The 82,090-nt window shown below is 46.5% G+C and carries 78 protein-coding genes, 2 tRNA genes and 5 pseudogenes; 36 read left to right on the top strand and 49 right to left on the bottom strand.

Annotated features, from left to right (window positions below):
* Positions 1-448 precede the first annotated feature (448 nt).
* Positions 449-2,956: a primosomal protein N' gene (gene priA, locus RIE73_RS03100; RefSeq protein ID WP_446399787.1), complete on the top strand. Its 2,508-nt coding sequence runs from the start codon at positions 449-451 to the stop codon at positions 2,954-2,956.
* 54 nt (positions 2,957-3,010) lie between these two features.
* Here priA and RIE73_RS03095 read toward each other — a convergent pair.
* The 4 genes from RIE73_RS03095 to RIE73_RS03080 all read right to left on the bottom strand — a co-directional run bounded on the left by RIE73_RS03095 (position 3,011) and on the right by RIE73_RS03080 (position 6,512).
* Positions 3,011-3,081 (bottom strand) — tRNA-Gly (locus RIE73_RS03095).
* 71 nt (positions 3,082-3,152) lie between these two features.
* Positions 3,153-4,106 (bottom strand): hypothetical protein, encoded by a 954-nt coding sequence (locus RIE73_RS03090; RefSeq protein WP_446399784.1) that lies wholly within the window; start codon positions 4,104-4,106, stop codon positions 3,153-3,155.
* Positions 4,107-4,284: 178 nt separating this feature from the next.
* The gene (locus RIE73_RS03085; protein ID WP_446399786.1) at positions 4,285-5,697 is read right to left on the bottom strand and encodes an IS200/IS605 family accessory protein TnpB-related protein; all 1,413 of its coding nucleotides are present in this window, start codon (positions 5,695-5,697) and stop codon (positions 4,285-4,287) included.
* Positions 5,698-5,879: 182 nt separating this feature from the next.
* Positions 5,880-6,512 (bottom strand): hypothetical protein, encoded by a 633-nt coding sequence (locus RIE73_RS03080; RefSeq protein ID WP_446399783.1) that lies wholly within the window; start codon positions 6,510-6,512, stop codon positions 5,880-5,882.
* 164 nt (positions 6,513-6,676) lie between these two features.
* On the opposite strand from RIE73_RS03080, the gene RIE73_RS03075 reads away from it, so the two are divergent.
* The gene (locus RIE73_RS03075; RefSeq protein ID WP_446399782.1) at positions 6,677-7,111 is read left to right on the top strand and encodes a hypothetical protein; all 435 of its coding nucleotides are present in this window, start codon (positions 6,677-6,679) and stop codon (positions 7,109-7,111) included.
* A 36-nt stretch (positions 7,112-7,147) separates the two neighbouring features.
* On the opposite strand, the gene RIE73_RS03070 is transcribed toward RIE73_RS03075, so the two are convergent.
* The 4 genes from RIE73_RS03070 to upp all read right to left on the bottom strand — a co-directional run bounded on the left by RIE73_RS03070 (position 7,148) and on the right by upp (position 8,702).
* Positions 7,148-7,405 (bottom strand): YggT family protein, encoded by a 258-nt coding sequence (locus tag RIE73_RS03070; RefSeq protein WP_446399781.1) that lies wholly within the window; start codon positions 7,403-7,405, stop codon positions 7,148-7,150.
* A gap of 86 nt (positions 7,406-7,491) precedes the next feature.
* Positions 7,492-7,827 carry a hypothetical protein gene (locus RIE73_RS03065; protein WP_446399780.1) on the bottom strand — a complete coding sequence of 112 codons (336 nt, stop codon included), beginning with the start codon at positions 7,825-7,827 and terminating at the stop codon, positions 7,492-7,494.
* Positions 7,828-7,920: 93 nt separating this feature from the next.
* Entirely contained in the window at positions 7,921-8,055 is a 135-nt protein-coding gene (locus RIE73_RS03060; RefSeq protein WP_446399779.1) for a hypothetical protein, read from the bottom strand.
* Positions 8,052-8,702 carry a uracil phosphoribosyltransferase gene (gene upp, locus RIE73_RS03055; RefSeq protein ID WP_446399778.1) on the bottom strand — a complete coding sequence of 217 codons (651 nt, stop codon included), beginning with the start codon at positions 8,700-8,702 and terminating at the stop codon, positions 8,052-8,054. The genes RIE73_RS03060 and upp overlap by 4 nt, the downstream gene beginning before the upstream one ends.
* Positions 8,703-9,092: 390 nt before the next feature.
* Here upp and crtH point away from each other — a divergent pair, with 390 nt between their 5' ends.
* A complete protein-coding gene (crtH, locus tag RIE73_RS03050) occupies positions 9,093-10,637 on the top strand; it encodes a carotenoid isomerase (protein ID WP_446399777.1) in 1,545 nt (514 codons plus the stop codon).
* Positions 10,638-10,886: 249 nt separating this feature from the next.
* Here the strand turns inward: crtH and RIE73_RS03045 are convergent.
* The 12 genes and pseudogenes from RIE73_RS03045 to RIE73_RS02990 all read right to left on the bottom strand — a co-directional run.
* Positions 10,887-11,069, bottom strand: a pseudogene (locus RIE73_RS03045) (hypothetical protein); the annotation flags it as partial.
* Complete coding sequence (locus RIE73_RS03040; protein ID WP_446399776.1) at positions 11,042-11,233, bottom strand: hypothetical protein; 192 nt, start codon at positions 11,231-11,233, stop codon at positions 11,042-11,044. The gene RIE73_RS03040 and the pseudogene RIE73_RS03045, both read right to left, overlap by 28 nt.
* 92 nt (positions 11,234-11,325) lie before the next feature.
* Complete coding sequence (locus RIE73_RS03035; RefSeq protein WP_446399775.1) at positions 11,326-12,249, bottom strand: DUF4435 domain-containing protein; 924 nt, start codon at positions 12,247-12,249, stop codon at positions 11,326-11,328.
* A gap of 2 nt (positions 12,250-12,251) precedes the next feature.
* Positions 12,252-13,658, bottom strand: coding sequence for an AAA family ATPase (locus tag RIE73_RS03030; RefSeq protein ID WP_446399774.1), 1,407 nt, complete (start codon positions 13,656-13,658; stop codon positions 12,252-12,254).
* A gap of 37 nt (positions 13,659-13,695) precedes the next feature.
* Complete coding sequence (locus tag RIE73_RS03025) at positions 13,696-13,968, bottom strand: hypothetical protein (RefSeq protein ID WP_446399773.1); 273 nt, start codon at positions 13,966-13,968, stop codon at positions 13,696-13,698.
* A gap of 239 nt (positions 13,969-14,207) precedes the next feature.
* Positions 14,208-14,705 carry a DUF3368 domain-containing protein gene (locus RIE73_RS03020; protein WP_446399772.1) on the bottom strand — a complete coding sequence of 166 codons (498 nt, stop codon included), beginning with the start codon at positions 14,703-14,705 and terminating at the stop codon, positions 14,208-14,210.
* On the bottom strand, positions 14,698-14,946 hold the full coding sequence (locus tag RIE73_RS03015; RefSeq protein WP_446399771.1) for a UPF0175 family protein: 249 nt from the start codon (positions 14,944-14,946) through the stop codon (positions 14,698-14,700). Before RIE73_RS03015 ends, RIE73_RS03020 begins: the two co-directional genes overlap by 8 nt.
* 33 nt (positions 14,947-14,979) lie before the next feature.
* Positions 14,980-15,102, bottom strand: a complete 123-nt coding sequence (locus RIE73_RS03010) for a hypothetical protein (protein WP_446399770.1) — start codon at positions 15,100-15,102, stop codon at positions 14,980-14,982.
* Between the two features lie 29 nt (positions 15,103-15,131).
* Positions 15,132-15,623, bottom strand: a complete 492-nt coding sequence (locus RIE73_RS03005; RefSeq protein ID WP_446399785.1) for a DUF3368 domain-containing protein — start codon at positions 15,621-15,623, stop codon at positions 15,132-15,134.
* Complete coding sequence (locus tag RIE73_RS03000) at positions 15,620-15,865, bottom strand: UPF0175 family protein (RefSeq protein WP_446393448.1); 246 nt, start codon at positions 15,863-15,865, stop codon at positions 15,620-15,622. Before RIE73_RS03000 ends, RIE73_RS03005 begins: the two co-directional genes overlap by 4 nt.
* A 168-nt stretch (positions 15,866-16,033) precedes the next feature.
* Positions 16,034-16,216: pseudogene (locus RIE73_RS02995) on the bottom strand (hypothetical protein); the annotation flags it as partial.
* An 8-nt stretch (positions 16,217-16,224) separates the two neighbouring features.
* Positions 16,225-16,356 carry a hypothetical protein gene (locus RIE73_RS02990; RefSeq protein ID WP_446399769.1) on the bottom strand — a complete coding sequence of 44 codons (132 nt, stop codon included), beginning with the start codon at positions 16,354-16,356 and terminating at the stop codon, positions 16,225-16,227.
* Positions 16,357-16,809: 453 nt separating this feature from the next.
* On the opposite strand from RIE73_RS02990, the gene RIE73_RS02985 reads away from it, so the two are divergent.
* Both RIE73_RS02985 and RIE73_RS02980 read left to right on the top strand, forming a co-directional pair.
* Positions 16,810-17,190, top strand: a complete 381-nt coding sequence (locus tag RIE73_RS02985; RefSeq protein WP_446399768.1) for a nucleotidyltransferase family protein — start codon at positions 16,810-16,812, stop codon at positions 17,188-17,190.
* Positions 17,191-17,369: 179 nt separating this feature from the next.
* A complete protein-coding gene (locus tag RIE73_RS02980; RefSeq protein WP_446399767.1) occupies positions 17,370-17,495 on the top strand; it encodes a HepT-like ribonuclease domain-containing protein in 126 nt (41 codons plus the stop codon).
* Between the two features lie 165 nt (positions 17,496-17,660).
* Here the strand turns inward: RIE73_RS02980 and RIE73_RS02975 are convergent, their stop codons facing one another.
* Complete coding sequence (locus RIE73_RS02975; RefSeq protein ID WP_446399766.1) at positions 17,661-18,401, bottom strand: SDR family NAD(P)-dependent oxidoreductase; 741 nt, start codon at positions 18,399-18,401, stop codon at positions 17,661-17,663.
* Positions 18,402-18,787: 386 nt separating this feature from the next.
* Between RIE73_RS02975 and lepB the strand changes: the two genes are divergently transcribed.
* Positions 18,788-19,717, top strand: coding sequence for a signal peptidase I (gene lepB, locus RIE73_RS02970; RefSeq protein WP_446399765.1), 930 nt, complete (start codon positions 18,788-18,790; stop codon positions 19,715-19,717).
* A 228-nt stretch (positions 19,718-19,945) separates the two neighbouring features.
* Here the strand turns inward: lepB and RIE73_RS02965 are convergent, their stop codons facing one another.
* Both RIE73_RS02965 and RIE73_RS02960 read right to left on the bottom strand, forming a co-directional pair.
* Positions 19,946-23,104 (bottom strand): DEAD/DEAH box helicase, encoded by a 3,159-nt coding sequence (locus RIE73_RS02965; protein WP_446399764.1) that lies wholly within the window; start codon positions 23,102-23,104, stop codon positions 19,946-19,948.
* A gap of 94 nt (positions 23,105-23,198) precedes the next feature.
* Positions 23,199-23,711: a hypothetical protein gene (locus RIE73_RS02960; RefSeq protein WP_446399763.1), complete on the bottom strand. Its 513-nt coding sequence runs from the start codon at positions 23,709-23,711 to the stop codon at positions 23,199-23,201.
* A gap of 669 nt (positions 23,712-24,380) precedes the next feature.
* Between RIE73_RS02960 and RIE73_RS02955 the strand changes: the two genes are divergently transcribed.
* On the top strand, positions 24,381-25,145 hold the full coding sequence (locus RIE73_RS02955; protein WP_446399762.1) for a hypothetical protein: 765 nt from the start codon (positions 24,381-24,383) through the stop codon (positions 25,143-25,145).
* A 310-nt stretch (positions 25,146-25,455) separates the two neighbouring features.
* On the opposite strand, the gene RIE73_RS02950 is transcribed toward RIE73_RS02955, so the two are convergent.
* Positions 25,456-25,815, bottom strand: a complete 360-nt coding sequence (locus tag RIE73_RS02950; RefSeq protein WP_446399761.1) for a DUF4342 domain-containing protein — start codon at positions 25,813-25,815, stop codon at positions 25,456-25,458.
* 162 nt (positions 25,816-25,977) lie between these two features.
* On the opposite strand from RIE73_RS02950, the gene RIE73_RS02945 reads away from it, so the two are divergent.
* A complete protein-coding gene (locus RIE73_RS02945; protein ID WP_446399760.1) occupies positions 25,978-26,151 on the top strand; it encodes a hypothetical protein in 174 nt (57 codons plus the stop codon).
* A gap of 21 nt (positions 26,152-26,172) precedes the next feature.
* On the opposite strand, the gene RIE73_RS02940 is transcribed toward RIE73_RS02945, so the two are convergent.
* Positions 26,173-26,246: transfer RNA gene (locus tag RIE73_RS02940), tRNA-Arg, on the bottom strand.
* A gap of 52 nt (positions 26,247-26,298) precedes the next feature.
* Here RIE73_RS02940 and moaC point away from each other — a divergent pair.
* Both moaC and RIE73_RS02930 read left to right on the top strand, forming a co-directional pair.
* Positions 26,299-26,799 (top strand): cyclic pyranopterin monophosphate synthase MoaC, encoded by a 501-nt coding sequence (gene moaC, locus RIE73_RS02935; protein WP_446399759.1) that lies wholly within the window; start codon positions 26,299-26,301, stop codon positions 26,797-26,799.
* A gap of 160 nt (positions 26,800-26,959) precedes the next feature.
* Positions 26,960-28,042 carry an ATP-dependent 6-phosphofructokinase gene (locus RIE73_RS02930; protein ID WP_446399758.1) on the top strand — a complete coding sequence of 361 codons (1,083 nt, stop codon included), beginning with the start codon at positions 26,960-26,962 and terminating at the stop codon, positions 28,040-28,042.
* 132 nt (positions 28,043-28,174) lie between these two features.
* On the opposite strand, the gene RIE73_RS02925 is transcribed toward RIE73_RS02930, so the two are convergent.
* The 3 genes from RIE73_RS02925 to RIE73_RS02915 all read right to left on the bottom strand — a co-directional run bounded on the left by RIE73_RS02925 (position 28,175) and on the right by RIE73_RS02915 (position 29,503).
* The gene (locus RIE73_RS02925) at positions 28,175-28,465 is read right to left on the bottom strand and encodes an RNA recognition motif domain-containing protein (RefSeq protein WP_446399757.1); all 291 of its coding nucleotides are present in this window, start codon (positions 28,463-28,465) and stop codon (positions 28,175-28,177) included.
* 546 nt (positions 28,466-29,011) lie between these two features.
* Positions 29,012-29,230 (bottom strand): hypothetical protein, encoded by a 219-nt coding sequence (locus RIE73_RS02920; protein WP_446399756.1) that lies wholly within the window; start codon positions 29,228-29,230, stop codon positions 29,012-29,014.
* A gap of 120 nt (positions 29,231-29,350) precedes the next feature.
* Positions 29,351-29,503, bottom strand: coding sequence for a hypothetical protein (locus RIE73_RS02915; RefSeq protein ID WP_446399755.1), 153 nt, complete (start codon positions 29,501-29,503; stop codon positions 29,351-29,353).
* Between the two features lie 209 nt (positions 29,504-29,712).
* Between RIE73_RS02915 and RIE73_RS02910 the strand changes: the two genes are divergently transcribed.
* Together RIE73_RS02910 and cysE are read left to right on the top strand one after the other, a co-directional pair.
* Entirely contained in the window at positions 29,713-30,147 is a 435-nt protein-coding gene (locus RIE73_RS02910; protein WP_446399754.1) for a hypothetical protein, read from the top strand.
* Between the two features lie 56 nt (positions 30,148-30,203).
* Positions 30,204-30,962, top strand: coding sequence for a serine O-acetyltransferase (gene cysE / locus RIE73_RS02905; RefSeq protein WP_446399753.1), 759 nt, complete (start codon positions 30,204-30,206; stop codon positions 30,960-30,962).
* Between the two features lie 161 nt (positions 30,963-31,123).
* On the opposite strand, the gene sds is transcribed toward cysE, so the two are convergent.
* Positions 31,124-32,095, bottom strand: a complete 972-nt coding sequence (gene sds / locus RIE73_RS02900) for a solanesyl diphosphate synthase (protein WP_446399752.1) — start codon at positions 32,093-32,095, stop codon at positions 31,124-31,126.
* A 583-nt stretch (positions 32,096-32,678) separates the two neighbouring features.
* On the opposite strand from sds, the gene RIE73_RS02895 reads away from it, so the two are divergent.
* The 5 genes from RIE73_RS02895 to minE all read left to right on the top strand — a co-directional run bounded on the left by RIE73_RS02895 (position 32,679) and on the right by minE (position 35,723).
* On the top strand, positions 32,679-32,912 hold the full coding sequence (locus tag RIE73_RS02895; protein ID WP_446399751.1) for a hypothetical protein: 234 nt from the start codon (positions 32,679-32,681) through the stop codon (positions 32,910-32,912).
* Positions 32,913-33,091: 179 nt separating this feature from the next.
* The gene (locus RIE73_RS02890) at positions 33,092-33,358 is read left to right on the top strand and encodes a hypothetical protein (protein WP_446399750.1); all 267 of its coding nucleotides are present in this window, start codon (positions 33,092-33,094) and stop codon (positions 33,356-33,358) included.
* Positions 33,359-33,766: 408 nt separating this feature from the next.
* Complete coding sequence (minC, locus tag RIE73_RS02885; protein WP_446399749.1) at positions 33,767-34,552, top strand: septum site-determining protein MinC; 786 nt, start codon at positions 33,767-33,769, stop codon at positions 34,550-34,552.
* On the top strand, positions 34,549-35,346 hold the full coding sequence (minD, locus tag RIE73_RS02880; RefSeq protein WP_446399748.1) for a septum site-determining protein MinD: 798 nt from the start codon (positions 34,549-34,551) through the stop codon (positions 35,344-35,346). The genes minC and minD overlap by 4 nt, the downstream gene beginning before the upstream one ends.
* 83 nt (positions 35,347-35,429) lie before the next feature.
* Positions 35,430-35,723, top strand: coding sequence for a cell division topological specificity factor MinE (gene minE / locus RIE73_RS02875; RefSeq protein ID WP_446399747.1), 294 nt, complete (start codon positions 35,430-35,432; stop codon positions 35,721-35,723).
* 413 nt (positions 35,724-36,136) lie between these two features.
* Here minE and RIE73_RS02870 read toward each other — a convergent pair whose 3' ends face one another.
* The gene (locus RIE73_RS02870; RefSeq protein WP_446399746.1) at positions 36,137-36,952 is read right to left on the bottom strand and encodes a phosphatase PAP2 family protein; all 816 of its coding nucleotides are present in this window, start codon (positions 36,950-36,952) and stop codon (positions 36,137-36,139) included.
* 37 nt (positions 36,953-36,989) lie between these two features.
* The gene (locus RIE73_RS02865) at positions 36,990-37,841 is read right to left on the bottom strand and encodes a class I SAM-dependent methyltransferase (RefSeq protein ID WP_446399745.1); all 852 of its coding nucleotides are present in this window, start codon (positions 37,839-37,841) and stop codon (positions 36,990-36,992) included.
* 1,070 nt (positions 37,842-38,911) lie between these two features.
* On the opposite strand from RIE73_RS02865, the gene RIE73_RS02860 reads away from it, so the two are divergent.
* Complete coding sequence (locus tag RIE73_RS02860; protein WP_446399744.1) at positions 38,912-41,374, top strand: VIT domain-containing protein; 2,463 nt, start codon at positions 38,912-38,914, stop codon at positions 41,372-41,374.
* Positions 41,375-41,508: 134 nt separating this feature from the next.
* On the opposite strand, the gene rpsU is transcribed toward RIE73_RS02860, so the two are convergent.
* Both rpsU and RIE73_RS02850 read right to left on the bottom strand, forming a co-directional pair.
* On the bottom strand, positions 41,509-41,700 hold the full coding sequence (rpsU, locus tag RIE73_RS02855) for a 30S ribosomal protein S21 (protein ID WP_006103066.1): 192 nt from the start codon (positions 41,698-41,700) through the stop codon (positions 41,509-41,511).
* Between the two features lie 285 nt (positions 41,701-41,985).
* The gene (locus RIE73_RS02850) at positions 41,986-42,273 is read right to left on the bottom strand and encodes an RNA recognition motif domain-containing protein (protein ID WP_446399743.1); all 288 of its coding nucleotides are present in this window, start codon (positions 42,271-42,273) and stop codon (positions 41,986-41,988) included.
* 273 nt (positions 42,274-42,546) lie between these two features.
* Between RIE73_RS02850 and RIE73_RS02845 the strand changes: the two genes are divergently transcribed.
* The gene (locus RIE73_RS02845) at positions 42,547-44,973 is read left to right on the top strand and encodes a 3'-5' exonuclease (RefSeq protein ID WP_446399742.1); all 2,427 of its coding nucleotides are present in this window, start codon (positions 42,547-42,549) and stop codon (positions 44,971-44,973) included.
* Positions 44,974-44,992: 19 nt separating this feature from the next.
* On the opposite strand, the gene ppsA is transcribed toward RIE73_RS02845, so the two are convergent.
* Both ppsA and gap read right to left on the bottom strand, forming a co-directional pair.
* Positions 44,993-47,380 carry a phosphoenolpyruvate synthase gene (ppsA, locus tag RIE73_RS02840; protein ID WP_446399741.1) on the bottom strand — a complete coding sequence of 796 codons (2,388 nt, stop codon included), beginning with the start codon at positions 47,378-47,380 and terminating at the stop codon, positions 44,993-44,995.
* A 159-nt stretch (positions 47,381-47,539) separates the two neighbouring features.
* The gene (gene gap, locus RIE73_RS02835) at positions 47,540-48,553 is read right to left on the bottom strand and encodes a type I glyceraldehyde-3-phosphate dehydrogenase (RefSeq protein WP_446399740.1); all 1,014 of its coding nucleotides are present in this window, start codon (positions 48,551-48,553) and stop codon (positions 47,540-47,542) included.
* A 256-nt stretch (positions 48,554-48,809) separates the two neighbouring features.
* On the opposite strand from gap, the gene RIE73_RS02830 reads away from it, so the two are divergent.
* Both RIE73_RS02830 and RIE73_RS02825 read left to right on the top strand, forming a co-directional pair.
* Positions 48,810-49,001 (top strand): hypothetical protein, encoded by a 192-nt coding sequence (locus RIE73_RS02830; RefSeq protein WP_446399739.1) that lies wholly within the window; start codon positions 48,810-48,812, stop codon positions 48,999-49,001.
* 593 nt (positions 49,002-49,594) lie between these two features.
* Positions 49,595-49,858: a hypothetical protein gene (locus RIE73_RS02825; protein ID WP_446399738.1), complete on the top strand. Its 264-nt coding sequence runs from the start codon at positions 49,595-49,597 to the stop codon at positions 49,856-49,858.
* Between the two features lie 180 nt (positions 49,859-50,038).
* On the opposite strand, the gene RIE73_RS02820 is transcribed toward RIE73_RS02825, so the two are convergent.
* The 3 genes from RIE73_RS02820 to RIE73_RS02810 all read right to left on the bottom strand — a co-directional run bounded on the left by RIE73_RS02820 (position 50,039) and on the right by RIE73_RS02810 (position 51,276).
* Entirely contained in the window at positions 50,039-50,245 is a 207-nt protein-coding gene (locus RIE73_RS02820; protein WP_446399737.1) for an RNA-binding S4 domain-containing protein, read from the bottom strand.
* 34 nt (positions 50,246-50,279) lie between these two features.
* A complete protein-coding gene (gene msrB / locus RIE73_RS02815) occupies positions 50,280-50,726 on the bottom strand; it encodes a peptide-methionine (R)-S-oxide reductase MsrB (protein WP_446399736.1) in 447 nt (148 codons plus the stop codon).
* Between the two features lie 322 nt (positions 50,727-51,048).
* The gene (locus RIE73_RS02810) at positions 51,049-51,276 is read right to left on the bottom strand and encodes a photosystem II protein, Psb35-related (protein WP_446399735.1); all 228 of its coding nucleotides are present in this window, start codon (positions 51,274-51,276) and stop codon (positions 51,049-51,051) included.
* 149 nt (positions 51,277-51,425) lie between these two features.
* Between RIE73_RS02810 and RIE73_RS02805 the strand changes: the two genes are divergently transcribed.
* From RIE73_RS02805 to hetR, 3 genes are all read left to right on the top strand, one after another.
* Positions 51,426-53,249: an FAD-dependent oxidoreductase gene (locus RIE73_RS02805; RefSeq protein ID WP_446399734.1), complete on the top strand. Its 1,824-nt coding sequence runs from the start codon at positions 51,426-51,428 to the stop codon at positions 53,247-53,249.
* Between the two features lie 342 nt (positions 53,250-53,591).
* Entirely contained in the window at positions 53,592-53,858 is a 267-nt protein-coding gene (gene patX, locus RIE73_RS02800; RefSeq protein WP_446399733.1) for a heterocyst-inhibiting protein PatX, read from the top strand.
* A gap of 273 nt (positions 53,859-54,131) precedes the next feature.
* Positions 54,132-55,031: a heterocyst differentiation master regulator HetR gene (hetR, locus tag RIE73_RS02795; protein ID WP_446399732.1), complete on the top strand. Its 900-nt coding sequence runs from the start codon at positions 54,132-54,134 to the stop codon at positions 55,029-55,031.
* Between the two features lie 95 nt (positions 55,032-55,126).
* Here hetR and RIE73_RS02790 read toward each other — a convergent pair whose 3' ends face one another.
* Positions 55,127-55,891 carry a TIGR00297 family protein gene (locus RIE73_RS02790; RefSeq protein WP_446399731.1) on the bottom strand — a complete coding sequence of 255 codons (765 nt, stop codon included), beginning with the start codon at positions 55,889-55,891 and terminating at the stop codon, positions 55,127-55,129.
* A gap of 241 nt (positions 55,892-56,132) precedes the next feature.
* On the opposite strand from RIE73_RS02790, the gene RIE73_RS02785 reads away from it, so the two are divergent.
* A complete protein-coding gene (locus RIE73_RS02785) occupies positions 56,133-56,561 on the top strand; it encodes a VOC family protein (RefSeq protein ID WP_446399730.1) in 429 nt (142 codons plus the stop codon).
* 162 nt (positions 56,562-56,723) lie between these two features.
* On the opposite strand, the gene RIE73_RS02780 is transcribed toward RIE73_RS02785, so the two are convergent.
* Entirely contained in the window at positions 56,724-57,317 is a 594-nt protein-coding gene (locus tag RIE73_RS02780) for an esterase/lipase family protein (protein ID WP_446399729.1), read from the bottom strand.
* Positions 57,318-57,490: 173 nt separating this feature from the next.
* Between RIE73_RS02780 and RIE73_RS02775 the strand changes: the two genes are divergently transcribed.
* Entirely contained in the window at positions 57,491-57,652 is a 162-nt protein-coding gene (locus tag RIE73_RS02775; protein WP_446399728.1) for a hypothetical protein, read from the top strand.
* A 1-nt stretch (position 57,653) separates the two neighbouring features.
* Here RIE73_RS02775 and RIE73_RS02770 read toward each other — a convergent pair whose 3' ends face one another.
* Positions 57,654-57,803 (bottom strand): hypothetical protein, encoded by a 150-nt coding sequence (locus tag RIE73_RS02770; RefSeq protein WP_446399727.1) that lies wholly within the window; start codon positions 57,801-57,803, stop codon positions 57,654-57,656.
* A 103-nt stretch (positions 57,804-57,906) separates the two neighbouring features.
* On the opposite strand from RIE73_RS02770, the pseudogene RIE73_RS02765 reads away from it, so the two are divergent.
* Positions 57,907-59,332: pseudogene (locus RIE73_RS02765) on the top strand (IS4 family transposase).
* 197 nt (positions 59,333-59,529) lie between these two features.
* Positions 59,530-60,501 (top strand): annotated as a pseudogene (locus RIE73_RS02760) (formylglycine-generating enzyme family protein); the annotation flags it as partial.
* Between the two features lie 1,080 nt (positions 60,502-61,581).
* On the opposite strand, the gene RIE73_RS02755 reads toward RIE73_RS02760, so the two are convergent.
* Together RIE73_RS02755 and RIE73_RS02750 are read right to left on the bottom strand one after the other, a co-directional pair.
* Positions 61,582-62,178, bottom strand: coding sequence for a hypothetical protein (locus RIE73_RS02755; protein ID WP_446399726.1), 597 nt, complete (start codon positions 62,176-62,178; stop codon positions 61,582-61,584).
* Between the two features lie 708 nt (positions 62,179-62,886).
* The gene (locus RIE73_RS02750; protein WP_446399725.1) at positions 62,887-65,019 is read right to left on the bottom strand and encodes a cellulase family glycosylhydrolase; all 2,133 of its coding nucleotides are present in this window, start codon (positions 65,017-65,019) and stop codon (positions 62,887-62,889) included.
* A 536-nt stretch (positions 65,020-65,555) separates the two neighbouring features.
* Here RIE73_RS02750 and RIE73_RS02745 point away from each other — a divergent pair.
* Positions 65,556-66,449, top strand: a complete 894-nt coding sequence (locus tag RIE73_RS02745; RefSeq protein WP_446399724.1) for a hypothetical protein — start codon at positions 65,556-65,558, stop codon at positions 66,447-66,449.
* Positions 66,450-66,641: 192 nt separating this feature from the next.
* Here RIE73_RS02745 and RIE73_RS02740 read toward each other — a convergent pair whose 3' ends face one another.
* From RIE73_RS02740 to RIE73_RS02730, 3 genes are all read right to left on the bottom strand, one after another.
* Positions 66,642-67,034 (bottom strand): hypothetical protein, encoded by a 393-nt coding sequence (locus RIE73_RS02740; protein WP_446399723.1) that lies wholly within the window; start codon positions 67,032-67,034, stop codon positions 66,642-66,644.
* A 231-nt stretch (positions 67,035-67,265) separates the two neighbouring features.
* Complete coding sequence (locus tag RIE73_RS02735; protein ID WP_446399722.1) at positions 67,266-67,679, bottom strand: hypothetical protein; 414 nt, start codon at positions 67,677-67,679, stop codon at positions 67,266-67,268.
* 158 nt (positions 67,680-67,837) lie between these two features.
* On the bottom strand, positions 67,838-69,076 hold the full coding sequence (locus RIE73_RS02730; RefSeq protein WP_446399721.1) for a pentapeptide repeat-containing protein: 1,239 nt from the start codon (positions 69,074-69,076) through the stop codon (positions 67,838-67,840).
* 520 nt (positions 69,077-69,596) lie between these two features.
* Between RIE73_RS02730 and RIE73_RS02725 the strand changes: the two genes are divergently transcribed.
* Positions 69,597-71,615 carry a M48 family metalloprotease gene (locus RIE73_RS02725; RefSeq protein WP_446399720.1) on the top strand — a complete coding sequence of 673 codons (2,019 nt, stop codon included), beginning with the start codon at positions 69,597-69,599 and terminating at the stop codon, positions 71,613-71,615.
* Positions 71,616-71,693: 78 nt separating this feature from the next.
* Positions 71,694-71,777 (top strand): annotated as a pseudogene (locus tag RIE73_RS02720) (DUF3368 domain-containing protein); the annotation flags it as partial.
* 84 nt (positions 71,778-71,861) lie between these two features.
* Here RIE73_RS02720 and RIE73_RS02715 read toward each other — a convergent pair.
* Positions 71,862-72,392 carry a YHS domain-containing (seleno)protein gene (locus RIE73_RS02715; protein ID WP_446399719.1) on the bottom strand — a complete coding sequence of 177 codons (531 nt, stop codon included), beginning with the start codon at positions 72,390-72,392 and terminating at the stop codon, positions 71,862-71,864.
* A 296-nt stretch (positions 72,393-72,688) separates the two neighbouring features.
* On the opposite strand from RIE73_RS02715, the gene RIE73_RS02710 reads away from it, so the two are divergent.
* The gene (locus RIE73_RS02710; protein ID WP_446399718.1) at positions 72,689-73,903 is read left to right on the top strand and encodes an FtsW/RodA/SpoVE family cell cycle protein; all 1,215 of its coding nucleotides are present in this window, start codon (positions 72,689-72,691) and stop codon (positions 73,901-73,903) included.
* 39 nt (positions 73,904-73,942) lie between these two features.
* Here RIE73_RS02710 and RIE73_RS02705 read toward each other — a convergent pair whose 3' ends face one another.
* Together RIE73_RS02705 and RIE73_RS02700 are read right to left on the bottom strand one after the other, a co-directional pair.
* Complete coding sequence (locus RIE73_RS02705) at positions 73,943-74,710, bottom strand: DUF3747 domain-containing protein (protein ID WP_446399717.1); 768 nt, start codon at positions 74,708-74,710, stop codon at positions 73,943-73,945.
* 112 nt (positions 74,711-74,822) lie between these two features.
* Positions 74,823-78,509 (bottom strand): response regulator, encoded by a 3,687-nt coding sequence (locus tag RIE73_RS02700; protein ID WP_446399716.1) that lies wholly within the window; start codon positions 78,507-78,509, stop codon positions 74,823-74,825.
* A 591-nt stretch (positions 78,510-79,100) separates the two neighbouring features.
* Between RIE73_RS02700 and RIE73_RS02695 the strand changes: the two genes are divergently transcribed.
* From RIE73_RS02695 to RIE73_RS02680, 4 genes are all read left to right on the top strand, one after another.
* Positions 79,101-79,712, top strand: a complete 612-nt coding sequence (locus RIE73_RS02695; RefSeq protein ID WP_446399715.1) for an N-acetyltransferase family protein — start codon at positions 79,101-79,103, stop codon at positions 79,710-79,712.
* A gap of 429 nt (positions 79,713-80,141) precedes the next feature.
* On the top strand, positions 80,142-80,696 hold the full coding sequence (locus RIE73_RS02690; protein WP_446399714.1) for a hypothetical protein: 555 nt from the start codon (positions 80,142-80,144) through the stop codon (positions 80,694-80,696).
* A gap of 90 nt (positions 80,697-80,786) precedes the next feature.
* Positions 80,787-81,047: a MoaD/ThiS family protein gene (locus RIE73_RS02685; RefSeq protein ID WP_446399713.1), complete on the top strand. Its 261-nt coding sequence runs from the start codon at positions 80,787-80,789 to the stop codon at positions 81,045-81,047.
* Between the two features lie 103 nt (positions 81,048-81,150).
* A complete protein-coding gene (locus RIE73_RS02680; RefSeq protein ID WP_446399712.1) occupies positions 81,151-81,606 on the top strand; it encodes a DUF2996 domain-containing protein in 456 nt (151 codons plus the stop codon).
* Positions 81,607-82,090: the final 484 nt, after the last annotated feature.

The raw sequence follows: 82,090 nt of genomic DNA, 5'->3' as shown, positions 1-82,090 counted from the left end.
TTTTCGTTCTCACTCTTCCTTGTCTACTGGTCTACCTGTCTTCTAAGTCTTACCTCAACCCCAATCTTAAAAAACCTACCCTTATGAGGATCTAATCGGGGGGCTAGGGGGGATCTCTTATTAAGTAAGGGTTCCAGCCTTAAGTTGATACGGATGGGCAATGCCGTACCTCTACAGATAACTGGGGTATATTCTGCCTTTTGCTATACAATGTACGTTCTCTAAAATTTGGCTAGGTGATTACCGATGAAACCGCCAAGTTCTACTGATGTCGCGTTTAGGGAGGATTTCGGGATTTGCTGTATCCATACGAGAACAGGAGTTCAAGCCAATGCATAAGCTTTACAAATAGCTTTTGCTTTAATTTATATCTTTGCTTAATAGCAATCAAGGTTCCCCCAGTCAAGGTTCCCCCAGTTGCCGTGAACAGAATTTAGAGGTGATCGCTGTGTCTGATTCCCCGACAAGTTTAATTGTGGCAGAACCAAAAGCAACTTATGAATCCGGTGGTGATCCGAATCGCTGGGTGGAGGCGCTGGTGGATTGTCCAGGACTCGAGGGACTGTTGACGTACCGCATCCCGGAGGATTTGTCGGTTAAACCGGGGGATATTTTAACGGTGCCATTGAATAACCGCCAGGTGGGGGCGATCGCAATTCGGTTACTGGCTTCACCGCCTGCTGATGTGTCATTGGCGAAAATTCGGGAGGTAGAGGATGTTGTCTGTACTGGGTTTTTTGAGAACTCCTATTGGCGAGTATTGGAACGAGTGGCGCAGTATTATTGCACGCCCCTAATATCCGTAGTGCGAGGGGCGTTACCGCCGGGATTATTGATGCGATCGCAACGGCGAGTTCGTCTGCATCGAGAGGCGGTTCCTGATGGCGCAGATACATTTGTCGGTCGAACGGCGCGTCAAATTTTAGCACTCTTGGACGCCCAACCAGAGGGGGATTACAGCGTCGCCTATCTGCAACGTCAAGTAAAAGGGGCGCGTCGCGGGGTAAAAGATTTACTCAAACGCGGCTGGGTGGAAAGTTATTTGAAACCGCCCCAACCTTCACGTCCGAAGCAAAAGAAAGCCGTAACCTTAGTGGCGGATCGCTTTGACGCCGATGTAACTGAACGACAACGGGAAGTGTTAGATGTACTGCGGCGTCGGGGTGGGGATTTGTGGCTGAATGAATTGTTGCAAGTCTGTCATGCTACGTCTTCGATTGTTAACAAGTTGGCAGAAAAAGGGTATGTGGTGGTTGAATACCGGGAAATTCTCAGAACCCTGGATCAACCGAATGTGGCAGATGATCGCTCCAAGGTATTGACAGAAAAGCAAACTCATGCATTGCAAACGATTCAGAGTCTGGATGGGTTTAGCCAAGTGCTATTGCATGGGGTAACGGGTTCGGGGAAAACCGAGGTTTATCTACAAGCGATCGCGCCGTTGTTAAGGGCGGGACAATCTGCCCTAGTGTTAGTTCCAGAGATTGGGCTGACCCCGCAACTCACCGACCGATTCCGCGCCCGGTTTGGTAAAAAGGTGAATGTGTATCACAGTGGGTTATCCCCTGGCGAACGGTATGATACCTGGCGACAAGTCTTAAGTGGAGAACCCCAGGTCGTCATTGGGACGCGATCGGCTATTTTTGTGCCGTTACCCAAATTGGGTCTAATTATATTAGATGAAGAACACGACTCCAGTTTCAAGCAAGACAGTCTTCCTCCCACCTATCATGCCCGTACCGTTGCCCAGTGGCGGGCGGAACTGGAAAATTGTCCTCTAGTTTTGGGTTCAGCTACCCCATCTTTAGAAACCTGGGTGTCTGTCAACGGTCAACCCGCAAACCGCAACACAGACGCGCCATGTAAAACCTATTACCTTTCATTACCCGAACGCATCCAATCCCGTCCCTTACCTCCTGTGGAAATCGTGGATATGAGACAGGAGTTCAAGCAGGGGAATCGTTCTATTTTTAGCCGTTCTCTCCAAGACGGGTTACAGCAGTTGAAACAAAAGCAGCGACAAGGGATTTTATTTATTCCCCGTCGTGGGCATAGTACGTTTGTCTCCTGTCGCAGTTGTGGATATGTAATTGAATGCCCGGACTGTGATGTGTCCTTGTCCTATCACTATGCCCATGAGGGGGCGCACCAACTCTTACGTTGTCACTATTGCAACTACACCACCGCCCATCCTAATAATTGTCCCGAATGTGGTTCACCTTACCTTAAGTTTTTTGGTAGTGGCACACAGCGGGTGACTCAGGAGTTGGCTAAGGCGTTTCCTGATTTACGGGTGATTCGCTTTGATAGTGATACCACCCGTACCAAGGGGGCGCATCGAACCCTGTTAACTCAGTTTGCCAATGGGGAAGCGGACTTATTAATCGGGACGCAAATGTTAACTAAGGGATTAGACTTAGCGGGAGTCACCTTAGTCGGGGTTGTCGCTGCCGATGGATTATTACACTTATCCGATTATCGCGCCGCCGAACGCGCCTTTCAAACCTTAACCCAAGTCGCAGGTCGGGCGGGTCGGGGGGATGAACCCGGTCAGGTGATTGTCCAGACCTATTCGCCCCAACATCCTGTGATTCAGGCAGTAAAAACTCATGGGTATGAGGTCTTTACCGAGGCGGAATTAGCACAACGGGAATTATTGAATTATCCCCCTTACGGGCATTTGATTTTGTTGCGGTTGAGTGGATTGGAGGAAATGGAGGTTGAGAAGGCGGCGGAGATGTTAGCGGATTGGTTGAGTCAGGCGGGTTCCGGGTATGAGATATTAGGACCGGCGCCAGCAGGAATTATGCGAATTGCCCGTCGTTATCGGTGGCAGATTTTACTGAAGTTTCCGCCGGATGTGGCGGTAGGATTACCGGATGTGGCGGCGTTGCAGCGGATTTGTCCGCCGGATGTGAGTTTGACGATTGATGTTGATCCGTTAAATATGTTTTGACATCTCCTCTCCTTAGAAGAGAGGGATGGGATATTAGTGTACAACAATTTAAGAAGCGGGCAGCGAGAATCGAACTCGCATCATCAGCTTGGAAGGCTGAGGTTTTACCACTAAACTATGCCCGCAGGCGCTCATAACTTTTCTAGTATAAACCACGATCGCCCAAGTTTGGCAAGTTTCCACCAAAATTATCGGCTCAATTCCCCTGGGGATTAATTTCCAGGGTCAGGGAGTACGACCCGTACACAGGGCTATATGCCATGTAGGTTGGTGAAAACTTCCAATCAGCAATAATCTGGTTGGCGAGTTTCGTGGCTTGCTCTGGACTCAGGGTTCCTTGTTGCACTAGGGTCTGACCAGGTATAACTTCGGCTTTGCCTTTATGATCAATTAAGATTTCCACATAAACAACCACAGGTTCTTCCAGAGTAATGTTTAAGGACGTGAGTTCATCCACTGAGATACGTTGACTCCGGTTCTGGATTTCGGCTTCTTTATCGCCCGGATTACTGTTCTCTCTGATAATAGAACCGCGATTACTACTCACGATTTTCGGTCCATCAATAATGGTAATAAAACCCCCGCCGGACTGATTTTCCGATGAAGTGGGTTCTATTGGTTCATCTGATGATGGGATAGGAGACGGACTAGGCGTAGTCGTGTCTGGGAGTTCCTCTGATGGCTGAGGAGACGGCGTTTCTCCCATCCCTTCAAAGGTGGTGAAGCTTGGCGACGGGGTTGGGGTTGGGTTCGGTGAGTTGGGCGAGGAAACCGTTGTGGGTGAAGGGTTAGGGGTTTCCTGAGTGGTGTTTGCGATCGCCTGCGCCTGAGTCGGTCGATTTGTCTGTGATGCTGATTCGGCTTGACTCTCAGGACTCTGCGCTGGTGTTTTTTGGGATACCTCAGAAGGTTGAGATTGAGTCGCTGGAGTTGGCATGGTAGCATCTGAGGCGATCGCAATCATCTCAATGGGAATCAGTCGTTGACTCAACCGCCAATCCTGAAAGCGCCCCAATAGCGCCAGACGCAGCAACCCCAAGCCAACTAAATGAATCGCCACAGAACTGAGAATAACCGTTCTCCATAGCGCCGGGGGGTCAGTGTGACGGCGTTGGGGTATCTGAGGTTGGTTTAGCGTGGGTTGTGTCATTACAATCAGGTTGGGATGCTTTAATTCCATACTGCCAAAGAGCCACTGAGCATCTGGATTAATTCTTAGCGTTCTTTTAGCGATCGCCCAATGACAGTCGTGACCGATGAATACTTATCGCTTGTCTAGGTTGAACGCACCCCAGCTCAATTAAAAATTCTAGCTGGGGATTCTTATGCTAGGCTTTACTCAGCTCCCAAAGGGTACTGAGCGTCACTGGCGTTCGCAGCGTCTGAGAGGAGCTTCTGCCTACCCAGACCCTAGTAAATTTACTATTGGATAATACCGCGTACCAATATCTGGCACCGATGTTATAGGAAGCGGATAAGTCAGCGTTGTAACGCTTCCCATTCTGGAATATGGCTTGGGAATATTTCTTGTTACTCCGCTTAATTTTCCCGCTACCGTCAAAGGCGTAAGCACTGGTGTACTTAGCATTGACTTTGCGTACCTTTCCGCCCAACTCGGAGAATTTCTGAATGGTTAACTCAACCAGATTGTCCTTGCACCATTGATGAAAGCGCTGTTTTTGTAAAGACCCATGCTTCCCTCCTTTAGCTTTCCAATTCGATAAGTCCTCAAACACAATCACGCTGACCTGATGTTTTTGGGCAAACTCAACAATTTGCCGAGAAACCGTTTGAGCAATGTGTTTGTTGATATTTTTAGACTTTCGGTACAAGCCTTGGCAGAAGCCTTTAGGCAAATCCTGGTCGATGATTTTCCGAGTCAGCTTGGACTTGGTTGCAATACGCTGCTTACGTTGGTCGCGACGGTCTATGTCTCTAGCCGGATTGATAAATTTCCTAGCTTTTACAGTACCGTCTAATCCTACTATTGAGCAGGTGGCTGTTGTGTTTATACCAATGTCGATAGCACAAACATAATCTGAATCAGGTAGAGGTTGAGGATGAACCTCAACGGGCATGGAAAGATGAATACTTCGCTTGTTAGCAATCAGAGCAGGAGACAACAGTTTTGCCCCTCTGGAGGTGTGCCGACTTTTTCCATGCTTTTTGATGGAAACACCTTGCATCCAAACCCAATCAGCACCATTCCAGATTTTCAAATCAACAGAGGTGAAATTGGAATGATATTTAATTTGCTGACCTTTGTACATGGCTGGATAGCTGTTGCACATCGAGGTCAACTTGGGAGACTTGTCGTACCGATTTCTCCGTTCCCCTCTCTTCCAGGTATCCCACCGAGTAACGAAGCTACTAACAATACCTATAGCGTCTTGAATTGCAGCACGTCTCAGATAACTGGGAAACTTGCGAAATGAAGGATGATTGCTGATTGCTTTGTGGAAGTACCAATAGTATTTAGGACTGGGGTTGTCTACTGTCTTGTGAATCAGCTTTTCTAAAGTGTTGACTTTTTCGGAACTGTTTAACCCAGAGAGATTCCCCCAATTCCAATAGCTGATCAGCACTAATGGCTTCAGAAAATGTCGGTATTCCGCTACGGTCAAGACGGCTAATCGGCGCTGCTCTTGCGTCATAACCAATTGCCAAACATCGGTTCTGATGTTTGGCTCTTTTTGAGGCTTTTTTCGCTTAGATTGCTTTTTCGCTTTTTTCTTAACCACAGCTTCGACCTTGGCTTGGATAAATATCAGGTTACCTGGGTAATGCTTGGTTGTCAATTTGGATGTAGAATTAGTTGCATGACAACAACAAGACTTAAAACTCATGTTTTGGGCGAGTAGCTACGCTTTAATTATTGTTCTATTTTGGGCAAATAGCTAAATACCGATCCTGTTCGTACTTATCAGTTAATCCAACGCCAGTTATAGCCATTCCATTCGTAAATCCCTTGAATCTCATATTCCATGCCATTATCGAAGCGCACGACACAGTTGCATCCCAAACCATTACCCTCTATGCTCTGAGAAATCTGCACTACTGTACAAGGAAACCACTCTCGACTACAGGGTCCATTATCTTGTACCCATTCCCAAAGTCCGTTAGACACTTCGATGCGATCGCCGATTTTTAATTTTAACCCTTCCCCTGGGTTCTGTGCGTCTAAATACTGCGCCAGATGCACCCGCTTGACCCGATTTAGCCATTGGGGTCCATAGCGATCGCGAATAAACTGAACCGATGAAGATTCGCGATTATGCAGCCAGTCGTTGAGGAGTTGGATTTTCCAGGAATAGCCAGTCCGTTCCTGTTCCGTGACAAATTGCAAAAAGCGCGATCGCTCATCTGGCGTCAGGTCATCCAGAGGATTAGCTGTTGTCTGATCTCCTATTGCCGAAGACTGTAAGGATTGACCCATAATCGCATCCATCAACACCCGCCGTAAAATTTGTTTCTGCGGGTCTGTCAGGGGACATAAAACCGCTTCACATTGGATAAAGGCGAGTTGCAAGACGGCTTCAATCTCGGCGGGGTTCATAACAGGCTCAATCAGCAGACTGGCTTATGGCTGGTGCAGCATAATAATTGCATGATAATCTCTCAGGAGACAATTCAGCCGCCTAATTAAGGACAATTTGCGGCTGGATTCGCGCTATGCTGAGGAATGGAATGATTCAGTTAAGATAATTATTACTATCGGCTATGCGAATTCAAGGTTGGTTTACTACCGTTGCCGTTGCTGGTCTGTTTTGGCTCATCAGTGGGGTCATTGCCCCTGCTGCGTTTGCCTTCGTTCAGGTAGAACTGTCTGACCTGTCTTACCACGAATGTCCCTCCAAATTTTCCGAAGGGTTGGTCACACCTGGTTCTACCCAAGCCGCCGATTGCTACATCATTACAGGTAAAGCCATTAACAGGTCAGGGAAACCGGTGATCAATGCTGACATTTTTGGTCGGATTTACGATGCCAATCATAATCCCGTCTTTCAAAATCGTACCCGGCTGGGTGCTATTGATGAAGTCCCACCGGGCGTTAGTGATTTTGAAGTGCGAATTACGGTGTCGGCTAATCAACCAACCCCCTTGCAGCTTGAACAATTCAAAGCCTCTGGTTTTACGGGCAAAGTCCGCCGTTAGCATTGGGTTGACTCCCAATTCGTCTTTGGCTGAGTTTTATATGCTCACAATCAACCGGGCGACAACTTGCAGGACGATAATCGCCAGCAGAGGGGATAAGTCCAGACCGCCAAGGGGCGGAATGAAAGAGCGGAAAATATTCAGGTAAGGGTCAGTAATTGGGCTGAGGAACCCAGCAATCTGGTTCATCCATTCAACCGTGGGGAACCAGGTTAACAGAATGCGGACAAATATCAGCAGTAAATAGATATTGAGGAAATTGTAGAGACTTTCGGTTACCAGTGCTGTAGGCATAAATTGAAATGTTTCCTTACTAATTTTTGCGGGCGGATATGATAGTGCCTTTCTAGTCAGTTTAACGGATATCACTCCATTCCGACTCAGGAATCAAGGGAACCTTCCCTATCGGTGAGTTCCGTACTCCCATTCACCGGACCCAATTGCTGGCGCACATCATCGATCGCTGTATTAAGCTGGGCAATTTTGTCTTCTAAACTGCGACGCGCCGCTTCAATGCTCTCCTCGGAGTTGAGTTGAGACTTTTTGCCTTTCATGGCTTTCTTCTCCGAGAGGCGGGATTTGAGTAAAGACGGATCGGCTTCTTCATCACTACTATTGCGTTGTCCGGCTAGTATGGCTCCGATAACGCCACCGACTACGCCCCCGATGGCGATTCCCGCCAGAAGTCCGCCTGTAAAACCATCGCGCTGACTCATTTTTCCTTTCGTACCCTTGAAAAAAACGCAACTGCTTTTCCAGATTAACGGTTGGCTGATGCAGATGCCTACATCTTTGTCATTGGTTATTGGTCATTTGTCAGGGAATAGGCAATAAGGCAATAGGCAATAGGCAATAGTAGAGACGTAGCATGCTACATCTACCCCATCTCCCCCATCTCCCCCATCTCCCCCAGCTTCCCTATCTCCCTTATCCCTTGCCATCATGTACCAAAGGCGCGATCGCCTGCATCTCCTAATCCGGGTACGATAAATCCTTGCTGGCTTAATTCTTCGTCAATTGTGGCGGTGTATATGGTTAAGGTGGGATAATTTCCCCCTAACTTTTGCAAGGCGGGTGGAGCCGCAACCACGCTGATAATCCGGATCAAGGCTGGATCAGCACCTCGCTGAGTTAGTTGTGCGATCGCGGACATCATTGTCCCCCCTGTGGCAAGCATGGGTTCGGTAATTAAGATACGTGTACCTGGATCAAATTGTTGGGGCAATTTATTTAAATAACACTTTGCTTCTAACGTTCCTTCATCGCGCACCATGCCCAGATGGTAAATGGATGCCAAGGGCAATAAGGTTTGCGCCCCTTCTAATAAGGCTAATCCCGCCCGTAAAATCGGCACGACGACTAAAGGAGTCTCTGGATTCACCATTGTGGCTGGACAAGGGGCTAAGGGCGTCTGAACCATTAACTCTTCCGTCGGTAGCCAGTCTCGAATCGCTTCGTAGGTGAGCCAGCGCCCTAACTCCGTCATCGCACTTTTGAATAGGGGGGAGGGTGTCGCTGCATCACGGGCAACACCAAGCCAGTGCTTGATTAGGGGATGAGGGGGAACATAAACACGTAATTGGGGAGCCATAGTGAATTAATCGATAACGACGAAGCAATACCTAAACTGAATCATGATAATGCTTTTTTTTCCCGACTGCCGAGATGGTATCCGGGCTAAACGCTGTATTTGCCCGTTTATTGCCAATTGTTTTCATTAGTGTTGACATTAATTTTCAACAAGGATATAGTAGTCCTCAGTGTTCTCCTCTCATTAAGGATTGGTAGGTGGGACGGGCAAGCGGTAGCAGCCTGAACCACCCTCTTTTTTTTGGGGGCGCGGAGGGGTGGGGAAGATGAGGGAGATGAGGGAGATGGGAGTTGTAGGGGTTTGGTCTCCAAACCCCATTTCTTATCTGGAAGGGAGAATAGAGAAAAGTTAAACTCGAATTTGTAAAAGACCTCTCTCGTCTGATCATTCATGGCTATTGCTTCTCAATCTCCCTCATCCACGGATCACGCTCCAAACGAAACCTCTGTATTTGATGTCATCGTCATTGGTTCTGGTATTGGTGGACTCGTGACAGCGACTCAGCTAGCCGCTAAAGGTGCTAAGGTGCTGGTACTGGAACGCTATCTGATTCCCGGTGGTAGTGCTGGCTACTTTGAACGCGAAGGCTATCGCTTTGATGTTGGCGCGTCGATGATTTTTGGTTTTGGTACTGAAGGAACCACGAATCTATTGACCAAAGCCTTAGATGCGGTAAATGTTGGTGTGGAAACAATTCCCGATGACGTTCAGATTCACTATCATCTACCGGAAGGATTAGACCTGAAAGTTCATCGAGACTATGAGAAATTCTTACACGAATTGACGGAACGTTTTCCCCACGAACGCCGGGGAATTCGGCAATTTTACGATGAATGCTGGAAGGTATTTAATTGCCTCAACGCCATGGAATTGCTGTCTCTAGAAGAACCTCGCTATTTGATGCGGGTGTTTTTCCAGCATCCTTTAGCCTGTTTAGGATTAGTGAAATATTTGCCCCAGAATGCTGGAGATATTGCCCGTCGTTATATTAATGACCCTCAGTTACTCCAGTTTATTGATATGGAATGTTACTGTTGGTCAGTCGTACCTGCGGATAAAACACCGATGATTAATGCGGGAATGGTGTTTTCTGACCGCCATTATGGGGGAATTAATTATCCGAAAGGAGGTGTAGGTGAAATTGCCCAGAAATTAGTTGAAGGATTGGAGAAAGCTGGGGGACAGATTCGCTATTCCGCCAGAGTCAGCGAAATTTTAACCGAACAGGGTAAAGCTGTGGGTGTGCGGTTAGCTACGGGGGAAGAGTATCGGGCAAAGCGAGTGGTGTCTAATGCAACGCGCTGGGATACGTTTGAGAAATTACTGCCCTCAGAACAGATGCCTACAAGTGAGGAGAAGTGGCAACAACGATATCAGAAATCACCCAGTTTTTTGAGTTTGCATTTAGGAGTTGAGGCAAAGGTTTTCCCGCCCGGAACAGAATGTCACCATATTTTATTGGAAGAATGGGACAAGATGGAAGCGGATGAGGGAACAATTTTTGTTTCGATTCCGACGTTACTTGACCCGGACTTAGCCCCGGAAGGCTATCATATTATGCATACCTTTACGCCCAGTTGGATGGAGAATTGGCAGGGATTATCAGCTAAAGAGTATGAGGATAAAAAGGAAGAAGCGGCTGGGCGAATTATTGAACGATTAGAGGCAATTTTTCCGGGTTTAGATGCGGGATTGGATTATATGGAAGTAGGAACTGCCCGCAGTCATCGACGGTTTTTGGGGCGTGAGGATGGCACCTATGGACCGATTCCGCGCCGCAAGTTAAGGGGGTTATTGGGAATGCCATTTAATCGGACAGCGATTCCGGGATTATATTGTGTGGGGGATAGTACATTTCCGGGACAAGGGTTGAATGCGGTGGCGTTTTCTGGGTTTGCTTGCGCCCATCGGGTGGCGGTGGATTTGGGGTTATAAGCTCAGATTTTGCCCCATTTTCAACCATCAAATTGCAGGCGAATTGTCGAAAATTGTAGGGTGCGTTAGCGAAGCGTAACGCACCATTACTGAACTTTGGTAACTTAAGCTGTCATGCATTTAAATTGGGAATGGGTAGCGAGCTTTCCGGCTCGCACTACAAGGATGAGAGCAACTTATCTACGGTAAAAAACAGCTAAGTATTCCTCATCAAACCCTAATGTTGGGTTACATTTCATTTCACCCAACCTACGAATTAGAATCTGATCGCCCCTTTTTAATCAATTTATCTGCCACCCACCACGCACCCCATGAACAAAAGAAACTCCCCACCAAGGCTATAATAAACGGGTGGGGGGGAAGCAAAAAGCGATCGCGATTAGGAAGCTGCCAAGGTTCAGTAATTAACCCGGAAGTTGAAGCAACGATCGCGCTATAGTTTTAATATCATCATTGGCTGGCTTGAGGGTGGCTTGCAGTTCCGCTAAAGTTTCCCAAGCTGTGGGGGGAATAATCTTGCTCTCTGGTTTTTTGCTTTCTCGATGCAGAAGCAGTAAAAAAGCCCGCACAATTCGTTCATTTTCAGCAGTGGGCATCGTCTGACCTCATCATGGCTCAACTCTGCCCCATTATAAACCGATCGCCGTCAAGTCTGACCCGTAACAGACTGCTGCGAAGGGGGGGTCATCTATAAACTACCCAGTCTATTGGCTAGGTAATCTCTTAAGTCTGAAGGACAGGGCAGACGGGGGGCTAGCAATTCAACGATATTGTTGATATCGATCGGCGATCTAATTTTTAGCTTGACTTTTCCAGTTTTGACCTCTTCTTCCAGTCGGTTTAGAAACTTAATTAAACACCAGAGTTCTTGTTTTCCCCGCAACCAAACTTTTGTCGGTAAGGCTTCCAGTTCTCTGATGGTGGAGTCAATTGTCGTCGGATCTGGCTGGATATTGACATTACAGACTCTTCCTAAGTGAGTCAAGATGTCAGGTTTCCAGTTAAACATAATTTGATAGTTTATATCTACCTTCAGTATCGAAACCTTTATATTATTGGTGTTTGGTTTTTGTCCCAATCGACGAGTCGCTAAAAGCCACGCCATCCACGGTAAAAAAACTTGACGATAATCCCGTTGGAATTGATGAAACTTTTGGCAGGCGATCGCAATTGCCTCACTGGATGAATCCAAACCCCAGAAATCGGTTAATATCGCCGCAATGGCTGGTTCTGAAACCAGATAATTCTCAATAGAGTAGTGTTCGGTTACGAATAAGCTTTGCTGAGTTTTTGTTCCCCGAGTTTCCCCGATGAGGTCATCATGATCTTTATCCACAAAAAACATGATTCTGGGGTTGTTTGGAAATCGTTTGCCTAGATAATCATAAGCATTCAACACTGCCTTTTTATTCCCTAATATAGTCATTTCGACCGATAAAGCCTTCGGTTCAGCGAAGCGTTGAACGTTGACTCGGATCAAGGAAGGATCGTCGCGTCCCTCCAGAAAAATTGCGATCGCCTGACCTTGGGGTTGAAAACTTAGGAGAAATATATTTAATTTAGCTTGGGATGATGTCGGTGCAGCCTTCAAAGCATCCAAGAAAGATGACATCTTCAAATCTCCTCGATAAACTCACTGATAGAATGTGCATATTCCGCCAGTGAATTTTCAAACACAAAAGGAGAATGAGTCACGGCAATTAAACCAGAGCATTTTTCGGTATCTTTTAAGTCCTGAAGAAACCGGCGTTGCCAAGGGACAGATATGGATAATTCTGGTTCATCAATGACCAAAAAATACTGACTATAATCACTTAAAAATATATGAGAAAATAATGAAATAATTTGCTTTTCCCCAGATGATAAACCTGGTATTGGTACTTCCATATCTTTGCTTTTGCGTTTAATAGCTAACTTAAATTTACTGGGGTTGAATTCTAGCTCTTTGTTGCTGAGATACTGATTGACCAAATCAACTAGGTTTCTAATTGGGCGTTCCTTTTCCTGTTGAATTTTATGAATTTCGACCAAACGAGTCAAAAAATAAGCGGGAACCCGTTGTTCTTCTGATAAATCTTTGTTGATTTTTACATCTTCAAGGAGTTCTCCCAGTTTTTTGCGATCGCCTTCTGAAAGAATATCCCCAATCCGAGGAAGCATCACCTTGATTGTTTCCGTAAATTCTTCAGTAGACAGTTGAGATGCCTCAACATTTTTATAGTTATTACGAATAATATCCCCTAAGTAACTCCCAGTCAATCGATTCAGTTCAGTGCGAAAATTTTGATCCAAGTCTGATAAGGTTGAGTCAAATGCCCGAATTACATCTTCCATACCAAACTCAACCAGTTCGACATATCCAGATCGTGGCTTCTTCCGATAACGATTAGTTTTAGAAAAAGGGAAGACATCATCCAAGTCTATATCAGGAAAAACATCGCTTAATTCTTTTTCAATCCTGCGATAAGTGGGCAAAAATAAGACTTGTTCTTTAGAGTTAGATTGGACAGCTTCAGCCAGTCTATCTGTAACCTTGATTTCTTCATTTTCATCTAAAGATGCAAAATTTGGATTGATTTTAGCTATATCTCGCAATGCTCCAGGGGAAATTTCAGGGAATTTATGTCTTAATCCCATAAATCTGTTTTTTGACAACCAGTATTTTGAGCCATGCTCGGCTAATTCATTGAGCAGACTTTCAAGTTCTTGTGCAGATAACCTATTTTCAAAATACTTAAGAACGAATCTTTGACGGCTACGGCTCATATTTTGAGCAGCGGGTAAATCTTCTCTTTTGAGGATATATTCTTCATTGCCAATTGTAACAATGCAGGAATGAAAGGGAAGCTGGGCTAGACGTTCCCACTGAGCCGTTAAGGTGTAATATAATAAATTAATCAGTGTACTTTTACCCGATCCATTTTCACCAACTATGATTAAAGTATTGTCTTGAATGGGGACATCCAAATTATAAGCGTCAAAGAGACACTCTATCCGAATTCGCTTGAGGTCAATATACATTTAATTTATCAAATCACTTTAGGAATCATCTTGACGGTCATCCCCAATTATAAACCGATAGCCGTAAACGCTGACCAATAACAGGCTTCTGCGAAGGGGGGTCATCCTCAAATAAATACAAACGGTCTTTCACTGCTTCCACTTCTTCCTCCGTCGCCTTCAGGTCATGTTGCAGCCAGTGGAGAACATCATCAGAAGATAAACCCCGTAACCAGGTTTGAGCCGCTTGCAGGGCAGCCGTGACCGAGGGATAGTCCGGTAAAATTTGATAGAGGTGCAGAGTCACCAAAGTCGCCGCCAGTTCATCCACTTCCCAGAGACTAGCGACTACCCCTCATCCACCAACTCCGGATGACGGTTGAGGATTTGCAGTTCCTGCCCACTGGGACAGGTGATAAGTTCTTGAATCATAGAGAAATAAGCCTGCACTCTTTGTTCATCCATAGCCGCACACCAGGTCAGGACAGTGTCCCAATTTTACTCCATCCCCGCGACCGAGAAACCCAGTTTCTTTTCCCCCACCGAGAGTAATTGGTAGAGTGGGTCACCCTACTCGATTTCATCCTCAGAAACAGCTTGCAAAACATTGTCATACAGAGATTCATTAACCCAGTATTGGGCTTCTGTCATCATTGCATCCAATAGCGGTTTCACCTTGGGGATAATCTGGTTTTGTTTGGCTAAAATCAAAATTCCTAAAGTGCCAATCACATTCAATTTTAAAGATTGAGCCACTTTTCTGGCTCTTTTTTCATCCAATACAACCCTAGTTGTTTGTTTGCTCAGTGCTAAAGCAATCACCTCCCTTTCCCCAGCATCTAATTCTAAAGGGATGGATTCTGGCATCTCCTGCACCGACTTAACTTTAAGCCAAGCCGCTTCAATTCCATTAACAATGGTTTCAGAGTTAGGAAATCCTGATTCAACGGTTTCCGAGTAAACCGCTTGGGGAATGACTATCTCAGTAAACAGGGATTTTAATATATCTAAGCGATTAATACTTGCAAAGTTAATCAAAGGCGTAGCATTGCAAATGACTTTAACCATCCCACAATCCTGCTTGAATCGCTTCGATATCCTCTGCTAAATCATCTTGGTCGTATTGCCGAACAACATGATTTTCTCCCAACAGTTTTTGAAAGTCCCACACGGAATAATTCAACAACCGACGGGCTTGACTAAAGGTAAATATCTTATTTTCATAAAGTTGCATGGCAATTTGTTCCAAAACTGCCGTCTCACCTTGCTCAATTAATTCGATGGGAATTTGTATATTAATTGCTTGCATCTACCATCACCTCATCATTTCAAAAGACATTCATTAATCACTCTCGCGATCTCCACCGGATACCTCACCTGGACAGGCGAGGAGTTCTTGAATCAGGGAAAGATAAGCCTGCGATCTCTGTTCATCCATAGCCACACAAGGGGTAGAGGATACCATTCCGATTTTACCCCAGACCCAGCTTTTTATCATTCCCCAGCAGCCGCTAAAACCTCTCTATATAAATTTGCCCCAATCCGAAAATTAGCCTCCGATATTAAACTATCCATAATCGGTCTAATCTGAGTAATCAAACCCCGACGCTTTGCTACTAACAAAATTCCCAATAATCCCGTAATCGACAATCCCAAATCAATCGCTTCCCTTCGTCCTAACCGTTCATCAATCAATAATTCTTCTGCATTCACTTCCAATGCCAAAGCGATCGCCTCTGATTCTCCTCGATCTAGATGACGTTCAGTTTGTAGAACATTTACCAATTGTTGATTAGTGGGATCGCGAACCTCAATCCAATCGAGACCTAACACATCTGTGATGCGCGGGTCATCTTCTCCTCCTCGCTGTAATTCATGCCAAACCCCCGAAGGAATCAATACCCGTCCGTAGAGTTGTTCTAATAACCCAAGATAACCGACGATCGCCAACCCACTTAAAGGAGAAGTATCACTCACAACGATCATAGCCATCCCTTAGCCGTTAAATGCTGTATATCCTCCTGCAACTCCTCCACATCATAATGAATATTGATACCCCGATCTGATAGAATTTTTTGAAATCTAACCTGAGAGATATTCAGTAACTCTGCTGCCTTACCCAAACTAATTTTTTCCTGCTGAAACAGCAGTAATACCAACTCGATAATCAACTCTTGTTCAGAGAGTCCACTAGCTTTAACAATCTCTTCGGAAATTACTAAGCTCATCATATTACCTTGAAAAATATAAATCTATCCAAAACTTTCTTCAGTCTTTTAGGAAAAATAGAGATGATGTCAGAAACCCCGTTTCTTGTCACCTCATTTTCTAAAGATCTCTGATTTTCTGTAAATCCGGCAAAAACTTCTCCCGCGTCACCAACATTAACACATCATCTCCAGATTTCGCACTTTTTCCAGTTCCACTGCGATCGCTTCACTCGAAATGAGTTGCCATTCTCCGGTGCGAACTCGTTCCAGAATAGTTAAAACTGAGTCTCCTTCTAGCCGAACCCGTTCCTGCGCCCAGTCATCAAAAGGGCGATTGAGACAACATACATCTAAATATACCGCAACCATCAAACCCTCTACAAATTAGCTGCCACCAACTCGCACAACTGCACAAACCCCTCATCCACCAACTCCAGATGACCAACCGTTGAGGATTTGCGGTTCCTCCCCTTCTCCTCTAACAATGCGGAAAATAATACTATAGTCACAAAATGATTCACCTGTTATAAACAGGACTTACGCAGCTACACCACAGTGGCAAAGGTGCGTTACGCTACCCTTCGGGAACGCTTCGCGAACGCTAACGCACCCTACTGGGCTGACCCACCTAAAATGGTGAATTAGAATTGTAGGGGCGCAAGGCTTGCGCCCGGTTTAACCGTCAAATCTATTGCACAATTTTAGCTGGGTCAAGCCACTACTGGCGTGACCCACCTAAGTGAAATAGATTTGGTTCGTAGTGAGGGCTTGAGCCAACTCCAGCTAGGCGTTAAAGCACTCTTCGTGCTTACTACAAACAAAGTCCTATTTTAACCCGGTCACGCCACTACACATAGAGGCTTTGCGTAAGTCCTAATAAAGACTCAGAGTAATGGATTTGGCGGTAAAATATAATTTTTGCTACAGTCCTTTTTAAGACGGTGTAGTACGGAATATTCATTATGAATGATTCAAGGTTATCAACAGTAGCTCATCAAATCCCTATTCCTCCTAGTATAACCATTTCCGATAAATCCCTAAAAAAACTATGTCAACATTGGCAAATCGTAGAGCTTTCCCTCTTTGGCTCAATCTTGAGAGAAGACTTTAATGCTGATAGCGATATTGATGTATTAGTGGAATTTTCCGAAAAAGCCAGAATTACATTTTTCGATCTCGATCTTATTGAGCAACAACTGAGCCAACTGTTTCACCGCCCCGTTGATGTCGTCACCAAATCAGCAATTCAACAAAGCCATAACCCTATACGTCGCCAGAATATTTTAGACAACTCGAAAGTGATTTATGAACAGAGACAAAGAGGTTTTACTGGATTTGATTAGAGCCAGTCGCTTAATTTTGGAATTCTGCGAAACCTTGGACTATCAAACCTTTGCCCGAAGACTTAAAAACTCAATCCTCTGTTCTCTATCAAATCGTCATAATTGGCGAAGCTGTGAACCGCCTATCGCCAGCATTCACCCAGGCTCATCCAGAAATTCCTATCAACGCAATTTGAGGAATGCGTAACCGAGTGGTTCATGAGTACAAAGAAGTTGATATTAAAATTCTGTGGGAAGTCATTCAAATCAACATTCCCCAACTCCTCCAGCAAATGCAAACCAGCCTCGCAGAAATGAAAGAGTAGGCTATAAACCTCAGTCAGGGCGGGTTTAGTTCCATCTGGGTGCAGCCGAAAAGATAGTAGTAAAACCCGCCCCTACACAATTTTCCAATCTCCCAATCTACCCCTAAAAATTTACCTCCCTTCCTTACGCCCCATACTGTGAAAACTAAGGGCGTTACTTAGGCTTCAAGCTGTCATGCCACCATCTACATTCAGCGTTGCCCCAGTAATGTTTCCCGCCTTGGGACTAGCGAGAAATGTAACCAATTCTGCCACCTCCTGCGGTTTGCCATAGCGCCCTACAGCCGTCATAGCACTCAGGGTTTCCCCAAATGCCCCGTCTTCTGGATTCATATCTGTATCAATCGGACCCGGTTGAACTGTATTAACCGTGATTCCTTTAGATCCTAAATCCCGTGTCCAGCCACGACTCATAGCCGCTACGGCTCCCTTACTCATGGCATAGAGTGACCCTCCGGCAAAGGGCATCACATCCGCATTAACACTGCCAATGGTAATAATCCGACCGCCCTCACCCATGACCTGTACCGCCTCACGCACAGCCGCGAATACAGCACGGACATTGACTTGCATCATTCGGTCAAAATCCTCAAGTGTGGTCTCAGTAATCGGTTTCAACTCAAAAATCCCAGCATTGTTGACGAGAATATCCAACCCGCCAAATTGACCAATGGCTTCCTTGACCGCAGCCGCAACATTCTCCGCCTGCATCGCATCAGCTTGGATGGCAACTCCATTAACTCCGTACTGCTTAATTTTGGTCACAACCTGGTCTGCTGTCTCTGTGGATTTACGGTAAGTAATCGCGACATCAGCCCCCTCCGATGCCAATTGTTTCGCGATCGCAGCACCTATACCTCGGCTACCACCTGTTACCAATGCTTTTTTTCCCTTAAGATCAGCCATTTAAATTCTCCTTTTCTCCTTCAACTAGAACAGGCTTGGAATCGAAAAGTCATCCTCCCTGAGAACCACCAAGTCTGCCAACTGATCTGGTGCGATCGCGCTGTGCATGGTGCTATTATGTGATCGCTCCCTTCGGAGTGATTGTGTCTAGCGTAGATGAGCTACTGTGATGCGATCGCGTTTCTCCTACACTACAAAAATTTCTGCCTATTATTCACAAGTATCAGGTTCGTTTGTGTGTATAGATAGCGATATGTGAAATTATGTCGAAATCAAAGCAAATTAAATCTCACTGGCCCCCTGGAAAAGAACCTTGGTTAGCTGTTAACTTATCTAGGTTTTTTCCAGGTTTAGGGCAATTTTATGCAGGTCAAGTAACTCGCGGATTGATTATTAGCGTCAGTTACATAGTGTTAATCGGTTTAGCGATAAACTTAGCCTTCAGCACTCTGGATACTATAACCGTTTTGACTGTATTAGTACTGGTAGTACTGGGACTATTATACCTGTCAGTTTGGAACTTATTTGATGCTTATCGCTGTGTTAAACGTTCAAACTCGCCTCGTTTTGAAAAGTTTAGAATCAGAAACAAAGATCCATGGTTAGCCGTTTTTTTGTCTCAAATTATACCAGGATTGGGACATCTATACCTAAAAAAATGGACAGGGATTTTGTGGTTTATCCTGTTTATCATTTCTGGCTTGATTCCCGGATTGCTCTTTTTTTTCATGGGGTTCGTTGTTTATCGCGCTTATGCGGCTTCACCTATTCGACGCGAGAGAACATGGAAGCCTATACTAATTGTTTCTCTTCTTGTTTCTCTTTTTGTGATTATTAGCAATTTTTTGCCAAGTGGGATAAGAAGCTTTGTCGCTGAATCCCGTTATATCCCATCAGGTGCAATGGAGCCGACACTACAAGTTAATGATCGTTTACTCATTAATAAGTGGAGTTACCACTTCCAAAAGCCACAACGAGGAGATATTGTGGTGTTTTCTCCCACAGAATCTCTCAAGCAGCAAAATTTTAAAGATGCATTCATTAAGCGTATCATCGGTCTACCCGGAGAGAAAGTAGAAGTTAAAGCGGGTCAGGTTTATATCAATGATCAACCTTTAGAGGAAAACTATATTGAAGAGCCTCCAGAGTATACTTATGATCCTGTCACTGTACCGCCTAATTCTTACTTTGTCCTAGGCGATAACCGCAATAACAGTTATGATAGTCACTATTGGGGGTTTGTTCCTAGAGAAAATGTTATTGGTAAAGCAACTAAACGATATTGGCCCCCTGACCGAAGAGGAACTGTAGAGTAATTATACTCAATCCACTTTTACAGCGCTTTTCATGTTTATGGAATACAAAATTGTGTCGGCTTAGTTTTCAGCGCAATCATCGTCTGTAGTCTACTAACTTGAAAACTGCTGTAAAGTGGGTTTTCGCAATTGGATTGGGTATAAAATGGTGGGATAAATCTTACCATTAGATTGGGCGCACGTCGGTGCGCCCCTACATTTCTGGGCGTAGAATTGAACAAATTTATCCTAACTTCCCGAAGCCAAAGGTAACGTCTCCACCTGGGTAATCATGTCCAATAAGGAAAGTCCCAAACTCTTATTCAACGCCACGTTACTCTCAGGACAACTGTGCTGCATCAAACAGCGAGGACAACCCTCATCGCAGTCACACCCTTCGGCTAACACCTTTGCTTTAAACGCAAAATCCCCGAAACGATGAAAAATCGCCTCAGATACTCCATTTCCTCCGGGAGTTGTATCAAACCAATACCCAATCGTGGGTAAGGTATGTTGACGATGGGGTTTGTTTACAATCAGACTATTTACCTCCTGAGCTTCACTCAAAATTAATAACGGTACAGCCAAATTAACTTGGTGGGTGAGAGAATGTAAGGCAATCCGTTCTGGTGGACAAGACCAAAGACAGGTATAGTCACTAGGAATATTCTTCCCATACTGCTGAATCAATCTTTGTTTGATTCCTTTAACCTGTTGAGTCAAAGAGTCCTTAATCGGTTGATTCACTTCGATTTGCAGTACAGGTGCTTCCAGTCGGGTTAAATACGGCTGCTCAAACGTCTCTGTTTTGAGCCGTTTCTGGATTTCCGCAAACCGCGTCTTGCGCCGACAGTCTGGACATTGCGCTTCTTTAACAGGCGTATGGTAGCGCTTACATTGAAAGTTTTGACAGGTTTTATCGTATTCTAAACTATAGAGTGTATATCCAGTCACGTAATCCGTAATTTCTCCCCAACCCAAAATTAAGCGGATTCGTCCATCCGGAATGCTTGTCTCCAGAATCTTCGGTTCAGCTAAGTGAGATTTGAGTTCAATCTCGGTTTCTTGCTCCGCACGAGTTAACTGTTGGGGATCTTCAGGTAGGGGAGTTAAAATTGCCTGTTTATTCTGCAAATCCAGGCTTTGACAAGAATACCAAACTCGCTCTCCTCCGGGCGACTGATGCTGATAAATTGCCTCAGGAAATACTTCTCGCTGGGCGTGTTTTTCATCTAATTCTTCAAATTCTTCCCCCGTTTTCTGATCCACCAATGTCACCGTCCAATGGTTTGTTCCTCGCATTTGCACCTGTTTATGGGGATAAGGTTTCGTCCACAAGTACTGGTGGCGAGAGAGGGATAACTGGTTTTGATTTAGCAACTGAATGGCAATGTCTGCGGCGGGCTGACCAAAATAGTGATTGAATTTCTCCAAGGGAATACCAGTCTCACAAGCGCCACAGAGTAAATGCTGTTTGAGGAAGAGTTGATAGTCAGGATTACATACGACACTTTCAACATCACCGTTTAACAATAAGTCTGGATTATTTCCATAAAAATAATCCAAGGCATTTTGGGCAATGGGCAGAAAAATAACTAAACCGGGGCTTTTTCGCCCCGCCCTTCCCTGACGTTGACGTAACTGCATGAGTGAACCGGGATAACCGCGCAGTAAGCAACAATCGAGTTCTGGAATATCAATCCCCGCTTCTAAGGCTGAGGTTGCCAAAATAATGCTAATTTCTCCCGTACTCAATTGCTGGATAATTTGGCGACGATGATGAGATTTCAGCGAACCATAGAATATCCTCACCTGGGATTTAAGATAACCTTGTCCCCGTTGCTGTAGATGTTCTTGGATTTGATTTAAGAGAGATTTGAGGGAAATGCGACTATTACAAAAAACGATTCCCTTTAATCCTTGCTCTAACCACGATAGGACAATCGCACAAGAGTCCATATTGGCATACTTAGACGGGGCTAAACAGAGGGTTGTCCGCGCCGCCGTTGCTGCACCACTGTTCTCGATTAGGGATAAATTTCCCCGTCTGCCACTAAAGGTTGCGGCTAATTCCCCTGGATTACCAATCGTCGCCGTGGCAAAGATATGTTGTAATCGAGTCGAATCTCCACCACTTTGATCCATGGCTAATCGCAACCGTCGCATTAAATTGGCAAAGTGAGCACCAAAACTACCGCGATAGGTGTGGGCTTCATCAATGACTAAATAGCGAAGATTAGCCAGAAACCATTGCCATGAGTACCATTGCGGTTTAAACACTTTAAACAGTTGATGGTGGAGTAAATCCGGGGTAATACAAACAATTTGCGGCGATTGTTCCAATAATTGAATCCGTTCAGCCATGGGAACATCTCCCGTCAGCATCACTACATTAATCCGCTGAAACCTTGGCACATTGTCAAGAATGTCGTGAATTTGCCGCAACTGATCTACCGCCAACGCTTTTAAGGGAAAAATAAATAGGGCGGTGGCTTGAGGATTAAGTAGACAGGTTTCCAAAATTGGCAGCAGAAACGCCAAGGTTTTACCACTGGCTGTTGGGGTGGAGAGGATAATATCTCCCCCTTGACGCAACGCCTGTAATGAGGCGTACTGATGAGACCATAGAGCGTTGATGCCAATGGTCATTAAAGCATAGCGGAGAACTTGGGGTAAATCCAGAGGTAAGGGTTCAGCCTCTTCCTGGGAAGCGGGAGTAATTTCTACAGCGGTTAACTTTTCCCCATCGAGGAGGCTTTGCGCGATCGCCCGAAATGCAGGGGATTGAATCGCGGCGATGTCAGCTTCACTGACTTGGGGGGTGGCTGACACAGACGATGAAGGGGTTGAGGCGATAGGATGGTTGGGTTCAATCAACTCATGCTGGCGAATTTCTAGATAAGCCTGTTCCAGATGCGCTTCTATGTCGGCTCGTTGTTCAGGAAACGCGGCGGTGTAGACAGTTAAAGCGGCTTCCAATCGTTGAATCCCTTGGCGTAGGTTCTGAATGCGATCGCCTTTATTCCGCTCTAAATAAATTAACCCCAAATCATAGTGAGTTTCCGCCCAATCCTGGGGATCATCAGCCTGAGTGAAAACTTGAGCGGCTATTTCGTAGCCAGTGCGAACAATTTCCCGATTATCCGTGCGATCGCCCCCAGGAAACTGGTTGACTAACTGGCTCATCCCCCGCAGACGTCTCGCCAGATCCGGCTTGTGATCATCATCGAGTTCAGCCAACCGTGCGATCGCCCAGTCTTGCAGCACTAGGGCAAATGTCTCATTCAGCTTATCAGAGTTCTCCGCCAGGAAGGGATGCACCCCAGATACATCCTCGTTGCTGGGTAAAGTAATCAACAACAATTGGTGGAGAAACGTCTTCAGGGTTTCCCAAGTTGGATCAGCCATGATTGAAGCTAGCGTTCTGCCAGGGCGTTATTCTTATCGGGTCTGCTCGTGTCATTATTGTACAGTAGGGGGCAAGGAACGCTGCGGTTAACCTTCAATCCCACCAATAGGAAATCACCACCGCGTCGCGATCGCGTTGCATTTCCTGATCAGAAAGTCCTGCGTCTAATCGAGCCATCAGTCGCCGTTTAAGCCGCCAACTGTAGTCTTCATTTGTACCATCCGTTATATCTACTGAATCCGCTCGCCACTTTTTGCCGAAGTCTAAAAGCTGAGACACAATTGTGTCTTGATTTTCTGCCAGAATATAGAGTGTATCGGCTGGATAAGCGACAAAATGAAGAATACTGGTTTCGGGCATGGGACGATAGTTTGCCATTGCCAGAAGCGTATCAATCACACCACTAAAGCTCAAACCATTTTCGTCGGGGGCAAAAATCGGTTTCGTGAACAGAAAACTTGCCCATAACGATGAGTTGTTGGCAAGATCCGTAATCACTTCCTCCCCATCAAACTCATTAAAGCGGCGTTGCCAAACTAGGGCAGCGAATAATTCTTGAGGAGAATAGGATTGAGCGATATGTTTTATTTTTGCTAAGTCAAACATTACTCTTTTCCTCTTTCTGATAAACAAAGCAAGCAATAATAGTTTGTCGATTTAATTGTTGAATAAGGAGTCGGACAAAAAAGCAGCACGCTGATTAAATTTTGTGGATCGCACTCAAACCATTACTTTCTCCTATTAATTCGTTAATCTCAACCGTTAACTTTAATAAGAGTCTACCTACTTAATTGAGTTGGAATTATAAAAAAGGATACAATATATCAGGTATTTTTTATTTAGGTAACCTTATTAGCAAAAATTGCCAAATCATTGTCGTGTAACCAACTCGCTACTTATACCCCATCTAAATGTGCAGCAGCTTCAGATGATATACCTTGTTTCATCCCGACTCCAAGAGTTTACTGCACACACCTACACAGTAGACCAATAAAATTGCTATCATAGTCAGTCAATAGGACTACTATAACATTGGTTCAGCAATCAAAGCAGACGCTGTTCCAGAGGTAGTTGGTTAGGGAAGCATCTCAATTCAGCAATATTATTGGTCGTGGAAGCATTTTACTCCCTAGAAATTATGACTTATGTACGCCCTTACATAACCCCGACAATTGAATCAGGGTGGGTTTTGTTGTTCCGTTATCGGTGAGGAAGCCCCTACAAGGGAATACTTGGCTCCGAAAACAAATGACAAATGACGAATGACAAATGACTATGCTCAATCAATCTTACCCACCGTCTGCCGCTAAAATGCGCCCCCTATCTTTTTTCCGAAATTGGACAATTTTAGTCTTACTATTGCTTTGGTGTACAAGCTGTTCATTTCCAGACTCAGACGATATCAAGTTAACTCTCAACGCCCAAGCCGCAGGTCGTCCTGGACTCTACACCTTGAGTGGCACAACTAATCTCCCGGATCAAAGTCAAATTACCGTAGCCGCCATTCGCGATTTACGGTTTCCGGATCAGGCGGTTTATCGCGATGAATCGTATTCTCCTTATTCGATTCTGGATCGCCAAGTAGTCAGGGTTGAGGACGGAAAATGGCAAGCTACGCTAAATTTATGGCAGGTAGCACCCGATGGACATTTTCGGGAAGCATGGCAACTGGATGAATCCCCCATTGGTGACTCCTTGCAACCCTCTGGTGAGGTATCGTTTGTGGCATTATTTGATCCTCAGGGTCAGCTGCCAACCGCAGAGAATCAAACCATCCAAACACCCGAACTTGAAGGTCAACTGGTTCGCTTTACGAACGAAGGTCAGCCTTATGTCAAGGTCACTCAAAGCGAACAGATTCCTCTACCAACGGGTCGCAAAACTCCCCCGGTGGTTAAACCGGAAGATCGGAATTGGGGTTGGGGAACGCAGCGCTATGAACTTCCACCAAAACCCCCAACGCCTGGGAATGTGCGTCCGCCGACGTTGAAAACTGAACAAACAAATCAACCGCTGTTGCCTTCAGAATTTTTGCGCTGATGGGTGAGAGGGGAAAGTTATAGTGAACGGATGCATGTCAACGTTGTAGGTTGGGTTGAGGAACGTAGGCGAAGCCTTCTCGGAGAGTAACCCAACTTATCGGGTTAGCGTGAACATTATATCAACCCTGACATGCTCCCGAAGCCCCTACCTTGGGAAAGGGCGGGTTTTGAACAAACCTGATCATCAATAGCGAGAAGAAAGTCCTTAAACCCGCCCCTACAGACGCTTTAAAAGCACGTCTGGAACATTCACGCACCATGTCCGCGCAGGTGGTGAAGGTTCCCCTCTTCCCCAATCATCTGATTGCCTACTCTCGTCGCTCAATCACGAGTTTCAAACGAGCAACCAGTGCCCCGATCGCACCGACAGCCGCGATGACGGGAAACAATGTCACCCCAACGACTCCACCCACGACGCCAACGGTTAGGGGAATTTCGATTAAGATTTGATCCTCTTCATTCTTGACGATAATCCGGCGAATGTTACCCTGATGGATCAGTTCCCTTACCTTACCCACTAAATCATCGCCACTAATGGTGAATTCTTCGACATTGACTTGGGTAGTGGTATCAATCTCGGGTTCAATAGACTGTAACTCATTTTCTAGAGGAACGGTGTTAGCGTTAATCTCTTCGACGCTTTCTTGTGTGCGAATTGGTTCGTTCATGGTTAAGCTGTTGTATGTCACTACCCTTCAGGGTAGCGAACCCAGTTGCTAGAGAGTTCACCAGTTGGATTGAATTGATCGGTTGATTCGGGAAACATAAAGAAATCTCTACCCTATAGTTTGGCACAATACATCTAGAAGCACTTGACAAGGAAAGGCAAAATGTATCCAAAACTATTGGTCGTGGTTTTTTTCCTGACTGGATTAGGATTAGCGACTCCCATCCGGGCAGAAAATGCGGATCAGGTTCGCCAATTATTGGACACTGGAGCCTGTCGCCGATGTGCTTTGGAAGGGGCAAACAAATTTGAGAGAGAAAGACTTGAGACTGGCTGATCTGAGAGATACTGATTTAAACGGGCTAGGAGGGATTCGAACCCCCGACACCGTGGTCCGTAGCCACGTGCTCTAGTCCACTGAGCTACAAGCCCTAGCTGTGAGTGATTGACTCACCGATTACTTACAATATCACATCTTTATCCAATGACGCAAGACTTTGCCCAAAAATCATCCCTCAGTCATCTAAACTCTCAGGGTCAAGCCCAAATGGTCGATGTTTCCAGTAAACCCGCTACCCGTCGCCAAGCCGTCGCCGCGGCTCAAGTGCGGATGCAAACAGCGACATTCCAGGCGATTGAGACAGGTAATGCGCCGAAAGGAGATGTTTTAGCCACCGCCCGACTGGCTGGCATTATGGCAGCTAAACAGACAGCAAACCTGATCCCGTTGTGTCATCCCTTACCCCTACACCAAGTCGATATACAAATCCAACCGGACTCTCAACTACCGGGGTATCAGATTCAGGCATCAGTGACAACTAAAGCCGAAACCGGGGTAGAAATGGAAGCTTTAACTGCTGTTTCTGTTACCGCCCTCACCCTGTACGATATGGCAAAAGCCTTGGAGAAATCGATTCAAATTGAATCCATCCGCCTGTTGAGTAAGACGGGTGGCAAATCCGGCGAGTATCAATCCCCTAGTTGAGCGATCGCACTGTCTGTCGTATCCCCTGTACGCTAATTGACGCGTTCAAACATCTAAAAGACTAATTTGAATGCACAGTTGCTCAAGGCAAAAACCCTAGCGCCATGGCGCATCTCTACAATGAGGATGAACCGATTCAGATCACCAAACTATAAACAGTATGGCAGAACACAAACGGATTGGCATTCTCACCAGTGGTGGAGATTGTGCGGGGTTAAATGCGGTGATTCGAGCCGTGGTTCACCGGGCGGTGGGAACCTATAATTGGGAGGTTTGGGGCATTTATCGCGCCACCCAAGGGTTGATGCAGCGTCCCCCTCAAGCCACTCGCCTAGAACCCAAGCAAGTGGATGCGGCGCTAACCTTGGCGGGAACGATTCTGGGAACCACGAATAAAGGTAACCCCTTTGCCTTTCCCATGTCTGATGGTACAGTGCGCGATCGCTCGGCGGAAATTGCCCAAGGGTATCATCAGTTAGGACTCGATGCCCTAATTGGGATTGGCGGTGATGGCAGTTTAGCGATTTTGCGGAAACTCGCTGAACAAGGGGGATTGAATTTAGTGGGGATTCCCAAAACCATTGATAATGATGTCGGGATTACGGAACGCTCCATCGGATTTGATACGGCGGTGAATATTGCCACCGAAGCCCTAGACCGTTTACAGTTTACCGCCGCTAGCCATGATCGGGTGATGATCCTGGAAGTTATGGGTCGCGATGCGGGTCATATTGCGATTAGTGCTGGAATTGCCGGCGGTGCTGATATTATTTTAATTCCGGAAATCCCCTATACTCTAGAACGAATCTGCCAGCAAATCCAACAACGCAAACAACAGGGCAAAAACTATAGTGTAGCGATTGTCTCCGAAGCCGTTCGCACTGAATCCGGGGAAGTGGTGCAGAATACCCTCAGTTTTGGTGAATGTCGCTATGGGGGAGTGGGTCACTATTTAGCGGAACGCATTAGCGCCTTAAGTGGTGCAGAAACACGAGTGACGGTGTTGGGACATACCCAGCGCGGTGGAACTCCCTCACCCTTAGATCGCCTCACCGCCTCGGCTTTCGGTGTTGCCGCAGTCGATTTAATTGCAGAGCAGGACTATGATAAGATGGTCACTTGGCAGAATCGACAGGTTGTCAGCGTCCCGATTTTAGATGCGATCAGTCAGTATAAAGCCGTGGATTCCCAAGGGACTCTGGTGAAAACTGCCAGAGGTTTAGGCATTTGCCTAGGAGATTAATTAATATTAGAGTCCTGAGATTGTAGCGGCAGATATGAGAAAAGGGACACAAGGCGAAATCTGGCTTTATGTCCCTTATCGTATTATTACTTTTTCTTGTTCAAAAAAGGTTAAATAGGGTTCGCTTTAGCTCTACCACGCATTATTAGCGGTATTACGGCGAGAGCCACCACGATTATTCTCCCGGGGTCTGGCTTTATTAACTCTGAGCTGGCGTCCCATCCACTCAGCACCGTCCAGTTGGGAAATTGCAGATTCTTCGTTAGCTTCTTCTGTCATCTCAACAAAAGCAAAGCCTCGAACTCGACCTGTTTCCCGATCTGTAGGTAATACGACTCGCTTAACAGTGCCATAATCAGCAAATACTGTTTTTAAGTCGTCTTCAGTGGCTTGGTAAGACAGGTTTCCGATGTAAATGGTCATTTGAATCGATAAGGCTGAACGAAAGGCTAAAGTTCAGAGCCACAGACGAAAACTCGAAAATGCAAATAGCTTAAAGTCTTGTCTGATAATCCGTGGTTAATTTCCCGGGTGATCAACTAGGAATGTAGCTGCCCAACCAAAAATCTCACCAAAGGTAGAACTGAACTTATGGATATCGCTAATGATAACCTAGAAATTGGTTTCTGGTCGGTTATCTAGCTTACATCTTAGATATCTGCGATCGCGGTCGTTCCTACAGGGATATCATTGTGGTGTTAATCCACCTGGGCTTTCAACCTTAATGTCAATAATTGCGAAATCCTTGTAGTGCGAGCATCTTGCTCGCTACCCATTCCCAATTTAAATGCATGACAGCTTACAAGAAGGCAGAAATAACCCCAACAGCTAACATCTCCCCCAGCTCCCTCTGCTCCCCCTGCTTCATCGTATCTACGAAGCTGCTCAAGTATTTTTGCTAAGCTGCACTAGAGGCTCCCACTACGGGAGCGCAGTATTTAGCCGCGAGAGTGTTATGCCATTAGCGTTCTATTCAATCGAGATAGATTGAGGTCCGTTCGTCCTGCCATTGTCACTTCCTGTTGAAGTCGTCGTATAGCTGGTAGAACCAGTTTGCTGATCGAGCCAGCTTTTAACGGGGTCATCTGAAAGATTGAGTCGAAATACTCCTGAACAAAATCCGCCTAAGAATGCTACAGGCTGTTGGAGTAGTTCTTTAACGATAGGGGTGAGTTCATCAAGAAACATTTGTGAAATTCTCCTGCGGTCAACGATAGGTTGGTTGGGGGATGGCATGGACAAAACCCAACCCTCTATTTGCCACGACTTGCGTACCCAATTTCTAGGTAGAGTGGCATTACCATTATCTTACTCGCCAAAGCACCACAAGAAAGCGAGTAAGGCAACAATCAAGGTTAATGAGGTAAACGGTTTCAATGAATTTAAGATATCCACCGGAAACAAGACCAGAACTTCTGAAAATAGCCAACTCATAATCAGCAGCAGCGAAATCAAGATCATTAAAGGCACAGTCCCTCCAGAGCCAAACGAGTGTGGCAGATGCCAAGGTGTCACCTCTTCAACTATATATATACTGGAAATTAGATAGAACAAGAGTAGACAGTTTGAGCAATTGGTACTGGGGTGGGATAGGCAAAGACGTTAACAATCAGTGTTTCTAGGAGAGTTAAGGTATGTTACGGAAAAGGGGTTCTCAAGCATTAATAGCCATGGTTATAGCCCTTGTGGCTACACCCGTTCTATCCCAGTCAGCCAATTTTGGTACGTTAACCCTATCACCGGGATTTTCCTCGGAGTCCGGATCAGCGATTGGTACGACAGGAGGTTCATTTTCATTGCCGTCGCTAGTGAACCGCGATCGCCAGGGTAATTCTTGTCTGGGTTATGCTGAGGAAACTCCCGATCACATCATCAACTTAGAAGCGGATTTTGATCAGCTCCAGATAGCCGTAGATAGTGGCGGTCAAGACACCACCCTCCTGATTACTGGACCCGATGGCTTTGCCTTGTGTGGTGATGATACGGACTCCAGTCAAGATGCTAGCGTAAACGGCTCCAACTTTGAGGCAGGAGAGTATAAAGTTTGGGTGGGAACCATCAATCCTAATCAAGCCTGGAACTATACCCTGACTGTGCGAGAGTAGCCAGGAACGATAAGATAGTCAATGAGTTGTTTACTTTTGTTTGTCTTAACTCGCTTGTGCTATCTACGTTTTTAGCTGACTTCCGCATCATCTTTGATCGCGATCCCGCTGCTCGCAACTGGCTCGAGGTTTTATTATGCTACCCCGGTTTACAGGCACTCCTGTTCCACCGCATCTGTCACTGGTTACATAATATAGGGATTCCGTTCATCCCTCGCTTTATTTCTCAGTTTTCTCGCAGCTTGACAGGTATTGAAATCCATCCCGGCGCCCAAATTGGTCAAGGTGTGTTTATTGATCATGGTATGGGTGTTGTTATTGGTGAAACGGCAATTGTTGGCGATTACTGTCTCATTTATCAAGGCGTCACCCTAGGGGGTACGGGGAAAGAATGTGGCAAACGCCATCCCACCTTAGGAGAAAATGTTGTCGTTGGTGCGGGTGCCAAGGTTCTCGGCAACATTCAAATTGGCAACAATGTCCGCATTGGTGCAGGTTCAGTGGTTTTGCGAGATGTTCCGTCTGATTGTACAGTTGTCGGGATTCCAGGTCGGATCGTTTATCGTTCTGGCGTGCGAGTTAATCCCCTAGAACATGGTAGTTTGCCCGATTCTGAAGCCACTGTGATTCGATCATTAGTGGATCGGATTGAAACCCTGGAACAAAAGTTGGCAGAGTTAAGCGAAAAGCAATCATCCACACCTGTGCAAGATTGGCGCGATTTGGATTCTGATCAGGTTCCGATGGTGACGGCGGATAGCTGCCAACTTCGAGATAAAGCGATTCAGCAATTTTTGGATGGAGCTGGAATTTAATCCTAAGTTCGACTTTTTCGGGGACATACCAAAATTCATGCCTGATGCGAGGACAGAGGATGGAGGACGCAAGCGCGAACTTGGTCTATACTTCATCCTTCATCCTGCACTAAGCTGATGTGCTTTTCAATTCGATATTCCCTGTTCCCTGTTTCCTGGGATTAGTACATGCGACTCAGGACATAATCGGTTAGCTCGACTAAAGCTGTCGTAGCTGGTGAGGGTTTTAGGGATGCCAAATTTTCTAAGGCGAGGTGAGCATGGTAAGCCGCCAGTTCCCGCGATCGCTCAATTCCCTGACTCTCCATCACTAATGTCAAGGCTTGGTTCCTGTCATCGGGTTGGGCAAACTCTCGCTCAATCAATACCTCTAAGTTGGGTTTTTCTTCCATGGCGTATAAAACGGGGGCAGTTAGATTGCCGCTGATCAAATCAGAAGCGGCTGGCTTGCCCAAGACTTCTGTGGATGCGGTGAAATCGAGGATATCATCAACAATCTGGAAGGCTAAACCCAGATGATTGCCATAGCGATACAGATTTTCAGCCACGTCGGCTGAGACACCACTCAACAGTCCGGCTGACTTGGAACTGTTGGCAATCAGGGATGCCGTTTTCTTGTAGGTCTTTTCTAGATAGGCTTCAATGGTGGTATTCGCCTCAAATCGCGTCAGTCCCTGCTGAATTTCTCCCTCTGCCATATCCTTAATTACTTGGGAGAGCAACTTGACCACCTCTAAGTTGTTGAGATTAGCCAGATACCAAGCCGATTGACCAAACAAAAAATCTCCAGCTAGTACGGCGACGCGGTTATTGAACAAATTATTAACCGTGGGGACATTGCGACGGACTGATGATTCATCCACGACATCGTCATGAACCAAAGACGCGGTGTGAATCATTTCGGTAATTTCCGCTAGACGGCGATGACGGGGGGTAATATCGGAATCCAGCACCGTCGCTCGCGCAATCAATAGGACAATGGCTGGTCTTACCCGCTTGCCCCCAGCCCCAAATAGGTGTTCTGCGGCGGCATAGAGGATGGGGTGACGGGCACCCACTAGGTTCTTTAAGTTCTCGGTTAGCAGATGGAGGTCTGCTTCAACGGGGGCAAAAAGGGAGGTCACTGAGGTCATGGATTGGGCGACTCAGAAATTAGGTTACGAAAGTTTACATATTCTTTCCTTAATTTTAAGCGAAGCGTCCCAAGTAGGGAAATCTGTTTGACCAATAACCGGACTGGAGGGACTCCCCTGGAATTGTATCGACTTATTAAGTTGATCAGAAAATTCCTAGAAATTGCTGGAACTGTTATGTTAAGCTAAATATTAAGGATTTCAAAAGATTAATCGACCGATTGACTCCGAGGTGGTAGGGACAACTAGCTTCCTTACCTTTAGGTTAAGGTGCCGTTAGGTAGGCAGAGATAGCCTCAAGGTTTTGGATGACGGCTTGGTCGTTTGACGAAGTGTCGTCCTCTATTTTAGATAAACCGGAGTTTTCCGGTAGGAAACCTGTCAAGCTTCATCCAACTGAGTTGGAGAAAGGCTTGTACACATCACTGTCAGTAGTAGTGAAGCAACCGAAAAGCTGGGGACATTTTCCCCGAGGTTCATGTTGCCAAGGTTTATTGCCCCCTAGTGAGCTAATACCGTTGCCTCAGCTTCTATGAAATCTTAGATAACTTTGCTGTTCGTCCATACTATGATTTACACTGATATGCCTTTGATTATTCCTGTTCTGGCAACTGTTTATTTGGTTGCCATTTACTTGCTGTTAATGGTAGCTCAACGCACAAAAAAGAGTTCGCAATACCTAGCTAACTCTTTGACCGATGTTTATGCGACTTCAGTGTCAGTGGGTCTGACACCAAGCCCGACATCTGCTAGGGATGAAGTCGAACAATCGCCAACTTCAGCAGTTCAAGAGGTGAGTAGTCCACCCGTGAGTTAACCGTTAACATCTTCGCGGAAATCCCCACCCTCAACGAAGTAGGGTGGGGATGGACAGCAGGAAATCGGAGGTACGAAGATTTCCAAATCGCATTGTTTAGATGCGGTTTTTTAGTGTTATACTAATAGATATTATTCGGTTAGCACTCTCTTGGAATAACACATCGACAGGTCGAGACGATGCTAGTTTACGAGTTTAAAGCAAAAGCCTCTAAAGCTCAACTTATAGCAATAGACAAAGCAATAAGGATAGGTCAGTTTATTCGCAACAAATGCTGGCGATACTGGTTAGACGCTCCTCGAGAGGAAAAGGTTGATCGGTATACTTTAAACAAGTACACCAAGGTTTTAGCCGAAGACCCAGAGTATCCTTTTGTTGCTGCTTTAAATTCAATGGCACGTCAAGCTGCTGCGGAACGTGCTTGGGCTGGCATCAGTCGATTCTAGGACAGCGGTACTGTCCTCGATAGAGACTGGAATGCTGCCATAAATATTTTGATCAAAGCTAAGGATAGCGTAGGGCATACGCGAATCTCCCAGGAATACTGGGTAAACGCTTCCGGACAGTTAGCCTAGGCATGTATTGATGAAAATCAATACTCGCTTGGCTTCTGGATGAGAGAAGAATCCCTCGTCTCAGGCGAGGGAGTGTCAATGATTAAACTAAATAAAAATTGGACAAAGACTTGTAAGCAGAGGAGAGCTTTGTCTGGGCTGGGTCAGAAGGAGCGTAAGAAACTGCGTTTTATGATTAACATGGGCGGAGTCGTTGATGAAGTTCTCGACCAAGACTTGCGCTTAAGGTACGATGTCGTTTAATTTAGGTTGTTTGCCGATAAGAACGCCTGTGGTTGCATGACTTCAGATTCTGACCAACGATTATCTATGTCAACGGTTGCTGAGAGCGACATGGCAGTGGATTGCCAGTCTCAAGTCCGCCTGAAACAGACCGAGGAAGGATTACAGCTTATCTTGCCCTCAGTGGAAGATATGTCAGATGCCAGTTGGTCTGATCTGTGGCAGCAGTTCAAGCATCGCTATCATGGAGGCGATCGCTTCTGGCAAGTGCCAGGTACGGTACATCTGATGGCAGGTGATCAACTCTTGGATGGGCTGAAGTTACAAGCGATCGCGGATGTATTGAACGACGTTGGATTGCGAATCTCGCGGGTGTACACCAGCCGCCGCCAAACCGCCGTTGCTGCGGCGACAGCCGGATATTGTGTCGAGCAACAATCGGCAACGTATTCTCTCCATCAAACCCCTGAACTCTCTCAGGAGTTAACTGAACCCCTATACTTACAAATGACCGTGCGATCGGGTGTAGAAATTCGCCATCCTGGTACTATTGTTATACTGGGAGACCTAAATCCGGGGGGTACAGTGATTGCAGCCGGAGACATCTTCATCTGGGGACGTCTACGCGGGGTAGCTCATGCGGGAGCCGATGGTAATCGTTCCTGTCGGATTATGGCTCTGAAAATGGAACCCACCCAACTCCGAATTGCGGATGCTGTGGCTAGGGCGCCGGAGACGCCACCGATTGAGTTTTACCCAGAAGTGGCGTATGTCACACCCCAAGGTATTCGTATTGCGAGAGCTGCTGATTTTGCTAAGACCCAGTTATTGTTAAATTCATGAGTCGTATTATAGTGATCACCTCTGGCAAAGGAGGGGTGGGTAAAACAACGGTTACGGCGAATTTAGGCGTGGCGATCGCTAAATTAGGTCGTCAGGTGGCACTCATTGACGCCGATTTTGGTCTAAGAAACTTAGATTTGCTCCTGGGGCTGGAAAATCGGGTGGTGTATACCGCCATTGAAGTATTCGCAGGGCAATGTCGCTTAGAACAGGCGTTGGTTAAAGACAAGCGCCAAGAGGGATTGGTACTGCTTCCGGCTGCCCAAAGCCGGAACAAGGAAGCGGTTAGCCCTGAGCAAATGAAAAAACTCATCGCTGTGCTATCCCAGAAGTATGAGTATATTTTGGTTGATAGTCCAGCCGGAATCGAAATGGGATTCCGGAATGCGATTATTGCGGCGTCGGAGGCGTTAATCGTGACGACGCCAGAAATTGCCGCCGTGCGAGATGCGGATCGCGTCGTGGGTTTACTGGAAGCTCAAGGCATTAAGCGCATCTTCCTGATTATTAACCGTCTCAAACCTGCCATGGTGCAAGCTGACCAAATGATGTCTGTTCAAGATGTCCAAGAAATTCTAGCCATTCCCTTAATTGGCGTGATTCCCGATGATGAGCGCGTGATTGTTTCCAGTAACCGGGGCGAACCTTTAGCCCTAGCGGAAAATCTCACGCTTCCCGGTATTGCTATTCACAATATTGCTCGGCGTTTGGAAGGTGATAAAGTTCCCTTCCTGGATTTGATGGCAGAACATGACACCTTGATTAATCGTATCCGTCGCATGTTCCGCAGTTGAAGTATTGAAATTTTGAGTGTTGAGTTTTCAATTAACCCAACTCATCACTCCCCACTCCTCCCTCACCACGGATGCAAAACCCCATGATTAGCGAACTTCTAGAACGACTTTTTCCCTGGACAAGTGCCAGAAACAGTCGAGCGGAAGTAAAACGCCGCCTACAACTAGTTATTGCCCACGATCGCGCCGATCTCAGTCCCCAGATGATTGAGTCAATGCGTTCCGAAATCCTAGAAGTAGTGTCTCGTTATGTGGAGATTGATCAAGAGGGTTTGGAGTTTACCCTAGAAAGTAACCAACGGGCAACAGCGTTAATTGCCAATCTCCCCATCCGCCGAGTTAAGGAAGAAGAACCTCCCTTACCGTCGGTTGACTAAAGAAAATCTCTTTTTGCCCTGGCGACTGGAAGTCACGGCTATACAAACAAAGTCCGCCTGCGCGGACTGAATTATGAAGGGGTAGTAAATCCAGGTTTGGCATAACTCACATTTTGCACCAGTCTCAATACGTCGATTTTAGGTAGTCGATTTTAGGTAGGGTGGGTAAGAGTTATCAACATTGAAACCCTTATATTATCGTTTGTTGCTCTTGCCCACCACACGGTAACTTGGGATGTATAGCACTACGCACACGTTAGGACATCAGTTTATCCCAATAGGCAACAGGCAACAGCAAAAATGTCCTAACCTGCCTTGGTACTGCTATATTATCAGTGCGGCAATATCTCAGCACAACCAAATTTGTCCTATTCATTCTTAGATACATTTTTCTGTACAATAAGATGAGCCACTTACCAAGTTTTGCGATGAAGAAGTCTAGGTACAATCTCAGTAGCAAATAGGGTAAGCAGACTATAGCGCCAATAAGTAACCCATCCTTGATTTCGCCAGTCCCCTAAAATCCATCTTGAACCGATAAAAAGGGTTAAGACTAAGGTTAAACCGATTCCGCCCAAGAGCAATCGCCTTTTCCAAGTGGAGGGTGGTGTAAACTTAGGTTGGGTGAGAAAAAACCCGGTAATGACCCCCAAAGAACGCGCTAGAGGTTCCCATACAGTTGCTAGAAAAAACGTCATGACAACAACCGCAACCCGAACGATAAACCTCGGTTTGACCGGAATAGACCAGACTGTACCTATCCCCGCAAAAAGAATACCTACAATCAATCCGGCGACTACATCCAGAGGAAAGTGAACCCCTAAGTAGAGGCGCGATAGGGCAATTAAGGGGAGTAGAATTAGACTCCACAGCCATAGCCAGAGGCGGCGATGGTGTAAGGATAAGTAAATCCAAAAGGTTGCTGAACCTTGGACATGTCCACTGGGAAACGACGCATTTTCACTCGTCGCGATCGCGTCAGCCGAGGCGATATCCGAATCTAACTCGAAGGGACGGGGCATGTCAAATAGTTCTTTGAGGATTGTATTACACCCATAACTAATCCCCAGGAGTAGTCCTAACTGGCGACCTGTCCACGGATCGATTAACCAGTAATATAGGGTGAGGAATGCGATGTAGGCATAGTCTGAACCGAGATTAGTAATCGCAAAGACTAAAGGCTGCAAGCGTTGTCCTAGCAGTTCCTGAATCCATTCAATGGTTGTCATCGCGCCTTTTTTGTAAAGTTATATCCAGATAAAAATATTAATTTATCCCTGAAATATTAGCTGCTTTACTTATATTATCTGCCCTATATTCTTGTATTATTGGCTTAATCCCAGATGTTATTTGATGAATCCATCCCGCATATTCGGTTCGCACCTGTTTAAAAAAAGCCGCTATCATCCAATCCTCGACACTATGAGCAGCATAGTCTTTTGAATAGGGCTCTCGGAAGAGTTCTATCAACCAGTGAGCATAACGAAGTTTCCGTTGATTTCCATCCAGAATAATTAATTGTCCTCCAGGTTTCAGCAAGCGAAAGCATTCTTGTACAATTAACTGAGAAATCTGGGGTGGCGTTTCGTGTAATACCATGGAGACTGTGACTAAATCAAACGAAGTATCATCAAAAGCCGCAGTTTCAGCTAAACCATGCTGCCATTTTATATCTAACCCTGCTTGCTGTGCTTTGTAGTCTGCCACAATCAGCATATACGGAGACAAATCCAATCCGATAACAACGGCTTCCGGAAACGCCTGCTTTAACATCAACGTTGTCGAACCTGTACCACAACCGAGATCGAGAGTTCGACTGGGCTGGTTCTCAATAGTCGTTATTAACTGTTCGCGAATCCGAGTTTCATTGGGTGGGGAAGCATAAGCCGTCACAGTATCATAAGTGATAGCTGCTATAGGATTAAGATAGCCGCCTTCAATACCATGAAAGTCGGGCTGGCTATAATAGTCGGGATAAATGAGATTGGTTTGTCGGAAACGTTCACTCTGCTTTTGCCAATCAATGGTTTCATAGAACTGGAGTTGATCCTGACCAATCAGGATGCTTATGATTGGCTTCAGTAAAAGCTCTCCTATTCGGTTATTACGGATAGACATGATAATCTTTTCCTCTCATAGCTTGTCTATAATCAAAAACAACCACTGGGCGAACCCTTGCACAAATTAACATAACCAACCTATTAATTTTATCGGTGGAATCCTGAATCGGGTATCTGGAATTAAAAACAAACCCTGTAGGGGCGACCCGCTGCACGAATCAATATAACCAACCGCTCAATTTTATTGGGTCGCCCTGAATTATGCATGGGCAATTAAAGGTAGACACCGCCGAAAAACGCATAAATAAATAATACAACCACCCTAATTTATCGCACAAATACTGGATCAGGTATCAGAAATTCAAGACAAACACCGTAGGGGCGACCCGCTGCACCAATGAACACCACCAACCTTTTAATTTTACCGGGTCGCCCTGCATCGGGTATCGTAAATTAAAGGTAAACACCGCCTACATTAGACGGGGGCGAGTCGAGACAAGTTAATTCTGACACCGTTACATTTGATCAGCGACCATGGGTGTCAACTTAAGCTACAACCCCCTCACCCCCAGCCCCTCTCCCACCAGGGGAGAGGGGAGCAAGAAAGACACAAAAGAAAGGGTATTCTTTTCACTGATAATCCTTACAATCCCTAACCTTGCGGCAGAACCAGGAAATCTTCAGGGAGTTTTATGGTAAGCTAATGAACATTCAAAACGCTTGACTCTGATTATGCAGTTAAAGTCTATCAAACAAAAAAAAACATTTTCAACGCCATAAAAGTTATATCCACCAGTCTGATCAGTGGGGCAATTGCACTAGAACTCTGGAATATTTATGCTTCATTCTGGGATCTGAGTGTCCCTACAATCCTGGAACCCGTTTTTTGGCTGGGGCGTTTTGCCGTTACCATTCATTTAGTTGAGGGGATTATCGCAGGGGCTTATGCGCCTTCTAGACAAAAGACACCCATCGTCTATGGGACTTATACGTTCTTTGTGGGGACAGTGGGTTTGTTAGAATTACTTGATCAGGAAGATGAGTAGATGTGGCGAAACTTCCCATCCGTGTTATCAGTCTGATTGACCTGATACTCTCTCGCACTCGAAAGTTTTTTAACAAAACTCTATGAACCTTATTTATTCTATACCTATAACCTTATGCCTAACCAGTACCTTTGGCATCGTTGTCCCTATCGCCTTGTCTCAAGTTCCGGCTAAGATACCGACACGAGTGATTAGCCAAACTCTCGCCAATAATCAAGAAGAACGTTCTGTGGGCGGGTTATACGTTCAATCGGAAGAGGGACAACAGCAAGTCTTCCCTCTCAAGCATACCGAGGTGAATGCCCAAGTTACGGGGAATGTCTCTCAGGTTGAAGTAACCCAGACCTTTGAAAACCCCTTTGCGGAACCCTTAGAAGCCGTCTATGTCTTCCCCTTGCCTGATGAGGCGGCGGTGTATGATATGGAGATTAGAATCGGCGATCGCACGATTAAAGGGGAGATTAAAAAACGTGAGGAAGCCCAAGCCATTTACGAACAGGCGCGTCAGGAAGGACGAACGGCGGGACTATTGGAACAAGAACGGGCAAATATCTTTACCCAGTCTCTGGCGAATATCAAACCCGGAGAACAGATTGATGTCACGATTCGCTACACCGATAGCCTAAAATTTCAGGGCGGTGACTATGAATTTGTGTTTCCCATGGTTGTTGGACCCCGCTATATTCCCGGTAATCCCATTGGTAATAGTGGAAATACGAATCAAGTCCCCGACGCCTCCCGAATTACCCCCCCAGTTCTCAAACCGGGAACTCGTTCAGGACATGATATTAATCTAACCGTAGAGATTAATGCTGGCGTCCCGATTCAGGAGGTGCGTTCCCCTTCCCATCAGATTCGTACCCAACGCCGAGGTGAAACGGTACAGGTACAGTTAGGCGGGGAAGACACAATTCCCAACAAAGACCTAATTTTACGCTATCAAGTCGCAGGCGATCGCACGCAAGCCACTATCCTTTCCCAAGCCGATGAACGGGGTGGACATTTTGCCCTTTACCTAATCCCCGCCCTAGACTATCGCCCTAATCAGATAGTACCTAAGGATGTTGTCTTTCTCATGGATACATCGGGTTCCCAACGGGGTGAACCGTTGCTGAAATCACAGGAATTGATGCGCCGCTTTATTAATGGGTTGAATCCTGACGATACGTTTACAATTATCGATTTTGCCAATACGACGACTCAGCTTTCGCCGCAACCTTTAGCCAATACCGCCCAAAATCGCACTCAGGCACTGAATTATATTAATGGATTGCAGGCAGATGGTGGTACAGAATTAATGAATGGGATGCGGGCGGTGTTGAACTTCCCCCCGGCTGCACCCAATCGCCTGCGAAGTGTGGTTTTACTCACTGATGGCTATATTGGCAATGAGTCGGAGGTGATTGCTGAGGTACAACGACAACTCAAACCCGGTAATCGTCTCTATAGTTTCGGTGTCGGGAGTTCAGTGAATCGCTTCTTGCTGAACCGTTTAGCTGAGGTGGGGCGGGGTACAGCCAAAATTATTCGTCAGGATGAACCCACGCAAGAGGTGGCGGAAACCTTCGTCCGCCAAATTAATAATCCAGTATTAACCGATATTCAGGTCAGTTGGCAAGGAGAGGGGACATCGGCGCAAATCTACCCCCTAGCTGCGCCGGATTTATTTGCCAATCAACCTTTGGTTTTGTTTGGACGGAAATCAGACCGTCGCAATGGCACGATTAAGATTACCGGAATGGCGGCGGGGGGTCAACGATATGAACAAACCCTATCGGTGAATTTTGATCAAAGTACCGATAATCCGGCGATTGCTCAATTATGGGGACGCGCCCGGATCAAAGACTTGATGAATCAAATGTTTGGCGGTGAAACGAAGTCGGGTGTAGAGGCGGTAACGCAGACGGCGTTAGGCTATCGCTTATTATCGCAATATACGGCATTTGTGGCGGTGAGTGAAGAAGTCCGAGTGGAACCCGATGGAACGCGGCGACGGGTACAAGTTCCAGTTGAGTTACCAGAAGGGGTGAGTTATGAAGGAATTTTTGGTGATACGGCGGATAATACAACATATACTCGGAACGTACCCAATAGTTATACACCATCGAGAACGGCGGGTAGTGGAACTCGTGGAGCTCCTGGAAATATTAGATTTCGATCGAGGAGGACAGTAGGTTCTTCGCAACGTTCGGCTGCGCCTCCACCAACTCCCCAACCCCAATCACAAGAGGCTGATACCTTAAGCCAAGGTTCAACTCCACTTCAGGTGGTGAAGATTGAAGGGTTAGAACCGGAACAAGAAGAGAATGCGATCGCGTCTTTGACTCAACATTTACAATCCCTGAATCTCCCAGAGGGTTTCACAGGAGAAATTATCTTCGAGTTGCAGATTCGCGATGGTGCGGTTCAACGAGTAATCCTCGACGATATTGAGTCTACTCTACAGGATACCACCATTGTCGATCCCATTCGGCGATCGCTCTCAGGCTGGTTTACTTCCGAATCCGTTACTGGAACAATTCGAGTTACCTTGCGAATGCCCTAGATCTGAGGGTGTGACGAGGAAACTGTAGGGGCGCAAAGACTTGCGCCCGATTCAATGGTAAAAACTATTCCACAATTTTAGTACGGGCTTGGTAACCAAGCCCCTACAGCAGAAACATCTTTTCACCTAATGACTCAACGCCGTTTCCGATATCTGCGTTGTTGTCGGTGTCGGGCTATTTCCTTGCGTTTGTGCTTTTCCAAGGGAGTTTCAAAAAAGCGGTTCTTCTTCATGTCTGAGAAAATCCCAGCGCGAGATACTTTGCGCTTAAATCGTCGCAATCCAGATTCAATTCCTTCATTTTCTCCAATAATAACTTGAGCCATGCTTACCTCCTTTGAAGCTCAACACAAAAAGGGCAGACATTTACCTGCCCTCAACGTTCAAAAGCCATAACTAGTTATTTCCTTATTAATAAAAAATAAGGAAATCAGCTTTTGAAACTCCCACCGCTAAACACTGAACGTGATCGCGGTAAACAAGTTTTCTCACAAGGCGCGATTTATGTCACCGCCCTCATGCCGTGTAGCGATATCAGTATGACACGCACAAGGAAAAACCTACTATCGATCCCCACCGTACAGGCGGGTGGGGAAGTGGAGCAAGTTTATTTAGAAAGAACCACGGTTATAGCCACCGCGATTGCCATTGCTGCGTTCCCGTGGTCTTGCTTTATTAACCTTCATTGAGCGCCCCATCCATTCAGCACCATCAAGGGTTTCAATGGCATTGGTTTCGTTCGACTCAGACTCCATTTCCACAAAGGCGAACCCTCGGGGACGTCCGGTTTCACGATCTTTAGGCACACTCACTCGAGTGACGGTACCGTACTCGGCAAAAACTTCCGTCAAATCCTCTTGAGTAACGTCGTAGGACAAATTACCAACGTAAATAGACATAGGACACTTCCTTTTTACTGAACCTGTAGCGTGTTAAATCGGAGAAGTGCCTGCGGACAAAATCGAAATCGAAAAAATCGAAACAAGCTTACTCTACCGAAAATCAACCATACACACTCTAGCACCGATGCCGGGAGTTTGGCAAGATATGATCAGGTTCAAATTTTAGTTCAGCATTTTGCCCATGATCTAAGGCGGGACATTTTAGTTAGGAAAGGAAACAGGGAGCCAATTTGTTCCAGGTTGGGTTGGTTGCCGTAGAACTTATCGGATATGACAGAGCGAGAGTTCATCGTTATTGACACGGAGGGGAAAAGCGCTCTCAGCGAAATTGCCGTCATCGACAGTCAGGGGAAGCTCATCTATGAAGCCTTCACTGAAGATCATCAAAATAATACAGCCATTCGCCTCAAGTGCAAGAGTTTGCGCGACATCGTGAGCGAATTTGCGGCGCTGGCTCAGGGCAAAACACTTGTCTGCCACTATGCTGCCCACGACAGCCAGGTGCTGCACAACAGCTTTGTTCAAGCCAGAGTCAGGTTGCCCTCGTTTTCCTTCGAGTGTAGTTGCCAACTGGCACGACGATGTTTTCCCAATCTGCCTGGATACTCACTCGGATATCTGAGCAAGCATTTCCGACTCAGAGTTGAAAACAGGCTATTCGACGCCAACTGCGCTCATACGGCACGCTACGATGCCGAGTTTACTTATCATCTCTACCGAAAACTCAAAGAACATCTGGCTATGTACGAACGCCTCCGGAACACCTACAACCCTTTTAGTAGTAGCCGCGTAGACACACCATTCCAAGATCACATTGACCTGCAAGCGGTTTATCATAGCGAATACGAAATCCTCAAGTCCATCATCAACGACATCAAATGCGATCCTAACCAGCAAAGCAAAGGTGCGGTTGTCATTGGCGAAGCCGGAGCGGGTAAAACCCACCTAATGATGAGACTCGCCCAAGAACGGCTGAAAACCAATCGCCTGCTATTTATCCGCCAGCCCAATAATGCCAACGCCGTTCTATATCATACCTATGCTCGCATTCTTGAATCCTTTGCTGAAGGCATTCCCGACACTCCCCACACCCAGTTAGATCAACTGCTTGCCAACAGCTTTGTTAAAATCCTCAAATCCATCGAAACAGTTACCACCACACAGAAGGGGATGCAAATCCTCTCCGCATTGGAACAAGACAGCCTCAGTCTTTACAGCCGGATTGGTTCAGAGGGAACAAAACGAAACCGCGATTGGTGGCAGTACATTGAACGTCACATCATGGACTGGTGGACGAATCGTTACACGGCGGCTGGATATTCTGCGGCAATACTCCAAGGGATTCTCAAGTTTTGTCGCTACACGGATCGGCGCAAAAAAGATATGGTGCGGCGATGGCTAGCCGTCAGTGAAATTCCCGACGAACAGGCAAAAGACATCGGATTGGAAAACTGGCAAGAGGACATAAGTAAAGAGGAATTCTCCCTGGAAGCGATCGCCACTTTTGGCAAGCTCTCCACTCTCGATGAACCATTGATTATTATTTTCGATCAACTCGAAGGACTCAGTGATAAGCCTACCCTGCTCAAAAACTTTGGCAGTGCTGTTAAAGAAATTTTAACCCACATTCCCAACAGTCTGATTATTCTCAACCTTTTTCCCGATCGCTGGGAGCAATTTCAGCAATTCTTTGATGGTTCCGTTGTTGATCGTGTATCCCAGTACAAAGTACACCTGAATCGACCTAACAATGACAAGCTGCGTGATATCCTCAGTCTCAAAGTTCAATCCGTTGACCTTGACCTAAACCAGCTATTTGAGCGTAGTGAACTCGACGACATTCTTAGCCAAAACTCGATCCGTGCGGTTCTCAACCGTGCGGCTGCTTATTACCGCTACAAAGCTCAAAACATTCCTTTACCGTCTGCGCCTCTGGCTTGCTCAAAGCCGACGTCCTCCACGAGTCTCGAAACCCGACTGCACCGACTAGAGAACGAGGTTAACCAACTCAAGCAAGCGATCGCAGGTATCACCACACCATTACAACCCCTCAGCGCCTTTCCTCAAGAGGCGATCGCTACCTCCGATGTCTCTACCGAACACCCTACTGTTGCTCAAGTGGAGAGAGAGACGGACGAAATCGTTGCGGATTACCTCCTCCAAAAGCAAAGAGAACTCGAACAAGACTACGATGCCCGTCCCCAGATTATCAGCGATAGCGACGACTGGGGAAAACTTAACGAAATTGTCGCCGCCTTTGGGCTACTCCAGTCCATCGACATTGATCAACTGCGACTGGGAAAAAAAGTCCTTCCCGAACACTTACAGCTTAAAATTGGCGATCGCACGTTTGTCATTGGCTTTCTCAACCTCAGTAGCTCTTCCTTTTTTCACCGCATCGCCAACTTCAATCAGCTTGTTCTCAGCCATCCTCAAACCCAGTTTCGCCTCATCCGCGATGCTAGAGAACCCCAGATTACGGGCAAAAAAAGCAAAGAGGAAATTGGCAAGCTTAGCCACAGTCCAAACGGACTATTTGCCATCATGGACAAAACCGATCGGATTAACTTTGAGCTTGCCTATAACCTAATTGTCGATATTCACAACCGCGATGTAGATGCAGACATGGTAACAGCCTTGCACGTTCTTTCTGAACAGCTAAATACCTATTGGTTGAGTCATATTATGTCCGGGTGAATACTTACCAGACTTAGGATCATTTACCTTCCTGTTGGGCGACTTGCTGCTTCACCTGACTTACACTATCTGGATTCAGGGAAATTGAATCAATTCCCGCTTCCACTAAAAACGCAGCAAAATCCGGATGATCACTGGGGGCTTGTCCACAAATCCCCACCTTGCGATCGCACTGATGCGCGGTTTGAATCAGTCGCCGAATTGTTTTCTTAAGCGCCAGATTACGTTCGTCAAATAGATGGGACAGATCCCCAGAATCCCGATCTACCCCCAACACTAGCTGGGTGAGGTCATTACTGCCAATGGAGAAGCCATCAAAGCGTTCAGAGAACTCCTCAGCTAACTCCACATTAGAGGGAATTTCGCACATTACATAGACTTCTAACCCATTTTCCCCCCGCTTGAGTCCATTTTCAGCTAAGACGTGGAGAACCTTATCCGCCTCCTCCAGAGTGCGACAGAAGGGAATCATGATAATTACATTATTGAAGCCAATGTCTTCGCGTACCCGTTTCAGGGCGCGACATTCCAAAGCAAACCCTTCCCGGTAGCGATCGCTATAATACCGAGATGCACCCCGGAACCCTAACATCGGGTTGGCTTCCTCTGGCTCAAATTGTTGACCGCCAATCAAGTCCGCATATTCATTGGTCTTAAAATCACTCATCCGCACAATCACCGGATTCGGATATTGGGCGGCGGCAATTTTGGCAATTCCCCGGGCTAAATTATCGACAAAATACTCGGTCTTATCCTCATACCCCTGAGTCAATTGGTGAATCTGCTGGCGTGACTCTTTATCTTCTAACTCATCCAAATGAATCAACGCCATGGGATGAATTTTAATCACATTATTGATAATAAACTCCATCCGTGCCAAACCAATCCCTTCACAGGGCAATCGCCACCAGCGAAATGCTGCATCGGGACTGGCAATATTCATCATAATTTGGGTTTTGGTTTTGGGGATTTCGTCCAGGTTGAGTTCGGATTCCTCATACTCCAACATCCCCTGATAAATCACGCCGCGATCGCCTTCGGCACAGGAAATGGTAATATCCTGACCATCGTCTAACGTGCTAGTTGCCTCACCTGTTCCCACAATAGCGGGAATGCCTAACTCCCGACTGACAATGGCGGCGTGACAGGTGCGTCCCCCGTGATCGGTAACAATCCCGGCGGCTTTTTTCATAATTGGCACCCAATCGGGGTCAGTCATTCCGGTCACTAGGATGGAATTTTCTTCAAATTGGTCAATCTCTTCGGCGCTTTTAATTCGGCACACCTTACCCGCCGCGATCGCATCCCCAATACTCAGTCCAGAAATGATTTCTTTGCCCGTTTCCTTAAGGCTATAGGTTTTTAATGATCCGGCTTCTTTTTGGGATTGAACCGTTTCCGGACGCGCTTGCACGATAAACAAGTCGCCTGTATCCCCATCCTTTGCCCATTCCATATCCATGGGTTTTTGGTAATGGGATTCAATGGCACTTGCCCATTGACCTAGTTGTAAAATTTCCTCATCCTTTAAGACAAAGGAATTCCGCTCTTGGGAGGATGTGTCTATATTTTGCGTCGTCTCGCTTCCCCCTTTAGCGTAGATCATTTTCTTCTCTTTCGCGCCCTGTTTTTTCTCAATAATCGGCTGGAGATTGGCATCCTCTAATAAAGGTTTAAACACCCGATATTCATCCGGCGTGACTGAACCCTGTACCACATTTTCACCCAATCCCCACGCCGCATTAATCACGACGACATCGGGAAAGCCTGTCTCAGTATCCAGGGAAAACATCACCCCAGCACTGGCTTTATCTGATCGCACCATCTTCTGCACCCCTACCGAAAGCGCCACCTTCAGATGGTCAAAGCCTTGCGCCTGTCGATAACTAATCGCGCGATCGGTAAATAATGAAGCATAACATTTACGACAGGCTTCGAGTAATTCCTCATAGCCAGTAACATTGAGAAACGTTTCCTGTTGACCTGCAAAACTGGCTTCCGGTAAATCCTCAGCCGTCGCGCTACTTCTGGCTGCGATATCTACATCTTGGGTATTATAGCGTTGACTAAGTTGGTCGTAAGCCTCGCGAATTTCACCGGCAATGTCTTCGGGAAATTCGGCAGAACGAAATAGTTTACGGATAGCTTTTCCGACTTGTTCTAAGGGGGTTTTCTCACGTTCGAGTTCCGATAAATGCGACTTAATTTTTTCATTGAGCTGATTAGCGTCAAGGAATTTACGGTAAGCCTCAGCCGTAGTCGCAAAGCCATCCGGAACCCGGACACCTTCATCTTTTAGGCTGCGAATCATTTCACCTAATGAAGCATTCTTCCCACCAACCATTGACACATCATCAGAGGTGAGATTTTCAAACCAACGAATGTACTGATTATTATTGCTTGTCATAATTACTGTTAACAGAAATAAAATAGAACTATCTATGCATGAAACAGTCTCGAAACTGGCAGAAGTCGGGGCGGGTTTAGTCGCTTATGGGTGCAATCGAAAAGATAGGGGTAAAACCCGCCCCTACAAGACTAAACCCAACCCAATCAATTGCTGAAATTAGCTAGCTGTTTGTTTTGATTCCTTGATCATACGAACCGCTTCTTTAATCATCTGGGACGCATATCCCCATTCATTGTCATACCAACTCATGACTTTAACCAAGTCACCATCAACGACTTGAGTCATGGTTAAATCGACAATTGAAGCATGAGGATCTTGCACAATATCCGATGAAACAATTGGGTCTTCGGAAACCGCTAAAATGTCTTGATAGCGTTCGCTTCCGGCTTCTTCTTTGAAGATACTGTTAATTTCGTCAACGCTAGTTGATTTGTCGGTGACGAAAATAATATCAGAAATGGAACCCACAGGGATTGGCGCCCGTACTGCTACCCCATCAAACTTGTTTTGATATTGGGGAAGGACTTGGGTTGTGGCGACAGCAGCCCCTGTCGTGGTGGGAACTAAATTAGCCGCTGCTGTTCTCCCCCGCCGGAATTTCTTACTCGGTCCATCCACAATCGCTTGGGTAGATGTATAAGCATGAATGGTTGTCATCATGGCTTTTTTAATCCCGATTCGGCGTCCCATGACTTCAACAACGGGAGTAATGCAATTCGTGGTGCAGCTAGCACAGGAAACAATCTGCTCTGATTCATCCGGTTGGTTGACACCATGTACAATCGTTGTGACTCCCTCACTTTTAGCCGGTGCAGAAAGAATCACCCGCTTGGCTCCCGCCTGGATATGTTTTTCTAAATCGGGTTTTTTCGTAAAGATCCCCGTACATTCAAAGACAAGATCGACGCCTAAGTCACGCCAAGGGAGTTGCGCTGGATCTTTTTCACTTAAGATTTGGTAGGACTTACCATCGATAACTAGACTATCCTTGGTACTGTCTACATTTTTATTGTATTTGCCGTACACAGTATCATATTTGAGCAGATAGGCAAGATTATCGGGAGGAACTAAATCGTTAATCGCAACCAGTTCTAAATCGGGATTGTCAAGGGCAATCTTTAAAACAGCTCGACCAATTCTCCCGAACCCATTAATTGCTATCTTGGTCATGATTAAATCTCCTGTAATTTTTGGTTATGAAGAGAATACGTTTACCTGGCGCACTAAGGATGTTTACTATGAAGCTGGTCAAATGGAAATAGCTACGGCTATAAAGAGCAGGTCACTAGACCAGCGCGGCGGAAGTAACTCTCCAGTTAAAAAAGGGGCTCCCGTCTTATTGTATAAGCCTTCTCCCCTTGGAGCCTCCTGCCTCCTGCCTTCTTGTACTAGCTATCACTCGTCTCCTACAGGTTGACCGTCTTGTATGCTGACCAGCACCAGCAACCTGTCACCCTTAACTGTAGATATGCAAAAAGCGGCTTATCGTCTGTCTGTGGGAAGAAATGATCAAGCGATATCCCTCAGACTTTTACTAGATGACATTGTGCTAAGAATTCCACAGCGCTTTCTAGCCAGAGTCATTGGCGGCTTTCTCACTCCCTATCTTCCGAGATGAAGACGGAAGTGATAGTCTAGATAGTGGCTACAATCTCACTTTCTGACCCTGGCGATCTCTCACGCTTGGGTTTTCCTGAGTCAGTTGATAGTTTTCCTGGCTTGGTTTGGGTCTGCTTGTCCCATCTTCCACCATCACCATCCATATTTATAATTCTTAACTCTGTTAACAAAATTTATCTTCAGGTATAGCAATCGCTATAGCGGTTAGGACGCATCTTATGGTAGAGACGTTGCATGCAACGTCTCTACAACTTAGAAGCGCAGGTTTAGTGGTAAATTGTGAGAATTTTAGTTACAATAATTTACATAAATGTAAATCTATTGGTCATGAGACAATTTAAGTAACTAAATGTATATAACAAGGTTCTGGCAACAGCTCAAGCTGTGGTTTTCCAAAAAAATCTGTGACCTTAATCACAAGTAAACGTTTTAAAAGTCACAATTTATTTCCCTGTTTATCACCAAATTCGGTGAGAATAATCACTATTTTTCATGGATTAAATTACAGGATTTTTCCGAAAACTGAGAGATGATTTAACTGTAATTTGGTTTATGATTTAGATTGACTTGAGAGCAAGCGGGGAACCAATCATGAGAGTATTTGCTAATTATACAATCAGCGAAGGAGATATAGAACTTCTATTAAAAGATACAGAGAACGATAGGAATGCCTCCTTCGAGGAATGGGATACCGATGTTTTATCCCATGACTGGGATGCTGATGCTTTTATCGAGGACTGGGATGCTGATTACCCTGTAAAAGATAACAACAGGGAGATCTGGTTTAATGACTGGAAGGAGTTCGAGACAAACTTAGACGACTTGCTCATTCACTGTCGCGAATGGGAAATATAAGCTATAGCAAAAGGCAGAAAGTCGGATACAATTGAGCGTGAGAAAAAGGGAACAGCGAACAGGGAAGAGGGAGTGGGGAACCGGATTAAGCGCCCCTTACCCGCCCTGACAAGCTGCTAAATAGAGCTTGCTGCACAAACCCGAAACCCTTAGATCAGCGAAACCTCTGATCAATCCGGGCTAGAGTTGAGTTCCAACCTGATAAGTTTCTCCTTGTACGCTAACTAAATCGCCTGCAACTAATTTACGTCCGCGTCGAGTTTCGATGATGCCATTAACAGTAACATCACCGTCTTGAATCATCAGTTTGGCTTCGCCACCTGTGGACGCGATACCTACCCACTTGAGGAACTGATCTAACTTAATGGTTTGGATGGGGCTGGTCATGCCAAAATAGACAAATCGCTGATCTGGAGTCAGATTAGGTAGTTGCAGATTTATCAGTTTTCGCCTCAGATTCTGATTCAACCTGATCGGACTTGACAAAGTTGAGCGAGGCAGAATTTAGACAGTAACGCTGACCCGTTGGTGCCGGTCCATCATTAAAGACATGACCTAAGTGAGCATCACAAGCCGCACAGAGAATCTCAGTGCGACGCATCCACAGACTATTATCGGCTTCGTATTTGATGTTTTCTTCATCAATCGGCGCCCAAAAACTGGGCCAACCCGTGCCAGAATCATATTTGGTTTTGGAGGTGAACAAGTCATTGCCACAGCAGACACATTTATAGACACCCGGCTGCTTATTGTCGTGATACTCTCCGGTAAAGGCGCGTTCTGTTCCCTTCTGTCGGGTCACTTTGTATTGTTCCGGGGTAAGCTTTTGTCTCCACTCGGCGTCACTCTTTTGTACTTTCTGAATCATGGTTTCAGCTTCCTTAACTAGGCGAACATCAGGTTCTATTAGGATATTAGGGGTAGGCTGTAGAGGGAGAATGGGGATTTTACCCTCTTGGCAATCCTACCCAATTTAATCCTATCGTTCCTTTCCCACCATCTCCATCGTCCTTACCACCAAATACAGCGAAAAGGGAGATGGTGGTGTGGAAAAGCGTTGAGCGGACAGAGGATGTGGCTAGTGCAGCGCGGCTTCAAATACTAACCAGTTAACAAGCTGCTTAAAAGCAGCTACATTATGTTCCTTATAGCCTTCTGCCATGGAGCCTTCGGACTTCTGCCTTCTTGTACTAGGATGGCAAGTTATTGCTCGCATAAGCATCCATCTTGTAAGCTGGCGTGCGATCGCTGTAATTGGTCTCAGTCCCGGTAATCGACTGGGCTAGCTGTTCAAAGGACTCAGAACGCCAGTTGCGATCGTGGATGGGCTTTCTCTGTTCGCCTCTAAAGTAAGCCTGAGTGCCGATGACAGCAACAGCGACCCAACCCACGACAAACAATGAAACTAAGATAACCATTGGGCTAATCATAATCGTTCTCCTTGGTTTAGCAACTTTGTAAATTTATGTTACTCATAATGTAACGAATCATTACAAAATGCATCTGTGACTTGACTCTGGTGTAGGTGTGATGATAATCACTATCCCCGACCCATTGATTGATCGCTGTGAATGAATTAACAACCGAGGTTTTAGTTGTCGGTGGTGGTACAGGTGGCACAAGTGCAGCCATCCAAGCCGCACGTCGAGGTGTCAACACAATTTTAGTCAGCGAGTTTTCCTGGCTAGGGGGAATGCTAACAACAGCAGGGGTCTGTGCGCCCGATGGCAATGAATTAGCCGCGTGGCAAACGGGGTTATGGGGCGCATTTTTGCGAGAACTCAAACAGCGACAGCCCGGAGGACTTGATCATGGCTGGGTGAGTTTGTTTACCTACCACCCTAGAATTGGCGCTCAAGTTTTTGCCGATTGGGTGCAAGCATTACCCAACCTCAAGTGGATTTCTGGACAAACGCCGTTAGCGGTATTAACAGCAGGGGATTGTGTCACCGGGGTGCGATTTGCTGATGTTGTAATTCACGCTAAAGTCATCCTAGACGCCACGGAATTAGCAGATGTACTGGAATTAGCCGAGATTCCCTATCGCTGGGGGTGGGAAATGCGATCGCGCTTTGGTGAACCGAGTGCGCCTGTTGCTGACAATGATTTGACTCAACGCTATCCGGTTCAAGCACCAACCTGGGTGGTCATCCTCAACGATTTTGGCAGCGATACAGCGCCAGAAATTCCGCCCCCGCCTGAATACAAGCCAGAACAGTTTTTTGGGGCGTGGGAGGGTTATGGGGTGGAATCCTTTCTCAATTACGGACGCTTACCTGGGGGACTCTTGATGCTGAATTGGCCCCAACGTGGCAATGATTATGGTGAGGGAGTTGGGCGCTTAGTGGAATCGGATGCATCCCGACAGCAGTTTCTCCAAGAAGCCCGTTGGCATAGTCAAGGCTTTGCCTGTTTTATTCAATCTCAACTAGGACAGCGTTATGGTTTAGCCAATGATATGTTTCCAGAGGCGTCCCTTGGGGGTGGGGCTTACGCCCTACATCCTTATTATCGAGAAAGTCGGCGTCTGGTGGGGATGGTGACATTGCGGGAGCAAGATATTTTACCAATACTGGGGGGTCAAGTCGCACCGTTGCCCCTGGATGAGTCAGGCAATTTCACCGGAATTGCTGTGGGCAATTATGCCAATGACCATCATTATCCCGGTTTTACCTTTCCCTTAGCCCCAAAATCTATCCGTTGGGGAGGGCGTTGGACGGGAACGCCATTTACGATTCCTTATGGTTGCCTTTTGCCAGTGTCCATGGATGGTTTGTTGGTGTGTGATAAAAACATCTCAGTTTCTCATATTGCCAATGGTTCGACGCGGTTGCAACCTGTGGTGATGAATCTGGGTCAAGCCGCAGGAATGGCGGCGGCGTTGTCTGTGGAACTGGGCTGTCAACCGAGGGAGTTACCTGTCCGGCATATTCAAGAGGCGTTGTTGGGCGATGCTATTGCCCCGGCTGTCATGATTCCTATATTTAATAAATCCCTTGATGATCCCGATTGGCGGTACTGGCAACATTATTACTTGGATCATCCAGAGGATTATCCCAGTTCGGGGATGGTTGAGGAGATGAGGGAGATGAGGGAGCAGGGGGAGCAGGAGGAGCAGGGGGAGAATTTCCTCAATCACCAATCACTAATCACCAATCGCAAATCATATACCTTAATCTATTTCACTGGCATATTCCAACGTCGTGCTGACCAGGATTACATGATTATCCTGAGCGAACCTGAAAGTCTTATGGGTCAAAGTTGGATGTTGATTACGGTACAACCGGATGTTAATCAGCAACTCCAGCATTATCCTGATCAGCAACAGCTACAAGGGTGGGGACGTTTGAATCCGGCGGGAAACTGGTTGCTGGTGAACAGTTTGCAGTGATCAGGGATTAGTCTACTCCTGTTGCGCTAAAAAGGGCGGGTTTAGTTAGGTTAGGGGTTGTCTCCAAAATGTTATGGGTAAAACCCGCCCCTACAACCTTGCTCTTGCTCCCAGACATGCCATGGCACGGAAAGGAACATCGCTCCCCCACACACCCGACACCCGACACCCGACACCCGACACCCCATACCTCCCACCCAAAATCGGGAACAATTTGAAGATAAACAAGCTAGTCTACCATTAAACTTCACACAATCCACATTAACTCTGGCGGGAATTTTTCCTGAACCATGAGTAAAGAGTCCGTAACAGGGACTAGAAACCCTGACACGGACATCTGCTATGCGCTTTTACACTTCTGTTGCTTTAGTGAGCCTGCTTACGCTCTCATGTGCTGTCCATGCTCATGATAGTCGCGATCGCTCGGTCTCACTTTTTCAGTCTACTCCTGACCACTCGCTGTTGTCTTTAGTGAAAACTGGAGACGCCGGTCCTCAAGCTCCTGAGACCAATCGCGGTGGACAACGGCGTTTCTTCACCTCCCAAGACACCCTCGCGCCCCCAATTTGTCACCGGGGTAGTGGACGGCGCGAATTTACTTGGGCATAGGTAGTTAGTGCCATTTGATATAATATATACTTTCCTGGAAGAATTATCCCCCCTAGTTGTGACCCATCCAGGGGGTCTTCCAGTTAATGGTATCTCCTAGGTTGTTTATCTTCCGTCGTCTATAATCTAAGGAGAATTTAGACTTTAATATTAGGGTGCTTTAAATTAAGCGCATGTTTTGCTTTTAAGTTGGACTCGCTGGTTTAGGTGAAGCCGTGGGTTCGTCATTACCTTTTATTCTGTTGTACCCATGCGATGTGACCGCTCCCTAAAATGACTAATCATCTCGATCTGATCAAAAGCCTTAGCCCCAGCGCCATGGATCAGATTATGATATATCTGGCTTTCAGCGCAATGAGAACCAGTGGACACCGACATGGGGCATTTCTAGATGCGGCGGCGACTGCTGCTAAATGTGCGATTTACACGACCTATTTGGAACAGAGTGAAAATATCCGGATGACCGGACATTTACACCATATTGAGCCAAAGCGGGTCAAGGTTATTGTTGAAGAAGTTCGACAGGCATTAACGGAAGGAAAACTGCTGAAGATGTTGGGGTCTCAAGAACCTCGTTATTTGATTCAGTTTCCTTACGTGTGGATGGATCAGTATCCCTGGCAACCGGGGCGATCGCGGATTTCTGGCACTAGCCTGCACAGGGAAGAAAAACGCATTCTTGAGGAAAAGCTGCCGGATCATCTCCCCGATGCCCAGGTGGTGAGTTCCTTACAGTTCATGGAACTGATTGAGTTTCTGCACAGTCGTTCTCAGGAAGATTTACCCCCGGAACGGCGGGCATCGCTTTCGGAAGCCATGGCGGAACATATTAAGCGCCGTTTGCTTTATTCGGGCACCGTAACGCGCATTGATTGTCCTTGGGGTTTACCCTATTATGCTCTGACCAGTGCCTCGTATTCGCCCGTAGATGGCAAAGAACGTACCTACACGATGGTGGAGGATACGGCGCAGTACTTCCGGTTGATGAAAGAGTGGGCAGAACGTCAGGACGGTGTGATGCGGGTGTTGGAGGAATTGGATATTCCACCAGAAAATGTTGATCAAGCCATGGGAGAACTTGATGAGATTATTCGCGCTTGGGCGGATAAATATCATCGTGATGATGGTAAACCGATGGTTTTACAAATGGTCTTTGGTCGGCAAATAGAATAGTTATTTGTCATTGGTTATTGGTCATTGATTTGTCCTTGGTTATTTCTCCGAGGACTTTTTTTGCCTTTTCAGTCAACTCAGGCGAACTCGAAACACTAGCCGAGTGCGATACTATGCCAGATGACGATAAATAAGATCGCCGCGATCGCACCAATTAACGTATTGATGAAATTCACAACTTCGTTGGTCATCCATTCGACCTGAGATTGCCAAGTGGCACCAATCACACTTTCTAGGTTAGTGGCAATAAAGGCAGCTAATACACAAAAAAAGACACCTGTCAAGTCGATAAAGCCAACGCCCCAACCCAGAACCGCGATCGCCGCCGAAGCGACAGCCCCCGCCAGAGTTCCTTCTAAGCTAACGGCACCTTCGGTTCCGGGGGATACAGGTTGTAAGGTGGTGATTAAAAACGTGCGCTTACCGTAAGCTTTACCCACCTCACTGGCGGTAGTATCAGAAAGCTTAGTGGCAAAACTAGCGACGAACCCCAGTAGCAGAAAACTGCGATAGGGTTCATCCAAGAAAAGAACGCCCACCGCGCCAAGCGTACCTGTTAGGGCGGAACCCCATACATTTTCGGGTCCTCTAGCGCCCGAACGCTTTTCCGCGATCCCTGCGGCTTCTTTTTGTGCCATCCCGATACGGGTAACCGCAGAACCGACGAGGAAATAGACCATAACAATCAGATACCCTTGCCAGCCCAACGTCCCCCAGATTACAATTCCTAACGCCCAGGCGTGGAGAAGTCCAGCGCGGGTGAGGAGTTGCTTGGGGATCACCCAGGCGATCGCTAATAATACTGTATTTAAGAGGGCGGCAATAAGCCAAGGATTGAGAGAATTGAAGATTGCAAGCATTTAAGTGTTGAGTTTTGAGTGTAGAGACGTGCCATGGCGCGTCTGTAGGGGCGGGTTTAGGGACTTGGCACAAGCTATTGATGATAACATTTGTTCAAAACCCGCCCTGACCCCACCATGGCGTATCTTAAGGGTTAAGAGGACGTTGCCCGGTGTATCGTAGGCGACAGTTTCGGGTATGCGATCGATGAATAACTGTTTAGGGTGATTATAGGATTAGGCAAAACTTTAAGTAGTAGCGATGAATTCCATTCTCTTCCATTTGGCATTTCCCGTAAGCGATATTGAGCAAACCAAAGACTATTATGGCAGAGGACTCGGCTGTGACATTGGACGAGAAACCCGTCACGCGGTCATTTTAAACCTCTATGGGCATCAACTGGTAGCCCATCTCACCCATGAACCCTTAACACCCCAACGGGGAATTTATCCGCGTCACTTTGGCTTGATTTTCACCGCTGAAGCTGACTGGCAAGCTTTATGCGATCGCGCCCAACAGCAGCAGCTTCAATTCTATCAGCAACCGAAGCGACGTTTTCCCGGTGAGGTGACGGAACATCGTACCTTTTTCTTACAAGACCCCTTTTATAACTTAATGGAATTTAAATTTTATGTTCATCCAGAGGCAATTTTCGGCAGTCATGATTTAGCGGCGATCGGCGATCGGTGATTTGTCCTTTGTTAGGGAAAAGGTAAATCATAATATCCTGTTTTTCTATCTTCTACCCTTTACTTGATAAAACCTTCTCTCTAATACGTTAAATCCCTCTGCGAACCTCTGCGGAAACCTCTGCGTACTCTGCGTTAAAAAAATAAAGCCAAGGTTCCCTGACTACAAACTCCGAACAAGTTCCGATAAAGCAGAGGCTACAGCTTGCATACTGTGGGGATTAATCACCATACAAGCATGGGCAAAAACCGGAATATTTACATCGTTTCCTACGGGCATTCGTGAACTATTCCCCGGAATAATTATAAAATCCCACCGTGTCCAAATAGATGTAAAATTAAGGCGTTCTAACATCCAAACATCTCGGTTTAAATCCTCTAGCAACGGACTTCCGGGACGCATTTGCACACAGGCGCGACGGTTCAATAAGTAGGCTAACCAGGTGCCATGATGAGGGGCAGAAATAGTAATGTAACGCTGCACTCGGTCAATTCCCCCTAATCGCTGCACATAATAGCGAGTGACGAGTCCTCCCATACTCAACCCGACTAAATCAATGGGTTGATTTGGGGCAAATGTTTGGTTAACAAAATCAGCTAATTGGGTTGCCATTTGGTCTAACCCCAATGTGGCGTTATTGGGTTTTAGGTCAAGAGTATACACTGAAAATCCCTGTTTTTTGAGATAAGGAGAAAGTTTACGGAAAACAGATGAAGTGCGGAAAATACCGTGAACAAGAATAACTGGATTGGTCATTTGTTTGTGTTTGTAGTTTGTAGTAAGGGAACCTTAGCCTGATCAAAGTGCAGCAACCTAACCACCTACTTTTGCCGTCAGCGTTTTAGCACTGATGGCACGCTTCATGCCTACTATGAACCTGTTTCCTTATCTTAAAATTGATTTGTACCAGTCGAGTCCATACCTAAATTATGACAACAGCCGTTCAAGTTGCGATCGCGGGGGAAGCTGCTGAACCCGCTGTGTCTGAGTTGATGGCGATGCCGGGATTGTCGGTCTATGCATTAGTCACATCTTTCTTAACAATCCACAAGTCTTATGGTGTCTGGGTTGGGGAGCAATGCTTAATATAGCTTAAAAAATAAATATGGCTGTATCCAACCATCGGGCTTGGGGCGTTGTTTTTTGTGCAAAGGGTTCACAGTGATCGGGAGATTCTGGTAGAAGTTTGTCACTCACCACACTCAATCTTGGTATCGTAGAGCTGCTTGCTGCTTTGATCATACTGTTTTTCCAGTCAGAGTGCGATCGCGTGCCAGAGTGTGAGCGCAGCCAAACAGTTCCCACTCACGTACTAGAACACCAGTCCACTAAGGGAGGTACTTCAATGAAAGCTTGGGCAGTAGAGGAATTGCAATATGCACAATTAGGGGACGTGCGCCGTAAAAAACGACTAATTCGCATAGTCAGTGATTTAGCAGCACAACCGAATGCCAGTGTACCGCAAGCTTCGGGAGATTTAGCCGCCACCCAAGCGGCCTACGAGTTTTGGAAATCTCCCTATATCAAACCCGAAGCGATCACCAATGCTCACCAAAGCAGCACAGTCGAACGAGTCAAAAAAGAGTCTGTTGTCATTGCGATTCAGGATACCACCGAACTGAATTTCACCCATCATCCAGCAACCCAAGGCATGGGTTACTTGGATAATGCCAAATCTTATGGATTAAAAGTTCACTCAGTATTCTGTACGACTGGTAATGGCGTGCCTCTGGGTGTATTACATCAACAAGTCTGGGCTAGAGATGTGGCACTTTTGGGTAAGAAACACCAACGACACAAAAAGCCGATCACTGACAAAGAGAGCCAGCGTTGGTTAACTGCCGATTATGCTACTCAGACTGTGATTCCACCAGAAACTACCGTCGTCACTGTGGCAGATCGAGAAGCCGACATCTACGAGTTGTTCATGCAGCCACGCCGCCCCAAGAGTGAGTTTCTCATTCGTGCTCAGCATAACCGCAAAAGTCAAACCAACTCAAGATCACCAACATATTGAGCGTCTTCAGCAAGCCATTCGTCAAGTTCACCCTTGTGGTCAGCTCACCCTAGAACTTAGACGCCATCCAGAACGCCTTGCCCGTCCAGCTCACCTGACCCTACGTGCTACCACCCTCGAGTTACAACCTCCAGCTACTCATCCACAGCGACATCACCTGCAACCAATTCGTGTGCAGGTAATTTTGGCACAAGAAGAAAACCCTCCCTCTGGTGTGTCACCGATCAGTTGGTTACTCTTAACCACTCTGGCGATTACTTGTTTTGAGGATGTTGTGCAATGTTTACGTTGGTATAGTTATCGCTGGTTAATTGAGCGCTATCATTACGTCCTCAAAAGTGGTTGTCGTTTAGAACAACTGCAATTGGAGAGTGCTGACCGCATCCATCGAGCTTTAGCCACCTACACGATTGTCGCTTGGCGCTTGTTGTGGATGACTTACTTAGCTCGTTACCATCCTGATACTCCTGCAGATACCGTGCTAGAAACCCATGAGTGGCAAGCCCTTTACTGCACCATTCATCAGACAACTGTGTTACCTGATGCACCTCCTAATTTAAGGACTTGTGTGCGGTGGATTGCTCAATTGGGTGGGTTTTTGGCACGCAAGCATGATGGAGAACCCGGCGTGAAAACCCTTTGGCAGGGTCTACGACGACTTCATGACATTGCACAGACTTGGATTTTACTCTCTCACTCTAGTGCTACTTTTGTCAAGTCAGATTTTGTTAAGAAAGATGTGACTAATGCATAGGTTATGATAGTCAGGTGGCGCAGGATTTGAATATTAGTGAAGTAACGCTGCAACGGCGACTGAGAAAGGGAGTGTATACTCATTTAGTCACCAGTTGCCCTCAGCTTGATACTGACAAAAAGGGTAAATTTAAGATTGTCAGAGATTGGTTAAAAAAGGGGTATGTTCTCTTTCAAAGGAATGACACCATGGGGATAAAAAAAACGGCTGGCAGTCACCCCTTCAGGGAGGAAACAATTGCTATAGATATGGTCGTCATCCCTGGCGGCACATTTATGATGGGTTCGCCAGCAGGAGAAGGAAGTGACGAGGAACACCCCCAACACGAAGTTAAGGTGTCATCCTTCTTTATGAGCAAAACGCCGATTACTCAGGCACAATGGCGTATAATCGCGTCTCGTACAGATTTGAAGGTAAACCGTGACCTTGACCCTGAGCCTGCTTGTTTCAAGGATGATCCTAATCCCAAAACCTTACCCAACTACCAATCAAGCCAGACAGTTCCCACGCGCTGGGATAGACCCGTTGAGCAAGTCTCCTGGTATGATGCAGTAGAATTTTGCGCCCGACTCTCCCAACTCACCGGACGGGAATATAGACTGCCTTCTGAAGCCGAATGGGAATATGCTTGTCGAGCTGTTCTCCCGGATGCCTCATCTATCAGCCAATCAAACCAAAATCCCACCTATCCTCCCTTTCACTTTGGCGAAACCTTAACGGATCAATTAGCTAATTACAGAGCCAGTTCTACCTATGCTGATGAACCCAAAGGACAAGACCGAGAACAAACCACCCCTGTGGGTAGTTTTCCCCCCAACGCCTTTGGTTTGTACGATATGCATGGGAATGTCTGGGAATGGTGTTTAGATGACTGGCACGAAAACTATGAAGGTGCGCCCACCGATGGCAAGGCATGGCTAGATAAGAAAAATTCTCAACAAGAGACAAGCAAGGTAAATGCAAACGAAAAATCAAAGGGTTCAGATGATCTAACCCCGGAGAGTGATAATGATAATAATTCTCAACTATACAAGATTCTGCGCGGCGGTTCCTGGGGCATCAACCCAAATTACGGCCGTGGGGCGAACCGCAACTACATCGACCCCGTCAACCACGACTTCAACTTCATCGGGTTTCGGGTAGTGTGCGTTTCCGGCAGGACTTTGTAGCCCTTTGCTCTTTTGCCCTTTTGCCCTTTGTCTTTTCTCCGCCGTCAGGCGGATCGGATTTTTTGGCGAATATTAAGGTTGGGACAGGGCGGGTTTTGTAGAAAGGTTATGGGTGGGTCTTGTTGAATTTGTCCCTAAACCCGCCCCTACGTTAGATTTTTCGCCCCAATATCCAATTGATAGATTAACCGGAAACCAGACAAGAAAACCTAGATAATTTCAAGGCGCGATCGCACGCAAAAGGTGTAGGGTTGGGTTTAGTAATTAAATGAACTAACCCACCTCAAACTCAACAACGAAACCCGCCCTAATCACAACCCAAAGGTGGGGACAGGGCGGGTTTTGTAGAAAGGTTATGGGTGGGTCTTGTTGAGTTTGCCCCTAAACCCGCCCCTACGTTAGATTTTTTGCCCCGATATCCAATTGATAGGTTAACCGGAAACCGGACAAGAAAATCTATTTGATTGAAAAGCGCGATCGCATTCCAAATATGTAGGGGCTTTCGGGATAAAATAGGAATAATAGAGGAGGTTTGGGTAATAGGTTAGGACAGGGCGGGTTTTGTAGAAAGGTTATGGGTTGGTCTTGTGGAGTTTGCCCCTAAACCCGCCCCTACGTTAGATTCTTTGCCCCAATATCCAATTGATAGATTAACCGGGAACCGGACAAGAAAACCTATTTGATTTCAAAGCGCGATCGCACCCAAAAGGTGTAGGGGCTTTCTTTAGGAATTAAATGAACTAACCCACCTCAAACTTAACAACGAAACCCGCCCTAATCACAACCCAAATTTTCCGATTAACCTCAACCCCGATAACAAAACAGACCTGATTTTAAACCGCGATCGCCACCGAAAGATATCGGGGTAAAATAGGAATAATAGAGGAGGTTTGGGTAATGGGTTTGGACAGGGCGGGTTTTGTAGAAAGGTTATGGGTGAGTCTGTTGAGTTTGTCCCTAAACCCGCCCCTACGTTAGATTTTTCCCCCAATATCCGATTGATAGATTAACCGGGAACCGGACAAGAAAACCTATTTGATTTCAAAGCGCGATCGCATCCATAAAGATATAGGGGCTTTCCTACGATTTAGTCGTAGACCAAGGCTTAAAAATAGTCCTCACGGCAGCAATAGCAATACAAGCAATACCCCCAATTTCTAATATCCAGTTCATTCTCAATCCCAGGAGTTGCCAACCTAGCAAGCTATCAATATGATGAAAGGATGAGGCGCGAATCACAATAAAACAAGACAGGAACATTAAACCTAACAGCGCTAACCGATAAGTTTGTCGTTCAGTATAGATAGCACGTCCAATAACGGTGAGTAAAATTAACGCCGCGATCGCAATCCCAACAATAAATTGTACCTGAACCATGCGACGTTGCTGATACCATCCCTGGGATAGGGCTAATTCCTTACCCACCACAGTCAACCAAGACTGAAGATCGAGTTGCTTATTAATACCCAGCACGACTAAAATAATCGCGAAGAACCCCCATAGCCAACGATTTCGACTCACTCGCTGTAGAGGCAAGACGAACCGATGAGGTAAAGCACAGATCAGGCACAATACCGCTGTGATAAAATACGCCACGACCGTAAACCAACCCATAAACGTGGGATCACCGATTCCGGGTTGCCAATGACCATTAATAATAACCGCGAAGAGTTGCATCCTATGTGGAAAAACGTATAAGTTTTGAGAATAAGGAAAGGTTAAAAACGAATAGCACCGACTTCAGTTCAGTTTGTAGTTGCGCTTTAGCGCCATCAACGCCGATATCACATCCTACAACCCATAAAGGATCTTCTATGTCGCTATTGCCAATAACATTTATATAAAACCCATCCTAATGAACCTTATCTCCAGTATGAAAGGTAAACAAGTCAACCGCCATAACCCCCCCAACTACGGCTTATAGCTGTCGCCCTAAGTTCCCTCCCCTTGGTAAGGGGAGGGTTAGGGTGGGGTCAGATCAAGGTATTGCTTTCTTTTTTAGCTTAAGACTAGGAAGGGCGGGTTTTGCCCAAAAATTATCGGTGACGTGACAAAGGCAAAAAAGGGGTTTCAAAGGCTTATAGCTGTCGCCCTCACCATGAATTATAAGGGCACGGCAATGCCGTGCCCCTACAGGTGGTATGATAGCAAATCCGGGTTAGCCACCCCCTTGATCATCTAGTCCGCGCAGGCGGACTTTGTTTGTGTAGCTGCGACTTCTAGTCGCCAGGGCAAAAAAGGGGTTTCTGCCGTGTCCCTACAGGTGGTGTGATCCCAAATCCGGGTTAGCCACCCCCTGGATCATCTAGTCCGCGCAGGCGGACTTTGTTTGTGTAGCCGCGACTTCTAGTCGCCAAGGCAAAAAAGGGGTTTCTGGGTATCCGACTATCGACTCGACGCCACCAACTGCTGCGGCTGGTAATCAGCCCCCTGCTTCCTCGCACAAAATCCCAAATCACGCTTTTGTCCCGGTTCAATCACCCGTCCCCAATCCATCGGCGTAACAATATACTGCGATCCCTTCTGTTGAAAATTCCCATTCCAACTCTGATTAATCGCCGCCTGATTCATCTGAAATTGCACTTGCCAGTCGCGTACCTTGTTATCCGTAGGATTAATTACCGCTAAACTCATGCAAAATCCCTCTTGCCAATCCGATTGTAGATTCGACATGACTTTCAACTGGGGTGGAGTGGTGGGAACCCTTACAGCAGGGGGAAACTCAGCATCAGTGCTAATCGCCACCGCAGACAGTTGTCGCGGCTGATAATCCAAACCCTGCTTATTGGCGCAAAATCCCAACTCGCGGCTTTTTCCGGGTGCGATCGCCCGTCCCCAATCCAAGGGTGTTCCAATATACTCAGAACCTTGGGCTTTAAAATTCCCATTCCAGGTCTGACTAATTGTCGCCTGATTCATCTGAAATTGCACCTGCCAATCCCGCACCGTCTGATCCGTGGGATTGATCACCTCAATACTCAGACAAAACCCATCTTGCCAATCCGATCGCATCGTCGAAGTCACTTTCAATTCCGGTTGACGGGAACTGGGTTTGGGGGTGGGATTAATCCCCAGAGAGGGACGGGGTTTAATATCCGGAATAAACGCCGTGGCGGGTTTGTGGGCGAAGCGTGTGGCAATTAATACCCCTTGTAATAAATCTTGCTTCGGTTCCTCCACCGTCAGCCAGTCATCTTTGAGCAGTCCGCCGGTATCATCACTATTGGGATTCCAACTCCAGTAAGCAAACCCCAGATCCTCCTTCTGGACAAAATTAACCAGCTTCCGTTGCCAAACGCCTTCCTTGGATTGGGGATCAACTTGTCGTCCGCCAAACTCCCCGATAAACACGGGGGCGATCCCTTTTCTGGCAATATAATTCCAGCCGATGTTCCAGCGACGGGTGAGATTTTGGGGAAAACTGGGTTCAGAAAACCAGGGTTGATCAAAGACACCCGGACCATATTCATGGGGAGAATACACCACTTTATCGGGACGGGATAATCGTACTGGGAAGCGTTCTACGCCCTCTAGATTCGCGCCCATCCAATGAATCTCCAGTTTTTGACCCGGAACATTATTTTCCACCCCTTCGACTACAATTAACCAATCCGGATTAATCTCCAGAATCGCATTTCCAGCCCGTTCCGCCGCTAGTCGCCAATCGGTTTCCAAATCCCCGGTTCCCCAACTGGCGCGACCATGGGGTTCGTTTTTCAGATCAGCCCCAATCACGTTTAATTGATTTTTGTAGCGTCTGGCTAAGACCTTCCAGGTGTCAATCCAATCGGCTTCGGTGAAGCCATCACCGTACCACAATTCAGGAATCCGTTCGTCGTTGAGTCGGTGGGAGTCCAACAGAATCATTAACCCTTGGCGATCGGCTTCTTGGATAATCTTATCCATCACCTGTAGGGGTGATTTCCCTTCCAGTTCGGCATTCGCCCCGATACTGTAGTCAATCCCTGTCACCTCTGGTGATCTCAGTGATTTTACCGCATAGGGAAGTCGGATCACGTTGTATCCTAACCCTTTAATCTGCGCCAACATCTGCTTATAATCCCGTTTCCACAACCCGTGAGGGGCGTGCATTTCGGTTTCAATGCCAAACCAGTTTACGCCTCGCAGAATGACAGGTTTACCCGTCGCATCCACGATTTTTGCTCCCTCGGTTGAAAGGGGAAAGGTAACGGTAATGACTGGATTGTTCGTCGCCGCTACGGGTAAATCCGTTGCCCAATCTACGCCCATCACCAGGGACAAAAGGAACGCTAAGACGAAACAAATCCCTCGACGTAAGCCCCGGACGTTTCGCCTTCGTTCCTGGGTATTCTGGTGCAGGGGGGGCGACAAATCCTGTTTCCCTGGCGATCGCGCCCCAGTTTGTGCCTGTGGCATCTTCTGCCATCTACCTGCTACCATCTGCTGATCTTCGCTCCAGGGATTCCCCATCCGGCGTAACCACAGGGAGGGGATACGGCTAATGGGTAAGAGCAGGTTTTGGAAAAAGTTAAACATAGTGCTGTGGATATGCGAATCAGAAACTGTGACGATTTCAACCCCGGCTTGGTAATTCCTGGGAGTTGTGACAGATGTTTATCCCAATCGACTCCTCCAAGCGATCGCTCTCCTGTCTACTCAGTATTCTAGATAAAGTCTAGGGGGTACAGCCAACTGGCTTAGAGTTAAGAAATGAGCCAAAAATTGTCAGCACCGGGGAGAGCTTGTTTGGTTTGGGTCAAGACTGTTCCTCACCCTGTCGCGTTTGACCCGAAGTCCCTCTCTGATGTTCCCTCGCCTCAGTAATATTTTCTCTCTTTAAACTTTAATTGTAAAGCCATTATGGGTTTATAAAGTTTCCGTAAAAATACGGAATTATCACCAGATTCTTAATCGTAACTTTATAAAAATATATAGACATTTTTTGTCACAAAGATTAACCTAAAAATAGTCCTCCCTAAAGTCCTCCTGCCAATTGGAATTTCTCTCGCCAACGTTTAATAGAACTTAGCCGCACGACGAACACTGGAAATTGTCACTAGGAACTACAAATTATGACGGGCTCTCCACTACAACGATTCTTAATTACACCCGCCGTTATCTCGACCGCCGTCTTTGGGGTATTGACCTTACCCCTGGCTATCCTTGGGGATCAGCCAGTCACGATTCAACTCCAAGATGAACCGATATTTCATGGGCAACTCCGAGATCCTGGTGTGGCAATGCCTTACCTAGGTTTAGCGGCTGCACTCGGCTTGACTGCAGGAGCCTCCAGCATCGCCGTCACGGGTTGGCGTCAGTCTGCCCGTAAATCAGCGGAGGCGGAAGCGCAACTTTCCAGTTTGGAGCAAAACTTGAAAGAACGAGACGAACTATTAGAGTCTCTCAAAACTGAAAAATCGCGGCTAACCGCGTCTGGCTTAACCTCCTTTTTGGATGAAGACCTGCAAACCGACGTGCAGTCGCCTCCAGAGGAACAGCTAGCTCAATCTGAATCCGAACCAGCCCCCCAACCGACTCAACCGGAACCCGCCTTATCAGTACCGCAAACGACTCAACCGGAACCTGCACCGATTCCCCAGCCAGAGGTCAAACCAGCACCTGCACCGTCATCTCCTCCCTTTGTGATTAATACTTCGCCTGCAACGATACCCTCTGAGAATTCTGCGCCAGCCACCGTGCAATCCGCCGCCGCCAAGTTCGCATCCGCCCAAACCTACATGGCTTATGCGTCCAAAAAAGCCCCAAGCGAACCCCAGAATGTGACCCCTGCACTCACTCCCTCAGACTTGGAAAAACTGCAAAGTCAATTCCAACAGATTAAGGAGCAAATGGAATTTCTCAACAAAGCAATGCAAGCCCAGCAGGATGTACCCGATGCCTCAGGGACAGCCCACCCAACCCAACTCCGGGTGATTAAGAATTGGTCGGTGGAAAAGATTTCTTAGGGATTCCTCAATGTCTTGACACCGATTTTATCGCTTGTTTGAGTTAATCGCCAAGAATTCGACGTCTTGGCAAGCGAGCTACTTCCGGTTAAGCTGTCATGCATTTAAATTGGGTATTAGTAGCGAGCAAGATGCTTAGTAGCGAGCAAAATGCTCGCCATGATTGACATTAAGGTTTAAATGCCGAACCGCTTAAGACGGACTGGTATTCCCCTCGACCCGGTTAGAATTGCCTTGAAGCTGGTTAGACAACATGGAAATAATTTGACCAACTTTCCGGCGATTTTGCTCGCCAATCCATAACGGTAGAACTTGAGTTTCGGCTAATTGTAAGACCAGCGACATAATTTCGCTGTTCGATGCCTCTCCATGGAGCAGTAAAACTAACATGGCTTGGTGTTCGTCTGCTATCTGTTTCGCTTTGGGCAAAATTTCTAGGGATTTAGCCCAATGGACTGGGAACATCAGATGAGGCGGTTGATTGGCACCAATGTCAACCAGGGTTGGCTCCAAAATAGTACAAGTACCGTCCTCTTTTTCATACCAAGGGCGACTATTGGGAGAGGAATCGGCTTGTGATTGCATAAGATTGCCCATTGATTATCTGGATGTGGATGATTTTTGTCCTATTTAATCAAATTTTTTTAAAGATTGTCGAGCTTTTCTTTACAAAACACCGTAGAATTACGGACAGGATAATTTGCTGAAAAATAAAAATCAGTAGAGACTTTATAGGCAACGTCTCTACTCAGGACTTACGCACAGCCTCTATCTGTAGGGTGGGTTGAGCGAAGTCGAAACCCACCATTCCCGCTACTATGTTATTGGATGTTCCTTCGTTTTTTCCCAATCCTCTAATGCTCCGACAACAAAGCTAGCAGCAGGATGGTTGAGAAACTGTTCAAAGGCTTTAACACTGCCTGTGCCTAAGGCGCTGAGAATTCGCTTTGCTAGTGTGGGATTGTTTTCAATGTGTTGCATGGCTTCAAGTGTTAATGCCATCTTCCCCGTGTTGGTGTTGATGTCATAGAATTGATCAAGCTGTTCAAGTAGGGCTTGAATTTCCTGTGCAGCGTCAGCGATAATTTGGCTTTGTTCAAATGCATAGTTGTTATTTATAATACTGTTTTGGCTCCCTGAATTTTTTACCGTTATAATACCCTCTGTTCCTTCATTAGCAATGCTGACTGCAGGAGCATGAATGTTGAATTGTTTTCTAGATTCTGGCATGAGCTGTAGAAGTTATTATTGTCGGTGGTTAATTCAAAATCTGTATTTGGCTGTGCCGCTTCTATCGGTAATAAAAAACTAGGCGGCTTCGGTGATACTTACAGCGCTTCGCGCTGCTATGAGGTACACCTAAATGTAGGGGCGCAAGGCTTGCGCCCTCACGCCTGTACCTCACCTAGTTGCCATCGCTGTAACTGGGACCCCCGGACATGGTTGTCTTGCCTGTTTTTTTGATAACCTTGGTTCTCTGTCGCTAAATTTCCCTGTACACCCTCATTCCCAACACTTGCGACAGAACCGTAGAAATCGTATTTAATTGTGTAAGCTTTTGCCATTATTTTCGGAATAGTGCCGAGTTGTTCTTGTAAGTAATTCACTAAATCAAAAAGTTGATTAATGTGTTCATTTTTGTCCGATATTCTAGCTTGATATTGTTTTTCCAGAGCTTCCTGTACAAACTTATAGTTACTCCAGAAGTCCTCGTAAATCTTACCTTTATCAGTATTAGCCGTAACACCAACCTTGATCAACACCGTTCCATCTCCTTTATTTTCAATACTTTGGATACCCAGTGGAATATCTTCATGAACGATCTGAGTGTTAGCAAAAGAATAAGCAAACGCTTTCCAGTTAACACCATCACGGAAAATCAGATCAACGGTTTCTAGAGCTTCCTGGAAGAGTTGAGTAAATTCTCCTGGCGCAAATTCCCCGACATGGGGACGGCGATCTTGTTGATATTCCTGTAGATAAATATAAAGGCAAGTCGTGCAATTTAAGTTTGTTTCTCCATTAATATTCCAGTCTTCAATACATGCTCCGGTTAGCGTTGCTTCTTCAAAGTTAGCAGCTAAGGCTTGAGTTCTAATTAATTTGGCGTCACTAAGATTCGCACCACTGAGATTCGCACCACTGAGATCGGCTTTAGACAGGTTCGCACCACTGAGGTTAGCGCCACTAAGATTCGCGCCACTGAGTTCAGCGCCTCTGAAATCTACTTCTTGCAAATTAGCGCCCTTGAGGTTAGCTTTCCTTAAATTTACTTCTATAAGTCTGGTGTCATAAAAATCCGCAGCTTTGAGATGAGCCTGACTCAGATTGGCTTGAGTTAGATCGGCTCTCCTGAACGTAGCTCCATTGAAATGCGCTTGACTGAGATTTGTTTTAATGAGTTGAGCTTCAAAGAGACTGACTTTACTGAAATTTGCTCCCCTTAGATTGGCATTACTTAGGTTTGCTCTTCTGAGAAAAGCCTGAATAAGGTAAATGAATCTCGGTTTATCTGCACTGAAAATGGCAATAAAGAGTTTGGCTCGTCTTAAAATCGCTGTCAAGGGATTTGTTTTCCATTCATTTTCACCCCTCAGACTTACCAAAGGGAAAGACAAAATATCCATGTCTACTCTCGAATGCAAGGTTTGGTTAAGATTTTGCTATTCGCAAGGATAGCCTAGACTTTCATGATTTGGCAAGATGATTATCAAAAATAAATAACTTGTATTATTATTTCGATAGAGTTTTTTATAAAGGGTTAGATTAGCAAGATAGTTTCAATTTACAGGCACTGATTGTGTCAAATAATTCAGTTTACGGATGTTCCTATTGCGCCAACACTTTAGCGCTAATTATCGGTAATCCTTGATTGGGGAGTTACAAATACAAAAAATATCGAATGGAATGTAGGGACGAGTCGCTGGATTACTGGAAATAGAGCAACCAATTACCAAGATTGACTCGCCCCAGACAAACCGCGATCGCGCCCTAAGGGGAACCAAGCCTCTTCGTGAGAGTCATCTAGAGCATTCACCCCTCATTCAGCTCGAACTGAGCTACCCTAATTAACTAGGTAGAGCCAACTAGCGCCACTACCTCACTGCGACAATCACACCCAACCGAGCAATCCCTGGAGATCGGCTGATGAAACTGCTCTGGAATTCCCTGTTACTCTCCTTAGGCATCTTATTGCCAACTTCAACCTCTGTCGTTTTAGCCGAGTCTGCGAAAACCCCTGAATCCATTCGTTCTACTCACAATCTCACCGTTTCAGATTCCCCCATTGAGCCAACTGTTCAGACGCCCGATCCCCTCCATCACCCGATGCAGATCGGATTACCTGAACAAATCGCGGTTGAACACCAATTACCCGCAAACAGAACCGAAGCGATCGCCATTCCAGAGAGTCCCTCAGCCGCTTCCCCTTCAGTTATCCTCGCGGAGGAGTCTTCGGAAACCCCAGAAACGATTGTCATTCCAGAAGCGATACCCACTTCAATTCCCTCAACCCCCTCTGAGGACACCCCACCAGAGTTCACGACTCAATCTCCCCCATCCCCAGTTGAAGACTCGACCGAAGTCGAGACAATAGAAATCCCAGAAACCGCCAGCGATGACTCGACTGATGTAGAAGACGACAGCGAAACTACCGCCGAAGACTCGACTGAAGTAGAGACGACAGAACCCTCAGAAACCGCCAGCGACGACTCGACTGATGTAGAAGACGACACCGAAACCACCGCCGAAATCCCAGAACTGACGCCCGAAGAACGGGAACGTCAGCAAAAGCTGATTGAAGCCGATCGCCTTTACATGAGTGGTCAATTTACCGCCGCCCAACAGCTTTATCGGGAAGCCAAAGCCTCTTTTGACACGGAAGCAGCCCTAGAGAAACCTGTCGCCATCTATGAACCCACTGAACTCTCACCTGCGGGTGCAGTGTATTGGCGTCAGTCTGAGGAAGGGTTAGAACAGGAACTAGAAACCAAGATTCTTGTCCCCCTCCAGTTTTTAGTCGAACAGCAACCAGAATTTATCCCTGGTCATTTGCGCTATGCTCAAACTCTCCAAGAGTACGATCGCCAGGAGGAGGCGATTCAGGTATTGGAGAGGGCGACAACCTTATATCCCAATCAGCCGGATTTAATTAAAGCCAAAGTGACCGCCCTCGCCGATACCAAACGCTGGTTAGAAGCCTCCTTAGCCGCCCGTCAATTTGCCATGCTCAACTTCAATCATCCCCAAGCGGCGGAATTTGAGGTGTTGGCGGAGGAGAATTTGGAACGCTATCGATCGCACCTGCGGGGTGAACTAAGGGGAAACGCGATCGCGAATGTGATTACCGGGGCGTTGGGTTATATTTTTACCGGGAATCTCTTTGGTCCGATTTCGGCGATTGAAACCACGACGTTAATGCTGCGCGGTGAATCCGCCGTGGGGGAAAGTTTTGCTGAACGGGTACAAAACCAACTCCCCATGGTTGAAGATGAACAGGTGTTGGAGTATGTCCGGGAAATTGGCAACAAACTCGCGATCGTGGCGGGGCGGGATGAGTTTGAGTATCAGTTTTATGTGGTCATGGATGACCAACTGAATGCCTTTGCTTTACCAGGTGGAAAGATATTTGTCAATGCTGGCGCGATTCTGAAAACGGACTCGGAGGCGGAGTTAGCCGGGTTATTGGCTCATGAACTGGCTCATGCGGTATTATCCCATGGCTTTCAGTTGGTGACAGAGGGGAATTTAATTGCCAATGTTACCCAATATATTCCCTTTGGTCGCACCGCCACTAATTTAATTGTTCTCGACTATAGCCGAGACATGGAACGTCAGGCTGATGCATTAGGGACAAAGATTTTAGTCGCTGGTGGCTATGCAGCAGATGGGCTGCATAATCTGATGATTACGTTAAATGAAGAAGACCGCGATCGCCCCTTATTTGCATGGCTCTCTACTCACCCGAATACAGAGGAACGGATTAGCAACATTGAAACCCTAATTGAGCGCAATGGCTACAACCGTTATACCTACGAAGGCGTCGCCCGACATTTGGAAATTCAAGCGCGAGTGGCGCAATTGCTTAAGGAATACGAAGCGCAGCAGGAGTGTGAGGAAAATGATGATCAGGAGTGTGAACAGGAGGAGGAAACACCTGAAGAGTAGCACCAATGTGGAGTAAACATCCCTGGTGTGACATAAACCTATAGCGCTAGAGAATTACCATGCAAATTACCCTCCCTCATGGATGCCTTGATCCATCAAGCTGGTTTTCGCGTCAGTCCCCAGTTGTATCAACGAGTCTTAAACCTCGCTAACGAACCCTAAAACCTACATTCAGCAGATTTTGACTCAGATGTTTTGGATTGAGTGAATACCTAGTCCCTTTAAAGGTACAGCAATACCTTGGTATTACTCCTCCAAAACCTGGGGCCAATTCTGATTGGCTTGTGCAATATGTCCAGGAATATCCTTTTCCCAACGTTGCTGAATCTGTCGATTAAAGTTCAGGTAAAGTTTACCGTCCACGATTTTCCAAGCATTCGGATCAATGGGAGCCGTATAGCCTTGGCTTACCGCCCAAGCGCAATACCCCCCATATTCAGGAGCATATTGCTCAGGATTATTGGCAAACAAGTCACGATTTTCTGCACTGGCAAATCGCCAAGTGGCTCCTTGCCATTCATATTCAAATTCGGCACGACCTGGAAGGGGTTGTCCTTCGGTAAAGTATGCTACAGGATCAGTGCCTTTAATCGCCACCCCATCCTCTACATAAAAGCTGACTAGAGTTGTCGGTTTATTGGCAGGATTAGCCGCAGGGTTAGGATCGCTCTGTTGAGTTTGGCTTTCCACGTTAGCAGAGGGCGTTGTATTGGCATTATTGCAAGCGGTTAAGCCTAGCAAGACAATAGAGGCGAAAGTTAAGTAGGTAATTTTCATGGATGCTGATGTTTCTGGAACTGATTTTCTCACTTAATGACTAGAATGCAATTGGGTTCTGAAACGGTGGTGAAAGTTAGATGAGTTAAGACTGAGTTATCCTGAGCAAGCCCTTAAGTGAAATGGTACTCAATTAAGGCTGGTGGGCAAGATTCAAAATCTTACCTTAACAGGGGGTTGAAACTGTTGCCTGTTGCCTGTTCCCTGTTGCCTCTCCCCACCACAACACTTATTCAGCAGCCCCTACTCATACTCCGGTTGCGTTACCCTAATTGAGAGTAATCATTTGACGATTAGTGACTCTACGCAATCTGATTTCATGGATTCATCCTTCGGCTAAGGACTGGGCAATCGATGCCCGCCTGTTGCGCTGGTTAACCTTTCTGTGGCTATTGGTAGGTTTGGCGGTGCTGTTCTCGGCATCTTATCCCAGTGCCGATGCTGAGTTTGGTGACGGTTTATACTACTTTAAGCGACAGCTCATCTGGATTACCTTGGGTATGATCGCCTTTAACTTTTTTGTGCGATCGCCTTTACGGTATATCCTGAGAATTGCCCATTGGTTAACGCTGGTGTTATTGGGATTGATCTTGATCATCCTGATTCCCGGTGTGGGAACGACAGTGAATGGCGCAACCCGTTGGTTATCCCTAGGTCCTGTTCCCCTACAACCCTCAGAATTAATTAAACCGTTTCTGGTTCTCCAGAGTGCTTGCATCTTTGGACAATGGCAACAGATTTCCATGCGAGTACGCCTGTTCTGGCTAGGAATGTTTGCCTTGGTGCTGTTGGGAATTTTGCTCCAGCCTAATCTAAGTACAACGGCGCTATGTGGGATGACGTTGTGGCTAATCGCACTGGCGGCGGGGTTGCCGTTTTCCTATTTAGGAGGCACCGCCTTCGGAGGCGTGTTACTGGCAACGATTAGTATCAGTATCAAAGAGTATCAGCGGCGTCGGGTGATGTCCTTTCTCAATCCCTGGGCTGATCCGATGAATGATGGCTATCAATTGATTCAAAGTCTGCTGGCGGTGGGTTCGGGGGGAACTTGGGGTTCAGGGTTTGGTTTATCTCAACAAAAGCTATTTTATTTACCGATTCAGTATACCGACTTTATTTTTGCCGTATTCGCGGAAGAATTTGGCTTTGTTGGCAGTACGTTATTGCTGCTGTTGATTGTGGCGTATGCTACCTTAGCAACCATTGTGGCACTCAAGGCACGTAACCCCGTGCATCGGTTGGTTGCGATCGGAGCGATGATTGTAATTGTTGGTCAATCGCTGTTAAATATTGGCGTCGCGACGGGGGTTCTCCCGACTACGGGTTTACCTTTCCCATTTTTTAGTTACGGGGGAAGTTCCATGATTGCTAATTTGTGTTCGGCTGGATTGTTGATTCGGGTAGCTAGAGAAAGTAGTGAGGCTCAAGTCGTATCCTTACAAGCCCGTCGCCAATCACCACCTCAGCGGCGTAGGCGACAGAGAACTCAGTTACAGAGGATGAGGGATTAAGGCGTTAGTAGAGACGTAGCATGCTACGTCTCTACATCTTCAATCTTCCAAAGTTGGCACAGTCTGATTGGAAGCAGGAGGGGGTAGGGTTTGAGGATTGGTGGCTGGATTGTCTAGGGTAGGTATCGTAACTGATGGTGGAGTATTTTCCTCGCTTGGCTTTGTGAAAATAAACTCCCGCTCGGTTTCTGCTGGTGCTGGTTCCTGTACTGCTGGCGTTACCGGGTTTGGAGAACTCACTGCTGGTGTGGCTGGAACCCCTGTATCGCTAGTCAGATAGATATGACCTAATGCTCGACCTTGATAAGCACGTCGAGTGAACCGCCAACCGGGATCAAGTTCAATTTTCAGGAAATTACCATTACTTAACCCTTGGGTTCTGCCAATTTCCACCGTGGGGGCTTGACGATTCATCCGATTTGTACCAATGAGGACTAACTCGCCATCACGCTCGACAACTCTGAGCAAATAGTCTAATCCTAAATCTTGACCCTGCATGCGAATCGAATAACCATTACTATCGGTGCTACGTCCGCAAATGCCTGTAAAGTCAAAATTGAGCAGTAGCGGATCAACGATCGCGGGATTACTTCCCACCTCTTGCCAGCAAGGGCGTTGGGTTGAGCGCTGTTCAATAATCAGTAATTGATACTTGTTATCCCCAAAAGGAGCAGCAACGGCGATAAATTTATCCGAGTTGACTTCTTGACTATCAAATGTGCCTGCCTTAAGGGAATTTGAACCTCCGACGGTGAGTAGAAATGCCGTCGTGAGAACTCCAACGTTGAGCCATCGTAAATGTTTCATGTTAGTGTGGTTGCCGAAAATTTCTACATTCCAGAATAGACGCAGTGAACGATCAATAAGATTCCGAGACCATCGGTAATGTAGAGACGTAGCATGCTACGTCTCTACATTACTAACTGCTTCGCCGATTATCGGGTGAATTGGCATTCACGGGTACAGGATTGACAGCAAAGGTTAAGACGGTTTCATCCACCCCTTTAAGTTTAAGAGAACGATACTTAGCGATCGCATCATCGTCTAACCAATCCGCAACGGATGCCGAAACCAGGATTGAATTCGGTTCAGCGGCTTCTTGCAGTCGGGCGGCGATATTCACCGAAGGACCGATCGCGGTATAGTCAGTTCGTGCATCTCCGCCAAACATACCCACGACAGCAGTGCCTTGATGAATCCCACAACGGAAGCGTACAGGCGGGGGTCCCCCATTACCCACCAATCCCCTCGCTTCCCACTGTTGATTCAGCTCATCGAGCGATCGCAGCATTTGTCGGGCGGAGGCTATTGCCCGTCGTGCTTGTTCGTGAGGACTCAATTCTTCAGGAGCGCCGAAAATTGCTAAAATGCCATCCCCCATAAACTTATCCACCGTACCCCCATTATCAAACACCGCACGAGTCATGGCTACCAGATACTCGTTGAGCAACTCGGCAATTCGGCGCGATCGCAAGGTATTCGACAACTCGGTAAACCCAACAATATCACTAAACAAGGACGTAACCAAGCGGGGTTCTGGATGTAAATCCAGTGCCAATTCCCCCCGTGCTGCTTTCTTTACCATAGCTGGGGGTAAAAACCGCTTGAGTACCGACTCAGTTAGATATCGATTTAACTCAACCACGCGCTGTTCTTGTTCTTTAAGCGCCAATAAATTCCGGACTTCTGCCAACAATTCCCGGTCATTAAACGGTTTTGACAGATAGGCATCTGCTCCCTTTTCTGTTCCCTCAATCCGACTGGCTTCATCCGCTTTTGCCGTGAGCAATATAATCGGTATTCCCTTAAAGTCCTGGGAACCCCGAATGGTATGAATCATATCCAGTCCTGACATCACAGGCATCATCAAATCAGTCACGATAAGCTGAGGATGGCACTTCTGGGTCATCTGCCATCCCTCTTCTCCATTCCGGGCAGTCCACACCTGATACCCCGATTGCCTTAAGATACTACCCACATAAGCGCGTAAATCGGAATTATCATCAACGACCAAAATTCGCGCTACTTTCGCCGCCAAAACTGTATGTGAATCAACCGTTAAATAAGCGTCTCCAGTTTCTTGAGGTTCGGCTTCAGGTTGCTCTTGGGGTTCTCCGAAGGAGTCCAACTCCAAGTCCGCCAGTTCCACAGAGGCGCGACTGGACTGGATTTCCACGGCAACATCCACAACTTGCTCTACGGGGAGGTGAGCTTTTCCTTGTTGTAAATGAATCGTAAATGTTGTGCCTTTTCCCTGTTCTGAGGATACGTCAATTCGTCCCCCATGGATTTCGACCAATTCTTTCACCAACGCTAATCCTAAACCACTACCTTCATAACTGCGGTTTACTGAGCCTTCTGCTTGTCGAAACCGTTCAAACAAATGAGGAAGTTGTTCTTTACTAATACCAATACCCGTATCGGTAATTTTTAGACAAATTTGATTGTCCGTCGATTTTACGCTGATAGTAATACTCCCCCCAGCATTGGTAAACTTCATCGCATTGGACAAGAGATTATACAATACCTTGTCAAATTTTTCTATATCTAAATAAATCTCAGGACAAGCGGTGAGCTGGGTCAAGAGATTGATCTTTTTTTTCTCACAGTAAGGTCGAAACGTTTCAACAATTTGATTAATAAATTCAATTAAGTTACAGGGACGGAAACTCGGTTGCATCCGTCCCGCATCAAGTCGCTGTAAATCCAGTAGCTGATTGACCAATCGCAGCAGGCGGCGCGAATTCCGCAGCGCGATCGCACTTTGTTCATAAGGTAATCCCTGATTTTGGTTAATTGCCGACTCCAACGGTCCAATCATTAGCGTCAGGGGTGTACGGAATTCGTGGGAAACATTTTGGAAAAATTCCGTTTTCTGGCGGTCTAACTCCATTAACCGCTCCGCTTGCTGTCGCGTTTTTTGATAAAGTCGCGATTGCTGAACCGCAATTGCGGCTTGGGATGCCACCGCTTGGGCAAGTTCAATTTCGGCTTGTAACCAGTGGCGCGGAGTATCCGTTTGCCGCAGGCTAATGCTACCAATAATTTTGCCATCAACTAATAAAGGCACCACCAAGAGAGCGCGGGCATTTTGGCGCAGGGGCAGGTCAGACCCATTCATTTGGGGATTGGCTGTCAAATCATCCAGCACCACTGGGGCTTGGGTATCAATAAGCTGCCGTAATACGGGATTGCCGACAATCGGAACGGCTGACAGGGGAAGTTGAGTTGAGGAGACAGGTTCAATGGAGGAGGTAAGGGAATCAGCGAGAGTGACTTGATTATTCTCTGGGGATTGATCGTGATGATTAATCGACGCTCCCACCACTTTGGTCGATTTCCCATCATACAAGCCCACACATTGAACAAACTCATCGTCTTCACTCCACAGGGACAGAACACAACCATCAACGTTGAGAGCAACGCCTAATTGTTGAGTAATCGCCGTGAAAATTTCTTGGGGGTCAAGGCTAGAACGAATCGCCCGGGTAATCGTATTGATTAGGGTTTGCTGCGTCGCTAAGGCGTGTAGCTGTTCATACGCCCGTGCTTGAGAAATTGCCATGGCGGCTTGATCTGCCACCATCACCACGAGTTGAATTTCGTCATCTTGCCAGCTATAGGGTTCTACACATTGGTGTAAAGCCATCACCGCCACTAATTCCTGTTGACTGATTAGGGGGACGACTAAACTGGAGCGAATATTGGCTTGTTCATACGCCTGTCGCCGAGCTTTGACTTCGGGACTATCCTGATTAAATCGTTCATCCGTCAATACATCGTGAATAACGGTAACTTCATGGGTCTGCCAAACCGTCTGAGTTAAAAGCGGGGGTAGGGAGGCGTCTGTCGTCTCACCGTTGGTTTGTATGGTACAGGAGTTGGCTTGGGGGTGGGCTAAGTCTAATGGCGGATGATTTGCTGATAACGGTTGCCTACCATTTTCTCTAAACTGTGAAGTCTCCCCACCTGAATCGTTATGTTGCCGTTGATAGACAAACCATTCATCGACCAACTGCTCTTGCTGGAAGGGACGGAGAATACAAACATCGACTTCTAGCAAGTGACCCACCGTCTCGACAATCCGCTGGAGAACGTCCTTGAGCGGAGAACTACCACTTTGGTCATACTGGGCATTGCGAATGGTATTGGTGACGGTATTCAGCAGGGTTTCCCGCCGTAACGCCCGACAGAGTTCGCTGGTGCGGGACTTGAGGACGTTATGCGTATCCATGGCTTGCCGCACGACTGACTTAAGTTCCTCGGCATTCCAGGGTTTAGTGACGTATTTAAAGACTTTACCCGCATTAATGGCTTCAACCAGGTCTTCCACATCGGTGTACCCTGTCAAGATAATCCGGATAATATCAGGGTATTGAGCGGCGGTGATACTGAGAAACTCCGTACCACTCATCAGGGGCATACGCTGGTCGGAGATAATCACAGCTACGTCTCCTTCAGCTTCCAAAATTTCTAGGGCGGCAGGACCATTGTCCGCCCGCAAGACTTTATAATCACGATGGAATGTTCGATATAGCAAGTCCAGGTTGTCGGGTTCATCATCAACAACCAGAAGTTTAGGCTTTCGTGTGGATTGAGATCTCATGCACCGCTCTCCTGCTGCCAGAGCTTTTGCGAATAAAAAACGTTTGCCTGCACGTTAGAGATTTTTACGGCTGGCAATAACTGGCTCGGTGAGAACTCTCGGACTCCAGAAAATTGTGGTTCGATTATCACGACTGGCGAAAGGAAGCATATTACTTGTCCTGCGGCAATTTGGCTGTTGTGACGGTAGTTAGTGGTACACCCCAATTGATTTTAATTTTTGTTTTCCAGTATGGTTGTATTCTGCCTCAAGTTGCCGACTAGTCATGTTTTTTCGGTTCGTCTTGGTTTTTGGTTTACCATAAGAGTCGTGCGATCGCGCCGAACTCCTCCCATTATTGTGGGCGAATCATGAAAATTTAGAGGATTGAGCATACCTTGAGGACATAAAGCGCTGTGCCTTAATCGGCTTTATGATGGTGTCATGCCCCTGGGAAAGCGCTGTGGGAAGAAGTGATTCGTCGATGCTCTACTTGTACAATACTATCGTTCTACAAACGAAAGACGATGATTTCTGGTTAAGTGATGATCCCAAGGGAGTGGTGATGGCGCTGTTTATGTTTTTGCAATGGTAAACCCCTGCTTTTCTTTCGTGACGCCCCACGACGTTGCTTCTGAAGCTCAACAGACGCTGGCTGTTGATGCTTCCCGCCTAACGATCCGGAGGGCAAAAGACCAAGATCTCATGGCGCTCTCGGAAATTCTGGCGGATAGCTTTCACTCTCAAAAGGGACTCTGGCGTTTGGTTTATCCAATTTGGCGATTGGGCATTTATGAAGATCTGCGGAATCGACTGCGTGCCAATTCTCCCCATTATGCCTGTTTTGTTGCCCTCAACCCTGACATTTCCGATGATAGTGCTGACGGACTAATCGTCGGCACTGTCGAAATTGCCCTCCGTTCACCCCCATCTTGGCAACCTCAAGGTCACCACTATCCTTACATTTCTAATTTAGCTGTGAGACGGTCTTGTCGGCGACGGGGTGTGGCTGGAAAATTACTCCTAGCTTGTGAGCGTCAGTCCCTAGCATGGGGCTTTCCCAAGCTATACCTTCATGTCTTAGATAGCAATCATAAAGCTCGGCAACTTTACCTGAAAATGGGCTATCAACTGCACCATCTAGAGCCGAATTACAGTCTCTGGCGACGCCATCCTCAACGTTTGTTATTACGCAAGCGTTTAAATACAGGAACCCCCGGATAGCCATCCGGCGAATTTTTCCTCACAGCGGCTTAGGGACACAGTTAGGGAAATCATCTCCACTTTGCCGCCTTTGGGAATCGGGTTTTTGGCTCAGGCTTTACCATTTCTTTAAAAAACGTTCCCGCATCTTCACAAAATCTTCATAAAATTTCTTAACAAATAGGCGTATCGTGTCCCACTTCAGGCATCTGTAGGGACTTGACCTGACCTATACCTGTAACCGTATGCCATAAAATAGAGTTATAAATTTGTCGAGAAGCAACAAATGACACCGATCTGAGTTTATTTGATAGGGTAATTAACCATAGATGATCAACAAAACTTCTATTCTTGGTTATTATCAAAGACTGATAACCAAATGAGTTGACTAGTTGTGCGTGCAACTGGGGTGCATCCCTGCTCCCTTGAAATTAAGTAATACGAGTTGAAATGGAGAGCGACAATAACCAGCGTTGCCAAACAGCTCTTTACGCAGAAGAGGAGGTGCTTGCTCGCCCCCATAGTTTCGTCAACGCTCAAGGCTCTAGTGGCATGAATAAACCAAGCCCAAATTCCCATGATTCACCTGAAGGAAAAATTCTTCAGCAACTTCACGATCAACAGTTGCTGATCGTTAATCCTAGAAGGAAGAATGGCTTAATTCTCTTCAAGCGCTATCATGCCGAATTTGCCGGACCCGGTTCAGGGGTGGGCGGATTATTCGATTTGGATTGTCAACGGGTGCTACCTGTCGGGAATATTTCGTTACTCTCTCCAGAATCGTCAGAAGAACGAAAGCGGGCGTATCTGATTCGACGACAGTGGGTGAGACTAACGATGCAAATTACGGATAACCCAGTTCCCACGCAACGCGCCCAAAATATGCTACAGCAGTTTGAGGGATTCTTTGATGGAGAAACAATTGCTAAATTACCCAATGAGGCTTTTTCTCTGTTGGTAGGAGTCTTACCTCAGACGGTCATCAAAGTGCGCCGCACAGGTTAGGGCAGTGTGGCAGAGAAGGGGAGATGGGAGAGAATTTCCACAGACGGGTTAGGATCAAGAAAAAATTGGAGCTTTAGCGGATCACGCTGGATGTCTGAACCTTTGATTTGTGTCACCATCAAACTGTTCGCCGCTTATCAAGACGCCTACGGCGTCCCTGAACTACAACGGGAGTTCCCCACCCAAACTCCTGTATCCGTCCTTTTGGATAGCCTGATCGCCGAACATCCTGAACTGAAACCTTGGCGGGATCTGACTCGTTTTGGCATCAATCTCCAGTTTGTGGAACCGGATACGATTTTGCAAGCCGGAGATGAGGTTGTCTTGATCCCCCCTGTCAGTGGAGGTTAATCTGGATGAACCCAGGCTAAGGGCTTGGCAACAGGTTATTGATGGCTCCTTTTTCTGTAAAGATATAAAGAGAAATTATAGAAAGACCTGCAACTGAGTCATTATGCCAGAAAAAAACCAATCTAATCCGGACGCTCAAGCGGCTAAATCGAAATCCTCTAAAGCTAAAAAAGAGAAACCGCCAGCACCTGAGGACAAACCGTTCCCGGAATTTATCGAACAAGAGTACCTACCCGCGTTAAAGACTGCCTTTAGCGAACAAGGCGTCGATGATGTAGAGGTGAATTTTGTCAAGGAAAAATATCCGATTCCCGGTTTAAGCAGCCAGCCAGACTGCTGGCAAGTCATTGGTCGCTTCGCCAATGGTCAGCGTCAATTTAACGTATATTTCCCCGATGAGGATATAAAGGAGCAAAAAGCCTTCTCTTGTGCGACCAAGGGAGCCAAACCCAGTACCCTTGAGTCATTTATGATTGACGAACGTAAGGTGTCTCTAGATCTGCTGGTGTTTTACACTATACAGCGATTGAACGCTCAGAAATGGTTGGCAAGAAATTAGATTGATGGACGGGTAAGAAGGCTAAAAAGCAGACTGGGTGTAGGGTGTGGTCAGGATAGGGAACGGGGAATAGGGAACAGTTGTTGTAGTGCGAGCATCTCGCTCGCTATTTTGTCGGGCTTTTTGTCTATAGCTGCTCAAGTATTTTTGCCGCGCTGCACTAGCTTCCCCTGCTCCCATCCACCTAAGCCCCTCCACCCCTGCTCCTCTTGAACGCTCAGAATTCTAGGTTATACTGAACTGGATGGGGTATGCTTTAGGCAAACTGTTACATAAACTCAAGACTTCAGATGAAATTCTTTCAGAAAATGGAGTCCTGCCGTAATATGGTGTGAGTAATATTAGGGTTGATAACAGACAGCCAGTATGATACTATATGGTCATATTGGCTTAAATTTACTCAGATTGGCGATATTCCTTTGAGAGAAGCCGTTAAGCGACTTGGATTACATAAAAACACGAAGCAGGAAGTAGGCAGATAATG

It is taken from the genome of Coleofasciculus sp. C1-SOL-03, from assembly GCF_040220555.1.
GTDB lineage: Bacteria > Cyanobacteriota > Cyanobacteriia > Cyanobacteriales > Coleofasciculaceae > Coleofasciculus.
This window is presented reverse-complemented; position numbering and strand designations above follow the sequence as displayed.

Coding starts and splice junctions, on each gene's coding strand:
- RIE73_RS03090 (WP_446399784.1), bottom strand. CDS start 4,106: ATGACACAACCCACGCTAAACCAACCTCAGATACCCCAACGCCGTCAC.
- RIE73_RS03080 (WP_446399783.1), bottom strand. CDS start 6,512: ATGAACCCCGCCGAGATTGAAGCCGTCTTGCAACTCGCCTTTATCCAA.
- RIE73_RS03075 (WP_446399782.1), top strand. CDS start 6,677: ATGCGAATTCAAGGTTGGTTTACTACCGTTGCCGTTGCTGGTCTGTTT.
- RIE73_RS03070 (WP_446399781.1), bottom strand. CDS start 7,405: ATGCCTACAGCACTGGTAACCGAAAGTCTCTACAATTTCCTCAATATC.
- RIE73_RS03065 (WP_446399780.1), bottom strand. CDS start 7,827: ATGAGTCAGCGCGATGGTTTTACAGGCGGACTTCTGGCGGGAATCGCC.
- RIE73_RS03060 (WP_446399779.1), bottom strand. CDS start 8,055: ATGATGGCAAGGGATAAGGGAGATAGGGAAGCTGGGGGAGATGGGGGA.
- upp (WP_446399778.1), bottom strand. CDS start 8,702: ATGGCTCCCCAATTACGTGTTTATGTTCCCCCTCATCCCCTAATCAAG.
- crtH (WP_446399777.1), top strand. CDS start 9,093: ATGGCTATTGCTTCTCAATCTCCCTCATCCACGGATCACGCTCCAAAC.
- RIE73_RS03040 (WP_446399776.1), bottom strand. CDS start 11,233: ATGCCCACTGCTGAAAATGAACGAATTGTGCGGGCTTTTTTACTGCTT.
- RIE73_RS03035 (WP_446399775.1), bottom strand. CDS start 12,249: ATGTCATCTTTCTTGGATGCTTTGAAGGCTGCACCGACATCATCCCAA.
- RIE73_RS03030 (WP_446399774.1), bottom strand. CDS start 13,658: ATGTATATTGACCTCAAGCGAATTCGGATAGAGTGTCTCTTTGACGCT.
- RIE73_RS03020 (WP_446399772.1), bottom strand. CDS start 14,705: ATGGTTAAAGTCATTTGCAATGCTACGCCTTTGATTAACTTTGCAAGT.
- RIE73_RS03015 (WP_446399771.1), bottom strand. CDS start 14,946: ATGCAAGCAATTAATATACAAATTCCCATCGAATTAATTGAGCAAGGT.
- RIE73_RS03010 (WP_446399770.1), bottom strand. CDS start 15,102: ATGGTATCCTCTACCCCTTGTGTGGCTATGGATGAACAGAGATCGCAG.
- RIE73_RS03005 (WP_446399785.1), bottom strand. CDS start 15,623: ATGATCGTTGTGAGTGATACTTCTCCTTTAAGTGGGTTGGCGATCGTC.
- RIE73_RS03000 (WP_446393448.1), bottom strand. CDS start 15,865: ATGAGCTTAGTAATTTCCGAAGAGATTGTTAAAGCTAGTGGACTCTCT.
- RIE73_RS02985 (WP_446399768.1), top strand. CDS start 16,810: ATGAATGATTCAAGGTTATCAACAGTAGCTCATCAAATCCCTATTCCT.
- RIE73_RS02980 (WP_446399767.1), top strand. CDS start 17,370: ATGCGTAACCGAGTGGTTCATGAGTACAAAGAAGTTGATATTAAAATT.
- RIE73_RS02975 (WP_446399766.1), bottom strand. CDS start 18,401: ATGGCTGATCTTAAGGGAAAAAAAGCATTGGTAACAGGTGGTAGCCGA.
- RIE73_RS02965 (WP_446399764.1), bottom strand. CDS start 23,104: ATGGCTGATCCAACTTGGGAAACCCTGAAGACGTTTCTCCACCAATTG.
- RIE73_RS02960 (WP_446399763.1), bottom strand. CDS start 23,711: ATGTTTGACTTAGCAAAAATAAAACATATCGCTCAATCCTATTCTCCT.
- RIE73_RS02955 (WP_446399762.1), top strand. CDS start 24,381: ATGCTCAATCAATCTTACCCACCGTCTGCCGCTAAAATGCGCCCCCTA.
- RIE73_RS02950 (WP_446399761.1), bottom strand. CDS start 25,815: ATGAACGAACCAATTCGCACACAAGAAAGCGTCGAAGAGATTAACGCT.
- RIE73_RS02945 (WP_446399760.1), top strand. CDS start 25,978: ATGTATCCAAAACTATTGGTCGTGGTTTTTTTCCTGACTGGATTAGGA.
- moaC (WP_446399759.1), top strand. CDS start 26,299: ATGACGCAAGACTTTGCCCAAAAATCATCCCTCAGTCATCTAAACTCT.
- RIE73_RS02930 (WP_446399758.1), top strand. CDS start 26,960: ATGGCAGAACACAAACGGATTGGCATTCTCACCAGTGGTGGAGATTGT.
- RIE73_RS02925 (WP_446399757.1), bottom strand. CDS start 28,465: ATGACCATTTACATCGGAAACCTGTCTTACCAAGCCACTGAAGACGAC.
- RIE73_RS02920 (WP_446399756.1), bottom strand. CDS start 29,230: ATGTTTCTTGATGAACTCACCCCTATCGTTAAAGAACTACTCCAACAG.
- RIE73_RS02915 (WP_446399755.1), bottom strand. CDS start 29,503: ATGATCTTGATTTCGCTGCTGCTGATTATGAGTTGGCTATTTTCAGAA.
- RIE73_RS02910 (WP_446399754.1), top strand. CDS start 29,713: ATGGTTATAGCCCTTGTGGCTACACCCGTTCTATCCCAGTCAGCCAAT.
- sds (WP_446399752.1), bottom strand. CDS start 32,095: ATGACCTCAGTGACCTCCCTTTTTGCCCCCGTTGAAGCAGACCTCCAT.
- RIE73_RS02895 (WP_446399751.1), top strand. CDS start 32,679: ATGCCTTTGATTATTCCTGTTCTGGCAACTGTTTATTTGGTTGCCATT.
- RIE73_RS02890 (WP_446399750.1), top strand. CDS start 33,092: ATGCTAGTTTACGAGTTTAAAGCAAAAGCCTCTAAAGCTCAACTTATA.
- minC (WP_446399749.1), top strand. CDS start 33,767: ATGACTTCAGATTCTGACCAACGATTATCTATGTCAACGGTTGCTGAG.
- minD (WP_446399748.1), top strand. CDS start 34,549: ATGAGTCGTATTATAGTGATCACCTCTGGCAAAGGAGGGGTGGGTAAA.
- minE (WP_446399747.1), top strand. CDS start 35,430: ATGATTAGCGAACTTCTAGAACGACTTTTTCCCTGGACAAGTGCCAGA.
- RIE73_RS02870 (WP_446399746.1), bottom strand. CDS start 36,952: ATGACAACCATTGAATGGATTCAGGAACTGCTAGGACAACGCTTGCAG.
- RIE73_RS02865 (WP_446399745.1), bottom strand. CDS start 37,841: ATGTCTATCCGTAATAACCGAATAGGAGAGCTTTTACTGAAGCCAATC.
- RIE73_RS02860 (WP_446399744.1), top strand. CDS start 38,912: ATGAACCTTATTTATTCTATACCTATAACCTTATGCCTAACCAGTACC.
- rpsU (WP_006103066.1), bottom strand. CDS start 41,700: ATGGCTCAAGTTATTATTGGAGAAAATGAAGGAATTGAATCTGGATTG.
- RIE73_RS02850 (WP_446399743.1), bottom strand. CDS start 42,273: ATGTCTATTTACGTTGGTAATTTGTCCTACGACGTTACTCAAGAGGAT.
- RIE73_RS02845 (WP_446399742.1), top strand. CDS start 42,547: ATGACAGAGCGAGAGTTCATCGTTATTGACACGGAGGGGAAAAGCGCT.
- ppsA (WP_446399741.1), bottom strand. CDS start 47,380: ATGACAAGCAATAATAATCAGTACATTCGTTGGTTTGAAAATCTCACC.
- gap (WP_446399740.1), bottom strand. CDS start 48,553: ATGACCAAGATAGCAATTAATGGGTTCGGGAGAATTGGTCGAGCTGTT.
- RIE73_RS02830 (WP_446399739.1), top strand. CDS start 48,810: ATGCTGACCAGCACCAGCAACCTGTCACCCTTAACTGTAGATATGCAA.
- RIE73_RS02825 (WP_446399738.1), top strand. CDS start 49,595: ATGAGAGTATTTGCTAATTATACAATCAGCGAAGGAGATATAGAACTT.
- RIE73_RS02820 (WP_446399737.1), bottom strand. CDS start 50,245: ATGACCAGCCCCATCCAAACCATTAAGTTAGATCAGTTCCTCAAGTGG.
- msrB (WP_446399736.1), bottom strand. CDS start 50,726: ATGATTCAGAAAGTACAAAAGAGTGACGCCGAGTGGAGACAAAAGCTT.
- RIE73_RS02810 (WP_446399735.1), bottom strand. CDS start 51,276: ATGGTTATCTTAGTTTCATTGTTTGTCGTGGGTTGGGTCGCTGTTGCT.
- patX (WP_446399733.1), top strand. CDS start 53,592: ATGCGCTTTTACACTTCTGTTGCTTTAGTGAGCCTGCTTACGCTCTCA.
- hetR (WP_446399732.1), top strand. CDS start 54,132: ATGACTAATCATCTCGATCTGATCAAAAGCCTTAGCCCCAGCGCCATG.
- RIE73_RS02790 (WP_446399731.1), bottom strand. CDS start 55,891: ATGCTTGCAATCTTCAATTCTCTCAATCCTTGGCTTATTGCCGCCCTC.
- RIE73_RS02785 (WP_446399730.1), top strand. CDS start 56,133: ATGAATTCCATTCTCTTCCATTTGGCATTTCCCGTAAGCGATATTGAG.
- RIE73_RS02780 (WP_446399729.1), bottom strand. CDS start 57,317: ATGACCAATCCAGTTATTCTTGTTCACGGTATTTTCCGCACTTCATCT.
- RIE73_RS02775 (WP_446399728.1), top strand. CDS start 57,491: ATGACAACAGCCGTTCAAGTTGCGATCGCGGGGGAAGCTGCTGAACCC.
- RIE73_RS02770 (WP_446399727.1), bottom strand. CDS start 57,803: ATGATCAAAGCAGCAAGCAGCTCTACGATACCAAGATTGAGTGTGGTG.
- RIE73_RS02755 (WP_446399726.1), bottom strand. CDS start 62,178: ATGCAACTCTTCGCGGTTATTATTAATGGTCATTGGCAACCCGGAATC.
- RIE73_RS02750 (WP_446399725.1), bottom strand. CDS start 65,019: ATGTTTAACTTTTTCCAAAACCTGCTCTTACCCATTAGCCGTATCCCC.
- RIE73_RS02745 (WP_446399724.1), top strand. CDS start 65,556: ATGACGGGCTCTCCACTACAACGATTCTTAATTACACCCGCCGTTATC.
- RIE73_RS02740 (WP_446399723.1), bottom strand. CDS start 67,034: ATGCAATCACAAGCCGATTCCTCTCCCAATAGTCGCCCTTGGTATGAA.
- RIE73_RS02735 (WP_446399722.1), bottom strand. CDS start 67,679: ATGCCAGAATCTAGAAAACAATTCAACATTCATGCTCCTGCAGTCAGC.
- RIE73_RS02730 (WP_446399721.1), bottom strand. CDS start 69,076: ATGGATATTTTGTCTTTCCCTTTGGTAAGTCTGAGGGGTGAAAATGAA.
- RIE73_RS02725 (WP_446399720.1), top strand. CDS start 69,597: ATGAAACTGCTCTGGAATTCCCTGTTACTCTCCTTAGGCATCTTATTG.
- RIE73_RS02715 (WP_446399719.1), bottom strand. CDS start 72,392: ATGAAAATTACCTACTTAACTTTCGCCTCTATTGTCTTGCTAGGCTTA.
- RIE73_RS02705 (WP_446399717.1), bottom strand. CDS start 74,710: ATGAAACATTTACGATGGCTCAACGTTGGAGTTCTCACGACGGCATTT.
- RIE73_RS02700 (WP_446399716.1), bottom strand. CDS start 78,509: ATGAGATCTCAATCCACACGAAAGCCTAAACTTCTGGTTGTTGATGAT.
- RIE73_RS02690 (WP_446399714.1), top strand. CDS start 80,142: ATGGAGAGCGACAATAACCAGCGTTGCCAAACAGCTCTTTACGCAGAA.
- RIE73_RS02685 (WP_446399713.1), top strand. CDS start 80,787: ATGTCTGAACCTTTGATTTGTGTCACCATCAAACTGTTCGCCGCTTAT.
- RIE73_RS02680 (WP_446399712.1), top strand. CDS start 81,151: ATGCCAGAAAAAAACCAATCTAATCCGGACGCTCAAGCGGCTAAATCG.